Source organism: Halomonas sp. CnH100-B (assembly GCF_024124605.1).
Classification (GTDB): Bacteria; Pseudomonadota; Gammaproteobacteria; order Pseudomonadales; family Halomonadaceae; genus Vreelandella.
Genome location: NZ_JAMXRX010000002.1, coordinates 1 through 115,343, shown reverse-complemented (window position 1 = coordinate 115,343; position 115,343 = coordinate 1). Strand labels below are relative to the sequence as shown.

The window sequence follows — 115,343 nt, the reverse complement described above, 5'->3', positions numbered from 1 at the left end:
ACGCTGATGCCCGCCGCCAAGACGTTTCACGCCCCGTATCTACACACGCCGCTGCCTCATGGGCACGCCTCTCATAAGCCTGGCGCCTGCTGCTGTGGTTCACCTATGCTGCAGCAGTTTCACGAGCGAGTGATGGCCGACCTCACGCGCCGCCAAATGCTAGGTGGCACGGCAGCGGTCATGGCGATGTTTGCCGGGCTCAACGTGCCCACGGTGGTGAGTGCGCAGCCGCGTCACGCCAGCGGCCCGATGCTGCTGACCAACCTACAACTGTTTGATGGCAGCGGCAGTGCGGTGCAGAGCAGCGTGTCGGTACGTATCGACGAGGGGCGCATTCAAGCGTTGCTGCCCGCCGATGCCGCAGCCGACGGGGCGCAGGTGATCGACTGCGGTGGCCGCGTCCTCATGCCCGGACTCATCGACGCCCACTGGCACACCACGCTGGCAGCGATTACCCAAACCACCGCCATGACGGCTGATGTGGGCTACATCCATCTGGTGGCGGCCCAGGAAGCCAAGCGCACGCTCATGCGCGGCGTGACGTCGGTGCGAGACGTGGGCGGGCCGTCGTTTGCGCTACAGCGCGCCATTAACGAAGGCATCGTCGATGGGCCGCGTATTTTCCCCGCCGGGGCGATGATTTCCCAAACCTCCGGGCACGGCGATTTCCGTATGCGCCATGAGATTCCACGGGGCTCGAATTCCCCGCTCAGCGAGCAGGAGCGCCAAGGGGTCGCGGCGATTGCCGATGGGGAGGATGAAGTCCTGCGACGCACCCGTGAGCAGCTCATGCTCGGCGCCTCACAAATCAAGCTGATGGCCGGTGGCGGCGTGGCCTCGCTGTATGACCCACTCGACAGCACCCAGTTTACCGAACGCGAACTGCGCGCCGCCGTAGAGGCTGCCGACGACTGGGGTACCTACGTCATGGTGCATGTGTACACCCCAAAAGGCATACAGCGCTCGCTGCGGGCAGGCGTCAAATCCATCGAACACGGCCAGCTCGCCGATGAAGAGACCGCCCGCATGATGGCAGGCGAAGGCGCGTGGTGGAGCCTACAGCCGTTCTTGCAGGACGAAGACGCCAACGTGTACCCCGACGCCGCCCGTCGCGAATCACAGCGGCAAGTGGCCGAAGGCACCGTGCGCGCCTACGAACTCGCCCAGCGCTTCGACATCCACACGGCCTGGGGCACCGACATTCTGTTCAGCCCACAAAACACGCCTAACCAGCTGCGCCAACTGGCCAAACTCACCCGCTTCTACGACCCGCTCACGGTGCTCGCCATGGCCACTGGGCGTAACGGCGAGCTGCTGGCGCTTTCTGGCCCGCGCAACCCCTACCCCGGCACGCTCGGCAAGATCGAACCCGGTGCCTGGGCCGACCTGCTGCTGGTGGATGGTGACCCTAGCCGTAGCCTCGATTTTCTGCACGACCCCGAACAGAATCTGCGGATGATCATGAAAGGCGGGCGTATTTACAAAGACACCCGCTAAGCCACGAACAGCGGCTCACTCCCGGTTAAAAGCCTAGTAAACGGCGGCGCACCGGCCGGATAGCCACCAGCGCCAGCACCGCCAAGGCCAGCCACTCCAACCAGTGGGGCAGCAGCTCTTGTACTTGGCTCGCCTGCTCCACCGGGTTCCAGCCGGCCATCCTGACGGCCGTATCAAACGACCACCCCACCAGCACGGTAACGATCAGCACGCTGGCGAGGTACACGGCGAGCGCCGAATTACCCAGCTCGCGGCGCAAAATGGCCAGCGTGGCGAGGCTGGTAATCGGCCCCGCCAGCAGGAACACCAGCGCCATTCCTGGCGAGATACCGGCTAACAGTAGCCCTGCCGCCACCGGCGTGGCGGCGGCCGCACAGATGTAGAGCGGTATGCCCACCACCGCCATCAACATCAGCGCCAACAGGCCACCCGAAAACCGTGCCAGGGTATCCGGCGGTACCAGCGTGACCAGCACGCCCGCCAGCAGCAGCCCGGCAAACATCCACGCGCTGATATCATCCAACAGATCGCTAAACGCATAACGCAGCCCCGCTTTCAAACCGCTAGGTTCGCCGGTTTCGGCGTGGTGGTCATGGCAGCCATGCGACGAGCAGCAGCCGCTCTTGGCGACAGGTGCAACGGCCTCTGAGTCGCGGGTAAAGCCCACTAGCAAGCCCGTCACAATGGCCGTCACCAGCGCCCCAACAACACGCACCACCGCCATGAGCGGCCCAAGCAGCACGCTGGTGAGCAGAATCGAATCCACGCCCACGCCTGGGGTGCTGATCAAAAACGACGTGGTCGGCCCGCGCCCCGCACCGCCCCGGTGCAGGGCAATGGCGGTGGGAATCGCCCCGCAGGAGCACAGCGGCAGCGGCATCCCGATCACCGCCGCCCGCACAATGCTGCCCAGGCCACGCCCACCCATCCAGCGCTGCAGCAATGTTTCGGGTAGCCAGGCTTTGATCAGCCCGGCAATCACCAGCCCCAGCAACAACCAGGGGGCTGCCGTCAAAGCAATGTGTAGCAGCTCGGTTATCAGCGTCATCTCGTCACCTGCTTGTCCACGGTGGGAATAAGGATTAGCCTAAACCCTGTAATCGTTACAGGGTCAAGCCGATGACACACGCCTATCGCATTGGAGAAGTGGCTACCCGCACCGGCTGTTCACCGGAGAGCATCCGCCACTATGAGAAGCTTGGCTTGCTGCCGCCCCCGTCACGCGGTGAGCAGGGCTATCGTTACTACGATCAGGCGGCCGTCGAGCGCATCAGCTTTATACGCCATGGCCGCCACCTAGGGTTAGACCTACACAGCATTCAGGAGCTGTTGACGCTGTCTGACCACCCTGACACCGACTGCAGCGCCGCCGATGATATCGCCAGCCGCCATTTAACCCATCTGGAAGCGCGTATTGCCAAACTGCAAGCGCTCGCGGACGAGCTGCGCCACGTGGTTCACCAGTGCCGAGGCGGCAAGGCCGCCGATTGCCAAATCATCCAAACGCTCTACGAGCACCACCCCACCTGCCATGAGCATGGTTGCCGTGACGCCGCCGCTAAGCGCTAATGCCAGCGGGCTACCTAAAAACCCTGAGTCGCCCGCTGTTCATGTCGCCACGTGCGGCCCTTTTTCTCGTCTCCACTTACTCAGCCCGCCTCGCTTTAACGAGCGATTCACACGCACTCCTCTTTTCACCTCGCTATGAGTCACTCTCAGTAGTTATACTTAATTATTAGTAAACGCGTATAAATAAAGTCGCTATCTTTCAACCTTCAATACACATCGACACACATCAAACAATAAATTTAACAACTATTAAAAATATTAAAAGACATATCCATAGCGCTTTCACGTCTATCTGAAAATTGATCCATATCAGCTTTTTATCGTGGTGTTGACATTGTTTCACAATCCAACCCACACACGCTCTGTTTTCGTGATTACAATCGCCCCGTCATTAACAATAAAAACGCTTACTTCCTCTCAAGACCACATGAAAAGCTAAGGCAATACGCCACATGAGCCGCCTCATCCATAATCTTTCGATCAAAAAAACGCTGACTATCGCCATGGGCACGCTGGTGTTATTCATGCTGCTGCTCTCTGCGTTGAGCATCGTCATCAATAAAAATGGCACCCGCTCCCTGCATGAAATCGCAGACGTGGGAGTGCGTCAGATGAACGCCATCAACCGCTCCGAAGCGAACCTGACCCAAGCCAATGCCAGCACTCGGGAATACCTCAAAGCATGGCAAGAGAATGAAACAACGAGTGAATTGAACCGCTGGAAGCTAGAAGCAGAGACGTATTTATCCTCCGCCGAGCAGCGCATAGTCGAGTTCAATACCATCGCCTCACCGCCCGAGAGCGAGCGGGAAGCGCTTGCCGCCGAGATCAATCAGATCTATCAACGTTATACCGACACACTCAACCGCGTACTTCAAGCGGCCACTCTAGGAGCTGCACAAGACGCTTGGCTACCGGTCATAGAATTAAGAAGAGAGTTTCAAGGTACGGTGCGTAACTTCGTGCAATTAACGGAAGCCAGAACAAAAGACATATTGACCGAAGATAAAAAGAACAGCCAACTCACGTTATTGGCCACCCTATTTATCATGAGCTTTGCTTTACTCATGGTGGTATTGGCTCGTCTCGTCATCGTGAAAGCCATCATTAACCCCATCAATCATACCGTCACACATTTAACAGCGATTGCCAGTGGCGACTTAACACAAGACATTCAGCGTTTAGGCCGTAATGAAATCGGCGTACTGCTGTCCGGGTTACATGAGATGCAGTCGCAACTCACCAGTATCGTGCAAAGCCTAAAATTAAACAGCGACAACTTATTTACCGGCACGAATGAAATTTCCATCGGCACGCAGGATTTATCATCGCGTACGGAAGAGCAGGCTTCCGCCCTGCAAGAAACCGCTGCCAGCCTGGATGAGCTGACCGCCACGGTTAAAATGAACGCCGACAATGCCGCCGAGGCCAACAAGATCACTTCAAGCGCAGCCAAAACCGCCCACACCTCCGCCGAGGAGAGTGAGCAGATGCTGGCGATGATGCGCGAGCTGGAAGAGAACGCCACGAAAATGGGCGAGATCGTCGGCATCATTGACGGCATTGCCTTCCAAACCAATTTGCTGGCACTCAACGCCTCGGTCGAAGCGGCGCGAGCGGGTGAGCAGGGCCGAGGCTTCGCCGTTGTGGCCAACGAAGTGCGCCAGCTCGCCAGCCGCAGCTCCCAGTCGGCGAGCCAAATCCGCTCGATGCTGGAAATCAGCCGTTCCAAAACCGTGGAGTGTTCGGGCCAAGCGCAGAAAAGCGGCACGACCATTCGCGAACTGGCCGATAACGTCAGCAAGGTATCCGCACTGATGGCCGAAATCACCCAAGCCTCGGAAGAGCAGAGCCGAGGAATCGATCAGGTGAATATCGCCATCTCGCAAATTGACTCCGTCACTCAGCAAAACGCCGCGCTGGTGGAGGAGTCCAGCACCGCCGCCGCCTCGCTGGAAGACCAAGCTAAACAGCTCGCCGAGATCACCGCCCAGTTCACCGTGGCCGCTTACGCACCCGCCCGCCAAGCGCCGCTTGCCCCACCGGCCAACTACCTATCGGCCTCCACGCCTACACGAAACACGAAGCGGGAAGCCGACGCGTTCGAGCTGGATTGGCAAACGTTCTAACACCGCCCACACGGATTCGAGACTCCCTTCAGGGCGGCGGATAGCCGCCCTTTTTCATGGCACCGCCCACCCTACCGGGGCAGTGTTATGGCTCGCCTTTCGGCCACGCCTCGGCTAGGGTGATGAAAGCCCATCGTCAACCAGGAGCGGCACATGATTGAAACGAAGGAAGAACTCGACGCCATCAAAAAGGCGTGCCAAGCGATGGTGACCAAAAGCGCTGGCCTGTCTGCGGGCACCGCCATCATCCCGGTGCCGGGGCTGGATATCGGCTCGGACGTCGCGATTTTGATGCGCATCATCCCCAAAATTAACAGCCAGTTTGGGCTGACGCCGGAGCAAATCGACGGCCTAGATACCGACAGCAAGCTGTTCGTGATGACCGCCATCTCCAACACCGGCAGCAAGATGGCGGGCAAATACATCACCCAGAACCTGATCATCTCGCTACTGAGTAAAATGGGCGTGCGAGTGGCGGCGAAGGGCGCTTCCAAGTTCGTGCCGCTCATCGGCAGCGCCGTGGCAGGCGGCATCAGCTTTACCGCCATGAAGTACATGGGCAACAGCCATATCGACGACTGCTACCGCATCGCCCTCGCCGCCCTGGAGCACCGTCAGCTAGAGCGCGCGGTAGAGGCCAACGCCGTGATCGAAGCGGAAGCGCCTACCCACACCGATGACCCTCATAGCCATGCTTCATAAGGCAGCGCTACTCGGCGGTGGTATGCTTGAGCGTCTTGTTGACGTCCCTAGGAGAAAGGAATGCCCGCTTATATCGTTCTGACCCGTGAACACACCCACGACAGCGAAGAAATGCAGCGCTACAGCGAAAAAGCCCAAGCCGCCCGCGAAGGCCACGACCCGCAGCCGCTGGCGTTTTACGGCGATTTTGAAGTGCTGGAAGGCAGCGCAATGGAAGGTGCCGTGATTCTGCGCTTCCCCGACATGGCCGCCGCCCGCGCCTGGTACCAAAGCCCCGCCTACCAAGAAGCCCGCAAGCACCGCTTCCAGGGTGCTGATTACCGCGTCTTCTTGGTGGATGGCATCGAGGAGGCGTAAGGCCTCGCTATTCGGCTCACTTGTTGAGCCGAATAGCCTCTATATTCGGCTCACACCTCCTTTCGCTGCTCATTCACCCCAGCAGCAGGTCGCGCTCAATCGGGATGAACTCGCTCGCGGCTTTGATAAGCGAGGCAGCAGTGAGCTGGGGCACACCGTATACCTCAACGCGCTTACCATGCACCTCGCGAATTTTCTGGGCTAACAGATCGAAGTCGCCATCGCCGGAGACCAGCACTACCACATCCGCTTTCTCGGCGTATTCGATGGCATCGAGGGTGATGCCCACGTCCCAGTCGCCCTTGGCGGAGCCATCCGCGCGCTGGATGAAAGGCTTGAGCCGGACATCGAAACCAATCGCGCGGAGGATATTCTGGAACTCACGCTGCTTGGCGTCGCCTTTATCGATGGCGTAGCAGCGGGCAGCCACCACCTCCCGGTTGGCCGTTGCCTGGGCCCAGAAACGACGGTAATCGAAATGTTTGCAGTAGGCCTCGCGCACGGTGTAATAGACGTTCTGGGTATCCACGAAGATAGCGACGCGTGTCATGGCAAAAGCCTCAGCAGGTAGTGAAACGCCAGCCTCTTGGGGCTGGCGTTAGTAAGCGGGTATGGTACCGCGCCGCTATTTAGAATGCGCCCGCTTGGCAGGAACGAAACGCAACCCCCCCACCACCACCGAGCCCACCAAAAAGCCAATCACCGCCGAGCACAGCGTATTAAAGCTCCAGCCCAGCGCGCCACCTAAGGCCCCGGTGGCCTCACGAATGCCTAGCTCAATATGATGTACCCACTCATAGGGCGCGCTGAACCAACCTGTGCCATCGGTTCCCAGATTCACCATCAGGATATGCCCACCCACCCACAGCATGGCGATGGTGCCCACTACCGAGATGGTCGCCAGCACCTTGGGCATGGCCGTAACCAAGCTCCGGCCCAGCGCCTGTATGCCTGAATGATCCCGCTGGGCGAGTTTCAGGCCAACATCATCCATCCTGACCAGCAGCGCCACCACGCCATACACCAAAACAGTGATCACAAACGCGACCACGACCAAGCTGGCTAGCTGTGACCAGAATCCTTGGTGAGACACCGTGGCCAGCGCAATCACCATAATTTCAGCAGAGAGAATCAGGTCGGTGCGGATGGCACCACTGACGATCTTCTTCTCAGCTTCCGGCCCTTTTTCGACTGCGGGCTTATCATCGTCATGCTGGCCAGAGAGCTTATGCCACACCTTCTCCGCGCCCTCAAACGCCAAGTAGGTACCGCCTATCATCAGGATGATCGGCAGTAGCCCGGGCAGAAAATGGTTCAGCAGCAGCGCCGCCGGTAGAATAAACACCAGCTTGTTGCGGATGGAGCCCAGCGCGATCTGCTTCACAATCGCCAGCTCACGATCTGCCACTACCCCGTGCAAATATTGCGGCGTCACCGCCGCATCATCCACCACCACCCCGGCCGCCTTCGCCGTCGCACGCCCAGCGGCAGCGCTCACATCGTCCAGTGATGCTGCGGTCAACTTCGCCAATGCGGCAACGTCATCCAGTAATCCTATTAGACCGCCAATGGCCATGGGTGCTTCCTCCATGAATAAGCATTGCAGACAGTAAAGCACACGGTGGCTGGGGCGGGCGGTCTCTTTTACGCCAAGGGCAGTGTCGTTTCGCTCCCTTCATGCTCTACCCTCACTGCGTCACTTCAAAGAGCGGCCTTAGAGGGAGCGCGCTATAGAGTGCGGGGGTGCTACCTTAAGGAAGCATTTTCAGGAAGCGTGATTTGCCCCATTAGATAAGGCGCAACGCGGCCTTTAATCATCACGCGCTCGCCTTCTACCACGCAGCTCAGCGCGCCTTGGCGTGCGCCACCCTGGCGGGCAGTAAGTGCTTGCTTACCCAAACGCGCGGCCCAGTAAGGTGCAAGCGACGTATGCGCCGAGCCGGTGACGGGGTCTTCTTCCACGCCGACCTTGGGGCCAAACCAGCGAGACACAAAATCCACGTCATCGCCTTTCGCGGTAACGGCCACACCTCGCCCTGGTAACTGTTTAAGCCGCTGCATATCTGGCACAAGGCGCTCAATCACACTCGCCTCCTCGACTACCACCACAATGTCATCCGCGATCAGCAGCTCCTCGATTTCGATACCGCCCAGGGCAGCAGCGACTTCCGCGTGCATGTCTAGCGGTGCGAGCGTTTTCGCGGGGAAGTCCATCACCAGCGCATCGCCTTCGCGGCGAACGGTCAGTACACCGCTTCTGGTTTCAAAGGCCACCGCCTCGGCCACCACGCCCAAGGCATGGAACACCACCCAGGCCGCCGCTAAGGTGGCGTGGCCGCACAGATCCACCTCCACCGAAGGCGTAAACCATCGCAAGTGGTAGCCCGCTTCCGTGGGTACGAAAAAAGCGGTTTCGGACAGGTTATTCTCCGCTGCAATGGCCTGCAGAAGCGCATCATCCAACCACGCCTCTAGCGGGCACACGGCGGCAGGGTTGCCCTCAAAGGGTTTTGAGGCGAAAGCATCTACTTGGTAGAGGTCGATTTTCATGAGTTATCCCAACGCAAATAAAATAATCTCATCAAGATATCGTAGAAACGTGCATGCAGGTGAGGGTTAGCAAAGTCCAGCAGAAGGCAAGCTCGCTGAGCCTACCTATGAGCGCGAGTAGCCTTCTAAGCGTTGTCTCTGTTACGCTCAATCAGCCATCAACACATGATTGAAAAAGCACACACATGGGTTCCAAAAAAGCAGACCAATAAGCCGCAGCAACCCCTCGTTTCTGTTGTTGCGGCAGCCTGACCGTCACTCAATCGACTCGACAGGCCGCCGTCAAATAAGCGTATTTGCACGGAGTTTCCTTGTGTCTGCTCAAAACCCTCGACAGTGGGCGTATAGCCTTCCGTTCGCGCTGGCGTTGCTGGCCCCTTTCAACCTTCTCGCGTCACTCGGCATGGATATTTATCTGCCGGTAGTACCCGCCATGCCGGGCATTTTAGATACCACACCCGACGTCGTTCAGCTTACATTGACGCTCTACATGATCATGCTCGGCGCTGGCCAGATCCTCTTTGGTCCGCTCTCAGACCGCATGGGTCGCCGCCCTATCCTAATAGGCGGCACCCTCGTATTTGTGGCTGCATCATTCTCCCTGGCGTTCACAACGGTGGCCTGGTTATTCGTTGCACTCAGGCTGGTACAAGCCATGGGGGCAGCCGCCATGCTCGTCGCTATGTTCGCTACGGTGCGTGATGTTTACGCCAACACACCTGAAAGCGCGGTTATTTACAGCCTAATGAATGCCATGCTGGCTGTCGTACCTGCGCTGGGGCCTATTGCGGGTGCTTTGATCGCCCGTTATCTAGGCTGGAGCGCCCTCTTCATCACCTTGGGTATCCTGGCTCTGCTCACACTCAGCTACGCCTTCCCGAGATGGCATGAATCGCGCCAGGCATACTACACCACTCGCATGGAGGATGTGGGGCGGGTGCTTAAAAGTACTCCGTTCTGGGTCTATACGGTTGCGTTCGGAACCGCTATGGGGGCATTCTTCGTATTCTTCTCGACAGCCCCTAGAGTGCTCATCGAAGGCGCTGGTTTAACCGAGCTGGGGTTTAGCGTTGCCTTTGCGACGGTGGCCCTGGTTATGATCGTCACAGCGCGCTTTGCCGAACGTTTCGTAACGCGCTGGGGCATTTCAGGCTGCGCCCTGCGTGGCGCGTTGGTTCTACTGATCAGCGCAGGCCTTTTGGGGATGGGGGAAATGTTCTTCACGCCAAGCCTTTGGTCGTTTGTCGTGCCCATGTGGCTGGCGGCGCTGGGCATTGTGTTCATCACTTCTGTCACCGCCAATGGCGCGCTACAAAACTTCAGCGACATGGCTGGCACGGCCGTGGCGCTACACTTTTGCGTGCAAAGCCTGATCGTCGGCGGCATAGGCACTGCGGTGGTGGTAATGCTGGATGGCAGCACGGCTTGGCCGCTGATCGCCTATACCGGTGGAATGGCAGCGCTGACTCTAGTGTTGCTCACCGGGCTAGCGCGTGCTGAATCACAAACGTAAGGGTAATGCAGCTTCTGGCGGAGGCATCAAGCTCAATCGCGCGTCGTCAAGCGCTGAGTTCGTCTCCGCCTGGTAGCCATCACGGCCACTACCGCGATGCAAAGGGCAACGGCAACACCCGCCCACACAACATGGGAAAGGCCGCTTAATTGCTCAAAAAGGGGCGCAAGGGCCTGACCAAACATATAACCGAGCGTGACCCAGGCGGCCGACCAGAGCAACGCCGAAATAGCATTGAGCAGGATAAATCGTGGCCAAGGATAATCGGTCGTGCCAATCGTCACCGCACCGGCCATGCGTAGCCCATAAAGGAAGCGCAAGGAGAACGCGAAAACGTCCGGGTGGGCGTTGAATGTGGTCACTACACGCCCACCCGCTGCGCTACCCTGCACCGAACGAACGATAGCGCTATTGCGCCCCCCATGCCCAAGCAGGAAGAACACTTGATCCGCCACGAAAGAACCCAACGCCAGGGCGATGATCGCGGGCCAAACGCCGATTAGGTGCTGATGAGACATGATACCGCCCAGCATCGCGATGCCTTCGCCCTCCAAGCTCGCCCCCACGAACAAGCCGAAGCTGCCATAATTCGTTACCAAATGCTCAAGCGTCATTTGCGTTCATCCATAAAGTTACCCCGGAACCGTGGGCGGCACGTAAACGCCATTTTTATAGCGATTCGGGATGATGCGGAGGGTTGAATAGGGCTTTTTAGCGGCAGGCAGCTTATTCGATCTGCGAGTGGCGCGACGTCGGTGGTAACTTAGATAAACTACTTTCCCCGGCACTTTAAAGAAGATGACTGTAAGCCGGCCTAGCCGGCTTACGCTAACCATGACCAGCCAGAAAACTAAGGGAAGTCCCACACATGAGAACAGATACAGGCCTGAGAGTGGTATTACCTTTTCCTCCCTACGTTGTACCGTTCAATTTCTGCCAAATACTGTAAATATCCGGATCTATACGCCTCCTATCGTTACCTCGCACAATTCGGGAAAGATCTTTTGCTTCTAAACCCTTAAAAAAACCAATTACATCGGTTGTTCGCCTCTTGCCATTATTAGAGGAGCCATAGGCCGCCGCAATTCTCGTAGCGTCCACTCGCTCCAAGCCGAGCCCCATAACAAGTTGCAATGCGTCAAAGTTAGGGACCCCCTCAGCAGCCAGAACTGATAAATCCCTAACGCCACCATGAACTTTGATTCTTCGACGCTTTGCCTCATAGGCTAGTAATTCAGCTACACCATATAGCGCCCAAGGCAGCAAGTATTGAACCTTTGAATAAATCATGCGGACTAGCTCGCCAAGATTCTTATTCTTCTGACGGTCTCGTATTGATGTGAGCGGTTGCCCTTCGATCCAGATGCATGAAACGAACGAGGTCACCCCGCCAAGTTTTTCCCCTTCAAATTCTGACATAAATTTTGACACCGGCCCTAACAGATATCCAAGGGTGTCAAACTTGTAAATATGGCCACCAACCACTATTTGACCAAATTTTTCGAGACGCCAATCTTCAAGCGTCATCAACCACTCGTGAAGCTCTGCCTGGGCTTCAAGTGACCAGCCAATACGGGCCGCAATGTTCATTAATTCAGCATCAGAAGAGAACGCGGCCTGTATAACTTTCTTCTGTTGCAAACTAAAGCGATCAGCAAATTCTTTGACATCCAAACTCATCTGATTAGATGCAAGCATACTAGTGGATATCTCAGCAGCATTTTCCGAGTTTAGCTTCACAAGCCCCGCAACACTTGCATGCGTATAACTAACGCGAACGAGATTTACTAGACCGCGAATTCTTTTGGCAAGAGCTGTATTTTTGCCATCAATCTTTATACTGCCAAGCTTGATGTCTTCAAGAGTAGATTCTTGAATTTTTTCCAAATCGACGGCGTCTTTAAGCTCGGTTAAAGCGACCCCCAAAGCTGACTTAACCGGAGGTATAGAGTCCAGATTAGTCCCAAGGTAATTTCGTAACGTAAAACCCTGCAGTTTATGCTCATAGCTTGCGGGCTCGAAAAGAATGCAGTGCCCCTCAGAGTCAACCCCGAATCTCCCAGCTCGACCTGCGATATTCCAAAGGGAGCGCGGAGTGATCTGGTAGCTTTTTGAAACTAGAGATTCAACAATTACCGTTGCGAATGGGAAGTTAACACCTTCAGCCAAAGTTGTAGTAGCACATACAATATCCACCTTCCTTGCGGATATTATATCTTCTAGAGATATACGCACGCTCGGTGGAAGCTGAGCATGATGATAGGCCACCTTACTTCTAATGTGATTTCTTAATAAAGACTCTGGGTATAACTCTCTTTCAATTTTGGCATCTAATCGCTCAACATCTTCCCCAACATTTACCTCGCCACCACTCATAAACTCAGATCTCATTTCAAAAATGCATTGAGAGAGTTCCTCACAAATTTTCACTGTTGTACAAAGTACCAAGACAACCCCTGAGGCCGAAAGGTTTATTGCCAAGCTAGCAAGTCTAGAGAGACGGTTATCGCTATCAGTTATTGCTAAAGGTGTTGGTTCTAAACCTTCAAACTTTAAAACTCCTTCACCAGACACGACATCAAAACTTCCCAATCTCAGACGATTGGTTCTCCAGTCCACCTTCACTGATGATGAACTCTCGCCAATATCAAGCCAAGAGACTAATTCTGATATATTTGGAGTTACAGCGGAGAGCTGAATAATTCTTGCACTCAGAGGCACTAACTGCCTAATTCGCCACAAATAAAACTCTAATAGAATACCCCTGGAACCCTGCTCAATATGATGAGCTTCATCAACCAAAACAAGAGCCACATTTTTTACGAACTCTTGATCCACTCTAAGCAGCAGATCAGCCCTTTCTGGAGTAAAGACCAGAACCTGCACATCCGACTCATCAGGAGAGGCCAATTGCTCATGGACTGTCAGATGAGCACCCAACTCTCTGACATTTATACTTATCTGGCCAAGTGAATCCGCCAAATCTCTAGAAACCTGATGGACGAGCGCGCGGCTAGGGGAAATGTACACAACCTTCTTGTCTGGTTGCGACTTAATAACAGAGGCAATCAGTACTTTTGCTAACGAGGTTTTTCCTGTCCCGGTCGGTGCAGCCAGGCCATAGCTAATAACATTGTCTGCTAGAAGACCTCCCTCAACGGCCTGTTTTTGAACTGGCCAAAATTCAAGGGGCACACCTAATGCGCTGATTTGAGAGCGATCTAGGACTGAATGGTTTTCTAAGATAGAAAGGCTGGAATACTCACGCCTTTGATCCAATGCTTTGGAAATTGCGATGAAATCATCACCGGAGAGGTCTAATCTATAGGTGCCAGCCTGGCCACTAAATTCTCTAAATATAGAGGCTGCTTGATCAGGCCTTGCATTCTTAAACTGGAGATTCCTACTTTGCTGAAAAAGCGCTTCTGCTATTGCTTTGTGTACCAGCTTATTAATGTCTTCTGGCACCTCAGCCTCTGGCATTGAGACCTTATGTTGAGCAGGAGGAGAATCCGACGTCTTTTTTAAATTCCCCCAGTAACTTTCTCTACGCCGCAAGAAAAAGTCTTGTACGCGATTATCGAACGCGGAGTCTTTGGCAACTTTTGCTGAAGCACCGGGCAATCCCGCCAAATCATATAATAAAGCGGCCTTTAAAAGGTGTTTTCCCTGAGCTCTTGAGTCTGACTTTTTTGCAGACTGAATCCCAAATCCCGCCTCGATATCACCAGCCGCTATACATAAGTCTCGCTCTAATCCAGTTTTAGAATTGCTCCATTCCGGAGCACTTGCTAAAACAGCCTGGCTGAATCGCAGAAGATTTCGCTTCGATAGAGCGTGATCACTATTCTTGCTAGGCTTTCCCAGTCTCTCACTCAAGATTTCGCGCTGGAGTTCAGAGTAACCGGAAACAAACCATTCTGCTTCCATACAAGTGCTGAGTTCATCTGCTTCAAACATAACGTTAGTTTCCCGCGATAGCATCCATAACAGTCTTTCCATAGTGATACGACTCGCGAGCAAGCGCAGCCAAGTCATCTACAACAATTGCTGAAAAATCAAAAGGATGTGAAATGGATGAACTCAAAATAAAATCATCATCCCCGCTACGCACTGTCGATGAGTTAACTACCGCGACACCAAGAAATGAACATTTCATCGGTCCCGGAGGAATTAAGTCTTTCTTAATCTGGCGCGCCTCTTTTTCGGAAAATGATGCGGTCAGATTATCTCTAATCTTTGCAAAATCAAATCGCTCGTCCTCTTTAGAGTATTCGTCTATCGACTGCAGCATTTGCTTGAGAATTCCATGCCTATGCCCAGAGAAACTAGATTTTTCCGTTGGAAGTATGCTGCTTTTTGCCTCCACTAATAAATATTCAAAATCAACTCCATCTGTTTTAACAAAAAAACCGTCCATCTTATGAACGTTAGTATTTTCAGATGAAGTCAAGGTAAGTTTACTGTATAACCGCCTGTATCCGAGAACCTCTTCTAGATATACAGATGACAGTATCTCTCCACAATGACTATTCTGAAATTTTGGCGTGGTAGGAGCCTGGGCAAACAGCGACCATACCATCTCCAAAGCGTCATGCTCTGCACCGAAGTCTTCACCAATTTTCTCAGGAGAACGGTAATGATAGGGTAATTTTCCGCCTATATACCTTGATAGCTTTCTACCATCGTAATCAGGCTTTAAAAAAGTACGCCACCCCGATCTCACCTTTTGTATAGTCAAGCTTGAGGATTTAATATCCACAGTACCATCGACATATAGCTTTAGATCAATTGGCAAAACACTCTCCTTGTTGTCACTGATCGCCCCCAGCGATAATAGGCCGTTTGTAGCAGCAAGATTAGGTGAAACTCATGGCCTTTATAACACTTTGATACAAATTTAGCATAAGAGCAAATAAGGACTGCCCGCGATATCGAAAGGTCTCATCTCAGATACTACCCTTTCCGACAGCAAAGCGGCTCACCACTGGGTTACCAGGCACAAAAGCCTGCCAGCACTTACAGCTTCACCACAGCCATTCAACGATGGTCACCTATGAAGTACCCCCTTCGGATCAGGATATATCAATCAAAACGACTCACCCATCTTCTAACATAATCAAGGGTTTCTTTGGAAACATCTTTATTACCTCTAGCCTTTATTTCACTAATAGAGTATTTTTTATCAATTTTTTTCAACTCTAAAGTTGCCCTTTCAGGATAAAGGACAGAAAATAAAACTGAAACTCCAGCATTCGCTTTTTCCACATACGTAGCAGCACAATGCCGCATCAGTCGAGCCTCTTTAATCAACTCATTGGCCGATGATATCCATATTATATTATCGTTCTTCGGAAGGTAACATTCAGGGAAAAGCAAGTCTGGCTCGTACAACTCTCTTGATTTATTTAACTTAACAACCCATACATCATGAAGTCTTTTAAGATCAGACTCTTTTTCACACTTAACAACTAAGCTTTCTGCATTTTTAAAATTTAAAGACTTTCCCAAACTCACAGTATCTTCTGCAAGTTTGTATAAGTCACTTATTGACTGCAGACTCCGACATAGACCCACTCTATTCCTCTCAAAAAAATCTTTCAAAAATAGGGCCCCAGAAACCAATTCACGCTTATCGCTTACATATATAGCTTGTACAGGGATACTATCCCAGTGCCTGAATTTTCCGATTAACTCAGGCTTAACCAAAGCATCTTTAATAACTTCTAGTTCAAATCTGTCACCGTCAATCAATAATATTTTTCTCAGAAAATTCACAGCTCCAGGAGAAGTTTCGCCTGCGACTAACTTAATTATATTTTGGCGCTTCATGCCCAAAAATCTTACAATATCACTATTTTTCGTTTCAAAATAACAAAAGAAATCTACAAGAAGCCAAAGTAGAACTTTATTGGAAAAAAGCATCTGTAAGGCTCTATGACTGGTTATACATGATTTTATAAGCCCCACCTGCATCACTTTAAAAGCTAATAACTCTCTTTTAACAGCGGGTTCTAAAGCAGCAAAATCATTATACAAATTGAAAGCAAAATCGCTACTGCCATCCTCATAAAAAACCATAACCCCCGGATCAAAAAAGGAATATTCCTCTCCATGAGATCTCCCTCTAACTAACACGTCATTATCAGAAAACTCAATAGAAAAACTAACCTCCAAATGAGGCGAATAATCTACTACTATCTTCCCAGACATATCATCACCTACATCCTTCAATAGCTTCTCTAAGTTTTGATATTAGCTCATTTAACTCTCTTTCTTGTTCAACTGTAAAAACTGTTGAAAAATTATCTCTCGTAATTTCCAGTTCCAACAACCTTGACTTAGCCAAAACCATACTGACTTCATTGAGGTTATCAACTGCCTCTCTACCATCTTTAGCAAGTTTTCCTAACTCGATTTCAACAAACCCTAGTTTCGCTTTTCCTGATTCTCCACTAACTAATCTATCAACGATTTTCAAAATCGCCTGCCTCAATAGAAAAACTGAGATAACTACTACTGCAGGCCATGAAAATAAAGCTTTCAAAATCCTTTCAACAACTTCAAAAAAATCAGAAACCGTCATCATCAAAACTCATATAAAATTATCTTCTAAAATTTAAGCCTAGCTTAACTCAAGCTCACAAATTATAAACCACAAGTTAAAAAACCTCACCCCCTCCCTTCTTTCTTTATGAAAACGCTTTCTTTTAGAACAATTAGAAACCATGCTTATCAAATTTATTACTCAACTAGAAAGCAACTAAAGTGTAAAAAACCAAAAAGTGGGTAGAAAACAAAATTTTCTATGCCCCGATTCACTGTCACACCTGCAACCGCTATCTCTCCTAAGAGAGATCAAAATTAACCTTATATAGACAATATTATCAACAAAAAAAGCCTGCCGATGAAGGCAGGCTTCCATTTGAAACGGGTAATGCGGCTGAGCTAGGCAGCTCTCATCCGCTCCCCTAGGCAATCACTCCCACTCAATCGTAGCAGGCGGCTTACTGCTCACATCATAAGTCACCCGCGAAACGCCTTCCAACTCGTTGATAATGCGGTTGGAGACCTTCTCCAGCAGCTCGTAGGGCAGGTGCGCCCAGCGGGCGGTCATGAAGTCGATGGTTTCGACCGCGCGGAGCGCGATGACCCATTCGTAGCGGCGGCCGTCGCCGACGACGCCTACCGATTTCACCGGCAGGAACACGGCGAAGGCTTGGCTGGTTTTTTCGTACCAACCGGCGGCGCGCAGTTCTTCGATGTAGATGGCATCCGCGTCGCGCAGAATGTCGGCGTACTCTTTCTTCACTTCACCGAGAATCCGCACGCCCAGGCCGGGGCCGGGGAACGGGTGGCGGTAGACCATATCGTAGGGCAGGCCGAGTTCTAGGCCGAGTTTGCGCACTTCGTCTTTGAACAGTTCGCGCAGCGGCTCGACGAGCTTGAGCTTCATGGTTTCCGGCAGGCCACCCACGTTGTGGTGGGATTTGATCACGTGCGCTTTGCCGGTTTTCGAGGCGGCGGATTCAATCACGTCCGGGTAGATGGTGCCCTGGGCCAGGAACTCCACGCCTTCAATTTTGCTGGCTTCTTCATCGAACACGTCGATAAAGGTGTTGCCGATGATTTTGCGCTTGGCTTCCGGGTCTTTCTCGCCTTCCAGCTTGCTGAGGAACAGCTCTTCAGCGTCTACACGAATCACCTTCACGCCCATGTGCTTGGCGAAGGTTTCCATCACTTGGTCGCCTTCGTTCTTACGTAGCAGGCCGTTATCCACGAACACGCAGGTGAGCTGGTCGCCAATCGCTTTGTGCAGCAGCGCGGCCACTACGGAAGAGTCGACACCGCCGGAAAGGCCCAGCAGTACGTGGCGGTCGCCTACTTGCTCGCGTACGCGCTGTACTTGGTCTTCGATGATTTGCGCGGGCGTCCACAGCTTTTCGGCTTTACAGATATCCAGCACGAAGTGCTCAAGAATCCGCTGGCCTTGCAGGGTGTGGGTCACTTCGGGGTGGAACTGTACGCCGTAGAATTGCTTCTCTTCCCAGGCCATGGCCGCAATCGGGCAGCTCGGGGTAGAGGCGGTCACGGTGAAGGTGTCGGGGGCTTTGGCGACTTTATCGCCGTGGCTCATCCATACATCCAGCAGCGCGTTGCCGGTGGCGGCGTCTACGTGGTCTTTGATGTCTTTGAACAGCGCGGTCTCGGCGTCGATTTGAATCTGGGCGTAGCCAAACTCACGCTGGTTAGAGCCTTCTACCTTGCCGCCCAGCTGCTCGGCCATGGTTTGCATGCCGTAGCAGATACCAAATACCGGCAGGCCCATTTCGAACACGCACTGCGGGGCGCGGGGGGAATCCAGCTCGGTGACGGATTCCGGGCCACCGGCCAGGATGATGCCGTTGGGGTTGTATTCGCGAATCTCTTCTTCGGTGATATCGAAGGCGCGGATTTCGGAGAATACGCCGATTTCGCGAACCCGGCGGGCGATCAGCTGGGTGTACTGGGAGCCGAAGTCGAGAATCAGGATCTTATGGGCGTGAATGTCACTCATGGCGGAGCCTCTATAACGCGGAACGGGCCGCATTGGCTAAAAAGCAAGCGGCGGGGCAATGCCCGCCGCCGTGTAACTTAATGCGCTGGTTAGCTCACCCGGTAGTTGGGGGCTTCTTTGGTGATCTGCACGTCGTGAACGTGGGACTCGTTAAAGCCAGCGCCGGTGATTTGTACGAATTCCGGCTTGGTGCGCATTTCTTGAATATCGCGGCAGCCGGTGTAACCCATGGAGGCGCGCAGGCCGCCCATCAGCTGGTGGACGATGGCGCCCATCATGCCTTTATAGGGCACGCGACCTTCGATGCCTTCCGGTACCAGTTTTTCGGCACCGGCATCTTTGTCTTGGAAGTAGCGGTCGGCGCTGCCTTGGTTCTGGGACATTGCGCCCATGGAACCCATGCCGCGATAGGCTTTGTAGGTACGGCCTTGGTAAAGCTCCACTTCACCCGGCGCTTCTTCGGTACCGGCCAGCAGGCCACCGACCATCACGGCGCTGGCGCCAGCGGCAATGGCTTTGGCTAGGTCGCCAGAGAAGCGTACGCCACCATCGGCAATCAGCGGAATGTCGAACTCTTTCAGCGCTTCGGCCACGTTGGAAACGGCGGTGATTTGCGGTACTCCTACGCCTGCCACGATGCGGGTGGTGCAGATGGAGCCGGGGCCGATGCCCACTTTCACGGCATCTGCGCCTGCTTCGGCCAGCGCTTTGGCAGCGGCGGCGGTGGCGATATTGCCGCCAATCACTTGAATCTCGGGGAAGTTCTCTTTGATCCAACGAACGCGGTCAATCACGCCCTGGGAGTGGCCGTGGGCGGTATCGACGATGATCACGTCAACGCCTGCTTCGGCTAGTGCGGCTACGCGGTCCGGGGTTTCCGGGCCGGTGCCGACCGCTGCGCCTACTAGCAGGCGGCCGTCGCTATCTTTAGCGGCCATCGGGTAAGTGCGGGCTTTTTCGATGTCTTGGAAAGTCACCAGGCCACGCAGGTGGAAGGCGTCATCGACGATCAGCATTTTCTCGATGCGGTGTTCGCGCATTTTGGCTTTGCTGACTTCGAGTTCGGTGCCTTCCGGTACGGTGACCAGACGCTCGCGGGGGGTCATGATATCGGCCACGCTGTCGCCGTGGTTCGGCTGGAAGCGCATGTCACGCTCGGTGACGATGCCGACCAGGGTTTCACCTTCCACCACCGGAAAGCCGGAGAAGCCGTATTCGCGGGCCATGGCCAGCAGGTCTTCCAGCTTGGCTTTGGGGCTCACGGTGACCGGGTCTTTGACGATGACGCTTTCGTGCTTCTTCACCTTACGCACTTCAGCGGCCTGTTGCGCCATGGTCATGTTCTTATGGATGATACCGATGCCGCCTTCCTGAGCCATCGCAATCGCTAGACGCGCTTCGGTGACAGTGTCCATTGCAGCGGAAAGCAGGGGAATATTCAGGAAGAGATTGCGGGTCAGGCGGGTTTTGAGGCTGACATCCTTTGGCAGAACGTCGGAGAAGCCGGGAACGAGGAGTACGTCATCGAACGTAAGCGCTTCTTGGGCCATACGTAGCATAGCGGCAACACCCATTGAGAAGTGGGAAGATGGGGCGTGAAAAGTTAATCGCCTATTATAACGTTTTGAGGGCCGCCCCAGCAATGCAGAGACGCGGTTGGGCTTATACCAATTGCTAATGACGCTGGAGGCGCTGCGGGAATAAGCGCCGCTGGGAAGGCTCACGCACCTCGTTTGAGGTATCGTGTCATCCACGAAATGATCACCAAGGCCAACGATGGAACCGACAAGCACATCACCCACTCCCAAAGCGCTCTCCGTGAGCCAACTCAACCAGCGCGCCAAGCAAACCCTGGAGCGCGACGTGGGGGAAGTGTGGGTAGAGGGCGAGCTTTCTAACGTGTCTCGCCCGGCCTCGGGGCATATCTATTTCACTTTAAAAGACGACCGGGCGCAGATTCGCTGTGCGCTGTTCCGTCAGCGAGCGCGCTTTGTGGCCGCTCCCATGCGCGATGGCGACCAAGTGAAGCTGCGCGGGAGGGTCTCGCTGTTCGAGCCACGGGGCGATTACCAGCTCATTGCTGAAGCGGTGCAGGCCGCTGGCCTCGGCGAGCTGCTGGCGGCTTTTGAGCGTTTGAAAGCGCAGCTGGAAGGCGAAGGCGTGTTCGCCAATACGCGCCCCCTGCCCTTTCCACCGCGCAAGATTTTGATTTTAAGCTCCGCCACCGGGGCGGCCATTCGCGATGTGCTGGCCGTATTGGCCGCCCGCTGGCCGCTGGCGGACGTGACGCTGATTCCCGTACCGGTTCAGGGCGCTGACGCCGCCCCGGCGATGATCTCGGCGCTGGGCCTGCTCAACCGGCAGGCGCGGCTAGACCCCGAGCACGATGTGGTGCTGATCACCCGTGGCGGCGGCAGCCTGGAAGATCTCTGGGCGTTTAATAACGAACACTTGGCGCGAGCGATTTTTCACTCCCGGCTGCCGGTGATGTCAGCGGTGGGCCACGAGGTGGATGTCACCCTGGCGGACTTTGCCGCCGATATGCGCGCCCCGACTCCGTCCGCCGCCGCCGAGCGCCTAGTGCCGGACCAACACGCCCTCAAGCGCCAGCTCGCTCAAGCGGAGCAGCGTTTGCAACGAAGCATGCAGGCGCGGTTAGAGCGCGATAGCCAGCGGCTAGATACTCTGCGCGCCCGCCTTCGCCATCCCGGCGAACAGCTCGCCCGCCAGCGCCAGCACCTCACTACGCTGCAGCAGCGCCTTACCCGCGCCATGCAGCAAACGCTCGCCCAGCAAAAAGCCCAAACGGCCCAGCTCACCCGACGCCTCGCCAGCCAAGATATGGCACGGCTACACCGCGCCGAAAGCGAGCGTATCAGCAGCCTACAGCGCCGCTTGGCCAGCGCCATGCAGCGCCTGTTAGAAACGCGGCAAGCACGCCTGCACAGCGCCGCCCGCGAGCTGAACGCCGTCAGCCCGCTGGCCGTACTCGGCCGCGGCTACGCCATTGCCCAAGATGCCCAAGGCCAAGTCATCCGCCGCGCCGACGACACCCAACCCGGCCAACGGCTCAAACTGCGCCTGGGCGAAGGTCGCCTCAACGTTGAAGTAAAACGGCGCTACAAGAAGTAGCGCCGTGGCTTGGTTGATGAGAGAAACGGGGAATGAGCAGGTGTCACCGCTATGGCAGCGGCGGTTTGCGCGTTTCCGAGGTTGACGTGGTGGTAGTCGCCCCTGGGGTCGTGGGGTGGACGCTGCCGGGGGTGGCGCCATTAGTCCCTGCGCCCTGGGTGTTGCCCGACGGCGTGCTGGAGCCCGCTAACCCCGGCTCGTTATGCTGGGTGGGGTTATCATCCTCTTTATGACCCTGTTCGCGCTGTTCATGGGCGTGCTGTTTAACCGATTCCGCTTTGTCGTGAATCGCGTGCTGCGCTTTATCCACTTCCGCCTCGCCCATTTTGGTCGCTTGATCCATGGCTTGGTTGCGGTACTCGCCCAGGGTTTCATTCTCTTTGCGCGTGGTGGCACTCAGGCTGGCAAGCGCCGCCCCCAGTGCAAACCCTAGTGCGCCGACCACCAACGGGTGCTCTTGAATGAAGTCCGAAGAGCGGTCGCTGGCGTGGTGGGCGCGCTCTTTCATGTGATCGACGCGGTGTTGTGTGCCCTGCTGGGCGTGAGACATGGAATCGTGCATACGACCTCCCCATTGGTGCGCTTTTTCGCCGACTTGTTGTGCCGCCCCGTGAGCACTGTGGCCCACATGCCGAACGCGATCTTTGATGCCCGTGCCAGTCGCGTCGCTGCGCGGGTCGTGCTGCCCGGCGCTGGCGCGGGGCGGGGTTACCACCTCATCCGGCGGTGTTGGCGTTGGGTGTACATCGGTGGCATGGCCGTGGGCGTGGCGATGCCGATCAGGACCATTCGATTGGCGCAGCATCAGCCAGCCCAACCCTGCGCCAGTGAGCAGCGTGGGCACGGGGTTTTGCTTCACCGTCGTGCCCAAATTGGCAAAGAACTCGTTGGCACCGCCGTGGCGCAGGTAGTCATAGGTGGTGTGCAGCCACTGTTCGGGCGAAAAGCGCTCTTCGATTTGGTGCAGCGTGGCATCCAGCCGCTCGCGGGATTGGTGAATCTCTTGTTCGATCTCGTCCGGTTCACGCTGTGCCTGGCTGTGTGAAGTATCGCGCTCGCTCATTTCACCTCCTCCTTGACGTGCTGCTGATGCTGCTTGGCCAGCGTTTTGTCACTGCGCAGGCTATTCATAGTGCGGTTCGGCATCAGCCCCTGGGCACGCACTTTTTTCAGCCCCGCTTTGAGCATGACTACGCCCACCAGCGTGACCACGACCCCGACGACCACGGCTGCCAGCCACGGGCGCGTTTCCGGTGGCAGCACGCCGTTCAATAGCATGACCAGCGCTGCCAGCAGCGTGAGAAACCCGCCCAACAGCACCGCGCCTGCCGTGGCAACGGCTCCCACGCCTGCCATCGCTTGATGGGTTTTTTCCGACATTTCGGCTTTGGCGAGTGCCGCCTCGCCGCGCACCAGCGCGGTCACTTCGTTGAGTAACGTGGATAGCAGCGTGCCTACCGAGCTGCTTTTTTGGCTCTCTGATTCCATTCTTGGTCTCCCGCTTCCTGCATGACGTGTGATGTAAGCGCGTGGTGAACACCTGGTTAAAGCGTTTGGTCGGGAACCGACGTTTCGGAGGACGCGGCGGGCGCAGGGGCTTTATCGGGGGAGCTGCGCAGAAAGCGCGTGACCAAAAAGCCCGCGGCAATGGCGCCACCAATGAACATGGCAGGCTCACGGCGGCCGTAATCCTCGGCAGCGCGGCACAGGCTGTGAAGGTCTTTATCCCGCATGCGTTGCGAAAAGCGCTCGGTGTGGTCCGCCAGTTTTCGGGCCTGTTCCGAGCAGAAGGGTTGCTGCTGGCGGTCAAACTCATCCGCCGCGTTCTTGAGCACCGTGCCTAAGGTATGGGTGTGCTGGGCGGCGGTGTCTCGCTGGCGCTCGAACGTACTTTCGGCCTGTTCGCGGGCGGCCTCTTTGATGTCATCGGCACTCTGCTGACCTTTTTGCTTCAGTGTTTCGTGGTCAGGGTGATGACCGGTGTGATGGTCCGTGGCGTCGTGATGGGGTCCTTGATCGTTCATGGTGACGTTCTCCGTGTCAGTGAAACCTCACCAGAACTATAGCGAGCCTGGGGCCCCTTTCCATGTCCACACCGCCGAATTAACCCAGCGCATGCTGGGCCGCAACAAAGGTTAAGAAGGTGGCGATCGCCAGCCATATCGCTGACGGTGCCCATAAAAAAGGCGCTGTTGACAGCGCCTGTTCGGTAGCGGGTATGGGCTTACTTTTTCTCCGACTCGTCATCGCTATCCGGATTGACGTGGTGCGTGTCGGGCATGGGGTTCGCATCGTCGTGATGGTCGTCGCGCTGGTCTTTCTTCTGGTCGTCTTTATCCGGAGACATAGTCCCTCCTACTCCTTGGTGGTCGAGAAAGTGGCTGTCTACACATAGCTAGGGACAGGCCTCCCTCACTATAGCTGCTGGCAGGTTGATTGCCATGCAGCGCGGCAATCCACTCATCGTCAGCACAGCGACAAGAAACGCTCAAAAAATAATAAAAATCATACCTTTAGCGACAAAACCCACTCTGTAGCGCCGTAGATGAGCTGTTTAAATAGCCTTTATTAATTCTGACTATGCCAGCCGCCGCTGGCGCTGTGTCATTTGCCCTTCCCTTCGCCTTTGGTCTACGTTGAAAGCTCCCCGCTGGCAGCCAGCCGCCCTGGAGACGGGTGGCCCTGCCGGCAGATCGAAGCGATTCGTGCAAGCAAAGGAGTGACCGCACATGAGCGAACAGCAGCAGCCCCCACAGCACCAGAACAAGCAACCCGGCGATGAGCACGTCATGCGCCCGGAGCCGGAGTACATTCGCGAGAGCTATCGCGGCACTGACAAACTGCTGGATAAAGTGGCGATCATTACCGGCGGCGACAGCGGCATTGGCCGCGCCGTGGCCGTCCACTATGCCCGTGAAGGCGCGGATAGCGTGATCGTGCATCTCAAAGAGACCCAGGATGCCGAGGAAACCAAACGGCTAGTGGAGGCGGAAGGACGCCGCTGTCTGGTGCTGAAAGGCGATGTGGCCGCGCCCAGTTTCTGCCGGGAGATCGTCAGCCGTACCCGGCAGGAGTTTGGCAAGATCAACATCGTGATCAATAACGCCGCCGAGCAGTACGACTGGGACGACATTACCGAGATCCCCGACGACCAGCTCATGCGTACCTTTCAAACCAATATCTTCAGCCACTTTTACCTGACCAAAGCGGCGCTGCCCCACCTGAGCGAGGGCGATACGATCATTGCCACTTCGTCCATCAATGCGTTCAAGGGCAACGACACGCTGATCGATTATACCGCCACCAAAGGCGCTATTCAGGGCTTGGTGCGTTCGCTGGCGATGTCGCTGATGGACCGAGGCATTCGCGTCAACGCCGTGGCCCCCGGCCCCATCTGGACGCCGCTGATTCCGGCCAGCTTCGAGGACGATAAAGTAGCGGAATTTGGTAACCAAGTGCCGATGAAACGCCCCGGCCAACCCAGCGAAATCGGCCCGGCCTACGTCTACTTGGCCAGCGAGGAGTCGTCTTACATGAGCGGCCAAACCATGCACTTGAACGGCGGCGTGATACTCAATACTTGAGCAGCGTTCCGGGGCGGCGTAGCCGCCCCGGCCACTCACCACTCACCATTCACCTTTTTCCACTCACTTTCATCCCGCCAGATTTTTCACCAGCACCTTAGATTTACGGGCGTGGTTATACGCTTCGCGCTTCAACGGCGGCAGGTCTTCTAGGCTTGCCGGGCGGAAGCCGCGCTCGACGAACCAGTGGGCCGTGTGGGTGGTGAGCACGAACATGTCGGACAGCCCACGCTGGCGTGCCCGGCGCTCCTGGGCCTCCACCAGCCGTTCGCCACGTTCGCCGCCCCGGTAGTTGCCATGAACGGCGACACAGGCCAGCTCGCCCACGGTGGTGTCGGGGAAGACGTGGAGCGCCGCGCAGCCGATCACCATGCCGTCCCGTTCGATCACCATGTAATCGTCGATCTCGTGTTCGAGTCGTTCGCGGGAGCGCGCCACCAGCATGCCGCGCCGCTCTAACGGCTCCAGCAGCTCCAGCAGGCCCGCTACGTCGTTCAGAGTGGCGGGGCGCAGCTGCTCGTAGCGGTGCTGGGTAATCATGGTGCCCACGCCGTCACGGGTGAACAGCTCGCCCAGCAGCGCGTCGTGATTACGCCACGAGAGCAAGTGAGTACGTGCGACGCCTTCGCGGGCGGCGGTGCAGGCAGCACTTAAATGCCGCGCCAATTCGCTGCCCGGCACGGCATGCTGCAGGCGTGGCTCGGCTTCAAAGGGAGACAGCTGGCGCAGTAGCGCACCCTGCTCGTCCTCCAGCCCTTCTGATTCGCCCAGCAAAATCAGCTTATCGGCCTTTAGAGCCACGGCGGCGTGTTGGGCGACCTCCGAGGCATCTAAATCGAACACTTCACCCGTGCTGGAAAACCCCAGCGGCGGTAGCAGCACGAGCGAGCCTTTTTCCAGCAGCCCCTCGATGGCGCTGGCGCGCACCCGGCGCACTTCGCCGCTGTGGTCAAAATCCACCCCTTCGCGCACGCCCAGCGGCTTGGCGGTGACCAGGTTGCCGGAAATCACGCTGAGCTCAACGCCGTGCAGCGGCGTGCTGGGCAAGCCAAGAGAAAGCCGCGCTTCCAGCCATAGCCGCTGGTGCGCCGCGACCTGCTCGACGTGGGCCATCACGGCGCGATCCGCGACCCAGCGGCCATCCACTCGGGTGGGTTCGACACCGGCGGCCGTCAGCGCTTCATGCACCTGTGGGCGAATGCCGAACACCACGACCAAGCGGACCCCCAAGGTGTGTAGCAGCGCCAAGTCCTGAATGAGCTGCTCCCCTCGGCCAGAGGCCATGGCTTCGCCTTCGATCAGGATGACAAAGGTTCGTCCCCGGTGGGCATTGATGTACGGGGAAGCGTTACGAAACCAATCTACAAAGGGGAAACGAGTGTCCAAGGGCCGCTCTCCGGCAGCAGGTGAATGAAGATGTCGCTATTTACTTTAACAGAGCACCAAAAACAGCGGCACCTTCCGTTGCAAAGATCTTATGCAAAGACCGTTTGCGAGAAGGTGCCGCTGGGGAGGTGCCCGTTAGCCTTGGCCAACCGGGCACGATGACATCCGGTGATTAACCAAACATGCCTTTGAACATGAAGAAGAACAGAATGGCCAAGCCAGCCCCGGCGGGCAGCGTGATGAGCCAGGACATGGCGATGGTGCCAATCACGCGCAGGTTCAGCGCCGCCATCCCCCGCGCCAGCCCTACGCCCAGCACCGCGCCTACTAGGGTGTGCGTGGTCGAGATCGGCAGGCCGGTGCCCGAGGCCAGCACCACCGTGGTTGCCGCCGCCAGCGTGGCCGCGAAACCACGGCTCGGCGTGAGTTCGGTGATGCCGGTGCCAACCGTCGCGATGACTTTATGACCGTAAGTCACCAAGCCCACGACGATACCGCCGCCGCCCAGTACCAGGACCCACCAGGGCACCAGCGCCGACGCTTCGATTTCGCCGCCGGTTTGCACCACGCTGATCACTGCCGCCAGCGGGCCCACCGCGTTGGCCACGTCGTTAGACCCGTGCGCAAACGCCATGGCGCAGGCGGTGAAGATCATCAGCACGCCGAACACGCGCTCTACGTTGGCGTAACCAAAATGGTCGTTGGCGCTCTTTTCGAACTTGATGCGGCGCTGCATCAGCATGCCGATGCCCATGATCACCAGACCCAGCAGGATCGAGAGCAACAGGCTCTGGTTGAAGGTGAGGTCGAGCCCCACGTGGGAGAGGCCCTTGGTCAACGTCACCATGGCGACGATGAAACCGACCAGGAACACATAGCCCGGCACATAGCGTTTGGCGGCGGTGAACGGGTTGTCGTTCTCGAAAATCAGGTGGTGGACCGATTTGAACAGCACGAAACCGATGGTACCGGCGAGCAGCGGGGACACGACCCAGCTTGCGGCAATCTTGGTCACCGCGCTCCAATCCACGGTAGACGCGCCCAAGCCTGCCACCGCGAAGCCCACGATCGCCCCGACGATGGAGTGCGTGGTGGATACGGGCCAGCCTTTCATGGAAGCGACCAGCAGCCAGGTACCGGCGGCCAGCAGCGCAGCCAACATACCGTATACCAGTAGCTGCGGGTCTTCTTGAAGCAGTTCGGGGTCGATGATGCCTTTACGGATGGTGTTGGTGACTTCGCCACCCGCCAGCCAGGCACCCAAGAATTCAAAAATGACGGCAATCAGGATCGCCTGTTTGATGGTGATCGCTTTCGACCCCACCGAGGTTCCCATGGCGTTAGCGACATCGTTGGCACCTACGCCCCACGCCATGAAGAAGCCGAACAAACAGGCCAGAATGATAAAAATGTCACCGTGCTGGGCAATAATCTGCATGAGGTTCCCTTAGCGTGCGGTCAAAATCTGCAGGCGGCTGCCCACGCGTTCTGCGCGGTCAGAAACTTCACCGACCCACTCGATGATCTTGTAAAGGAAGATCACATCCACCGGCGGTAGCTGGCTCTCCAGCTCGAAAAGTTGACGACGAATCGCCACCTGCTGGCTGTCGGCCTGGTGTTCGAGGGTGTGCAGTTCGCGGATCATGTTCTGCATGACATCGGAAACGTTGCGACCAAAACCGGATTCCAGCAGGTCTTTCAACTCTTCCAGCGCTTGGCGCGCTTGGGCCACGCAGGCCACACTGGTGCGCATGTAGTCGCGCATCGGCTCGGCCAGTTCGTTGGGCACGCGCATTTTACGGCCCAGCATGATGCCGGTAATGTCGCGCACTTTGTTGGCAATTTTGTCCTGCACGCTGATCAAATCGAGCAGGTCGGAGCGCGAGACGGGTAGGAACATGGTGTTCGGCAGGTTCAGCCGCAGCTCTGTCTTCAGGGTGTCGGCATCATGCTCTAAGCGCGTGACGTTCTCGCGCAGTTCCGCTGCCGTGTCCCAATCACCGGCCAGCGTTGCCTCGAAGAACGGCAGCAGTTGGTCGGCACATTCATTGGCCTTGACGATGTGGGCCAGCAACGGCTGGAATGGCGAGCGGCCAAACATCGCGGAAAAAGGGTTGGAGGTTACCATATAGCCTTTAGCCTGTTTTCGGGGAGCCTGGAAATGGCGGGCGCCAGTATAAAGAGTGCGTCCGCCGCCGTCATGAAAAGTTCACAATGTCATCAAAAATTAACCAAAATGTCACAATAATGAGGTGGCGATTGTCATGAAAGAGTCAACCAACGCACCAGCGCCCACCGAGGTGGAACTCAAGCTGGCACTGCCGCCCAGCCAGCTGTCAGCGCTGTTACACCACTCCGTCCTTGCGGGCACGCAGCCGGTTCAGCAGCGGCTTGCCAACACCTACTTTGACACCCCGGCGGGCGATCTTGCCGCCGCGCAGGTGGCCGTACGCCTGCGCAACATCGACCAGCAGGTGCTGCAAACCGTCAAAACGGCGGGCCAGGGCGGCGGCGGGCTCTCTAGCCGCGAGGAGTGGGAGTGGCCTGTACCGACCGCCGACCTAGACCAAGCGGCACTGGCCAAGCTGCCGCCGTTTCAAGGCGCGCTGGGCGAGTGCATTGCGGCGCTGCGCCCCACATTGAGCACCGATTTCACACGCCGTAGCTGGCCATTGGTATGGCAAGGCAGCCATATCGAGCTGGTGCTGGATGAAGGGGAGATCGTCTGCGGTCGCGCGCGTGCGCCCATTTGCGAGGTGGAGCTGGAGCTGAAAGCGGGCGACCCTGCGGCGCTATGGACGCTCGCCGTCGAGCTGGCCAGCGACGTACCGCTGCGCCCTTCCGATACCAGCAAGGCGGCGCGTGGCAACGCCCTTGGGCGCCAGCAGTGGCCACTACCCGCCGCAACGCGCCCTGCCGAATGGCTACACCGCGCCACTGTCGCGCTGGATGCCTACCACGACAGCCAAGACGCGGCGCACCTCAGCGCCGCACAGCAGGCCTTGGATGCGCTGGCCCAGCATCCGCAGCTCGATGGCGCAGCACGAAGCGAGGCCGCCACGCTGCCTAGCGCGCTGGATAGCCAAGGCATGCCATCCACCGCGTATGGCGTGGCTGCGTTAAATCTGGCCCGTCGCTTGGCTCACGAAACCGCGCTACGCTAACGACACTGCACGATTGATTAAGCCTACTTCAGGATGACGCGATGAGCTTTCCTCTCACTCCCGGTGCCGACGGACTTCGCACCCGGCTGTTCCACCTTATCTTCGAATCCGATACGCCGGGGGCAAAGGCGTTCGACATTGCGCTGATCGTCGCTATTCTGCTGAGCGTGACGGTGATTTTGCTGGGCAGCATCGAGATCTATGCCGAGCGTTACGGGCATATCTTCTTCTACATCGAGTGGGCATTCACGCTGCTGTTTAGCCTGGAGCTGCTGGTGCGCCTCTACTGCCTGGAGCGCCCCACGGTCTACCTCAAGAGCTTTTACGGTATCGTCGATGTCGTGGCGATCATCCCTACCTGGCTGGTGCTACTGGTGCCGGGGGCGCATGGGCTGGTGATCGTGCGAATTCTGCGCGTGCTGCGCATCTTCCGCATTTTGCGGCTGATGGAGTTCGTGGGGGAAGGCAGGCTACTGCTGGATGCACTCAAGCGCAGCCTGCGCCAAATTCTGCTCTTTTTCAGCAGCATTCTCATGGTCGTCACGCTGTTTGCCGCGTTGATGTACACCATCGAATCGCCGGAAGCGGGCTTTACCAGCATTCCCATGTCGATGTACTGGGCCATCGTGAGCATGACCACCGTGGGCTATGGCGATATCGTGCCGGCCACGTCGCTGGGCAAGGCGATTACCGTCATTCTGATGCTGATTGGTTACTCGATCATCGCCGTGCCCACCGGGGTGTTTTCTGCCCAGGTGATTCGCTCGATTCGTGAAGACCGGTATTCGGAAGAGGCCTGCCCCGGGTGTGGCCATGACCGCCATGAAAAGCGCGCCCGCTACTGTCTGCGCTGCGGCACCTGGCTGGATGAAAATAGCGAAGACCCGCGCAAGAAAGCGCAGAAAAAGGATGACGATCCCGACGACGAAGCCCCGAGCGATTCGTAGCGCTCTGGCAAGACGACGGGGGCGCTAAGCGCCCCCGTCGTGTAGACGCGTTTGCGTGTCAATCTTGAAACGGCGTAATGTCGCCACGCCCTTCCCGCACGATTTTCGGCGGCAGTTCACGCAGGTCGATCACGCTGGTGGGATCGAGGTGGCAAGCGCCGCCGTCGATGATCAGGTCGAGGTGAGCGCCAAAGCGGTCGCGAATCTCCTCGGGGTCGCTCATCGGCAGCGCTTCACCCACGGGAATGAGCGTCACGCTCATCAGCGGTTCACCCAGCGCTTCGAGCAGCGCATGGGTAATCCGGTGGTCGGGCACCCGCACGCCGATGGAGCGACGTTTGGGGTGCAGCAGCAGGCGCGGCACCTCGGTGGTGGCATCCAGAATGTAGGTGTAGGGGCCGGGCGTATGGGCCTTCAGCAGCCGGAACACGGCGTTATCCACTTTGGCGTAAGTGCCAATTTCCGAGAGATCCGAACACACCAGGGTGAAGTTATGCTTGTCATCCAGCGAGCGCAGCCATTTGATCTTTTCGATGGCCTTTTTCTCGCCTAGATGGCAGCCCAGCGCATAGCCCGAGTCCGTGGGGTACGCCACCACGCCGCCTTTGCGAATGATCTCGGTGGCTTGGTCGATTAGCCGCTTTTGCGGGTTTTCCGGATGTATTTGAAAATATTGGCTCATCGATGACTCCTGGTCAGCATGGGGATGTCTTTCAGCGTAGCTGATCCCGCCGCTTAGCACCCGCGGGCGAGCATGCCGCTGGGGGCGTCACGCAGGTGCGCCAAGCGGGGGTGTTGCCAAATCGGCGGCGCGGCGGTGCGGGGCACCGGGCTCATACTGCCAGGGGCCGCGTGGCTACCGGGAAAGTGAAAATCGCTGCCCATTGAGGCGTACAGCGACCGCTCGACCAGTTGGCGCGCCAGGTCGCGGGTGGTATCGGGGTTTTGCTGTCCACTCACCAGCTCCACGCCTTGGCCACCGGCCTCCATAAAGGCATCCATCAACAGTCCGCGCTTGCGCCGAGTGAGCCCGTAGCGCAGCGGATGAGCCAGCACGGCCACCCCGCCAGAAGCGACGACCCACCCGACCGCTTCGCTGATCTCCGGCCAGTGGGCTTTGACATCGCCCTTCTTGCCGCTGCCCAAGTAGCGCTTGAACGCGCCAGCCCAGTCGGCCACCACGCCCTCCGCCACGAGCGCTCGAGCAAAATCGGGCCGCCCTAGCGGGCGGTCGCTGCCTGCCTGGGCGCGGGCTTTTTCCAGGGCGTTGGGGAGGCCCATTTTTTCTAGCCGCTCGGCGATCACGTCGGCGCGTTTGATGCGCGCGTCTCGCTGGCGTTCGAGCCCGTCGATCAACGGCCCTTGCAGGCCACCCGGCACCAGCGCGACCACGTGGATGTTGATGCCCTGCCAGCGAGTGGATAACTCGCAACCTGGCACTAGGCAGAGCCCTGCCTGCTGGGCAGCGTGGCTCGCTTCTTCCACGCCGTCCATGGTGTCGTGGTCCGTCAGCGCCATATGGGTCAAACCGCGTTCAGCGCACAAGGCCACCAGTTCAGCAGGCGAAAGCGCTCCGTCAGAAGCAGTTGAGTGCATGTGCAGATCCACCGTGTAACGCTGGTCGGCATCGAAGGCGGTGGGCAGTACAGTCGCAAGAGCGTTAGGAAGTAGTGGCATTAGCATGACGCCGTGTGGCGAGTTTGTCAGAATAGGCGTGTACAACACGAACAAGCTCGCCATGGTGCGCGCTAACCGGGGTGCGGTCAATGTGTTGACCTGGGCGACAGCGTCGCCACTGCCCCTGCCTTCAAGGAGTTATCCCCATGCTTTACGGCATTATCAGTGAAGACGTTGCCAACAGCTTAGAGCGCCGCTTGGCGGCTCGCCCTGACCATCTAGCGCGCCTCGAAGAGCTGCGCGATGAGGGGCGGCTCATTTTGGCAGGGCCGCACCCAGCCATCGATTCCGATAACCCCGGCGATGCGGGCTTCACCGGCAGCTTGGTGGTGGCGGAATTCGACAGTTTAGAGGACGCTCAGGCCTGGGCAGACGCCGACCCATACATCATCGCAGGGGTCTATGCCAAGGTAATTGTTAAGCCGTTCAAAAAAGTTTTGCCTTGACCCTTTGAGGCGAGTGTGGAGGGTCCGCCCGCTTTTTCACAGAGCCTGTGGAAAACTCTGTGAAAACCCGGCGGACGCTTTTCTATAAGCCAGAGATAGCGCCCCGATTAACAAATTGATCATTTTTTAACCAACCATTCATCACCCACGGATGCCCGCGTGACTCAACGCTCGACTCAAGCCCCACCCTTGCCACCGCTGGCGGCATTAAGCGCCCCGCAGCTCACCTGGAACGACACGTCACCCCACTCGGACGCCTTCGATGACGTCTATTTTTCCCGTGAGGATGGCCGTGCAGAAACCGAGCACGTGTTCTTGGGAGCGAACCGGCTGCCGGAGCGCTTTGCGGCGTGGCAGGCATCGCGGGCGTTCGTGATCGGCGAAACGGGCTTTGGCACCGGGTTGAACATGCTATGCGCCTGGGCCTGTTTCGAGCAGCACGCTCCAGAGGGCGCGCGGCTGCATCTGTTATCCACAGAAAAATTTCCGTTGAGCCGGGAAGCGTTGACGCGTGCGCTCAGCGCCTGGCCCTCGTTGGCGAGTTATTCACAAGCGCTGTGCGCTCTTTGGCCCGACGCGGTCAGCGGTATTCACCGTTTACACTTAAGCGAACGTGTCACCCTCGACCTTCACTTTGGCGACACCACCGAACGACTCGATCTGCTGGACGGCCAGGTGGACGCTTGGTTTCTCGATGGCTTTGCGCCCTCGAAAAACCCGGACATGTGGCAACCGGCGCTCTTCGAGGCCATGGCCGCTCGGTCTCGCCCGGGGGCGACGTTCGCTACCTTTACCTGCGCGGGCATCGTCAAGCGCGGTCTAAAGGCGGCAGGCTTCCACTGGAAGAAAGTGCCGGGTTTTGGCCGTAAGCGAGAGATGCTGGCCGGTGGTATTGACACGCCCCCCTCGGATTCGCGGCGCAGTGTCACCCCCTGGTTCACGCCCCCCGCTCACCACGACTCACCCCATGTGGTGGTCATCGGGGCAGGCCTGGCGGGTAGCAGCGTGGCGGCGGCGCTGGCCAAGCGCGGTAAACGGGTGACGGTGATCGAGCGCGAAGCGCCAGGCGCGGGGGGGTCCGGCAATCGCCAGGGGGCGCTCTACGTGAAGCTGGCGGTGGATACCAATCTACAGAGCCGGTTCTATTTAGCGGGGCTTCTCTACAGCCAGCGACGGTTTGAACAACTGGCAGCGGCTCATCCGCAGGAGCCGCCACTTTGGCGGTCGTGCGGGGTGGTGCAACTGGCGCTCAGCGACAAAGAGGCCACGCGCCAACAGCGCTTCATGGCCCATCACCCGCTGCCCGCCTCCGTCGTCGCATCACGCACCGACACGCTCAGCGAGCTGGCGGGCGTGGCGGTCTCGGCCTCCCAGGGGCTCTACTATCCACAAGCGGGATGGGCACAGCCAAAGCGACTCTGCGAGCAGTGGTTGCAACACGACCGCATTACCGTGCAGCAAGGCGAAGTCACCGGGCTGACGCAGACAGCGGGACATGCACCGTCGTGGCAGGTCACGCTGGCCAACGGGGAGAGGCTACAGGCCGACCACGTGGTGATCGCCACGGCGTCGCTGGCGAACCGGTTTGCCCAAACCGCCGAGCTGCCGCTGCAGCAGGTACGTGGCCAGGTCAGCGAGCTAACGCTGCCAGAAGGCACCCAGACGCCGGATAAAGTGGTGTGCGCGGGAGGCTATGTGTCGCCGCCCATCGAGAACGTACTGACCTTTGGTGCGAGCTTCGTTCCCAACGACGCGACAAATCACGTCATCGACGAAGAGCACCAGCGCAATATCGACGAATTACGCCAGGCGCTGCCAGCGTGGGTGGCCGCGCTTGAGGCCTCCGGCGTTGCGTTACGCCCTGAGGCGCTGGAAGGCCGGGCAGCGGTACGAGCCGCCAGCCCCGATAAAACCCCTTATGCGGGGCCAGTGCCCAACGCGGCGGCGTGGCAACGAGATTATGCCGTGCTGCGCAAAGATGCCTCGAAAGTGCCGTCTACCCCCGGTGAACACTACCCAGGGCTGTGGATATCCACCGCCCACGGCTCACGGGGGCTGGCGAGCGCACCGCTGTGTGCGGAAGTCATCGCATCGCGCCTTTGCGATGAGCCGCTGCCCATCGAGCAGCCGCTGGTGGACCATCTTCATCCAGGGCGGCGGCTGATCAGCGCGCTAGTGCGGGCTCAGTAATCGCCCTCTTCCTCGTCATCCGCCAACTCTCGCCCAAAGGAGCGCCATTGGGCGAGAGTCATTACTTCGGTCATCTCGAGCTCTAGGTCGTGGGCAATGATCAGCTCGTGACGGTCAAGCTGCTGCTTGAGCTCGGCGACCCAACCGCTCATCCCTTCTCCGGTATCGGTGGTGTCGTACCCTTGGCGGGTGACGAAGGCTTCCAGTAGCGCAGTGAGTGTTTCCGGCGGCAGCATGCGCGCCGGAACTTCGATAAAACGGCTCATTCGCTCTGCTCCCAGGCGGCTAAACGCTCGATGAACGTGGCTTCGTCGATCACCTCGACCCCCAACTGCTCGGCTTTAGTGAGCTTGCTGCCGGCGGCTTCACCCGCCACTAGGCAGGTGGTTTTTTTCGATACGCTGCCCGCTACTTTGGCCCCCAGGGCTTGCAGCCGCGCCTTGCCTTCGTCGCGGGTCATGCTGTCCATCGCCCCGGTCAGCACCCAGGTTTGGCCCTCCAGCGGCGTTGGGCCTTGCGTGACCTCTGCCTCTTGCCAGATCAAGCCTGCGTCGATCAACGCTTGCAGCGTTTCCAAGTTATGGGGCTGGCGGAAGAAGGTGTGGATATGCGCCGCCACGACGGGGCCCACGTCATTGACCGCCTCCAGCGCCGCCAGATCGGCATCTTGTAACGCTTGCAGCGTACCGAAGTGGTTGGCCACATTGGCCGCCGTGGCTTCGCCCACCTCACGGATACCCAGCGCGTAGATGAACCGCGCTAGCGTGGTCTGCTTGGCCTTTTCCAGCGCGTTGACCAAGTTGGTGGCGGACTTTTCGCCCATGCGCGGCAGGCTCTTCAACTGATCGACGCTGAGATGAAATAGATCGGCAGGGGTTTTCACCCACTCCTGATCCACTAACTGTTCAATCAGCTTCTCGCCCAGGCCGTCGATATCCAGCGCTTTCCGGCTGGCAAAGTGTTTTAGCGCCTCTTTACGCTGGGCGGCGCAGTAAAGCCCTCCGGAGCAGCGGGCCACGGCTTCGCCCTCGAGACGCTCGATGTCCGAACCGCACACGGGGCAGTGATCGGGGAAAGTAATCGCGCGGGCATCCGCCGGGCGCTTCTCCTCGTCCACGCGCACCACTTGGGGGATGACATCGCCCGCGCGGCGAATTGCTACCGTATCGCCTATCATCACGCCCAGGCGGGTAATCTCATCGGCATTGTGCAACGTGGCGTTAGAAACCGTCACCCCCGCGACGGTAACCGGCGCCAGCCGGGCGACCGGCGTGATGGCCCCGGTGCGGCCGACCTGAAACTCCACATCGTTGAGGGTGGTGACTTCCTCCTGAGCGGGGAATTTAAACGCCACCGCCCAGCGCGGCGCGCGGGCAACGAAGCCCAGTTCCCGCTGGTGGCGCAGGTCGTTGACCTTGATCACCACGCCATCGATGTCATACCCGAGTTGGTCGCGCTTTTCACCGAGCTGTTCGCAGTAATCGGCCACCGCGTCCGGGCCGAACAGAGTCGTCAGTTCCGCGCTGGTGCGAAAGCCTAGGGTGGATAAACGGGCCATCAGCGCACTGTGGGTGGCATCGCCCAAGTCGGGTTCCAAGCGTGCTGCTTGGTAGGCGTGGAACTCCAACGGTCGGGTCGCCGTAATGCGCGGGTCGAGCTGACGCAGGCTGCCAGCGGCGGCGTTGCGCGGGTTGGCAAAGACTTTGCTGCCCTCTTCTCTAGCGCGCTCATTGAGTGCTTCAAAGCCAACGTGGCGCATAATCACTTCACCGCGCACTTCCAACAACTCAGGCACGCTTTTACCCATGAGCTTAAGCGGCACCGAGCGCAGGGTACGCAGGTTGGAGGTAATGCCTTCCCCCGTACGGCCATCTCCCCGCGTCGCGCCGCTGACCAGTACGCCCTGCTCATACACCAACGATACCGCTGCGCCATCCAATTTCGGCTCGCAGCTAAACTCGATCTCGCTGGCTTGGCACTCCAAACGCTCCGCGACGCGCTCGGCAAAGGCCGCTATGTCGTCACGGCTAAAGGCATTATCCAACGACAGCATGGGAATGGCGTGGGCCACTTCGGGGAAACCTTCTGCTGGGGCGGCACCGACTCGCTGAGTGGGCGAATCCGGGGAAATCAGCTCGGGATGATCGCTCTCCAACTGCGTCAAGCGCTGCAGCTTACGGTCGTAGTCAGCGTCGGTTAACGTCGGCTCGTCCAGGACGTAATAGCGGTGATTGGCGTCATCGAGATCGGCACGCAGTTGGCTGATCTCTTCCAGCAAGGTGGGGTCAGGCTGACTCATTCAGAGATTCCGAAGACAGATAAACAGGCATTTAGTAACAAAAACACCCGCCTTCTGGAAGAAGGCGGGTGTCGGCGCAACGCAGCGATTAACGCGCCTGCAGTTGGCGGTGCAAACGGTGGCGACGTTCGAATTCGTGCACCCGCTGACGGGCAAACTCGATGGTTTGTGCCGTCATGACGCTGCGGTTTTCATCTTTCAACTCGCCGCCCATGTGGCGCACTACCACCATGGCGGTTTCGACCATGGCTTCGAAAGCTGCCGAGCTATCCACCGCGCCGGGTAGCGGCATCAGGAACGTAATGCCGGGAGTGACGAATTCGTCCATCTCTTCGATGGGGAACGTACCGGGCTTGAGCACGTTGACCATCGAGAACTGTAGCTCGCTGTCCGGGCTTTCCGTTTCGAAGCGGTGGAAAACGCCCATGGTCCGGCTATACCGTAGCCCACAGGCCATGATGAGTTCGAGCAGTTTGCCACCATCGAAACCATCGGGGTCGCGGGAGAGCACGCTGATGACGACCATTTCCTCGGCGCTGGCCAGCGTCTCTTTGGCGTGTTCGCCGTTTACATCGTGCCGCAGAGCCTTTTCCAAGGTCGGGTGCGCGCGTACGACGCTGTCCTGCGCCGCGTAAGTCTCTTCATAGTCGTCATCGAAGCCTTGGTAATGCTCTTCGTAGCGTCTCGCGCTGTCATCGTAGTCATCAAGCGCAGGCGCTGACGGCACCGCTTCACGTTTGGCAGCGGCGTCGTGAGCGGCGGCTTCGCGAGCCTGGGCTTTCTCTTGAGCGATACGCGCTTTTTCAGCGTCAGCGGCCTGTTTGGCCTCACGACGCTGCTCGGCTTCCAGCGCTTTGCGCTCGGCTTTTTGCTTGGCCAAGGCTTCGGCACGCTTGGCTTTTTCGGCCTTCTTGATGGCCTTCTCTTTGCGACGCTCGATGATACGGCGCTTGAACGAGCGCCCGATACCTTCGAAATCGACCAGACGATACTCATCGATGTCGTCGTCATCCAGTTCGCGGTCGCCAACGGTCTCTTCGCGCAGTTGGCGGCGTTTGGGAGCGTCGGACGCGTGCTTGGCAAACACGGCATCTTCAGGCTCGGCGCGCAGCACCGGTTCTGGGTCGAGGGTCGGTGTCGGCTCATCGGCAGCCGAGTCTTTAGAACGTGCGGGAGTTTCTTCTGTTACGGGCTCTGCTACGGGCGTTTCCGCCGTCGTCATGGGCGGCACGTCAGGCTGTGCAGGCGCAACGTCCTCGATAGGCTTGGCAACGGGGGCGTCGTCTACGGCGCGCATCGTAGGCGCGGCAGCCGGTGTCGTTTCCGGTTCGGGCGGCACAGAGGCCGACGCCGCAGTGGCAGACGGAGTCGGCTCGGCAGTGTTGGGCGGTTCGTGCTTGGCTGCCTGGGTATTGTCCGCGGCAAACAGGCTTGGCTCACGACGGGGTTCCGGCTTCGCCTCCTGCGTGACTGCATGTCGTTCGGCAGATACACGGGCAGCGGGTTCGGTGTGCGCGGCTGGCGAAGAGGGCTTGGCAGCCGACTTGCCAAACGAGCGACGAAAATCCGACAGCACTTTGGACGGTCCAGGATGCTCTTGACGTTTGAGCTTGGGTTTTTGCCCCAGCCCACTGTAGTCGGCGGGCTTGACCACCCGAGCACCGCCGTTTGGCAGCTCCCAATTGATCTCGGCTTCTTTCGCCTCGTCGTCTAACTCGTCTAGCTTCGCGGTCGGCAAATCCTTTACCGCTTGGTCTAGCCGGGGCACACGACGCTGACGCTGGAGCCTACGCACACCGTCGACAACGATTAGCGAAACCAGTGCCAGTCCTAGAATGATTAACCACTCTCTTAATTCCATGTCGAGCATTCCATGGGTCATCTAACCGGTTACTAGGGCACAGTGCGCGGCACTGCGCCAGAATATGGGAACCTTCTTATAAATCGATATTTAGCACCAAGCATAGCGCGGTTGCTACGAAAAGAGCCAATTTTTGCTGATTTTCACACGTTTGAGCCGCTAAGGGAGCTTTTTAGGCGAATTTTTCGACCTTATCAACCATCAAAAGTGCCCTTTCCGCGTTATTCCATCTCTGATATGGGTGGCCAAGCGCGGAGTGCCGTGTGAGGCCGCTACCCACTCAGTTCACCCTATTTAAACGTTATGCTAGTGAATGTTTTTCACTATCGCTAGTTTCTTATGAACGCATTGCGCTTTCACGACAGGCAATGATTCGCAAGCGATAAGCGGGACTTAAGCCTATACGGCCGCGACGATCCCACCGCCAACACCACGTTTTTTCAACAACCTGCTGTTATCAAAGCATTTCGTGGGCATGGCGTTACTATCCGCTTGCGCTGGCACACCCAGGTGACAGGCACGCATTGGCAAATAAGGAAACTCTTGGGAAGTCGCAACACGGCGCAGCCATGGGCCATACGCCCTATTCGACCAACTCGGCGGCCTCATCGATACCCACGGAAACCAAACGTGAAACGCCGGGCTCTTGCATGGTGACCCCCATCAGGCGCTCGGCGGCTTCCATGGCAATCTTGTTGTGGGTGATATAGATGAACTGCACGCTTTCGGACATCTCTTTCACCAGCTTGGCGTAGCGGCCAACGTTGGCGTCATCCAGCGGAGCGTCGACCTCATCCAGCATACAGAACGGGGCCGGGTTGAGCTGGAAGATGGCAAAGACCAGCGACAGCGCAGTCAGCGCTTTTTCCCCACCAGATAGCAGGTGAATCGTGCTGTTCTTCTTACCCGGCGGTCGGGCCATGATGGCCACGCCGGTTTCCAACAGGTCATCACCGGTCAGCGTCAGCCACGCCGCCCCACCGCCAAACACACGGGGAAAGAGCGTTTGCAGGCCGTTATTGACCTGATCGAACGTCTCCCGGAAACGGACGCGAGTTTCTTGATCGATCCGCTTGATCGCCCGCTCCAGCGTTTCGAGGGCTTCGGTGAGCTCGGCATGCTGGGCTTCGAGGTAGTTACGCCGCTCGGCCTGCTGATCGTACTCCTCAATGGCCGCGAGGTTGATCGCCCCCAGGCGGCGGATTTTTTCCGAGGTACTTTCCAAGCGCTCTTGCCAAGCAAGTTCGCTGGCGTCGCTGGGCAACGTACTGGCGAGCGCATCGGCATCGTGGCCTAGTTCTGCTAACTGCTCATCCTGGGTCGCTGCTTTGAGCGCCAGCGCCTGCACGTCCATGCGGCGCTGCTGGAGCTGTTCGCGGCTCTGTTCCAGATTACGCTCATGCTGCTGGCGGGCTAACTCATCGTTGCGCAGCTGCTCGGCCAGCGCTTGGGCCTGCTGGCGCGTCTCGTTGAGCCGACGTTCCTGCTGTTCGCGCTGGTGAAGCAGCTCTTCGAGCTCCTCAGCGGCCAGCTCGTCAGGCTCGACCAGCATTTCACGGGACTCTTCCAGCTCGGCAATACGCAGTGAGAGGCGCTCTTCGGTATCGCTTGAGCGGGACTGCTGCGCGCGCAGGCTGTCGCGTTCGGCTTTTAAGCGCTCACGTTCCAAGGCCAGCGCCTGCTGCCGCGCTTTGAGCGGGGCATGCTGTTGGTTGAGCTGCTCACGCTGCTCACGCTGGCGGTGGCGCTGTTCGGCGCTGGTTTCGCGGGCTTCTGCGGCGGTTTCCAGTTGCTCCATAGCCGTGTGCCAACGAGCGCGCTGCTCTTCTAAAGTAAGCGTTAACTCCGCCTCATCTTCTTGCAGCTGGGCCAGTTCGTCGTCCAGCTCCGTGGCGCGACTGGAGAGATGCTCAAGGCGTTGGGCAAGCCGCTGCTCTTGCACCGCTAGTTGTTGGCGGGTGGCCGCATGGTCACGCTCCTGCTCCGCCTGCTGCTCACGGGTCAGTTCTAACGTTTCAATCGCCTCGTTGGCGGCTTCGCACTGTTCATCCAAGAGCGCCAGCGCCTCTTCCGCCCGCTCACGCTCTGCGGCTAGCTCCTCAAAGCGGCGACGCGTCACCAATAGCGCATCGACACCCTCGCCGTTCGACTGCTGGTGCAGCCAACCGCGACCGCGCCATACGCCGTCTTGGCTGACCACACTCTCACCAGGGGCAAGCATAGGCAACAGCGCTTCGGCCGCCTCGGCGGTATCAACATAGTGAATACTTGCTAACCACTCCGTTAGCGCGCCTGCGCCTTTCACCAAATCGCTGAGGCGATTGCCTGCGCCCGCCGTGGCTGTGGAAGGCGGCGCTTGATCAATCAAGCACCACTCCGTCGCTAGCGCTTCGGGCAGCGCGTTTAGCTGATGGGCGGCTACCAGTCGGGCGTTTAACCAAGGGGCGAGTAGCCAGGAAATAACCCGCTCCCAGCCTTGGCTGACCGAAATGGCTTCACCCAAGCGGGGTGCATCAGCAAGGCCATGAGCGGCAAGCGTTTCGCTTAGCTGAGGGTCGTGATCGGCCAGAGCGGCATCCATCAGCGCCTGCAGCGAAGCAAGTTCACCCTGCTGCTGGCTAAGCGCAGCGCGTTGCTCGTCACGGGAAGTTACCGCTTGCTGGTAGGCGCTTTTGGCATCGCTGTAGCGCTGCTGCCACTGTTCTCGCTCCACTTGGAAGGCGTCGGCACGTTGGTCGGCTTCTTCCAGGCGGGCTTGGTATTCGGCGTGCTCGTTTTGTAACGCGGTCATGTCGGCCAGCTCGCCGCGCTGCTGGCGGCGGCGCTGCCCTTCTGCCTGCAGGCGGGCAATACGTTGTTCTAAATCACGCAGTTGGTCTTGGCTACGGTCGGCATCGCGGCTGGCCTCGCGCCAGCGGTTTTCGGCGTCGGCCCACTGCTGTTCGGCGGCTTCCAGCGCTGGCGTTGCGTCGGCCAGGGTTTGCTCGAGCATTTCGAGCTGCTCTTCCAGCGCTTCATGCTCGGGCAGCAGCTCCTCAAAGCGCTCGTCGATCACCGTGAGCCGCTCCTGGTCGCCCTCGCTGACCTGGCGCTGCTCGTCGAGATCCCGTCGGGCGGTGGCAATGTCATTGGCCAACTGCGCTTCGCGGCTGCGGCGGTGGGCCTGGTCCTGCTCTAAGCGGGCAATGCGCGTGGTGGTTTCATAAAACTGCTGCTGGTGGCGGTCCAACACTTCGGCCAGCTCGTCGTGCTGTTCGCGGGCCTGCTCCAGGCGGGTTTCACACTGGCGCACGCCAAACACGTCTTTCTCGACGGCAATTTCCAGCTCGCGGACACGGCTCTCTTGGTGGGACTGTTCGGCCCGCAGGGTGCGGCCGCGCAACAGCGCCAGCTCGCCTTTTAAGCGGTACTCCTGCTGCTTGAGCTCTTGGTAGCGCTTGGCGGCTTCCGCTTGGCGCTTGAGGCGTTCGAGCTGTTTATCCAGCTCTTCGCGAATGTCGTCCAGGCGCTCCAGGTTCTCCTGGGTGCGCCGCATGCGGTTTTCGGTTTCCCGACGGCGCTCTTTGTACTTGGAGATCCCCGCGGCTTCTTCGAGGGTGGCGCGAAGGTCATCCGGGCGCGCTTCGATCAGCCGCGAGATCATGCCCTGGCCGATAATGGCGTAGGAGCGCGGGCCTAGGCCGGTCCCCATGAACAGGTCGGCGATATCCCGGCGGCGGCACTTCTGGCCGTTGAAGAAGTAGTTGGACTGGCCATCCCGGGTCACCAGGCGTTTGACGGCAATTTCTGAGTACTGGGCGTACAAACCGCCCATGCCGCCATCGCGGTTATCGAACTTCAGCTCGATAGAGGCCTGCCCTACCGGCTTACGCCCGGTAGAGCCGTTGAAGATAACGTCGGCCATGGATTCGCCGCGCAGGGTTTTGGCGGAGGACTCCCCCATCACCCAGCGCACGGCGTCGATAATATTGGATTTACCGCAGCCGTTCGGCCCGACGATGGCCGTCATATTGCCATCGAAGGGCACGGTGACCGGATCAACAAAGGACTTGAACCCAACAAGACGAATAGAGGTTAAGCGCATTGCAACCCTTAGCAGCGGTAGCTTAAGTGGAGATTATTCAAAAACACGGTTGATAACGACATTGGCCGCATCGTCTTCGCTGATAGCACCTACGCTGACGCTCTCCAAATCGCCAAACAGGTCGCCCGGCTGCGGCGTGGCCTGCCCAGAGGCAGATACGCGCACTACCAAGCGCGCTTCGCGCACCTGGGAGATTTGCGCTTGCGGCGACATGGCGGCGGTATCGTCCAGCACCACGGTCATGGGCAGCTCAGAAACCTGCGCGCGGATCACTGCTAGCGGCGGCAGCTCGCCGTCGATATCCCGTGCGGTGATGAATACCGTGGCATCGTCACTGACGTTGTCTACCAGCGCCTCATCCAAGGAAACGTTCACCCTCACCCCTTGGCCCTGCGCCGCTGCAGGCGCCTCCGGCGTTACGCCCATACGCTCCTGGGCAACGCGAATGCCATCACGCAGCGACTCAGCCGTTTCCGGATCTTCGATGTTAGCAACAGCGCGACGCCAGCGGTCAATGGCCGTTTCATAGTCCCCGTTATCGAAAGCGTAGATGCCCAACAGCCCCAGCACGGTGGGCTGGCGGGGGTCTAACTCTAGCGTTTCATCCACCAACGCTTGAACATCAGGGGTTAGTTCACGCTCAGCCATAAAGAAGCGTAGCTGCGCCAGCTGGGCGAGCAGCGGTGGAATACGCCCTTCAATGGCAATCAAACGCTCCAGCGCATCGGCCGCTTTTTCGGGCTGGCCGGTATCGCGGTAGAGCGGAAACAGTGAACTCCACACGTTGGGATTGTTGGGCTGACGCTCGGCCTCGGCCTCCATGCGCTCCAGAAACATAGCCATCGAGCCTTCCGGGTCGTTGCGAACTTCCTCTTGGATGGCGTAGAGCGTCAGGTCGCCTTCTGCCCCATTCTGCTGGTACCAGAAGGTGCTGGCCCCCACCACGGCAACCATGACCAGCGGCACCACCAGTCGTCCAGCGGTCACGGTTTTCAGCGGGCGCTTGGTTTGGGTGGCCGTGTCTTCCAGCAGGCTGCGTTCTAGCTCTAAACGGTCTTCGTTAAAGCGAGTCTCGTCGATATCGCCCCGCTCGCGGGCCGCCTCCAACGAAGCCAAGCGACGTTGGAAGATCGCCACGTTCTGTTCGGCAGACGTATCGTTGGCTTCAAACTGCTGCAGGTGATCACGCAGGGGACGAGCACCGCGCATGGGGGCAATTAATAGCCACAGCGCGGGCAGTAACAGTAAGGCAATCGCTATCCAGAGCGGTGTCATGAAGACCTCTCGCGGTTAATCAGGGCATCTAGGCGGGCGCGCTCTTCGGCGCTCAACGCTTTCGCAGATGCATTGCGGCGGGCGCGTACCATCAGCACGACGACCAGCATGCCTAGCACCACCAGCCCAATCGGTAGCCCCCATAGCAGGTAGGTGCGGTTTTCTAGGCGCGGGTTGTAGAGGATGTACTCCCCAAAGCGCTGCACCATGTGGTTGATGATTTCGATATCCGACTGACCGTCCTGAAGGAGCTGATAGACCCGCTCGCGCATATCACCAGAGATCGGCGCGTCAGAGTCATCGATCGCCTGGTTTTCGCACAGCGGGCAGCGCATGGAGGCCGTGAGGTCACGGTAGCGCTGCTCCATCACCGGGTCATCGAACTCGCGGATTTCGATGCCTGCCGCGACAACGCTGCCCGCCAGGGTGAGCAGCGCCACGGCCACTAGCCAACGCATTAACGCCATTTTTCCACCTCCGGCAGGATGCGCTCGCGAACGTCTTCAGGCGATACGTAGCCTTTATGGTGGTAACGAATGACCCCGTCGGCATCTACCAAAAACGTTTCCGGCGCGCCGTAAACGCCGAGATCAAAGCCCAGGCTGCCTTCGGGGTCGAAGACGTTCACTTCAAAGGGGTCGCCAAACTCGCTTAAAAACTCCAAGCCTTTCTCGCGGGTATCTCGGTAGTTGATGCCCACCATACGGATGCCGTTATCAGCGAGTTCTAACAGCTGCGGCATTTCCTGCTTGCAGGCGGGGCACCATTCGCCCCATACGTTGACGAGCGTGACCTCCCCGGTCATCAGCGTTTCATCCACCTGACGATTGGCATCGCGTAGCGTGCTGGCTTCGAACGCGGGGAACGCCCGCGCCATTAGCGCAGAGTCCCGTTGAGACGGGTCACGGCCCAATCCCTGATAGAGAAACAGCGCGATGCCGAGAAAACCGATGGGTAATAGAAGCAGCAGTAGGCGGCGTGTCATACCGTGGCCTCCTGAGACGTCGAGCGGTCAGTATGAACGGGCTTGGCTTGGCGGGCAGCCGCACGACGGTAGCGCTTATCCGCGACGGCCAAGATACCGCCGAAGGCCATGAGCAGGCCACCCAGCCACAGCCAGCGCACAAACGGCTTGTACTGGACGCGCATAGCATAGCTGCCGTCGCCCAGGTCTTCCCCCATGGCTACATAGAGATCGCGGAACAGGCCGGGGCGCAGCGCGACTTGGGTCATGGGCATGCCGGTGGCGAGATAGAGGCGCTTCTCCGGACGCATTACAAAGCTGCGCCCCTCTTCCCCGCGCTGTACCTGAATGATCGAGGTATCGGCCAGGAAGTTCGGGCCGCGACGGTTGGTGAGCTCCGTCATGGTGAACTGGTAGCCTGCCACTTCTACAGTGGAGCCGGGCGACATGCGTACGTTACGTTCGATGTTGTAGTTCGAAACAACGGCAACGCCCACGATAGTCACCGCAATGCCCACGTGGCCCAGCACCATTCCCCAGTAAGAGAGCGAGAGCTTGCGCAGCCCGGCGACAAACGAGCTGGCGTGGCGGGTCTTGTCGAACAGGTCGCGCACCATTGGCAAGACGATCCACAGCGCAGAAATAATGCCCAGCGACACCCACAGGTTCCATTCGCCGTCGTAGACCAACGGCATGGCCACACCCAGCACGATAGCCGCTGCCGCCGCGAGACCTAGCTTGCGCCACAGCTCACGGCCACTCATGCTTTTCCAGCGCGCCACTGGCCCCAAGCCCATGAAGACACACATCACCACGGTGAGCGGCACAAAGAGCGCATTAAAGTAAGGCGGGCCTACGCTGATTTTACCCAGCCCCAAAGAGTCCAGAATCAGCGGGTACACTGTGCCCAAGAGCACCGTCACGGTCATGATGACCAGGAGGATGTTATTGATCAGCAGCAGCGAATCCCGCGAGAGCCAGTTAAAACCGACCTTATGGCTCACCCTTGGCGCGCGCAGGGCAAACACCAGCAGCGATAGCGTGACGGTAATCGCCAGCAGCATCAGGATGAAGAAACCACGGGAAGGGTCGTTGGCAAAGGCGTGGACCGAGGTCAGTACGCCCGAGCGCACCAGGAAGGTGCCCATCAGCGACAGCGAGAATGTCGAGATCGCCAGCAGCACCGTCCAGCTCTTGAACGAGCCGCGTTTTTCGGTCACCGCCAGCGAGTGAACCAGTGCCGTGCCCGTTAGCCAGGGCAGCAGCGAGGCGTTCTCTACCGGATCCCAGAACCACCAGCCGCCCCAACCAAGCTCGTAGTAGGCCCACCAGCTGCCGAGTGCGATCCCGACGGTGAGAAACGCCCAGGCCACGTTGGTCCAGGGGCGCGCCCAGCGGGTCCAAGCGGCGTCTAAGCGCCCGCCCAGCAGGGCGGCAATCGCGAAAGCAAACACCACCGAAAAGCCCACATAACCCATGTAGAGCATCGGCGGGTGAACCACTAGGCCAAAATCCTGCAACAGCGGATTCAGGTCTGCGCCGTCCTGCGGCATGTTGGGCAGCAGGCGTTCAAAGGGGTTGGAGGTCATGAGAATGAAGAGCAAGAAGCCCACACACACCATGCCCATGATGCCCTGCACCCTGGCCACCATGTCGCGGGGCAAGTCGCCCGAGAAGACCGACGCCGCATAACCCCAGCCCGCCAGCATCAGGCTCCACAGCAGCACCGAGCCTTCATGGTTTCCCCATACCGCGCTGAACTTGTAGTACCAGGGCAGCAGCGAATTGGAATTATTAGCCACGTTGGCCACACTGAAATCATCCAGCATATAGCTGGCGGTCAGACAGAGGTAGGCAATGGCGACGAACAGGAATTGCCCTGTCGCCATGGGCCGGCCATAGGCCATCCATAGCGGGCGACGGGTCGCCGCCCCGGCAAGCGGCAACACTGCCTGCACCACCGCCATTAATAGCGCGATGACCAGGGCAAAGTGGCCAATTTCAGGAATGATCTTAATTAACATGGGCGCTCCGAATTAGCATCAGGCCTTATCGCGTGGGGTGCGTTCAGCCGTTAATAGTCGCTTCCTTCTGGGGAGCCTTCCTGCTCTAGGCGCTTGCCCACTTCGGCGGCTTTCGCTTGAAAGTCGGCCGGGGAGTAGCCTGCTTCTTCCAATGCCTGAGCCACTTCAGGCGGCATGTAGTTTTCATCGTGGCGCGCCAGCACTTTATCGGCGTAAAGACGACCATCGGCCTGCAGTTCGCCGACCACCACCACGCCCTGCCCTTCACGGAACAGGTCCGGCAGAATCCCGCTGTAGTAGACCTCCAGATCGTCCACGTAGTCGGTCACCACGAACTCGACGTCCAGGCTTTCCGGGTCGCGGGACACAGAGCCCTCTTTGACCATGCCACCCGCGCGAATCTGGCGCTCCATGGGGGCATCGCCCTGGGCGATTTGCACCGGGCTGAAAAACAGATTGATGTTGGCGCGCAGCGCGTACAGGGTGAGCCCCACCGCAATGGCGGTGAGCGACAATAGCCCTAAGATAACAAACAGCTTCTGTTTACGTTTAGGCGTCATGGTGAACGTCCTTTTGAGCAGAGGTAACGGGCTCTTGCAGAGGCTGCGCATGCGGTGACGACTGGCGCTGGGCGTGCTCACGACGCACCCGACGCTTCACCGTGTGAAGAAGCTGGCGGCGCTCCTGGCGGGCATGCCATACGATGACCAGCATCAATAGCGCAGTGACTCCCCAGGCAGCCCACACGTAAACCGCGTGACCGCCCATGGCAAAAAATTCGTTCAGCGAGGAAAAGGCCATTAGTTCGTCTCCTCGGCAAGCTCGCGCACCCAGCGCTTGTTGGCTTCTCGACGCAGAATTTCGCTGCGCGTGCGCATCAGCGTGAGGGCAATGAAAAAGCTGTAAAAACCCAACACCATAATGAGTAGCGGCGCCCACATATCCATGGTCATGGCGGCGCGGCCGGTAATCGTAAAGGTGGCGGGCTGGTGCAGGGTGTACCACCAATCCACAGAGTATTTGATGATCGGAATATTGATGACGCCGACCATGGCCAGCACCGACGCGGCACGGGAGCCGCTATCGCGGCTGCTAAAGGCACCCCGCAGAGCTATCACGCCCAGATAGAGAAACAGCAGAATCAGCATGGACGTGAGGCGCGCGTCCCACATCCACCAAGTGCCCCAGGTCGGCACGCCCCACACTGCGCCCGAAAAAAGGGCCACGAAGGTCATCGCAGCCCCCAACGGGGCCATGACGGTGGCAGCCATATCGGCCACTTTGATTTTCCAGACCATGAACACCAGCCCGGAGACCGCCATGGAAACGAAAATGGACTGCGCTAGAAACGCCGCAGGGACGTGGACATAAATGATGCGAAAACTATTGCCCTGCTGGTAATCCGCCGGTGCAAAGACCAACCCCCAAACGGTGCCGACCAGCAGCAGCAACGTTGCTGCCACCCAGAAAAACGGCTGCAGCTTGGCGCTAATGGCATAGAACCATTTGGGGGATCTCAGTTTGTTGATAAAGGCCCACATGGTGTTCCCGTCCTCTAACCGTTAATGCTGATGCGCAGCGATGCCGCAATGGCCCAGGGTGCCAGCATCAGCGCCAGCGCTAACAGGGCCCCTAGAATCGCCAAATGCGCGGCTATTCCATCGCCAAAAATCGCGGCCTGTACGGCACCTGCGCCGAAAATTAGTACTGGTATATAGAGCGGCAGCACCAGCAGCGATAGCAGCACACCGCCCCGCGCTAGCCCCACCGTCAATGCGGCACCGATGGCACCGATCAGGCTCAAGCTGGCCGTACCGAGTGCCAACGACAGCGCTAGCACGGCGTAGCTTCCCGCTGGAAGCGACAGCATGATGCCCAAGAGGGGCGCCATGAGCGCGAGCGGCAGACCGGTCAGCAGCCAGTGTACCGCCACTTTTGCCAACCCCAGCGCTGCCAGCGGCTGGGGGGCCAGTAATAGCTGCTCAAGGCTGCCATCGTCGTAGTCGCTGCGAAACAGGCTATCCAGCGAAAGCAGGGCGGCGAGCAGTGCGGCCACCCATAACAGCCCCGGCGCAATGCTTGCCAACAGCTCTGGATCCGGTGAAATCCCTATGGGAAACAGGGTAATCACCAGGGCAAAGAACACCAGCGGATTGAGCACTTCGCCACGACGGCGCAGCATCAGGGTGAGGTCGCGCTTAAGCGTCGCCTTGATGGCCACCATCAAACCGCCCTGGGGGGCATGCATGACCACCTCGGGAGTGCTCCGTTGAGCGTGTGAACGTTGCAACGCTGTCTCCTTCTTACCCCAGCTGAATACGCCTAAGCACGGGTGACTCGGTCAGCGCATGGTGCGTAGTGACCAACACACAGCCGCCAGACTGCGCGTGGGCCACCAGCTGCGCTTCTAGCGCTGCCACCCCTTGACGATCGATCGCGGTGAAAGGCTCGTCGAGCACCCACAGCGCGCGCTGGGTTAGGGTCAAACGCGCCAGCGCTACACGCCGCTGCTGCCCGGCGGACAGCTGCCCGGCAGGCACGTCTTCGAAGCCGGCGAGCCCAACGGCAGCCAACGCCGCCTCTCGTACGGGCTCGCTGCCCTTTTCTCCGCTAAGCGCTTGATACCAAGCTAAATTCTCCAGCGGCGAAAGACCTGCCTTCACACCGGGGGCATGACCTAAATAGAGTAAATTAGCGAGAAAATGTTCACGGGCTTGGCGCATGGGTTCGCCATTCCAGTAAAGCTCGCCACGGTAATCGGTTAATTGGCCAGAGAGTATTTTCAGCAGGGTCGTCTTGCCGCTGCCGTTGGGGCCTTCAATGCGCACAATCTCGCCGCTTTGAATATCGAGATCGAGCCCTTCAAACAGCCAACGGTCATCACGTTCACAGGCCAATTGTCGGGCTTGCAGGCACAGGCTCAAAAGACACTCCAGGCACATTGATTTTGGGTCGAACTCTACACGGAAAGGCCCTTTCCCGCCAGTCGGGCTCTGCGGTCTTGGGTCGCAGCGTGGTCCAGAGCCATGCGGGCTTAAGCGTCTTTCGGATGAGCCAAGCGAAAGACAGGACTAGCACTGTATGCAAAAACAGGCTTATACTGTAACCACTGTATGAATAGACACCACAGAATAAAACAACAGGTATCGACTCAATCAAACGCCTTGGCAACGGGCGCTGCATGGGAGAACACACTATGACGACCTGCCTATCCTCTCGGGTAACGTCTCACGTCCCTTCTTACGTATCCCCTCAGACGCTGTCTCAACCGGTAGCGCCATCGACGCCTCACCCGTTAGCGTCTCGCAGCGCTTCCTCACACACGCGCCAAGCGTGCACACCCCCTCGCGTCACACGTCGCAACACCTACGCCCTGCGTATTCGCGGTGACCGCATGCGCGACTGCAACCTGTTCGACGGCGATGTCATCATCATTCACCGTCACCAGCACGACGCTCATCAAGAGACCGCCGTTGCGACGATCAACCAGCGCGAGGTAACGCTAAAACAGCTCTCCATTAGTCGCCTGGGCATTCATTTATGGCCGGAAGATGCAGCCATGCCCGATCTCTTCCTGCATAATTGTGATATTCAGGTGCTGGGCATGGTGATGGGCGTGGCCCAACACGCCACGGACCCCCGGCATCACTAACTGGTCATCCACCCTGCCGGGAGTCCTAGTTGCGTTTTCGAGTTCCTGATTTAGCCCTTGATACATGGCACACCGCCGAGATCGACGTCGAGAAGAGTCAGTTTTTGACCTGGGTGTGCCACGCCCCGACCACCGACGCCTTCGACACGCTGCTACACGCGGCCAAAGCCGCCCATCCGAATGCCAGCCATCACTGTACAGCCTTCATCGCAGGCCCGCCTGGCGAGCAAACCCACATCGGTTTTTCTGACGATGGTGAACCGGGCGGCACCGCAGGGCGCCCCATGTTTCAGGCGCTGCAGGGCAGCCAACTCGGCGAGATTGGCTGTGTGGTGATTCGCTACTTTGGCGGCACCAAGCTCGGCACCGGCGGGTTAGCCCGCGCCTATGCGCAGGCGGTGAATGCCGGGCTCGAAACGCTGCCCACCCGGGAAGTCGTCGAGCGGGATCTCTATGAGCTGAAAGTTAGCTTCGCCCACGAGGCGCAAGCCCGGGCTTGGTGCGACGAGCAGGGCCTGCCCGTACAACAGGCGGCGTACGATGGCAACGGCGTGAGTTTGACCATCGGCTGGCCACGGGATGTCGAGCTGGATATCAGCGGCCTAGAAAATCGTCTTAAAACAGCCATTGAGCTACAGCAAATATAAAAAAAACGCGGCTTACACAAGCGCTTGCTCGGTAAGCCGCGTTCTAGAGCGGCAGGCGTGCTGTCTAACGAGCCGCCTAGCCCAGGTACTTGATCATTACCCCGGCAGCCACCGCCGAACCGATGACCCCAGCCACGTTCGGCCCCATGGCATGCATCAGCAGGAAGTTGTGCGGGTTCGCTTCCAGACCGACCTTATTCGCCACGCGCGCCGCCATCGGCACGGCAGACACACCTGCCGCGCCAATCAACGGGTTGATGGGCATTTTGCTGACCAGGTTCATCAGCTTGGCCATCAAGACACCGGCGGCGGTGCCGATACCGAACGCCACGATCCCCAGGCCCAGAATCCCTAGGGTTTCGAACGCCAAAAAGCTCTCCGCCATCAGCTTAGACCCTACCGACAGACCCAGAATGATCGTGACGATATTGATCAGCGCATTTTGCGCGGTATCGGAGAGGCGCTCCACTACCCCACACTCACGCATCAGGTTGCCGAAGCAGAACATGCCCAGCAGCGGCGCTGCGTCCGGCAGAAACAGCGCGACAGCAATCAAAAGCATCAGTGGGAAGACCACTTTTTCGAGCTTGGAGACCGGACGCAGCTGCGTCATGGTGATCTTGCGCTCTTTTTCGGTGGTCAGCAGGCGCATGATCGGCGGTTGGATCAACGGCACCAGTGCCATGTAGGCATAGGCAGCGACGGCAATCGCCCCTAGCAACTCAGGCGCCAGCACGCTGGAAACGTAGATCGAGGTCGGACCATCCGCCCCGCCGATGATACCAATCGCCGCCGCCTGATTGAGCGAGAAATCCATGATGCCCATGGACGTCAGCAGCACCGCGCCAAACAGCGTGGCAAAGATACCGAACTGCGCCGCCGCCCCCAGGAACAGTGTGCGCGGGTTGGCCAGCAGCGGGCCGAAGTCGGTCATCGCTCCAACGCCCATGAAGATCAGCAGCGGCGCAATGCCCGAGCCAATGGCGACCTTGTAGAAGTTATAGAGCATGCCATCGCTGTAGCCGACGCTCACCGCCACGTCTTTGGCAGCGCGCAGCTGATCCGGCGCGGCCGAGTCGTGGGCAATGGCCTTGAGGGTCTCGCGCCAACCCTCGACACCGGCCAGCGGGTCCAGCGTCGCGCCCAGCGCCGCCGCCATTTGCTCAAGCACGGCGGGCTTGGCTACTTCAATGGCTTGATCCAACGCCGAAATCGCCAAACCGGCCTCGGGAATGTTGGCCAAAATACCGCCAAACCCAATCGGCACCAGCAGCAGAGGCTCGAACTTCTTGTAGATCGCCAAGTAGAGTAGCCCAAGCCCCACCAGGATCATTACCGCTTGGCCAAGCTCCAGGTTATAGAGCCCGGAGCCTTCCCATAGAGTGATTAATTTATCCATTCCGAAAAGCCCTTAAAGCTCGATCAGCGCATCGCCAACGGCCACGCTATCGCCTTCGCTGACGTTGACTTTCGACACCGTACCGGCGCTGCTGGCACGCACTTCGGTTTCCATCTTCATGGCTTCCAGAATGATCACGACATCGCCTTCGGCCACTTGGTCGCCTGGCCGCACGTTCACTTTGAAGATGTTACCCGCCAGCGGCGCATCGATGCTGACACCGCTGGGTGCCGGGGCGTCGGCTTCGGGCTGGGCGTCGGACTGCTCTTGAATGTTGTCAATCTCGCCCCCCTCCGACACCTCGACCACGTACGCCTTGCCGTTGAGCTTCACGGTATAGGTTTCCGGGCCAGCGCCAGCGCTTGGTGCGGCGGCAGGGGCTGTTTCTGCTTTGGCCGGCGCAGCCGTGCGAGGTGCTTCCGGCGCAGGCTCGAAAGCGTCTTTATTGTCGCGGTTCTTGAGGAATTTCAAACCAATCTGCGGGAACAGGGCATAGGTCAATACGTCATCCACTTCCCGCTCGCCGTCGGCAAGGCGAATGCCATCGGCGCTGGCTTTCTCTTTCAGCTCGGCGGCGAGTTTGTCCATCTCAGGTGAGAGGTTGTCTGCCGGGCGGCAGGTAATTGGCTCGCCGCCTTCCAGCACACGCTTTTGCAATTCGGCATTGAAGGGTGCTGGGGCAGAGCCGTATTCACCTTTCAGCAGCGCCTGTACCTCTTTAGAGATCGACTTGTAGCGCTCGCCCATCATGACATTCATGACCGCTTGGGTACCCACGATTTGTGACGTGGGGGTAACCAGCGGAATGAAACCAAGATCTTCGCGGACGCGGGGGATTTCACTCAGCACGTCATCCAGCTTGTCGCCAGCGCCCTGCTCTTTTAACTGGCTCTCCATGTTGGTGAGCATGCCGCCAGGAACCTGGGCCACCAGAATGCGTGAATCGATACCGCGCAGCGAACCTTCGAAGGCGGCGTATTTTTTACGCACCTCGCGGAAGTAGCCAGCGATATCTTCCAGCAACTCTAGGTCCAAGCCAGTGTCGCGGTCGGTGTCTTTTAGCATGGCGACCACCGATTCCGTCGGGCTGTGGCCGTAGGTCATCGACATGGAGGAGATGGCGGTGTCGACGTTATCGACCCCCGCTTCGACCGCTTTCAAAATGGTCGAGGTGGATAAGCCGGTCGTCGCGTGACAGTGCAGATGAACTGGAATGGAGAGCTCTTTCTTCAGACGCGTCACCAAGTCATACGCCGTGTACGGCGTGAGTAGCCCCGCCATATCCTTGATAGCCAGCGAATCTGCGCCCATTGCAGCAATGGTGTTGGCAAGATCGACCCAGCTATCCAGGGTATGTACCGGGCTTACCGTGTAAGAAATGGTGCCCTGTGCATGGCCGCCGACTTGGCGCACCGCTTTGATGGCGCGTTCTAGGTTGCGCGGGTCATTCATGGCATCAAACACACGGAATACGTCGACCCCATTGGTTTTGGCCCGCTCGACGAACTTATCGACGACGTCATCGGCGTAGTGACGGTAACCCAGCAGGTTCTGACCACGCAGCAGCATCGCCTGAGGCGTGTTCGGCATGGCTTCTTTCAGGGCGCGAATACGTTCCCACGGATCTTCCCCTAGGTAGCGGATGCACGCATCGAATGTGGCACCACCCCACGTTTCCAGCGACCAGTAGCCGACCTTATCCAGCTTTTCGGCAATGGGCAGCATGTCGTCCAAGCGCAGGCGCGTGGCAAACAGAGATTGATGCGCATCGCGCAGTACCACATCGGTGATTCCCAGAGGACGTTTTATTTCATTCATGGTCATGGCTCACAGTTTGGCGTTATGAATTTGTAGTAAATTTAACAAAAAAAATGCATCAGGAGCGAAATGGACACGCGGGAACGTGCCGCTTACGGACGGCGAGACGAACGATAACGATGCACTGCGGCACTGATCACTGCGACGACTTCGTCGTTTTGGCCCTGACTGGCGGGAGTTTTCCCACTTTTTCGGCCCGCTGGCGCAGCCACAGGGGCAGGCTGAAAGCGGTCGATCAGCTTTGACATTAGCGTGACGCTAATGACCAAAATAGTAAGAAAAACAAAAACAAAGCCCATACCAAGACCCATTAGAGCGAGCCCCTCTTGGAGCAACTCCGACCCTTGCATAGCGTGCTCTCCTTATTTTATAGGGTTATTGGCACACCAAACGCCTCCAACGGCGCTTGGCGCAATAAGGGTAATACACTAACCTGCCACATCCAGGATAGAATGCAATCGCGCCATAGTGGAAGTCATGGTTGTTAATTTACTACATAAAGGCAAGATCGGTCTCGCACCGATGGAAGGCGTCATCGATGCGCTCACCCGTGACCTGCTCACTCGGCAGGCCGGTTTTGACTGGTCGGTAACGGAATTCGTCCGCGTCGTCGACACGCGCCTCCCCCCACGTGTGTTTTATAAACACTGCCCCGAATTACAGCAGTGCCCCGTCGCCACGCCCAGCGGCGTGCCGGTGCATCTGCAGCTACTGGGCTCCGACCCTCAGGCCTTGGCCGAGAATGCGCGCCAAGCGCTAGCGCTGGGCGCAATCAGTATCGATCTCAATTTTGGCTGCCCTGCCAAGCTCGTCAACCGCCACGACGGCGGCGCCTCACTGCTGCGCCAGCCCGACCGCGTGTATCGCGCCGTGAAAGCGGTCGCAGACGCGCTAGACGGTGACATCCCGGTGACGGCGAAGATTCGACTGGGGTTTGCCAATCGTCGCTTGGCAGTAGCGTGTGCACAGGCCACTGAGGCGGGCGGCGCGGCGCGCCTGGTCGTCCACGGGCGAACGCGAGACGAAGGATATCGTCCACCGGCGCACTGGGAGTGGATCGGCAAAGTGCGCCACCACGTGTCTATCCCCGTGGTGGCCAACGGCGACATCTGGACCCTGGAAGATTACTGGAAGGCCCGCACGCTATCTGGCTGTCGCGATGTGATGCTTGGACGTAGCGCACTGGCCGACCCCTGGCTCGCCCCTCGCATTCGCCACTGGCAGCAAACCGGCGAACGCTTGGCGGACACCACATGGGAAATGCGCGCCAGCGTACTGCAAGAGTACGCCGCCCTACAGCGCCAACATCTTCCTGACCGCGTGGTCGTATCTCTGGTAAAGCAGTGGCTTGCCCAGATGCGCCAGGGCAACGCCGAAGCCAACCTGCATTTTCAGCGCCTGAAGCGCTTGACCGACCTGGACACACTTTTGGGTAGCCTTATCCCTAGCGCAAGCGCACTTAACACCTGCGAATCCGCCTAAGGCTGTCGAGCACGCCCCCCCCCACCTTCCCCGCAGCCGATTTAAAGCGCCTCTCCAGGCGCTTTTTTAGGCGCATTACTGCTTTCGCTACCCGGCACTCTCCCTTGGCGCGTTACGGGCCAAAAAAAAGCGCCCTTCCGCAAAGATGCGGGGGCGCTTTACACGATCGCAAGACTACCGCGCGAGCCACGATAGTCAGGCTAGAAAACAGAAAACCCGCTCTCCTATGAGAGCGGGTTTTGGAATCTGGCGCGCCCGGGAGGATTCGAACCTCCGACCACCTGATTCGTAGTCAGGTACTCTATCCAGCTGAGCTACGGGCGCTTTTCAGTCATTGCTTACTGCGTAAAACAATGAAAACAGTGTAACATCAAATACTTACCTTTGCAACTTGGCGCGCCCGGGAGGATTCGAACCTCCGACCACCTGATTCGTAGTCAGGTACTCTATCCAGCTGAGCTACGGGCGCATATCAAATTGCGATGCTACATGATGCAGTTGGCGGAGAGAGAGGGATTCGAACCCTCGATAGGGCTATAAACCCTATACTCCCTTAGCAGGGGAGCGCCTTCAGCCACTCGGCCACCTCTCCTCAACGGCACGGCGCGAATATTACCGATTATGATGACTGGTGTCCAGTCCTATTCCGATTTTTTTCGCGCCGCCCTGATATTACCGCTTAAACGCTCTTTAATGAGCGTGACACAGGCGGCCATTTACTCTGCTTCGCTTTCACTATTACGTTCACGCTGAATACGCTGATAGATCTCTTCACGGTGAACCGCGACATCTTTCGGTGCGTTCACACCAATGCGTACTTGATTACCTTTCACACCTAACACCGTGACGGTGATTTCATCACCAATCATCAGTGTTTCGCCAACGCGGCGGGTTAGGATGAGCATGGCTGATCTCCTTCTCAGACGTTTTATACAACGGGATGTGTCCGCCAACGGGGGCCACCACGCCATTATGCGGCATGGTGCCCCCTGCCACCAATGGCTTTGGCCCCTATGACACCTTAACCTCCCGTTGAAAGAAAGCTCACCACCACACGGCAGCGAGTACCTTCAGCGTAGAAGGTTTAGGCCACAATTGTTATTCAGATTCGATATCGGATTTATCGAGACCAAATGCTTTGTGTAAGGCGTTCACAGCAAGTTCCATATGTTTTTCGTCAATCACGACAGAAATTTTAATTTCGGACGTGGAGACCATACGGATATTGACGTTTTCATCGGCCAATACGCGGAACATTTTAGAGGCGACACCCGCATGAGAGCGCATACCGACGCCCACCAGTGACACTTTGGCAATATTATCGTCACCGCGCAGCTCGCCGCCGCCCAGGTCAGGAATAACTGTCTCTTCCAACAGCTTTTTGGTGGCCTTGTAGTCACCCTTCGCCACGGTGAAGGTGAAATCGGTGTAATCGCCAGCCGGTGCGACGTTCTGAACGATCATGTCGACTTCGATGTTGGCATCGGCAATCGGGCCCAAAATACGGGAAGCCACACCCGGAACGTCTGGGGTGTTCAACAGCGTCAATTTGGCTTCGTTTTTGGTAAAGGCGATACCGGAGATTAGCGGTTCTTCCATAGAATCCTCGTCTTGGTCTGAGTCAGCAACAATCAGGGTGCCCGGGCCGTCTTCGAAACTCGACAGCACCCGCAGCGGTACGTTGTACTTACCGGCGAATTCAACCGCGCGAATTTGCAGCACTTTAGAGCCCAAACTGGCGAGTTCGAGCATCTCTTCTACGGTGATGCTTTCAAGGCGCTGCGCTTTGGAGCAGACGCGAGGGTCGGTGGTGTAAACACCGTCCACATCGGTATAGATTTGGCACTCATCAGCGCCAAGGGCCGCTGCCAGAGCCACCCCGGTGGTGTCCGAGCCGCCACGGCCCAACGTGGTAATATTGCCGTCTTCGTCCACGCCCTGGAAACCGGCCACGACCACGACCTTACCTTCGTCCAGGTCAGACTTCAGGTCGTCGGTTTCGATGCGTTGGATACGCGCTTTGGTGTAGGCGCTATCCGTCAGAATTCCCACCTGAGCACCGGTGTGCGAGGTTGCCGGAACGCCAATTTGCTGCAGCGCCATGGCCAGCAGGGAAATGGTGACCTGCTCGCCGGTGGAAAGCAGCATGTCCATTTCACGGGGCGCGGGGTCTTCGTTGAGGGCGTGAGCCATATCGGTGAGGCGGTTCGTTTCGCCGCTCATCGCGGAGACGACGACCACGACCTGGTGGCCTTGGTCGCGAAAGCCTTTCACTTTTTCCGCCACGGCCTTGATACGGTCGACAGAGCCCACCGAGGTGCCGCCGAACTTCTGTACGTATAGTGCCATATGCCGTTTTTCCTTTACGTTCGGGAATGGAGGGTGAATATTGTTGTTGCTAAGTTTCCTAACTAGCAAAAAGGCCGGTAGCAAATAATGCCACCGGCCTCTCTATTTAGCGAAGCGTGTTTTCCAACCAAGCCGGGACGCTGTTCAACGCATCCGGCAGCGCCTCTGGCTGACTGCCGCCCGCTTGTGCCATGTCAGGGCGACCGCCCCCTTTACCGCCTACCTGGGAGGCCACATGGTTGACCAGTTCGCCCGCTTTGACCCGATCGGTCAAGTCGGCGGTCACCCCGGCAATCAGACTGACTTTGCCGGCGGCTTTGTCGGCCGTGCCTAGCAGGATGACGCCGGAGCCCAGCTTGTTCTTCAACTGATCCAGTACGCCGCGCAGGTCTTTACCAGAGACGCCCTCCAGCTCGGTCACCAGCAGCTTCACACCGCCGACGTCCTGCACCTGGCTGAGCATGTCACTGCCCGCCGCGCTCGCCAGCTTCGCTTTGAGCTGCTCGAGCTCTTTTTCCAAGCTGCGGTTGCGCTCCACCAGTGATTCGACACGGGCTTCCACCTGTTCAGGCTTGGTTTTCAAACGCTCGCCCAGGCGCTGCACGCGCGCTTCCTGTTCGCGGAAGTAGGCCAAGGCGTTTTCACCGGTAATCGCTTCGATACGGCGTACACCGGAGGCGATCCCTACCTCGCTGACGACGTGGCAGCAGCCAATGTCGCCACTGCGGTTGACGTGGGTGCCGCCGCAAAGCTCGATGGAGAAGTCATCGGCACCGATGGTCAACACGCGCACGTTATCAGCGTACTTGGCTTCGAACAGCGCCGCCGCGCCTTTGGCCTTGGCGTCCGCGAGGCTCATTTGCTCGATTTTCGTCGGCGCGTTGGCCAGGATCTGTTCATTGACGATGCGCTCGACCTCAGCAAGCTGCTCGGCGGTCATCGGCTCGAAGTGGCTAAAGTCGAAACGCAGACGTTCGGCGTTGACCAGCGAACCTTTCTGCTGCACGTGGTCCCCCAGCACCATCCGCAATGCTTTGTGCAGCAAGTGGGTCGCGGAGTGGTTACGAATGGTCGCACCGCGCAGGCTGGCGTCGACTTCACCGCGCACGCTGGCACCCACGCTCAGCGTTCCTTCGACCATCACGCCCTGATGAAGATGGTGGCCGCTCTGTTTCTGGGTGTCGGTCACCTGGAAACGACCGCCATCGACGTGCAAGTAGCCGGTGTCGCCCACCTGACCACCAGACTCCCCGTAGAACGGCGTGCGATCCAGCACCACGGTGCCTTTCTGCCCCGCCTCCAGAGCCGCCAGCGCATTACCGTCGCTATCCACGAGCGCCGTGACGGTGGCTTGATCCTCCAACCGCTCGTAGCCGGTGAACTGGGTTTCGCCATCCAGCTCAATCGATGCAGTGTAATCCGCGCCAAACTGGCTAGCGGCGCGGGCGCGCTCACGCTGGGCTTCGAGCTCACGCTGGAAGCCCGCCTCGTCCAGTGTCACTTCACGCTCACGGCACACGTCGGCGGTCAAATCGAATGGAAAGCCATAGGTGTCGTAGAGCTTGAACACGGTTTCGCCGGGCAGCACGTCGCCCTGAAGCTCTTCTAGAGCAGCATTGAGCAAGCCCATACCGTGATCTAGCGTGCGGGCAAACTGCTCTTCCTCTTTCAGCAGTACACGAGCGATCTGCTCACTGGCATCGCGCAGTTCGGGATAGGCGGCGCCCATTTCGGCGTCGAGCGCAGAGACCAGCTTGTGGAAGAACGGTTCGGAAGCGCCCAACTTGTGGCCGTGGCGAATCGCCCGGCGAATGATCCGGCGCAGCACGTAGCCACGACCTTCATTGGAGGGCAGTACGCCGTCGGCAATCAAGAAGGCGCAGGAGCGAATGTGGTCGGCAATGACGCGCAGCGAGGGCGTAGTGGTATCACTATGCCCCGTGGCGTTGGCAGCGGCATTGAGCAGGTTCTGGAACAGATCGATTTCGTAGTTGGAGTGTACGCCCTGCATGACGGCCGCCACCCGCTCCAAGCCCATGCCCGTGTCGATAGAGGGCTTCGGCAACGGGTTGAGGGTGCCTTGAGCATCGCGTTCGAACTGCATGAAAACGAGGTTCCAGATCTCGATGTAGCGGTCGCCATCCTCCTCCGGGCTTCCGGGCGGGCCACCCCACACTTCCGGGCCGTGATCAAAGAAAATCTCGGAACTAGGACCACAGGGGCCGGTGTCGCCCATCTGCCAGAAGTTATCTTCATCCAGCTTGGAGAAACGCTCGGGGTCGATGCCGATCTCCTCTTTCCAGATGCGCTCGGCTTCATCATCGCTGATATGCACCGTGACCCAGAGTTTTTCCTTGGGCAGCCCCAGAGTCTCGGTCAGAAACGTCCAGGCAAAGCGAATGGCGTCGCGCTTGAAGTAATCGCCAAAGCTAAAGTTGCCCAGCATCTCGAAGAAGGTGTGGTGGCGCGCAGTGTAACCTACGTTGTCCAAATCATTGTGCTTGCCACCGGCACGCACACAGCGCTGAGCAGACGTAGCGCGCACGTAGGGGCGCGGGTCACGGCCCAGGAAGACATCTTTGAAAGGCACCATGCCCGCGTTGGTGAACAGCAGCGTCGGGTCGTTGCCCGGCACCAGCGAGCTAGACGGCACTGCCGTATGGCCGTGCTCTTCAAAAAACGATAAGAAGGCCTGTCTGATCTCTGCGCTTTTCATAGGGTATCCGTAACAAGAAAGCGTGATGCCCCAGGGCGCTGTCGCCGCCACCCGCTGGGGTCGCAAAGGGTCTATTATAACGCAGTTGTCAAACGACTAAAGCCGCAGTTAGTGGCAGAAGCCAAACAGACTGCGGCAACGAGGGAGAAGTGGGCATTACCATAGGGCGGCACGTATCGGTAGAAACCACTACTTAGAAGGGGCGTAAAACACCCAGAGGGAACTACAAGCAGGAGAGCGCGTAGCGAATTTGCTCGAAATCAAAGCCGCGTGTTGCTAAAAAGCGCTCGCGCTTGGCGCGCTCTTTAGGTGTTTCACCTGGGGAGTCATAGCGTCTTGCCAGCGTTTCTTTAGCAAGTTCAAACCAGTCGATGGCCTCACGCTCCTCAACGGCCGCCAACGCCTCCGAGAGCGTTTCTTGATCCACGCCCCGTTGGCGCAACTCGCCTTTGATACGAATCACGCCCTGCCCCCGGGCAATCCGCGAACGGACGAAGCTCTCGGCGAATCGCGCGTCTGACTGGAGCGCCTGTTCGGCTAGGGCATCGAGGCAGGCGTCGATCTCATCACCATCGAAAGATTTTTGCTGCAGCTTACGCGCCAGCTCGGCGCGGGAATACTCGCGCCGAGCCAGCAATTGAATGGCGACGTCCCGTGGCGAGACGTCTGCATTAGAGGAGAACATGGCGCCCTCCTCTTTTCCACGCCAACGGGAATGGCCGCTTAGAGCAGATCGTCATCGCCATCGGCGGCCACGTCTGCGGCAGGCGCGTCTTCTTTCTTCGGTTCGGCCTTGGCCAGGAGCTGTTCACGGATCTGAGTCTCGATCTCGTTCATGATCTCGGGATGCTCTTCCAGGTACTGGGCCGCATTGGCTTTACCCTGACCGATCTTGTTGCCTTTATAGCTGTACCAAGCGCCGGCTTTATCGACCAAATTGCACTGCACGCCAAGATCGATGACCTCGCCCGCGTGGTAAATGCCTTTGCCGTACAGGATTTGGAATTCGGCCTGCCGGAACGGCGGAGCCACCTTATTCTTGACCACTTTCACGCGGGTTTCGTTGCCGGTGACTTCGTCGCCCGACTTCACCGAACCGGTGCGGCGAATGTCCAAGCGCACGCTGGAGTAGAACTTCAGCGCATTACCGCCAGTGGTGGTCTCGGGGCTGCCGAACATCACGCCGATCTTCATACGAATCTGGTTGATGAAGACCACTAAACAGTTGGCGTTTTTGATGTTACCGGTGATTTTGCGCAGCGCCTGGGACATCAAACGCGCCTGAAGGCCCACGTGGGAATCGCCCATTTCGCCCTCGATCTCGGCACGCGGGGTTAGCGCCGCCACGGAGTCGATGATGATGACATCGACACCGCCGGAGCGAACCAGCATGTCGGTGATCTCTAGCGCTTGCTCACCGGTATCCGGCTGGGAAACCAGCAGGTCGTCCAAGTTGACACCCAGTTTCTCAGCGTAACTCGGGTCGAGCGCGTGCTCGGCATCGACGAAAGCGCACACTTTGCCCTGCTTTTGCGCCTGAGCAATGACCGACAGTGTCAGGGTCGTTTTACCCGACGACTCAGGACCAAAGATTTCGACGACGCGACCAAACGGCAAACCACCAATGCCCAGGGCAATATCCAGCCCTAAAGAACCAGTGGAGACAGACGGCATAACGACGCGAGGCGCATCGCCGAGGCGCATAACGGTTCCTTTGCCAAACTGACGGTCAATTTGGCTGAGTGCGGCATTAAGCGCTTTTGTGCGATTGTCTTCCTGAGCCATGCAGAGATTCCTCATAACAAGCTGTATAATTAGCCAGTAGTATGCCAAAGATTAGCGACTAAACAAATCCTCGACGGCAACTTTAACGATTATTTCTTCTGCGCCTGGGCGCTCAACCGAGCGACCAGCCCCGCCAGGGCTTCACGCACCGCCTGCTCACGCACCGCTTGGCGATCGCCAGGAAAAAGGAAGCGCTCGGCCTCTTGCTGTTCGGCACCGCCCCAAGCGATCCACACGGTACCTACCGGCTTGTCATCACTGCCACCATCGGGCCCTGCCACCCCGCTCACCGCGACGGCCACATCGGCACCGCTCTCGCGGCAGGCACCGGCGACCATGCGCTTCACCACGGGTTCGCTGACCGCGCCGTGGTCAGCGAGAGTGGCCGCCTCCACGCCTAACAGACGTGTTTTCGCGGCGTTGGAGTACGTAACGTAGCCCGCCGTAAAATAGGCCGAACTGCCAGCCACCGAGGTAATGGCGCTAGCGATGCCGCCACCGGTACATGACTCTGCGGTGGTCACCTCCACGCCCAGTTGAAGGCATTGCCGCCCCAGGCGCTGGGCAAGCAGCGATAAATCGAGATTCTTGAGGCTGGAAACGCTGGGGGCCATGGTGACTCCTTCATGTAAGACCTTAGGGTAGCGTAGAATACTGCGTTTAGCTTTCTCAACGAAATTGCCCAACGAACATGCCGCAGGCCCAACGCTTGCGCCACGCTCAATCAGGACGCCCATGTCACAGGCCAGCCCCGCCCATACGCCAATGATGGCGCAATACCTTAACATCAAGCGCGAGCACCCCGAGGTACTGCTGTTTTACCGCATGGGGGATTTTTACGAGCTATTTTTCGACGATGCAAAACGCGCCGCCGCGCTGCTGGATATTACGCTGACGCAACGCGGCCAATCTGGAGGCAAACCCATCCCCATGGCTGGCGTGCCCTATCATAGTGCCGAGGGGTATTTGGCACGCTTGGTGGCCAGCGGGGAGTCGGTGGCGATTTGTGAGCAAATCGGCGACCCGGCCACCAGCAAGGGGCCCGTAGAGCGCAAGGTCGTGCGTATCGTGACGCCCGGTACGCTGCACGATGAAGCCCTGCTCGATGCTCGGCGAGATAACGTCCTGGTGGCCGTTGCCCCTGGCAAAGCAGGCTGGGGATTGGCGTGGCTGGAGCTCTCCAGCGGTCGTTTCAACGTACTGGAAGTCGAGAGCGAAGCGGAAATGCTCGCCGAGCTTACTCGTCTCTCTCCCGCTGAGCTGCTGGTGCCGGAGAGTCTGACCTTGCCTGATGCGTGGTCGCAACAGCGCAGCCTACGCCGCCAGGGGGAGTGGCTATTCGATCTGGAGAGCGCCACCCGCAGCCTGTGTGACCAGTTTGAAGTCAGTGACCTGCGTGGCTTTGGCTGCGCGCACCTCTCCACGGCGCTGATCGCGGCCGGTGTCCTGATCGACTACGCCCGCGATACCCAGCGCTCGCGCCTGCCCCATGTGACCGCCATCAGCGTAGAGAACCGCGATGATGCCGTGGTGATCGACGCCGCCAGCCGCCGTAACCTGGAGATCGACATCAATCTAGGGGGTACCAGCGATAACACCCTGGCCAGCGTGCTCGATACCTGCACCACCGCCATGGGGTCGCGGCTTTTAAAGCGCTGGCTGAACCGCCCGCTGCGCCAGCGAGAGATCGTCGAGGGCCGCCAAGCCGGCGTTGCCCTGCTCTCCATTGATGCCGCTTACATGAGCCTGCGGGAAACGTTGAACGACGTGGGGGACGTGGAACGCATACTCGCCCGCGTGGCTCTTTACAGCGCGCGCCCACGCGATCTCGCGCGACTGAGAGATGCGCTCGCCACGCTGCCCACGCTGGAAGCGCTGCTGATCGATATCGACAGCGGCAGCGCCCTGGATAGCCTCAAGCCGCACATTCGCCCCTACCCCGAGCTGGCCGATACGCTAGCGCGCGCGCTGGTCGACAACCCGCCCGTCGTGATTCGGGATGGCGGCGTGATTGCCGATGGCTTTGATGCCGAGCTAGACGAGCATCGCGGCATGGCCGAAAACGCAGGCGACTATCTCGTTCAGTTGGAACTGAGAGAGCGTGAACGCACCGGGCTTGCCAATCTGAAAGTCGGCTATAACCGAGTACACGGCTACTTTATTGAATTGCCGCGTAGTCAGGCGCAGCATGCACCAGCCGACTATATCCGTCGTCAAACGCTGAAAAATGCGGAACGCTTTATCATCCCCGAGCTAAAAGAGTTCGAGGACAAGGCACTTTCCGCCAAGTCGCGGGCGCTTACACGAGAGAAATGGCTTTACGATCAGCTACTGGCTGAACTCAACGCCCAACTGCACGAGCTGCAAAACACTTCCCGCGCGCTCGCGGAGCTAGACGTGCTATGCGCCTTCGCCGAGCGTGCCGACGCCCTTAACTGGGTACGCCCACAACTGGTAGACGCCACCGGCATCACGATTACCGCAGGCCGCCACCCGGTCGTGGAGCAGGTCAGCGACAAACCGTTTGTGCCCAACGATGTGCTACTGACGCCCGAACAGCACATGCTAATTATTACCGGCCCCAACATGGGCGGTAAATCGACCTATATGCGCCAAACCGCCTTAATTGCACTATTGACTCATAGCGGCAGCTTCGTCCCCGCCGATGCCGCTGAAATCGGCCCAGTCGACCGCATCTTTACTCGTATCGGCTCCTCCGATGATCTAGCGGGCGGGCGCTCGACCTTTATGGTGGAAATGACTGAGACCGCCAATATCCTGCACAATGCTACTGAGCACAGTTTGGTGCTTATGGATGAGATTGGCCGTGGCACCAGCACCTTCGACGGGCTCTCCTTGGCCTGGGCAAGCGCTGAGCATCTCGCCAACGCGCGGGCGCTCACGCTGTTTGCCACGCACTATTTTGAAATGACGGCGCTGCCTGAGCAGGCGGAGGGCGTCGCCAATATTCATCTGACAGCGACAGAGCACGGCGATGGTATCGTGTTCATGCACCGTATCGAGGCGGGTCCTGCCAGTCAGAGCTATGGCTTGCAGGTCGCCCAGCTCGCCGGTGTGCCTAATCCGGTGATTCGCCGCGCTCGGGAAAAGCTGATGATGCTCGAACAGCGGGATGTCGACGAACAGCAGCGACCAGCGGCGAGTCCGTCGATACCGCAGCAAAACGACCTGTTCGCCAGCGCCCCACACCCGGTGGTGGAAGCGCTCGGCAAGGCGGATATCGACGACTTGTCGCCTCGGGAAGCGCTGGCCCTGTTGTATCAGTGGCGAGAGCTGCTATAGACAATGGATATAATGAGCGGCAGTAATCGCATCAACAGATGAGCGTGAGCGCTTGCCGCCGGGTATGGGCACCACTAGAATGTCGGCCATACTTTTTTATCTTATAAAAAACCGCTGATTTATAACCATTCACGATTGACCACGACCGGGAGACTTCTCGGTCTCGCAAGAGGGATAGCAAGATGACGTTTGTCGTTACCGAGAACTGCATCCAATGCAAATACACCGACTGTGTGGAAGTGTGCCCGGTCGACTGTTTCTACGAAGGCCCCAACTTCCTGGTCATTCACCCAGACGAGTGCATCGACTGCGCGCTGTGTGAACCAGAGTGTCCGGCTGAGGCGATATTCTCCGAGGACGAGCTGCCCGATGGTCAGGAGCAGTTCATCGAGATCAACGCGGAGCTGGCCGAGGTGTGGCCCAATATTGCCGAGAAGAAAGACCCGCTCCCCGATGCCGAAGAGTGGGACGGCAAAACCGGCAAGCTGGAAAAACTCGAGCGCTAAGCGCTGCGTGTCGACACGCCGCAAAAAACCAGCGTACGCGCTGGTTTTTTTGTGAGCGGATGAACAGCGCTTCAGCGCTGCGTAAATGGCGGGCATAAAAAAAGGCGGCCCGTAGGCCGCCCGCTCCAAGCACTTCCTCTGACCACTCCCTGTGTCAACCTCCTCAGGTGACGTCCTTGCCAGGGCTCACATCACTGTGTCACCCGGCGCACCTACCTGCATCCCGTTGCATCCTGCCTGAAGCATCCTTGCCTCCCCTTGTCCTGAGATCATTGTGGCAGAAGCGGCTAACTTCTCAACCAAGCCCAAAACGCAAAAGGCGAGCCTTACCGGCTCGCCCCTCTCTCACTAAAATCTTAAATATCAATGACTTAAATTAAGATTAGTGAAAAAATTCGCTTTTTCTTACATGGTTCCGAGCGAATGTCGTCGGCATTTGTAAGAGATCTCTTACAAATTTTTGAGAGATCTCTTACACGCGGAGGCTATTTTTCCGCTTACTGACCTTTAATCGCTTTCAAACCGGGGTAGCTCACATCGCCAAGCTCGGCTTCGATCACCAGCAGGCGGTTGTACTTCGCGACACGGTCAGAGCGGCACAGTGAGCCGGTCTTGATTTGACCCGCGCAGGTGCCCACGGCCAGATCGGCAATGGTGGTGTCTTCGGTTTCGCCACTGCGGTGGGAGATAACTGCCGTGAAGCCTGCATCCTGGGCCATTTTTATCGCATCCAGGGTTTCAGACAGCGAGCCGATTTGGTTGAACTTGATCAGGATGGAGTTACCAATCTGCTCATCGATGCCGCGCTTGAGAATCTTGGTATTGGTCACGAACAGGTCGTCCCCCACCAGCTGCACTTTGTCGCCCAGCTTGTCGGTCAGCGCCTTCCAACCGGCCCAGTCGGACTCGTCCATGCCATCTTCGATCGAGACGATCGGATAGTCGGCACACAGGCCCGCCAGGTAGTCCGCAAAACCTTCGGCGTCGTAGCTCTTGCCTTCGCCAGAGAGGTTGTACTGGCCGTCTTTGTAGAACTCGGATGAGGCACAGTCCAGCGCCAGCGTGACGTCGCTGCCCAAGGTGTAACCCGCATCGGCAACGGCTTGCTTGATGACCGCCAGCGCGTCGGCGTTGGACGCCAAGTTCGGCGCAAAGCCACCCTCATCGCCCACCGACGTCGAGAGGCCTTTGGCGGAGAGCACTTTTTTCAGCGCGTGGAAAATCTCCGCGCCCATACGCAGACCTTCACGGAAGTTCGCAGCGCCGACTGGCTGTACCATGAACTCCTGGATGTCCACGTTGTTATCCGCGTGCTCGCCGCCGTTCAGAATGTTCATCATCGGCACCGGCATGCTGTACTGGCCGGGCTGGCCGTATAGCTCGGCGATATGCGCATACAGCGGCACGCCCTTGGCATTTGCCGCCGCTTTCGCCGCCGCCAGAGATACCGCCAGAATCGCATTGGCACCGAGGGTGGCTTTGTTATCCGTGCCGTCCAGCGCCAGCATGGCGTCGTCCAAGCCCCGCTGGTCCCGCGCATCCATTCCCAACAACGCATCGCGGATCTTGCCATTCACGGCCTCGACGGCTTTCAAAACGCCTTTGCCGAGGTAGCGTGCCTTGTCGCCATCGCGCAGCTCGAGCGCTTCGCGGGAGCCCGTGGAGGCACCGCTGGGGGCACAGGCAACGCCGACGGCACCGCTTTCCAAACGTACGGTGGCCTGAACGGTCGGATTGCCGCGCGAATCGAGCACTTCCAGCGCACTGATTTCAACAATTTTGGTCATGACAGTGTCCTTTGGTTGTCGGTCTAATCGATGAGAGGTCCAATGTATACCACGGATTGCCGCCGCGATTAACGGATGGTCAAGGGCTCGAAGCCTTTTACCAGCGCGTCTAATTGCGACAGCTGCGTCAAGAACGGCTCAAGCTGGTCCAGCGGCAGCGCGCAGGGGCCGTCGCACTTGGCGTTATCGGGGTCTGGATGAGCTTCCAAAAACAGTCCGGCCAAGCCCACGGCAACGCCCGCACGAGCAAGCTCGGCGACCTGAGCACGGCGGCCATCGGCGCTATCCGCACGGCCACCGGGGCGCTGTAAGGCATGGGTCACATCGAAGAACACCGGGTAGCCGGTCTGCTTCATATCGCCAAAGCCCAACATATCCACGACGAGGTTGTTGTAACCAAAACTGGTGCCCCGCTCGCACAGCATCAGGCGGTCGTTGCCCGCTTCCTGAAACTTGTTGAGGATATGGCGCATTTCATGGGGGGCCAAAAACTGCGGCTTTTTGATATTGATCGCCGCACCGGTTTTCGCCATCGCCACCACGAGATCGGTCTGGCGAGCCAAGAAGGCCGGCAGTTGAATAATATCGGCGACTTCAGCAGCAGGCTCTGCCTGCCACGGCTCGTGCACATCGGTAATGATGGGTACGTTATAGCGCGCCTTGATATCGGCCAGAATCTGCAGGCCTTTTTCCAGCCCAGGACCACGATAGGAGTGGATAGAGCTGCGATTCGCTTTATCAAAACTGGCCTTAAACACATAAGGCATACCCAGCTTTTGCGTCACATTCACGTAGGCCTGTGCGACTTCATCGGCCAGCTCCGCCGACTCCAGCACGTTCATGCCGCCAAGCAGCATAAGTGGCAAAGAATTGCCGGCGGTTAAGCCGGCAACGTTAATGTGATGCTCTGGGAATTGGGATTGAGAAGACATGCTTCCCCCTTTATTCCTGAGGTGCGGCGTGGGCACGAGTACGTGCCGTTTTGTGCTCTAGCGCGGCATTGACAAAGCCCGAGAAGAGCGGATGACCGTCGCGGGGCGTCGACGTGAACTCCGGGTGGAACTGACACGCCACGTACCAAGGGTGGTCCGCCAGCTCAACCACTTCGACCAGCGACTGGTCAACGCTCTTACCCGAAATCACCAGGCCTGCGGCTTCCAGGTCATCAATAAACTGATTGTTGACCTCGAAGCGGTGGCGATGACGCTCGACGATTTCGTCGGCGCCGTACGCTTCGCGTGCTTTGCTGCCGGATGTCAGATGGCAAACTTGCCCGCCCAGACGCATGGTGCCGCCCAGGTCGGAGGCCGCATCGCGCAGCTCGATTTTGCCTTCGGCGTTGATCCACTCGGTGATCAACCCCACCACCGGGTGCTTGGTGTCGTGGGTAAACTCGGTGGAGTTGGCGTCTTTCCAGCCAGCCACGTTGCGGGCGAACTCGATCACCGCTACCTGCATGCCTAGACAGATACCCAGGTAAGGGATGTTGTTTTCACGGGCAAACTGGGCGGTCAGGATCTTGCCTTCCACGCCTCGCTCGCCAAAACCGCCGGGCACCAGAATGGCGTCTTTACCTGCCAGACGCTCGGTGCCGTGACGCTCGATGTCTTCAGAGTCGATGTAGTCGACGTTGACCTTGATGCGGCCCTGAATACCCGCGTGGATCAGCGCTTCGTTCAGCGACTTATACGCATCCAGCAGCTCCATGTACTTGCCGACCATGGCGATGCTGACGGACTTCAGCGGGTTGAGCTTGGCATCGAGTACCTTGACCCACTCCGACAGGTCCGCAGGTGCTGCTTCCAGGCGCAGCTTGTCGCAGACGATATCGTCGAGGCCGTGCTCGTGCAGCATCAGCGGAATGCGGTAGATGGTGTCGGCATCTTGCAGCGGCACCACAGCGCGCTCTTCCACGTTGGTGAACAAGGCAATCTTGCGACGCTCGCTCTCCTCAAGCTCCACTTCGCTGCGGCAAATCAAAATATCGGGCTGGATACCGATAGAGCGCAGCTCTTTGACACTGTGCTGCGTCGGCTTGGTTTTGGTTTCGCCAGCAGTCTTGATGTACGGCACCAGAGTCAGGTGCATGTAAATGGCGCGGCTAGCGCCCAGCTCGCTGCGGATCTGACGAATGGATTCTAGGAACGGCAGCGACTCGATATCGCCCACCGTACCGCCGATCTCCACCAGCGCCACGTCGAAGCCTTCGCCTCCGGCGTAGACGCGCTGCTTGATCTCATCAGTGATGTGCGGAATGACCTGCACGGTGCCACCCAGGTAATCGCCACGGCGCTCTTTGCGCAGCACGTGTTCGTACACACGGCCAGTGGTGAAGTTGTTGCCCTGGGTCATTTTGGTGCGAATAAAGCGCTCGTAGTGACCTAAGTCCAAGTCCGTCTCGGCGCCATCCTCGGTGACGAACACCTCGCCGTGCTGGAAAGGACTCATGGTGCCCGGGTCCACGTTGATGTACGGGTCGAGCTTGAGCATGGTGACCTTAAGGCCGCGGGCCTCTAGAATCGCCGCCAGCGAGGCCGACGCGATGCCCTTGCCAAGAGAGGACACAACGCCGCCGGTCACGAAGATATATCGTGTCATGGAAAACCTGTCGAAACGTGATCAAAAGGCGTAACAGAAAGCCACACCAGGATGGGACGACAGAATAGCAGAGTACGCCTTAAGGCTCAATTTGAACTGAAACAGCGCCAGCCTCGGTCGCGAGCTAAAGCTGCCTCCCACTCTAGCACTGGCTATATATAAGCAGTGGGAGGCCGATTGATCGGGCTAAAGGATGCCGATGCACAGTTGCCCCAGAGGTAGGTCTGCGCGAGGGCGCTGTGAACCCATCCCTGGGCGCTACTTTTGTCATCCATGACAAAAGACCCTCACTACGACCTACCCCTGGCGCTGTTCGGCATGACATACACACTTTACACGCCTAGGTAATCCAGAATGCCCTCGGCGGCCTGACGCCCTTCATAAATAGCGGTGACCACGAGATCGGAACCACGCACCATATCGCCACCGGCAAAGATTTTTTCGTTGCTGGTTTGGAAGGCGTACTGACCGTGCTCAGGCGCTTTAACAAGATCCCATTCGTTAACGTCGATCTTAGCGCTATCGAACCACGGTGCTGGGCTTGCCTGGAAACCGAAAGCCACCACCACGGCATCAGCGGCGATGATCTCTTCAGACCCCGGCACGACTTCAGGACGACGACGGCCATTCTCATCCGGCTCGCCCAGGCGCGTACGAACCACTTTTACGCCTTCGACCTTGTCTTCACCCACTACCGCTACCGGCTGGCGGTTGAACAAGAACTCAACGCCCTCTTCCCGCGCATTGGCCACTTCACGTCGCGAGCCCGGCATGTTCTCTTCATCGCGGCGGTAGGCACAGGTCACGCTGGCGGCGCGCTGACGAATCGAGGTGCGGTTACAGTCCATCGCGGTATCACCACCGCCCAGCACCACCACGCGCTTGCCTTCCATAGAGATGAAGTCGTTCGGGTCTTTCTCGAAGCCCAAACGGCGGTTGACGTTGGCAATTAGGAAGTCCAGCGCTTTGTAGACGCCGGGCAGGTCTTCACCGGGGAAGCCGCCCTGCATGTACTTGTACGTCCCCATGCCCAGGAACACCGCGTCGTACTCCTGCAGCAGCGTCTCGAACTCGACATCGGTGCCGATTTCGGTATTCAGACGGAACTCAACGCCCATCTCCTCGAATACCGCACGACGGCGCTCCATGACGTTCTTTTCCAGCTTGAACTCAGGAATACCGAAAGTCAGCAGACCGCCAATTTCGGGGTACTTATCGAACACCACTGGCTTGACGCCATTGCGCGCCAGAATATCGGCACAGCCTAAGCCCGCAGGGCCTGCACCGACAATCGCAACCTTTTTATCGGTCCACACCACCTTGGACATGTCCGGGCGCCAGCCCATGGCAAAGGCGGTATCGGTAATGTACTTCTCTACCGAGCCAATGGTGACCGCGCCAAAGCCGTCGTTCAGGGTACAGTCGCCCTCACACAGACGGTCCTGGGGGCACACGCGGCCACACACTTCCGGCAGCGAGTTAGTTTTGTGGGACAGCTCGGCGGCTTCGATAATGTTGCCTTCCACCACCAGCTGCAGCCAGTTGGGGATGTAGTTGTGTACCGGGCACTTCCATTCGCAGTAGGGGTTGCCGCAGTGCAAGCAGCGGTGCGCTTGGCTCGCCGCATCGGTGGGCTTGAACGGCTCGTAAATTTCCGCGAACTCTTTGGCCCGGGTATGCGCCGGTTTTTTCTGTGGGTCTTTACGACCCACGTCGACAAACTGAAAATCGTTGTTTAAACGGTTGGCCATGATCTCTCTCCTCGAAGCGTAGGCGCTGACGGTTATTGCGGCTGACGCCGAGACTGATCCAGCAGACTACCCAGGCTGGCCGCTTTCGGCTTCACCAGCCAGAAGTGGCGCGCGTAGTCGCTAAAGTCTTCCAGAATCGCCGCACCGCGTGCGGAACCCGTCGCGGCCACGTAGGCCTCGATCATTTCCCGCAGGTGTCGACGGTAGGCTTCCATCGCTTCGGTGTTGACCCGGTGAATTTCGACCAGCTCGTGGTTGTACTTGTCCACGAAGGTCCGGTCTTCATCGAGCACATAGGCAAAGCCACCGGTCATGCCCGCCCCGAAGTTAACGCCGGTTTCACCCAGCACGCAGACCAAACCACCGGTCATGTACTCACAGCAGTGGTCGCCCGCGCCTTCGATCACGGCCGTCGCGCCGGAGTTACGCACCGCAAAGCGCTCGCCGGCGGTACCGGCCGCAAACAGCGTGCCACCCGTTGCCCCATAGAGGCAGGTATTGCCGATGATGGCCGTTTTGTGGCTCTCGAACTGGCTGACTTTCGGCGGCACGATCACAATGCTGCCGCCGTTCATGCCTTTACCGACGTAGTCGTTGGCATCGCCTTCCAGGTAAAGGTTCAGGCCGCGGGCGTTCCACACGCCGAAGCTTTGGCCTGCCACGCCGGTAAAGCGCGCGGTGACCGGAGCGGCCTCAAGGCCCTCTTCACCGTAACGCTTGGCAATGGCACCGGAGGTGAGCGCCCCTACGCTGCGGTCGCAGTTAGTGATGGTGAAATCGAACGTGCCGCCAGACTGAGACTCGATGGCCTCTTTCAGCGCCGCCAAGACTTCCTGGTTTTTGGCACCCGGGTCGTGGGGCACGTTTCGGCTCACTTCACAGAACTGCGGCGCATCTGCAGGCACGAAGTCGTTCGCCAGCAGCGGCATTAAGTCCAGCTTACGCTGTGATGCCGTATTGCCTTCCAGCACTTCCAGCAGGTCCGTGCGGCCAATCAGGTCGGTGAGCTTACGCACGCCCAGCATGGCCATCAATTCGCGCACTTCTTCGGCAATAAAGCGGAAGTAGTTTTTCACCATATCCACGGTGCCGCGGAAGTGCTCGCCACGCAGGAAGTCATCCTGGGTCGCCACACCGGTGGCACAGTTGTTCAGGTGGCAAATACGCAGGTATTTACAGCCCAGCGCGACCATCGGCGCGGTGCCGAAACCGAAGCTTTCAGCACCCAGAATCGCCGCTTTGACGACGTCGAGGCCGGTCTTCAGACCACCATCGGTTTGCAGACGAATTTTGTCCCGCAGGCCGTTAATGCGCAGCGCCTGATGCACCTCGGGCAGCCCCAGCTCCCAAGGGGAACCGGCGTGCTTGATGGAGGTGAGCGGGCTGGCTGCGGTGCCGCCGTCGTAGCCAGACACGGTGATTAAATCCGCATAGGCTTTGGCGACGCCGGTGGCAATAGTGCCGATCCCTGGCTCGGAGACTAGTTTTACCGAGACCTGCGCGTCTGGGTTGACCTGCTTGAGGTCAAAGATCAGCTGCGCCAAGTCTTCGATGGAGTAAATATCGTGGTGCGGCGGCGGCGAAATCAGCGTGACGCCGGGCACCGAGTAGCGCAAGCGGGCAATCAGTTGATTGACCTTACCACCCGGTAGCTGGCCGCCCTCACCGGGCTTCGCACCCTGGGCCACTTTGATCTGCAGCACTTCGGCATTGACCAAGTAAGCCGGAGTCACGCCAAAGCGCCCAGAAGCGATCTGTTTGATTTTCGAGCTGCGAATGGTGCCATAACGCGCCGGGTCTTCGCCGCCTTCACCGGAGTTGGAGCGACCTCCCGCCTCGTTCATGGCCTGGGCCAGCGCTTCGTGCGCCTCGGGAGAGAGCGCACCCAGCGACATACCGGCGCTATCAAAGCGCGGAATCAGCGCTTCAATGGGTTCGACTTCTTCCAGCGGCACCGGCGACTCGGAAGGCTTGAGCGTCAGCAGGTCACGAATGGTGGCCACCGGGCGCTCGTTCACCAGCTGGGCAAACTTTTTCCACTTGGCGTAGCTGCCTTCTTGCACGGCGGCTTGCAGCGATTTCACTACGTCCGGGTTGTAGGCGTGGTACTCGTGGCCATGCACGTACTTGAGCATGCCGCCTTGGGAGATGCCTTTGCGGGGAATCCACGCATCCTTGGCCAGCAGCTCTTGCTGAAGCTGAAGCTCGGCAAAGCCGGTGCCCTGAATACGAGAGGCCATGCCCACGAAGCAGGTATCCATGACTTCATCCGCCAGGCCGACGGCTTCAAACAGCATGGAGCCACGGTAGGAAGCCAGCGTCGAAATGCCCATCTTCGAAAGAATCTTGAACAGTCCTTTCTGCAGGCCCTTACGGTAGTTCTCGCGAGCATCTGCCGGGTTGCCGGTCAGCTCGCCCGTGCGGTGCATATCCGCCATGACCTGATACGCCAGCCACGGGTAGACCGCCGTTGCGCCCACACCGAACAGCACCGCCATCTGGTGCGCATCGCGAGCGTAACCGGTCTCGACCACAATGTTGGCGTTGGGGCGTAGCGCCAAGCGGCCAAGGTGGGAGTGAACGGCACCCACCGCCAAGGCTGCCTGAATGGGCAACTGGCCTTTGGGCAGCTCCGCATCGCTCAGCACCAGAATCACTTTACCCGCTTTCACCTGCGCTTCGGCTTCTTGGCATAGCGCGGTGATCGCCTGCTGCAAGCTGGTCTGCTCAGGGTCATAGCCCAGCGTCAGCATGTGGCTGGCAAAAGCTGGATCATCCTGGCTTACCAGGGCAGTGAATTTACGCGGCGAGAGCACCGGCGTGGTCAAAATCAAGCGGTGAGCGTGTTCCGGCGTGGCCTTGAAGACGTTCAGCTCCGCACCACAGCAGGTTTCCAACGACATCACGATCGCTTCGCGCAGCGGATCGATCGGCGGGTTGGTGACCTGGGCAAACTTCTGACGGAAGAAGTCAGTGAGCAGACGCGGACGGCTCGACAGTACCGCCATGGGCGTATCGTCCCCCATGGAGCCCACCGCTTCCTGGCCACTTTCCGCCAGCGGGCGCAGCACCTGGTCGCGCTCTTCGAACGTCACCTGGAACATCTTCTGCTGCACGTTCAGTGCCTCAGTGTCCATCGTTTGGAAGCGCGCCAGTTCGGTCAGCGCCGACTCCAGGTAGTTCGCTTCCTGCTTCAGCCAGCGTTTGTAGGGGTAAGCGGACTTCAGGCGATCATCGATATCCTGAGTATGCAGCACTTCGCCTGTTTGGGTATCCACTGCCAGCATCTGGCCGGGGCCCACGCGGCCTTTTGCCACCACGTCTTCCGGCTTGTAGCCGTAGGTACCGATTTCGGAGGCCAGGGTGATGTAGCCATTCTTGGTAATCACCCAGCGCGCGGGGCGCAGGCCGTTACGGTCCAGCATACAGACTGCTTGGCGGCCGTCGGTCATCACCACGCCTGCGGGGCCGTCCCACGGCTCCATGTGCATGGAGTTGTACTCGTAGAACGCGCGCAGCTCGGCGTCCATGGTCTCGACGTTTTGCCAGGCGGGCGGCACCATCATGCGCACGGCGCGGTGCAGCTCCATGCCGCCGGTCAGCAGCACTTCCAGCATGTTATCCATACTGGAGGAGTCGGAGCCGGTGGTGTTGACGATTTCGTCCAGCTTGGCGATATCCGGCAGCCGCTCGTTAACGAAGTTCGCCTTACGCGAGTTCGCCCAACCACGGTTGGCTTCGATGGTGTTAATTTCACCGTTGTGCGCCAGCAGGCGGAACGGCTGCGCCAACGGCCAGCGCGGTGCGGTGTTAGTCGAGAAGCGCTGGTGGAACACGCAGATGGCGGTTTCCAGACGCGGATCGTTCAGGTCTTTGTAGAACGCCGGTAGATCTTCCGGCATCACCAAGCCTTTATAGGAGACCACCTCGGTAGAGAGCGACGCCACGTAGAAATCTTCATCGCTGCGCAGCGCCTGCTCGGCGTAGCGGCGCCCCATGAAAAGATCAACATCGAAATTTTCGCTGCTGCCGGGGGCGACAAACAGTTGTTCAATGCGCGGCAGGCAGTCCAGCGCCATGGGGCCACAGACGCTGGAGTCCGTGGGCACCACGCGCCAGCCCAGCACGTCCAAACCACGCGCGCTGAGTTCAGCAACCAGCGTCTCTTTCGCTTTAGAGGCACGCGCATCGTCGTTGGGCAAAAACACCGAGCCCACCGCAAAGCGCTCGCCCAGCTCGACGTCGAGCGCTTCTTTGGCGGCAGCACGCATGAACTGTGCGGGCATCTTCAGCAGCAGGCCGCAACCGTCGCCAGTTTTACCATCTGCCGCGATACCGCCACGGTGGGTCATGCAAGTCAGTGATTCAATAGCCGTTTTCAGCAAGTCGTGGCTGGCCTGCCCTTCCATGTGGGCAATAAGGCCAAAGCCGCAGTTATCGCGAAACTCGCCTGGCTGGTGAAGACCTCTATTCATGGGCGTGCCTCTAGTCAGCGTATTTTGTAAGCAGCGTTTTTATGGTATTATTACGGGTTTTTCTTTTTTTATGGCTCTTGTTACCCGCCCGAAATAGGGTGTTTTCCGCATTCGCTGCTGCAAGAAAATGGTCGCTCAGCATAGCGATTTGCCACCGCGTAGCGCAATCGCCCGGCGCGCGCCAATCGCTAAAAACCCTCGCCAAAACCCGTAGTTGCATTATCGTTCAATAAAAAAACAGTTATACTTCAACGGCTTGCAATGCAAAGAAACGATATTTTAACGACCGAAAGAGCTCATTAGACTTTAGTCTAATTATCACCAAAAACCCCATGCCGATAGCGCATAAGGCATACGGATATCATTACGCAATGCTTGTATCGGCTCTTCACGGGCAGAAAAAAACCCGCCTGATCAGAGGCGGGTTCCGAGCGGTGAGGCTAGCCAACTATCCCCTGGCCGCGAGGGTAGCCATCCAGTAGCTGCCGTAAGGTGTCGGCTGGAGTGGCGTCGCTGACGCAGGCATCGCCCAAGTCCTTCAGCAGCACCAGACGCAGACGCGCATCGACGTTCTTTTTATCCAACCGCATACGCGTCAAGAAGTCATCCGTCGACATGCCCGCGGGCGCGACCAGCGGAAGACCCGCGCTTTCAATCACCCTTTTCGTGCGCTCAAGTGCATCCGCGCTAATCCAGCCAAGCTGATGAGAGAGCGTGGCGGCCATCACCATGCCCGCTCCCACGGCTTCGCCGTGCAGCCAGTTGCCGTAGCCTTGATGCGCCTCGATGGCGTGGCCGAAGGTGTGTCCAAGGTTCAAGAGCGCACGCACGCCCTGCTCGGTTTCGTCTTCCGCCACGATATCGGCTTTGATCTGGCAACTCTTGGCGATGGCTTCAGCCACCACCTCGGGTTCGACACGGCGTAGCGCCGCCATGTTTTGCTCAAGCCAAGCGAGGAAGGCCGCATCGCGAATAAAACCGTACTTCACTACCTCGGCAAGCCCCGCTGAGAGTTCCCGAGCGGGCAAGGTGGTGAGGGTAGCGATATCGACTACCACGGCCTTGGGCTGCCAAAACGCGCCAATCATGTTCTTACCCAGCGGATGGTTCACGCCGGTTTTGCCGCCCACCGAGGAGTCCACTTGCGACAGCAGCGTGGTGGGCACTTGGATGAACGCCACGCCGCGCTGATAGGACGCCGCTGCATAGCCCACCATATCGCCCATCACACCGCCGCCTAGCGCAATCAGCGTACAGCGCCGATTGAAGCCTGCTTCGAGCAGCGCATCCCAAATGCGCCCCACCTGCTCGATGGTTTTGTACTGCTCACCGTCAGGCAACACCACGGTACGCACGTCGAGCTGCTCGGGCAACACGTCCTGTAGCGCCTTCAAATAGTGCGGGGCCACCGTCTCGTTGGTGACGATCATTACCTGATGACCTGCCAGATAAGGCACGAAGCTATCCGAGCGTTGGAGCAGCCCCACGCCAATGTGAATGGGATAACTGCGCTCACCCAGTTCAACGGTCAACGTGTGGTGATGGGCTTGTTCGGTCATGGGGATACCTTTTTCTGCGGGGCGCTGGCAGCGTCCAACGGATCGATCATGCGGTGTACGCGGCGTAAAATTTCGTTGACCACCGCCCGCGGGCTTCGGCGATCCGTGCGCACGGTAATGTCAGACGTCGCGCGGTAGAGCGGGTCGCGGGTGGCAAACATGTCGTTGAGCACCTGCTCGCGGTTGGCACACTGCAACAGCGGGCGGTTGCGATCCTTGGCGGTCCGTTTTAGCTGCTGTTCGACGGTGGTCATCAAGTAGATGACCGTGCCGCGCTCACGCAGGGCACGGCGGTTCTCTTCCCGCAGCACCGCGCCACCGCCGGTGGCAACGACCACGTCCGCTAATTGGGTAAGCTCGTCGATCATCTGGATTTCACGCTGGCGAAAGCCGGGCTCGCCCTCTACGTCAAAGATCCAGGGAATATCGGCACCGCAGCGGTCCTGTATGGCGTGGTCGCTATCGTAAAACGGGCGCGATAGCTCTCCCGCCAACAGGCGGCCTATCGTGCTCTTACCAGCCCCCATGGGGCCTATTAAAAAAAGATTGGGTAAATCCTGCATCAGCGAACCGCCAAACCATCATCAAGTAGTCGTGGAGTAATAAAGACCAGTAACTCTACCTTTTCATTGCTCTCTTCGGTATAGCGGAACAGGCGTCCTAGCACCGGAAGGTCACCGAGAAGCGGCGTCTTGGCCATTTGGCTAAGCTGCTCTGTGGTCAAAATACCGCCTAACACCACCGTCTGGCCATTATCCACCAGCACCTGGGTTTCGATTTGGTTGGTATCGATGGGCGGCTCGCCGCCAAACTCGCTCTCACGGAAACTATCGTTCTTGATCACCAAATCCATGATGATGCGATTGTCTGGGGTGATTTGTGGGGTCACCTCCAGCGACAGCTCCGCCTCTTTAAATTCGGTATCCGGATTGCCCTGGGCATCGACACTCTGGAACGCCCGCTCTTCGCCCTGGCGAATGGTGGCGGTGCGCTGGTTGGCGGTAATCACGCGGGGCTGGGAGATCGTCTGGCTCTTGCCTTCGCTTTCCAACGCGCGCAGCTCCAGGTCGAGCAGAATATCCCCAGAAAGGTAGCCAAAGCTAAAGCCGGTGTTGGCTGCCGCCGTGGAGCCCAAATCCACCGCCAGCCCCCCCTGAGCGCGGTTGATGCCGTCAGGGTTGATATCGCGACGTGAGAACGTGCCGTCGTCTCCTTCTACAAAGCCGCGGGTGCTGGAAACGCCCCAGTTCACGCCCAGCTCGCGAGACGCCGTATCCCGGGCAATCACGATGCGCGCCTCTATCTGTACTTGGCGTACCGCCACATCAAGACGGTCGAGGGTACGCATGATGTCGCGCACCTGATCGGCGGTATCTTGGATCAACAGCGTGTTGGTACGCTGATCGACACTCACCCGGCCACGCTCGGTCAGCAAACCAAAGCCTTCCGCCCCACGCAGCAGTTGGGCCAAGTCTTCGGCCCGGGCGTATTTCACCTCGATGAACTCGGTCACCAGCGGCGCTAACGTCTGCTGCTGGTTGCGCGCTTCGATCTCTTGACGCTCGATCTCCGCCAGCTCCCCCGCCGGTGCCACGACAATGACATTGCCCTGCTCACGGCTTGAGAGTCCCTGACTTTGCAGAATCAGCGCCAGCGCCTGGTCCCAGGGCACGTCGTTCAGATTGAGCGTCACCCGGCCCGTCACGCTGTCGCTCGCCACCAGGTTCAGGCCGGTAAATTCGGCCAGGGTGGCCAGCACCGCACGCACTTCGATATCTTGGAAATTGAGGCTCAGGCGATCGCCGGTAAAGCTCTCGCCCTGCTGCTCGCGCTCTTGCTGACTGGCTTGGCTCACTGGCTGCACTTCGACGGTGAGCGTACGACCGCTTTGCGATGAGATCATCGCGTAGGGACCGTTGGTTTGCAGCTCCAGCAGCGTATCGCGCTGCCCAGAGCGGGGCGTGATACGCGTAATCGGCGTCGCGAAATCGGTCACATCGTAGATTTGGTTGAGCGCATCGGGAATGTCCACATCGCGCAGTTCGGCCACGACCACTCCGCCACTGCCTTCGCGCACCTGAGTCACCACGCCTTCGCGGTCGAACGTGACCAACAAACGGCCCGCGCCATCCGCTCCCCGGCGAAAATCGATGTCAGTGACTTGCGGCCCTTCGGCGGTTTCCAGGCCGCCACTGACCGGCTCGGACGACGCGGCGTTCATGGCCGCTGGCGCAGACGGCGGCGCACTGTCAGCCGCAGCCAGCGTAATGCGCAGCTGGTCGCCTTCCACGCGGGAGGTGTAGTCGAGCGGCTGGCGTAAATCGACCACCAGACGCGTTCGGCCATTTCCCTCCAGCGCTGTAATCTGCTCGACGCCTGCGTTCTCCACGCTGATCCGGCGCTGGGGCAGATCGCTCTGCGTATCGGCCAGATCCAGCGCCAAGCGGGGCGGCGCGTCCAATCGGTAGCCGCGCAGTTCGGCGACACCGCCGCTGAATTGCAGCAGCAGCTCGACCTCACCGCTGCCGGTTTGGCGCACATCCAAATCGGTTAGCACGGACCCAAAAGCAAACGTTGGCATCAGAGCTAACAGTGATAGCGTCATTCGACGAAGTGTAGCGGCCATAGGTGTCATCCGGTAACAAGTCATGAAGTGGGTTGCCTGGTGGCGTGAGCGCACTGGCTACTCATCCAAGCTGAGCGTTGCCTGACGCTCCTGCCAACCCACCTGCTGATTTAAAATACGTTCGGTGATGTGCACTTCCTGCGGGCGAATGTCGGTGACCTGCCCGTAGTCGGTGCCGAGATAATTGCCTTCACGCACGCTGGTCACGCTGCCGTCCGGCGCGCTGATCAGCGCCACCTGCTGCCCCCCCATGCGCAGCGTGCCCACTAAACGCAGGCTTTGGAGCGGAAACTGCTCGAGCGGCTCGGCCTTTCGCTGCTGGTCGGGGGCCAAGGCGCTGTCGAAGACCGCAACCACGTCGGTCGCCCGCACGCTCTCAGGTGCCAGAAAGGGGCTGCGGGTGTCACTATAGCGGTAATCCACCGGCTGGTATTCGGGAATCGTCGGAATGATGACCGGCGGCTGCCCCGTCGGGGCACGACGAATCTCCTCCATGACCGACTCTAGCTGGCTGAGGTTGGCATCGCCACAGCCTGCCAGCAGCGCCACCATGCCAATGCTGAATAAACGTTTCATGGGGCTGGCACCTCCCCTTCGCCTGCTTCTTCTATATAGCTATAGGTGCGAGCCACCAACGACATTCGCAGCGACTCCCCGCTCTGCTCGGCAGGCGAGAGCGCGACATCGTGCTGGGTCACGATACGTGCTAGCTGGCTAATATCGGCCACGAATTGCGCCAGCTCGTGATAGCCGCCACGCACCTGAATATCCAGCGGGTGTTCCACATAGTGCGTGTTGCTCACGGTGGGACGCAGGCGAATCGTCTCGATACTGAGGTCATTATCCAACGCCGCATCGCTAATACTGTCCAGCAACGAGGGAATTTCGGCACTGGTGGGCAGCATGGAACGCATGGTGGCCATCTGCTCTTCGAGAGCGGTGAGCTGGTCGCGCACTTCGGGCAAAAACGCCGCTTCGGAAACTTTGCTGCGGTATTCGTTCAAAAGCCGCGCCTCTTGGCGCTGCGCTGCTTCCAGCTCGACGCGCTTTTCGCTCACCAACCACCAACTCAGCCCGCCAAGGGCGACGCCAAACGCCAGTGCACCACACAGTGCTTTGAGCAGCACAGGCCATTCACCCGCCTCTTTGACATCCAGCGCCTGCCAATCCAGGGTTTTCAGCCGCTGCCACTCATCCTGCCACCGCTCGCGCCCCCACTTCATGGCGACTCCTCCTCATCACCGAGCTCTTCCAGCGAGGATTGCACCACTTCGAACTGGAACATGCGACTGTTGCCATCCTGCCCGCTGGTGACTTCCGACAGGAGCGGCACGCCAAGCTCTGGCACGCTGGCGAGCTGACGAAGCTGATCGGAGACCTGACGCTCGCTGCCAGCCATGGCCGATACGCTCACCTGCTCGCCGGTGCGCGTCAGGCGCTGATACACCACGCCATCCACCGCACTCGCGGCGATAGCATTGAAAAGCTGCACGGTGCTGATCCGCTCGGCTTGCAGGGTTTGAAACAGCGTTAACTGTTCACCCAAGCGCTCAGCGGTTTGCTGGTAGCGCTGTACGTCGGCAATTTCGTTGTTCAGGCGCTCGATGTGCTGGGTGATATAGGCATTACGCTGCTGCTGGGCGGCTAGCTTTTGCTGGTAGAGCTGGGCGACCCCCAGGCCCAGGGCAATGCCCGCCACCAGCATCAGTACCACGACTCCGTAAAAACGGCGGGTCCGCTTTTCCCGGCGCGCTTCCCGCCAGGGAAGCAGGTTAATCGTGATGCTCATAGCCCGACCCTCATCGCTAAACCCCCAGCGGTGAGCATGGCAGGGGCATCGTTGGTCAGACCTTCCATGTTGAGGCGCTTGTTGACCCGCATCCGCTGGAACGGATTGGCAATGGTCACCGACATGCCGCTATCTTCGGCAATGCGTTCGGCCAAGCCGGGAATGACGCTGGAGCCGCCCGCTAGCACGATGTGTTGCACTTCGTGTTGGCGGCCAGCGGTATAGTAAAGCTGCAGCGAGCGTCCCACCTGCTGCACGACGGTCTCCAGAAACGGATTGAGCACTTTGTCGTGGTAATCCTCTGGCAGGCCACCGCGCTTTTTCGCAAAGCCGGCCTCTTCGTTGCTCAAGGAGTAGTGATCGCGAATAGCGTCGGTGAGCTGGCGGCCGCCAAACACGGTATCGCGGCTGTAGACGATATGGCCACCACGCACCACGTGAAAGGCGTTCATGTTCGCGCCGATATCCACCAGCCCGACGCAGGCGTTGGGGTCGCTGTCTACGTTGAGCTGGCGGCGCAGCTCGGCCAGCGAACGCTCCATGGCGAAGGTTTCCACGTCTACCGCCGCGGGCTCTAGCCCTGCCCGCTCCAAGGTTTCAGTGAGCTGCGACACGTCCTGCTGGCGGCAGGCGACCAGAATGACTTGCTGCTGCTCGTCATCGAAGGGCGCGGGCCCAAGGCAGTGAAAGTCGAACGCTACCTCGCTGAACGGAAACGGAATATGCCGGTCAGACTCGGCGATGATCCGCTCCTCGATTTCGTCTTCGCTCAGCGATACGGGAAACTGGAGCGTCTTGGTAATGGCGGCGCTGGCCGGAACGGCCACGGCCGCCTTACGCGTAGACGGTTTGGCATGCTCGACGGCACGACTCAGCACGTTGGCAACATCGTTCATATCACGAATGCGGCGTTCGACCACCGCGCCCTCGCGCAGCGGACGCACGGCATAGCTCTCGACCTGATAGTTGTCGTTACACCGTTTGAGTTCGAGTAGCTTGACGGTAGCCGACGTAATATCGACACCAATCAACCCTTTACTGGGTTTTAGTAAGCGCATGTTGAGTTCGGCTCCGCCTGCCTGTCGTGCGAGTTTCGAGGTTACATGATTTTTAGTTAAGGCACACGCCAATGCCTCTACGTCATATCAACACTGGTGGCCGCTGCCTCCCCTTCCTATAATGGCAGCCAATTGCGCGCTATGGCGGTTACACCACCATACCTACTCTTCTTTTCACGGGTGCCCACTGTTCATGACGTTTTTACGAACTCTTGTGCTGTCACTATTTTCGCTGGTCGTTGCGCTCTCGGGTGCGGTTATACTGGCGGTGATCGGTGCCGCTATCTATTTCTCGCCGGGCCTGCCCGACGTGCGCCAGCTGCAGGATTTCGAACTGCACACGCCGCTGCGAATCTTTACCAACGACGGCAAGCTGATCGGCGAATTCGGTGAAGAGCGCCGCATGGCGATCGACTTCGACGACATTCCCCAAGACATGATCAACGCGCTGATCGCCGCCGAAGATGCCAGCTACTTCGACCACGCCGGTGTCGACCCGCGCGGCCTAGCGCGGGCGGCGGTCGAGCTGGTACAGAGCGGCGGCACCATTCAATCGGGCGGTTCTACCATCACCATGCAGGTCGCGCGTAACTACATGCTGACCCTGGATCAGACTTTCACGCGTAAGATTCGCGAGATTCTGCTGGCCCTGCAAATGGAACAAATCCTCGATAAAGAGGAGATCTTCGAGCTTTACGTCAACAAAATCTTCCTAGGCAACCGCGCCTACGGGATTGCTGCCGCCGCCGAGACCTATTACGACAAGCCGCTGGCCGAGCTGAGTCTGGCAGAGACGGCAATGATTGCCGGGCTGCCCAAAGCACCCTCCGCGTTCAACCCGCTGGCCAACTCCGAGCGCTCACTGATCCGTCGCAACTGGATCCTGTTCCGTATGCGCGAGCTTGGCTATATCGATAACGATACCTACCAGAATGCCGTGCAGGCGCCGGTCACCGCGCGCCGTCACTACACGCAAACCGAAGTGGATGCCGCCTACGTGGCAGAGATGGCTCGCCAGTACGCCATCGAGCGCTTTGGCGACACCGCCTATACCGGCGGCTACCGTATTTACACCACCATCGACAGCGAACTGCAGCCCTTTGCCCGCCAAGCGCTGGCCAATGGTCTGATCGAGTACGACCTGCGCCACGGTTGGCGCGGTGCCGAGCAGGAAGACATCGCGCCCAGCTTGGTAGAAGCCCAAGAACAGACCAATACCCAGGGCCTGGAAGAGGAGCTGTCCGAGTCGCCGGAAATTCGCCAAACCGCACGTCAGGCTGCCCAACGCAGCCAAACTGAAGTCGAAGGTGTGGATGGCGATGTGAGCAACTGGCTACAGGTACTGGAGCGCACGCCTAACTACGGCCTACTGCAACCCGCCATCGTAGTAGAGAGCAGTGGCCGCGAGATGCAGGTACTGACCCGTGGCGGTGAGCTGCAAACCATTCCGTGGAGCGGCCTGAACTGGGCGCGCCCCTATTTGAGCCCGCGTAGCCGCGGGGCCGAGCCCAGCAGCGCAGCGCAGATTGCCGAACGTGGCGATATGATCCGTGTCATCGAAACCGACGACGGCACGCTGCGTCTCTCTCAGCGCCCGGATGCCGAAGGTTCGCTGGTGGCGCAAGACCCGCGCACCGGCGCGATTCTGGCACTGCAGGGCGGGTTCGATTTCAACGCCAGTAAATTCAACCGTGCCGTTCAGGCCCAGCGCCAGTCTGGCTCGATCTTCAAGCCGTTCATCTACCTCGCCGCGCTACAGGATGGCGAAATGAACGCTGCCAGTGTGGTCAATGACGCGCCGGTGGTGCTGGACGACGGCAGCGATTCGCTGTGGCGTCCGGTGAACTCCAGCCGCGACTTCCAAGGACCGATGCGCCTGCGCCCGGCGCTTGCGCGTTCGCGTAACCTCGTCACCATTCGCGTTCTGCAAACCATGGGGCTCGACCACACCATTCAGTACCTCGAAGGCTTTGGCTTTGCGCCTGAGCGCCTCCCCCGCGGCCTGTCACTGGCCCTGGGGAGCGCCAGCCTCACGCCCATGGAGATGACCAACGCCTACGCGGTGATCGCCAACGGAGGCTTCCAGGTCGCGCCTTGGTTTATCGAGCGCGTCACTCGTGATGACGATAACGAAGTCATCGACGAAGCCACGCCGCAGGTGGCCTGCGTGAACTGTGCCGAGGACCAGGAAACCGTCGAGATCGATGGGAAGAGCTACCCTATCGCGCCCCGCGTCGCTGACCCCGCAGCGGTGTACATCCTGCGTGACATGCTGCGCGACGTCATCACATCGGGCACGGGCCGGGCAGCGCTAAGCCTGAACCGGGACGACATCGTCGGTAAAACCGGGACGACCAACAGCCAGCGGGATGCCTGGTTTGCCGGTTTCAACAGCAACCTCGTAACGACGGTGTGGGTCGGTAAAGACAGCAACGACACCATTGCCGAGTACGGTGCGAATGCTGCACTGCCGATCTGGATCGACTTCATGGGCGATGCGCTGGAAGGGACGCCCTCTGCGCTGCCAGAGCGTCCCGATACCATCGTCACCGCGCGGGTGGACCCGAATACCGGCCGTCGCCTGCACGATGACCAGTCTGGCGGCATCTCGGAGCTGTTCCATCAGGATCATCTGCCCGACTTCCAGCCTCGCCGTATCAGCCAGGAGCTGGAAGAGGCCAGCGGCTCGCAGGGGTCAGGCACGGCAGAGTCGATCTTCTAAGGCACCGACCATCGGTTAGCCCACGGGTGAGCCGTTGACACGAAAAGCCCGGGAACTGACGTTCCCGAGCTTTTTTGGTGCTGCTTGTCTACTCGGCACACTCAACCGGCAACCGGTGGTGTCTCCCGCTTGCTCGCCTGCCAGTTGGCAGCGATGGCGACGATCATCACGGCGACCCCTGCCATTTCGGTCCAGAGACTCGGGTAGAACACACCGACGATCGCACCGCCAATGGCCAGGCGCGGCAGCCAAGACATGCGGGTGAACAAATACCCCTCTAGCGAAGCCGCAAACGCACAGAGCGCCAGCAGCGCGATGACCGCGTTCCAGACCACCACGAGCACCGGCCCGCCGATGATGATTTCCGGATTGAAGACCATGAACAGCGGAATCAAATAGAGCCCTTTGGCAAACTTCCACGCCTGGAAGCCCGTCTCCATGGGTTTACTGCCCGCAATGGCCGCCCCGGCAAACCCCGCGAGCGCAATGGGCGGCGTGACGTTGGAGTCCTGGGAGTACCAGAACACCACCAGGTGCGCGATCAACAGCGGCACGCCGAACTCCGAGGTAAGCGCCGGCCCGACGAGAACGATCAGCACGATATAGCTCGCGGTCACCGGCAGGCCCATGCCTAGAATCAAACTCGCAATCAGCACCAGCAGCAGCGCGAGTACCAGATTACCGCCGGAGAACGCCAGCATCATGGAGGAGAACTTCAGCCCCAGCCCGGTCAAACCGACCACGCCGACGATGATACCCGCCACCGCGCAAGCCATGGAGACCGCGACGGCATTGCGCGCGCCCAGCTCCAACCCCTGTACCAGCTTCACCAGGCCTGCCCATACGACCGCTTTAGTGCGTTCGACCGTGACCGGCTCGCCCTGTTTGGGTGCCACGAAGAAGTACCACAGCGCGTAGCGCAAAACGGCCACCGCCACCATGGTGACGACTGCGTAGTAGCCCACCCGCATGGGTGACATGCTCATGGCCAACAGCCACACCAGAACCCCCAGCGGAAGCAGGAAGTGCCAGCCATCCTTCATAACCTGACGCATTTGCGGCAGCTCGCTCTTGGCCATGCCCTGCATGCCCTGCTTCAAGGCGATGATATGCACGAAGAGATAGACCGTTGCGAAGTACATGATCGCCGGGAGGATACTGATTTTGACAATTTCCAGGTACGGCGTGTTGGTATATTCCGCGATTAAAAACGCGCCAGCACCCATCAGCGGCGGCATGATTTGCCCACCGGTAGAGGCCGCCGCTTCGATACCCCCCGCCTGTTTGGGCTGGTAACCCAGCTTCTTCATCAGCGGAATGGTAAACGCGCCGGTGGTCACCACGTTGGCAATGGCGCTCCCCGAAATGGAGCCCATGCCCGCCGAGGCCAGCACGGCGGCTTTCGCCGGGCCGCCGCGCTGACGCCCGGTGGCGGCATAGGCCATATCGATAAAGAATTTACCGGCACCGGTGCTTTCCAGAAAGGCGCCGAAGAGCACGAAAATAAAGATATAGGTGGCCGCCACTCCCAGCGGCAGGCCGAAAATGCCCTCTTGGCCAAGGTAAAGCTGGCCCGCTACACGGTCGAGGCTATACCCACGATGTTCCATGATGCCGGGCATCCACTCGCCCAGCCAAGGCAGCTCCCCCCGGGGGCCAGCAAAGGCGTAGATAATGGCCAACAGGCCAATCACCGTCATACCAAAGCCCACCGCGCGGCGGCTGGCTTCCAGCACGGTGACCGTGGCGATACACGCGACCAAGATATCGGTCTGGTTCCAGAACCCGGCGCGACTGAAGATGGCATCGAGGTTGAGTACCAGGTAGCCGCCGGTGATCAGCGCCCCGGCAAAGAAGACGAGGTCGATGCCCCAGCCCAGAATGCCGCGCTTTCGGTTAGGCCCGAAGGCCGGAAACATCAAAAATGCCAGCAGCATGATCAGCGCCAGGTGAATACTGCGCTGATAGAACAGGCCCAGCGGCTGAATACCCGCCGAGTAGAGTTGGAAGAGCGAGAGTCCCACCGCCACGATGGTGATACACCATAAAACGAAGCGGGGTTGAATCGCATTGCCGCCCGGCATCACAGTCGGCGGTGGCGTGGATTCGTTCATGAAGTCCTCGGAAGCGTTAGCTAACTTAGGGGGTTAACACCCACTTAATTTTTATGAAACGTGACATCGATAAGCGCACATAGCTGGCAAGCGACGCAGGATTTAGGGCGATGACAAAGCAATCGTGACGCGCTGACCGGCGGCCCGCTCGCTCAAGCTCACGGTGGGATGCTCGCCATCTGGCCATATGACACGGTGGTTGACGGCCTCGGAGCCTACCCGTAGCACGTAGCGGTTGTTCGCCACTGGTTCGTTGATTGCGTTGATCCAGTAACCGCCCTCACCGTCGGATACCTGCTCACCACGCCCAAAGATATGTCCAAGCCCTGCGGCAAAATCCGGTTGATGGCTGCGCTCGAGCAGCAGCGTACCGGCCGCGTTGCGGTAGCAGTCCAACACCGTGAAGTGTTCGACAGAGTGCTGCCACTGGATGCACCAGCGGCTGCCCTCTGGCGCTGCTGTATCCACTAGCGTGTCGCCCTGCTCGGTCACCACCGTCAAGCGCTTAGACGCAGTCGCCGAAGCGAGGGAGCCCCCCGCTTCGGCGAACAAACCACTCACCAGTAAGAGCGCCATCAGTCGTCGTTGCCACTGCATGGCACAGCTCCTAATGGATTAAGGGCGCAGACGGTCCGGGATCTCAGCGCCGACTTCTTCGAAGTAGCGAATCGCACCCGGGTGCAGCGGCACCGGTGTTGAGTTCATGGTGAACTCGATGGTGGTGTCGTTAGCCGCCGGGTGAACGGCAATCAGCTCATCGGTGTTTTCAAACAGCAGCTGGGTCAGTTGGTAGGCCAACTCTTCATCCATATCAGAGTTGACGACCAGCACGTTGGGAATACCGATGGTCTGCACCGCTTCGTCCATGCCGTCGTACATACCGGCGGCCAGCTCGTAAGGGGCGAAGACGGCTTCGGCTTCTTGTGCGTTGGCGATCTCTTCATCCGACAGGCCAATGAGGCGTATATCGCGTGTCGCGGCAAGGTTGAGGATAGAACTGGTGGGCGGTCCAACGCTCCAGAAACCGGCGTCGATGTCGCCATCACGGATCGCATCGGCGGTTTCGTTGAAGTTCAAACGCTGGGGGGTAAAGTCTTCGTAGCTCACACCATTGGCTTCCAGCAGGGCACGGGCGTTCAGCTCGGTACCGCTACCCGGTGCGCCGACCGACACGCGCTTTCCAGCCAGATCCGCGATGCTTTCGATGTCAGACTCTGCCAAGGTGACGAGCTGCACGGCATTCGGGTATACCGACGCCAGCGCACGGGTGTTCTCGATCTGGCGGCCTTCGAAATCGCCGGTACCGGTGTAGGCTTGGTAGACCGTATCGGCCAGCGCCAACGCCATGTCGGCATCGCCACGCATGATCAGGCCCATGTTTTCGACGGAGGCACCGGTCACTTCGGCCGTGGCCTGGGCACCGTCGATGTGGTTGTTGATCATTTCGGCAAAGCCGCCGCCGATGGGGTAGTACACGCCGCCGGTACCACCGGTGGCAATCGAGAGTTGCTGTGCGCTAGCGGGCAGCGCCACGGCTAGCATGGATGCGGCTACGGTATATTTTAGAGTTCGCATGAGCGTTTCCTCCGTCCTGCTTGGACTTATAGGTATGGTTGACGTAAAGGAGGTGTGAAGCCCCAGCCCCGACTCGCCGTTACGGCTGCCCGGGGCGGTGCCAAGAAGTTAGCACGGCTAGTGCGTGGGATGCTAATACAGGCCACACGCTCAGCTTAGTTTACCAGGGTGTTGACCTGCTCCACGATATGAGCACCAATCGGCAGTGCCGAGGTCGCCGCCGGCGACGGGGCGTTGCCCACGTTCACCGTACGTTTTGTATTCACAAACAGAAAATCATCCACCAGCTTGCCGTCGTTGGAGACCGCCTGAGCGCGCACCCCAGCTGGGTAAGGCGTTAGGTCGTCAAGCGTTAAGCTAGGGCAATACTTACGCACCAGCTCTAGATATCCACGCTTATAAAGCGAGTTTTTCATCTCAAACAGCCCAGGTTTCAGATGTTTACCTAACACTTTCAAAATACCGGGATGGGTGAACATCTGTCCCATATCGCTTAGCGACATATCCTGCTTACGGTAACCCTCGCGCTTCAGCGCTAGCACGGCGTTGGGGCCTACGGTCACCGTGCCATCGATCATCCGCGTCAAGTGAACGCCCAAGAACGGCATGGCGGGGTCAGGAATCGGGTAAATCAGGTGATTCACGATCTGGTTGTGGTGCTCGGGTAGCAGATAATACTCCCCACGAAACGGGCAAATCGTAAAGCCAGGGTCTTTGCCCAGCATGCGAATCACCCGATCCGCCATCAGGCCAGAACAGGTGACGAGATAGCGCCCCGTGAAGGTGTCTTGTTGGGTGGTCACCACCACCTCATCGGTGCGCTCTTCAAGGCCAGTCACGCAGTGATCAAAGCGGATCTCACCACCCAAGCGTTCGAATTCCGCCGCCATGGCACGGGTGACCTCGGCGTAGTTCACGATGCCGCTGGAGGGCACGAAAATGCCCGCCACGCCGGTGATATTGGGCTCGCGCTCTTTGAGCGCATCGGCTTCCAGCCACTCACGCTCCAGCCCGTTGGCGGCGGTGCGCTCCCACAATGCTTTCATGCGCTGCTTTTCAAGGTCATTGGTGGCTACCAGCAGTTTGCCGCAGATGTCGTAGCGCACATCGTGCTGGTCGCAAAACTCACGCGTGGCGCGGTTGCCCTCCAGGCAAAACTTCGCTTTCAGGCTGCCCGGCGTGTAGTACACCCCCGCATGAATTACCCCGCTATTGTGGCCGGTTTGGTGTTGGGCCGCCCCCGACTCTTTCTCGACCACCAGCAGGCGCTTATCCGGGTAGGCCTGTTGCAGCTGCATGGCGGTGGAGAAGCCTAAAATACCGCCACCGACAATGATGAAATCCCACATGAATGTCGTTACCTGTGCCAAATTTTCAAAATTTATTGATAATAGCCGTTAATTCACGTTGATCGCCACGCCCCTACATTGGTCTAACGAACCTTGGTCTAAGGAGTTCTTATGGAGCACGATGCGCCGCGCCAAAACCTCGCGATTAGCGCCTACCACGCGCTAAAGCACGATATCATTCGCGGCCGTTACGCGCCGGAAGAGAAGCTCTTGATGAGCCGCTTAAAAGCGTATTACGGGGTGAGCACAGGGCCGCTGCGCGAAGCGCTTTCCCAACTGGTGGCCGACCGTTTAGTGGTAGCGATTAGCCAGCGCGGCTATCGGGTGGCGGCGATGTCGCTGGCCGAGCTGAACGATATCTACGATGCCCGCGCCCAGTTAGAAGGGTTGATTTTGCGCTTGGCGATCGAGCGCGGCGATGACGATTGGGAAGCGAACGTGCTGGCTACTGCCCACCGGTTGGCCAAGGTCACCGAGGTCAGTTCCCCCGATGAGCTGCTGGACGGCTGGGATTTACGCCACAAAGCATTCCACACCGCCATCGCCAGCGGCTGTAACTCGCCGCACCTGCTGCAAATGCGCGATACCCTCTTCGATCAGGTAGAGCGTTACCGCCACTTATGGCTGCAAGAGACCGTGATGTCGCCCCAAGCCCTTGACACCAAACGCCAGGAGCATGCCGCTTTGGTCGACGTGATTCTGGCGCGCAACGCCGAGCAAGCCGCCAACCTGATGCGTGACCATCTCATGACGCCGGTGCCGATCATTACCCGGGTGCTTCAAGCTCGTGGTATCGATTAAATTCTGCGTTTTAAAAAAATGTAGAAATTTTTAAATAACGGCGATACATTGGACGCAACAAGATCACTATTCGGAGTTCACGCCATGACACGCTTCAACTGGGACGACCCGCTACTGCTGGAAAGCCAGCTCACCGATGAAGAGCGCCAGATCCGCGATGCGGCTCACGACTATTGCCAGGAAAATCTGCAGCCACGCGTGCTCAGTGCCTTCCGTGAAGAGCGTTTTGATCGTCAGATCATGAACGAGATGGGCGAGCTGGGCCTCTTGGGCGCGACGGTTTCCCCGGAGTACGGCGGTGCAGGCGTGAACCACGTGGCCTACGGCCTGATTGCCCGCGAAGTAGAGCGTGTCGATTCCGGCTACCGCTCAGCCATGAGCGTGCAGTCGTCGCTGGTGATGTACCCCATTGAAGCCTACGGCTCTGAAGAGCAGAAGCAGAAGTACCTGCCCAAGCTGGCCAGCGGCGAGATGGTCGGCTGCTTTGGCCTGACCGAACCCGACCACGGCTCCGACCCAGGCTCCATGATCACCCGCGCGGAAAAGGTCGATGGCGGCTACCGCCTGACCGGCGCGAAAATGTGGATCACCAACAGCCCGATTGCCGATATTGCCGTGGTATGGGCGAAATCTGCCGCCCACGACAACCAGATTAAAGGCTTTATTGTTGAGCGCGGCACCGAAGGCTTCTCCACCCCGAAAATCGAAGGCAAAGTGTCGCTGCGTGCCTCGATCACCGGCGAGATCGTGCTGGACAACGCCTTCGTTCCTGAAGAGAACCTGCTGCCTAACGTTAGCGGCCTGAAAGGCCCCTTCGGCTGCTTGAACAAAGCCCGCTACGGCATTGCCTGGGGCGTGATGGGCACCGCCGAATTCTGCTGGCACGCTGCTCGCCAGTACACTCTGGACCGCAAGCAGTTTGGCCGCCCGCTCGCCGCCAACCAGCTCATTCAGAAAAAACTGGCCGATATGCAGACGGAGATCACCCTGGGCCTTCAAGCCGCTCTGCAGGTGGGTCGCTTGATGGACAGCGGCAACTGGGCACCGGAGATGATCTCGCTGATCAAGCGCAACAACTGCGGTAAAGCGCTGGATATCGCCCGCGTTTCCCGCGATATGCACGGCGGTAACGGCGTGTCTGACGAGTATGGCGTGATTCGTCACATGGTGAACCTGGAGTCCGTGAATACCTATGAAGGTACCCACGATGTGCACGCCCTGATTCTGGGCCGCGCGCAAACCGGCATTCAGTCCTTCTTCTAATCCATACCGACTAACGCATATTAACGAATCGATCACCACTCACGAGGCGCCCAATGAGCATAGCCGCAAAGCCCCTGGCAGGCATTAAAGTCCTCGATATCTCTCGGGTGCTGGCAGGCCCATGGTGCGGGCAGATGCTGGCCGACATGGGGGCCGAGGTGATCAAAATCGAGCGCCCCCAAAGCGGCGATGACACGCGCCACTGGGGGCCTCCGTGGCTCTCCGGCAGCACTGAATCGGCGTACTACCTGTGCGCCAATCGCGGTAAGCGCTCGGTGACGGTAGATATGGCCAAGCCCGAAGGCCAAGCGCTGATTAAACAGCTCGCCGCTCAGTCGGATGTGGTGCTGGAGAACTTCAAAGTTGGCGGGCTAAAGAAGTACGGTTTGGATTACGCCAGTTTAAAGGCGATTAACCCCGGCATTATTTACTGCTCGATCACCGGCTTTGGCCAGGAAAGCCCCTACGCCCACCGGGCGGGATATGACTTCATGATTCAAGCCATGGGCGGCATCATGAGCCTGACTGGCAAGCCGGATAGTGAGCCCGGTGGCGGCCCGGTCAAAAGCGGTGTGGCCTTTACCGATATCTTTACCGGCCTATATGCCGCCAACGCAGTGCTGGCCGCGCTCTACCAGCGCCGCGACACCGGCGAAGGCTGCCACATTGATTTGGCCCTGATGGATGTTCAGGTAGGCGTGCTGGCGAACCAGGCGCTGAACTACCTGACCTCTGGTCAGGTGCCTCAGCGGTTGGGCAACGCGCATCCCAATATCGTGCCCTACCAGGCGTTTGCCACGGCGGATGGTCATATGATCGTGGCGGTGGGCAACGACGAGCAGTTCAAGCGCTTCTGCCAAGTGATCGATCAGCCGCAGTTGGCGCAAGATGAACGCTTTGCCACCAACGGTAGCCGTGTGCAGCATCGCGAGACGCTGGTGCCAATGTTAGAACTCGCTTTAGCATCGCAGCCTACGGATACGTGGCTCTCAGCATTTGAAGCGGTGGGCGTGCCCTGCGGGCCAATCAACACCCTAGATCGCGTCTTCGACGACCCCCATGTGAAAGCCCGAGGCATAAAGCAAACGCTGCCCCATCGCCTGGCGGGAGAAGTGCACTTGGTGGCGAACCCGATTCGTATCAACGGCGAATCGATCAGCGCCAGTACCGCACCGCCAACCCTGGGCGAACACACGGACAGCGTGCTGGATGCCATCGGCATTACCGATGAACAGCGCCTGGCGCTGCGTCAAGCAGGCATCATTTAGGCCGCTCGAGGCATCACGCCGCTCTCCAAACGCCCTGCGGGGCGTTTTTCATTGGGGAATCCGCTCCCGCACTGCCCATAGTTCTCTATACAAAACCTATACAGAAAGAGCATGAGCGGCTAGACTGCGACTACGGCTTATTTCACTATTTGTTTAGAAAACACTCACATACTCAGGCTTTTGACGACATCAGTGCGCGGTATTTCTGCCACGCAAGCGAGCGCGAGCGAACACTTCAGGAGACGTTATGGGCAACTGCGCACGGGTGAACGGCACGTGTAAACGCTGTGAAGGGGAACTGCCTTTTGATTTCACGATGGCGTTCCAACCCATCGTCGATGTTCGGCTGGCCCGCGTGGTCACCCATGAAGCCTTGGTGCGGGGGATCAATGGCGAGTCTGCCTGGAGCGTCATTTCTCAAGTCACCGATGAGCTGCTCTACCGCTTCGATCAAGCTTGCCGCGTCAAAGCCATCGAGCTCGCCAGTGAGCTGGGTATGACCACGGATCTCTCCATCAACTTTCTGCCCAACGCGGTTTACGAGCCAGAAGCGTGCATTCAGGCCACGCTGGAAGTCTCCCAGCGGGTAGGCTGGCCGATGGACAAGCTGATTTTCGAGATTACCGAAACCGAGCGAGTGCGCGACCGGCAGCACCTGTGCAATATCATCGACGCTTACCGCACCATGGGGTTTAAAACGGCTCTCGACGACTTCGGTAACGGCTATGCCAACCTGGACCTGCTCACCGACCTTGCCCCGGACAAGCTGAAAATCGACCGCGAGCTGGTCATGCAGTGCGACCATGACCCCCGTCGCCAAGCACTGCTCAATGCCATTATTTTGCTCGCCGCCGAACTCGACATGACGCTGATTGCCGAAGGGGTAGAGACCCGAGCTGAAGCCCTATGGCTCGCCCGGGCGGGCATTACTCGCCAGCAGGGCTTTTATTACGCCAAACCCGCCATTGGCAAACTGGGCACCGAATTGACACCACTGCTTGAAGCGTTGCGGTCAGAGGCCCAGCTAAGCACGGAGAGCTGAATGACAAGCATGAGCACGGACCATCTCTACCAGTTGGTCAACCGTTCCAAACGCAATACGGAGAACGTGATCAAGACCGCACCACTGGGCATCTGCATTACCGACCCTCACGGGAATTTCGAGATGGTCAATCCGGCCTACTGCCAGTTCTACGGCTATCGGGAAGAGGAGCTGATCGGCCAGCACTTCACGCTCGTGGTGCCCGAAGCGTACCGCTCACACATGCGCCTGCTACACGATGACTTCATTCAAGGCGATGAAACCCATGAGCTTCGCCAAGAGTGGGAAGTGCGCTGTAAAAACGGCGAAACCCGCACCATCATCGCCGAAGCTGCCCGCATCGAGGGCGACGACGGTGCTTCTCGCAAGGTTACCTTCATCGTCGATATCACCCAGCGTAAGCTGCTCGAAGAGCGCTTGAAACAAGCCAACGAGCGCCTGGAATATTTGGCCCACCACGACGAACTCACCGGGCTGCTCAACCGTCGCCAAGGGCTCGCCAAGCTGGACGAAGCCCTAGAGCGCTGCCGCCGCTACGGCAATCAGCTCAGTATCGTGCTGTTCGATTTGGATGACTTCAAGAACATCAACGATACCTACGGCCACAGCACCGGCGACAGCGTGCTCCAAGAGCTGACCCGGGTCGTCAATCAACAGCTGCGGGAAACCGACTTCCAGGTCCGCCTGGGAGGCGAAGAGTTTTTGATCATCATGCCGGAGGTCGATGCGGATTCGGCGCATATTGCCATGGAGCGCATCCGCCAAAAGGTCGAGCAAACGCCTTACACCGAACATGAGCTGACCGTGACCCTATCGGCGGGCATCGCATGTTACATTGAAGCGTCGAGTACTCGAATGCTTGATCGCGCGGATAAAGCGATGTATCAGGCGAAACAAGCAGGGCGCAACCGGATTGTCATCGCATCGTCATCAGTGTGATCAACGCTATTGCGCACTATGCTAAAGCAACACCCTATCCTTAAAGGAGCTGAGTCATGAGCAATGCCGAGCTAAACGAACTAAAGCAGAAATACGTCGCTGCGGGCGCTGCAAGCCCCGCTACCGCCTTTGCGGATCGCGCCGAAAACGCTGAGATCTGGGACGCCGACGGCAACCGCTTTATCGACTTCGCTGGCGGCATCGGCGTCTTGAACGTAGGGCATCGTCACCCGAAAGTCGTGGCAGCCGTGAAAGCCCAGTTGGATAAGGTGATGCACACCTGCCAAACGGTCATGCCCTATGAAGGTTACGTCAAAGTGGCCGAGAAGCTGAGCCACATCGTCCCTGTACGTGGTCACGCCAAAGTCATGCTGGCGAACTCCGGTGCTGAAGCGCTGGAAAATGCGGTGAAGATCGCCCGCGCCGCTACCGGTCGCTCTAATGTCATCTGTTTTGACGGTGGCTACCATGGCCGTACCTTCTACACCATGGCGATGAACGGCAAGGTCGCCCCTTACCAAACCGATTTCGGCCCGATGCCGGGCACCGTCTTCCGTGCGCCCTACCCCGTGCCTTACCACGGCGTCAGCGAAGACGAAGCGATTCGCGGCCTGAAAATGGCGCTGAAAACCGACGCGAACCCGAAAGACACCGCTGCGATCATTCTTGAGCCGGTGCTGGGTGAAGGCGGTTTTTATCCCGCGCCGAAGAGCTTCCTCGAAAAGATCCGTGAGATTTGCGATGAGCACGGCATGCTGATGATCATCGACGAAGTGCAGTCGGGCTTTGGCCGTACCGGCAAGATGTTCGCCATCGAGCACAGCGGCGTGGAACCGGACATGATGACCATGGCCAAGAGTATGGCCGACGGCATGCCGATCTCTGCCGTCGTCGGCACCGACACCATCATGGACGCCTCTGGCCCGAACTCCCTAGGCGGCACCTACACCGGCAGCCCCACCGCCTGTGCGGCGGCGCTGGCGGTAATGGACGTCTTCGAAGAGGAGAACATCCTCGAGAAGAGCCAGGCACTGGGCGAAAAACTGGCCGCGCGCTTCAACGAGTGGCAGGGCAAGTTTGATTGCATCGACCACGTGCGCAACATGGGCGCCATGGCAGCATTTGAGCTGGTCAACAACAAAACCGACCGCACGCCGAACCCGGAACTGGCGGCAGCGCTGTGCAAGAAAGCCCGCGAAGAGGGCCTTATCCTGCTCTCGTGCGGTATGTACGGCAACACCATCCGCTTTTTGATGCCGGTCACCATCGAAGACGACGTGCTGAACGAAGGCCTGGATATCATCGAATCCTGCCTGGAATCGCTGATCTAAGCGCTCTGCACCACCCACAACGCCGCCCACTGGGCGGCGTTGTCGTTTTTATGCGTCTTATGTCGTTAGCGGAATAGGGGCGCCCGCCGATTCAACTCTCTTACCTGGTAAAGATCATGCAGATAGGCATCCAGCTTGAAGATCAGGACATTCAAGACCACCACGCCCCATATCGCCGATAGGATCATCACCGGCTGATTGACCCACGCGAACGCCGATACGTCGACTGAGTAGTGAATGGTATACACACTCATCGCCGCCAATAGCTGAACCAACCCACAGTTTGCGATCACCGCCAGAATGAACGCATTCCTGACGTTGATAGACGGCAAGCGCGTCTTGAACAACCGCAGATGACGCACGCGAACACCGCCCTCTCCTGCCTGATGCGGCGAAGGACGAGCGAGTTTTCTCTGACGGCGCAGAAGCGGCAGCCCATAGGCCGCTCGCCCCTCCTGAGAGAACGCAATGCGAAGGGCATCCATGTTAAATCCACGCCCAAAGATGCGCGTTGCCGCCTCTTCAAAGCGTGACGCATCGGCCTCATCCGACGACGTTTGCTGAGCGGCCGTGAGCGTATCCAGCTGCCTACTTTTATGACCCGAAAGCTTCACATCGTTAGGCGTATTGATATTGAAGTGCATTTGGTAAATCTGGTACCAAGCGGCTGTTACGCCCACGAATATCATCAAGAAAATCAGCACGGTTATCATTTATCTATCCTCATTCTTACTTATCCTTAAATCTACTTAGCCTCACACCCACTTATTCTCAAACCCACCTAGCCTCCCTCTTACTGACGGGTCGATCCTAAAAACCGCGTTTCGATGTTAGAGGAGATCGAAGGCTCATCTAACGCAGCAATGTGCAGCACCACCGGGTGGCTCGGCTGGGTCAACGCTGACGCGTCCGCATTGAGCGCCACGCGTAACTGCCTCGTTTCATTAGCGGCCAAGACGAATGTGTCAGCCCCTTGTAAACGCAGGCCGGGCAAGCCGGTGGCGGATAGCGCGTACTGGTGCTCCTTCGTATCTTGATTGCGCAGCGTCACGGTGTAGTAGTTGATAATGCGCCCCTCGGCCGTGCTTTCAAACAACGCCTGACGATCTCGGGCGACCTCTACATCTATAGGCACCCGGGCATTCAAGAAACCAATCAACAAAACCACCATAGAAAGCAGCGCCACCGTATAGGCCAACAGCTGAGGTCGCCAAAACCGCGTAGGTTTGCCCTCTAGCGCGCGCTCGGTGGTATAGCGAATCAGGCCCAGCGGCTTATCGATACGCGCCATCACGCTATCGCAGGCATCAATACACGCCGCGCAGCCAATACACTCATACTGCAGGCCATCACGAATATCGATCCCCGTGGGGCACACCTGCACGCACAGTTCGCAATCAATACAGCCCCCAACAGCCGCTTCCGCAACCTCTTTTCGGTGGCCACGACGGGGCTCACCACGGGCGGGATCGTAAGAAACAATCAGCGTATGGCTATCAAACATGGCCGACTGAAAGCGTGAATAGGGGCACATGTGCAGGCACACCTGATGGCGCAACCAGCCAGCGTTCAGGTAGGTAAACAGGGTAAAAAAGCCGATCCAGAACAGCGCCCAAGGGTGGACCTCGAGACTGAGTAGATCCCTTACGAGCTCACCCACCGGCGTAAAATAGCCCACGAAGGTGACGCCCGTTACCAATGCGATCAGTAGCCAAGCGGTATGTTTAGCGCCTTTTCGCCATAACGACCCCAGCGTGTTAGATGCGTTGTCGCGACGTATCCGACGGTGCCTTGGCCCCTCTAGACGGTGCTCGAACCAAATAAACAGAAACGTCCATACGCTTTGTGGGCAGCTATAGCCACACCACACTCGCCCCGCCGCCACCGTGATCAAAAACAGACCAAACGCGCACAGCACCAAAATCCAGGTCAGTAGAATAAAGTCTTGGGGATAAAACGTCGCCGCAAAGAGATGAAACTCCTGGGCAGAGAGGTCAAACCACACCATGGGGCGGTCACCCCACTGAAGCCAAGGCAAGCCCACATAAAGCGCTATCAGCAGCCAGTTGGAATAACGCCTTATGCGCTGAAAAAAGCCCTGTATTTCTCGCACATAGATATGCCCGGATTTAGAGGGCGAGCGACCCGTAGGTTTCGCCTGAGGCGAATGTTGTTCAACGGCTGCATCGGTGGTTAGGTCTTGCAGTGGAATGCGTTGCGTCATACCGATATCCAGAAAAGAGGGAGTGGCGATCTATACGGTCGAGGGGCGTCACCGAATGAGCCGCTACTATGCTCTCCCAGCCAACCACTAAAACAGATGCAGTTTTAGAGAAAAAAGCCGTATCAGTTTTGATATGCTTTTGATTGAGAGTATCGATTCTGTTGATCCCACTAAGCACCCGCGCCAAGCACCTGCAGGTTTATGCCATGAAACGCTATGAACAGTTTGCCGATGAGATAGCAACGCTGATTCGCCAAGGCGTACTGGGCCCAGGCGAGCGCATTCCGTCAGTGCGCCAAGCGAGCCGCCATCACGGCATTAGCCCCTCGACAGTGTTTCAGGCGTACTACTTGCTGGAAAACCAGGGGCTTATCAGTGCACGGGCGCGCTCGGGCTACTTTGTTCGTGAACATGCGCGGCGATTGACCAACGAACCCCGCGTCACGCTACACCCCACCGATCCAGCGGAAGTGAAGGTCAGCGAGCTAGTGTTTTCAGTGCTGGACTCACTGCAGGATGATCAAACGGTGCCTTTTGGCTCGGCTTTTCCTAGCCCTGAGCTGTTTCCACTCTCTCGCTTGAGTATCAGCATGACACGCGGCTTGCGGGCGCTTTCGCCCCAACAGGTGGTGGCCGATATGACCACCGGACATACCGACCTGTGCCGGCAGATTGCTCTGCGCTACATGCTGGGCGGCATTCAACTGCCGATGGACGAACTGGTGATTACCAATGGCGCAATGGAGGCGCTCAATCTAGCCCTACAGTGCGTGACCCAGCCGGGGGACTTGGTCGCGGTTGAGTCGCCTGCTTTTTATGCCAGCCTGCAGGTGTTGGAGCGGCTCAAACTGCGCGCGGTGGAAATTCCGGTTCACCCTCGGGAAGGGATTGACCTAGACGTGCTGGCAGAGCGATTGGCCACGCTGCCCATCAAAGCCTGCTGGTTTATGAGCCATCTGCAGAATCCCCTCGGCGCCAGCCTAAGCAACGAGCGCAAGCAGGTGCTTTACCAATTATTAAAGCAGCACCAAGTGCCCATGCTAGAGGATGACGTGTATGCCGAGCTCTATTTTGGCAGCACGCCACCCGCCCCCGTTAAGGCTTTTGATGATGAGGGCTTGGTGATTCACTGCAGCTCTTTCTCGAAGTGCTTGGCACCCGGCTATCGGGTGGGCTGGGTAGCGGGCGGGCGTTATGCCCAGGAGATCTCGCGGCTAAAACTAATGACCACCATTTCCCCCTCTATCCCCGCCCAGGCTGCCATTGCTGACTATTTACAACACGGTGGCTACGACCGCCATTTGCGCAAGCTTCGCCATGCCTTAGAAGCTCAACAAACCAGCATGCTGGCGGCAGCAGATCGCTACTTCCCAGCGCATACGCGCATCACCCGACCTGCGGGCGGTTATTTCCTTTGGGTGGAGTTTCCCGAACACGTGGATTCGCTGCAGCTGTTTCGCACAGCGCTCGACCATGGCGTTAGCCTCGCGCCAGGGCCCATTTTCTCCGCGACCCAACAGTTTCGCCACTGCATTCGCTTAAGCTATGGCCACCCCTGGACCCAGCGCAGCGAACGGGGGATGGAAACGCTAGGTAAGTTGTTGAGCCAGATCTAAGTCCAGTGGACACATTCCCAACGTAAACAAACGATGGCCCTAGATCATTGATTCCGCTCTATTGAAACCCTTTAAAGATATGTTATAACATAATCAAATACCGCCAATATGGAGAATGAGTCATGTTTGTACTTGCTAACCCGAAAATCAGCACGCTGGCCTTCAGCATTGCACTCCTGACCTGCGCTCAAGTCACCCAGGCCAATGACCATAATCACGACCATAGTCATGATCATGATCATGACCATAGCCACAGCGACGCGCACGCTCATGACCATGACCATGACCATTCGCATGATAACGATATCTATGCGGGCTACTTTGACGATGACCAAATTGCCGATCGCCCGCTTACCGATTGGGAAGGCGACTGGCAGTCCGTTTATCCTTATTTGTTGGACGGCACGTTAGACCCTGTTTTCGCCCATAAGGCCGAGGAGGGAGACAAAAGCGCCGAGGAGTACAAAGCGTACTACGATACCGGTTACGCCACTGATGTAGAGCGGATCGTCATCGATGGAAGCAGCGTCACCTTCTTTACCAACGGCGAGCCGATGACCGGCGACTACCACTACGATGGCTACGAGATTCTAAATTACGAAGCCGGCAACCGAGGTGTTCGCTTCATCTTCGAACTCGCAGAAGAAGCCGATGACGAACTCCCCCGCTACCTTCAGTTCAGCGACCACAGCATCTATCCGACGGCTGCACACCACTACCACCTGTACTGGGGAGATGATCGTGAGGCGCTGTTGGAGGAAGTGACCAACTGGCCAACCTACTACGCTTCATCGCTCAGTGGTGAAGAGATTGTCGATGAGATGCTGTCTCACTAATCTCACTCATTTTTTCCATGAGATACCCCTCCTTGAGCGCTGGCGGCCCCCGCCAGCGCTCTCATTTTATCCCCACCGTTTGCTACGCGCCGCGGCATGATGAGCGTGCAAGCTTTCAATGTGCTCCACTTTCATCTTGCTCCACTTTCATCTTGCTTCTGCCGAGAAAGCCCGTGAGTAGACGAATAGAAAGGAACGCTGAATCCTGCATACATCCAGCCCCCATCTAGCTTGGCACTCATGGTGCTCGTATTTTCCTGGCACTCTTCGCTTCGTTATAGCGCCTGGCAGTGGGCTTTCATATCCGCCTGCCAAGCTCATGGCTTACCGATCCTCTCACCGTCGTCAAGAGACTTACGCGGGATCGATGCTCATTAGCAGGCGTTTATGGCCATTTTCGAGTGCAGGGCTTCTATGCACCAACCCACGCTCTTCGCTGCCAACCCAGCCGCTGCCCTTGATCAAACCAATATCGCCGGGCGCAAGGCGTTGGATGGCGGCAGTGTCAGTGGCAATCTCGGGTTTATCGGGGTGCGGCGCCCCCAGCCCTGTACGATTGATGGCGTACTCCGGTAACCATTCGCTACCGGGCCCAACATAGGTCGTAACGAGGCGCACCGGCAGGTTGTCGCAGTGAAAGCGCGGGCACATGGCACTGTTAAGCAGGCGTAAGCGAAGACCGACGGTACGCGTCTCGAATAAAAAGGCCACCGCGTCGGCGATATAAGCGCTAGCGCGTGGCGACGAGCCGCCCCAAAGGCCCGCTGTCCGCCCGACTGATTTAGCGCATGGGAACCTTGTAAGTCTCTGGTGCAAGGCGCTGACGAAAAACGCGCCAAACGTGAGACGTCAGCGTTGCCAATGTGAATAGCAGGGCAGCCAGGGAGACGATGGTCGGGCCGGTGGGGGTATCCAGCAGGTAGGCGCTTTTGAGCCCTGTCACGACCGCCAGCATGGCGACCCCAACGGCTACCATCGCCATGGCTTCGGGCGTCCGGCAAAACGGGCGTGCGGTCGCGGCGGGGATGATCAATAGCGCGGCGATCAGCAAGACGCCCACGACTTTCAGCGCGACGGCCACCACCACGGCCAGTGCCAGGGTGAGCACTAACTGTTCACGACGCGGCTGAATGCCACTGGCGTAAGCCAGCTCCTCGCTGAGCGTCGCCGCCAGCAAAGGCGACCAGCGCCAGTACAGCAGTAGCAACACCAGCGCCACGCCACCGCTGATGACCCAAAGATCCTGTTTGCCAACGGCCAAAATATCGCCGAACAGATATGCGTGAAGGTCGATACGCACCCCGGTGAGAAACGACACGGCCACCAGCCCCACTGCCAGCGCCGAGTGAGCCATCACGCCGAGCAGCGTATCCATGGCGTAGCCACGACCGCTCAGTAAAGAGACACAGGTCGCCATCAGCAGTGCTACCGTCAGCACACCGAGGAAAATCGAGATATTCATCAACAGCGACAGCGCAACGCCCAGGATGGCCGCATGGGCCGTCGCGTCGCCAAAATACGCCATGCGTCGCCACACCACGAAGCAACCCAGCGGTGCGGCCGCCATGGCCACGAGCATGCCCGCCAACAGGGCGCGCCACATAAAATCATCCAGCATAGGCGGCCTCCTGAGACTGCTGATGATAGAGCGCCAGCGTTTGTGCGGCTTGATCACCGAACAGCGAGCGATAATCCTGCGTCGAGGCCACGTGCTCAGGCTTACCCTGGCAACAGACACAGCGATTGAGACAAAGCACGTGATCGGCGGTCTGCATCACCACGTGCAGGTCGTGACTGACCATCAGCACGGCGCAGCCGTAGGTGTGGCGAACGCGTTCGATATGGCGATAAAACGCCGCCGTTCCTCGGTGGTCGAGACCTTGCGTCGCCTCATCGAGAATCAAGATGTCGGGCTTGACCAGGAGCGCTCGCGCCAGCAGCACGCGCTGCAACTGCCCGCCAGACAAATCGCTCATATTGGCCTGCAAAAGCGCCTCGGCCCCGGCGTCTTTTAGCGCGCCGTCGATCTCTTGACGAGAATGGCGGCGCGGCAAGTTGATGAAGCGCTGGACCGTCATCGGCAGCGTCACATCCAAATGGAGCCGCTGGGGTACGTACCCAATGCGCTGTTGTGGAGCGAGGGTGACACTGCCCGAGGTGGGCTTCACCGCACCGATCAAGGTTTTCACCAGCGTCGATTTGCCCGAACCGTTAGGGCCGATTAACGTGAGCACCTGCTCACGAAACAGATCGAAGTGAATATTCTCGAGAATCTGCTGCCCACCGAAGCGAACGTTCAACTGACGAACGCTAAGTACCGCTTCACGATGGGGGGAAGATGCAAGTGACATCATAGCCATCCGCTCTTGACGTATTTGTTATGTTATAACATAAATATAAAGACAAGCGATACTCGAATGTCCCTCCTTGTCTCGTTCACTCACCCCCGTTTCATCAGGAGCTCCCATGCCATACCGCTTAACGTACTTCGCGCTGCCATTACTGACGGCCTTTCCCCTAGCAGCCTCGGCGGAAGTGCCTCGCGTCGCGGTAGATATTCCCCCGGTGTACTCGTTGGTGGCGACCGTCATGGGCGACGTGGGCACGCCCGAGCTGTTCATTCAGCCTGGCGCCTCTCCCCACGGCTATTCGCTGCGCCCCTCGGAAGCCAGCGCGCTGGACAGTGCGGATCTGGTGATATGGGTCAGCGATTCGCTCACCCCTTGGCTGGAAGGACCGGTAGAACATTTAGCGGGAGACGCACACCACCTAGAGCTGATGGACGTGCCCGGCATCACCACACTGGCATACCGCGAAGAAGCGACATTCACGCTGGATGAGGGGCAAGCTCACGAGCATAAGCATGACCATGAACATCCGCATGCCAAGTCTCATGACCACCACGATCACCAAGATCACCAAGATCACCAAGATCACCAAGATCACCACGGCCATCATCACAGCCATACCGGCACGAACCCGCACGCTTGGCTATCACCCTCGAACGCGCGCCAGTGGCTCACGGCGATCGCCGACCAGCTAAGCGACCTCGACCCGGATAACGCTGCCGCCTACCGTGACAATGCTGCACAAGGACAAGACGCGCTGATCGCGCTGGAACAAAAGCTTCAGGAGCGCCTCGCCCACAGCGCCGACACCCGCTTCATCGTGTTCCACGATGCCTACCAGTATTTCGAGGAAGCCTTTAACGTTCAGGCCGCGGGGGCCATTTCCATCGGCGACGCGTCTGCACCCAGCCCAGCACGCATCGAGGCGTTACAAACGCTGGTCAATGAAGAGAATATTCAGTGTGTCTTCAGCGAACCGCAGTTCAACCCGCAGATGGTCAACAACGTGTTTGGCGATACGTCAGCATACTTGGGCGTGATGGACCCTCTTGGCGTGGGCTTGACGCTGGATGCGGGACTGTATGCGGCGTTACTGGAGCAGCTAGCCGATGAGATAACGCGCTGCACGCGTGCTGAAAGTGCGTAATACTCGTCTCGTAAGTGATCAAAACGTAGCGCTGCGAATGGCGTGCTGCGCGCAGCGTTACGTTAGTCAGTAGGGGAAAGAAGTCGGGCTGGCATGGCTGACCAAGGAAAAAGCGTACATATGAAAAAAGCGGTTCTCGTCGCGTTTGGGATAGCGCTGCTCGCCCTCTTCGGCCTCGGTACAAGCCTTTACAGCACCCTGCAGGCGCCTGCCAGCGTCTCGGTGGTTAGCCCGATGGGCGGTTACGTCATCGAATCCGTGAGGGTAACCGGGCTGCTTGCTCCGTTGGGCGGCGTCGCTTACCTGCGCATCATCGACCGGCAAACGCCCTCGACCGTTTACCGCACGCCGCTTTTCGCCACGCAGCACATCGACTTCTCGAAAACATCGGAGGATAGCCGCTACCTGGACGCCATCGTTTGGGTGCGCTTCGATAAACAGGCGCAGCGTTTCTCCATCGGTATGCCGCAGTGGCGCGCTGATTGGCGCAACCGCTTCATCAGCAACACGCCCTTCGAGGCAGGTGGCAACGGCTAGGCTGGGTTGGATGACGTTAGGCCAGCCATGGAGGGATTTACCGGGGCCGCCGGTCACCCTCTAAAAAGTTAGCCGTAAACACGGCTTTGCCGTGGGTCTCGAACGACCATTTCATCACGTCGCTCAGTGCCGCCATTACCTCATCGAACTCGCCAAACACCTGGGTGCTCATTCGGTTGGGGTGAACTTCCAGCCCGGTGGCCTCTAAACGTTTGACCACCTCTTTCACCACGGGCTTGAAATCATCGGCCAGCGGGTAGTAGCTCAGCTGTACGGAAAGGTACATATCGTCTCCTTAATCGCCTCTATGGCTGCATTGCTTCTATGGCTGTACCGTTTGAAACTGCTGCCACGCGGCCAGTATCGCCGAGCGCGTCTCTTCTGGGTGCTCCATCGGGAACATGTGCGTGCCAGGCACCATACTCACCGGCAGCCCGCGTCGAGCGATGCGCTTGAGCCGTGAAGGTGTCATCAAGTGCGACTGCTGCCCCGCCACCAGTTGAATGGGTACGCCTACGCGCTGCGGCAAGTTGGAAAGGTGATCCGGCAGGTGGCGGAAAATCTCCAGCTCGATGCGCGGGTCAAAGGTCAGCTCGGCGCTACCGTCATCTAAAAGCCGCGTGCCTGCTTCAATGTAGTCGTTGAGCGCCTCAGGGGTAAAGCCACGAAACAAACCACGCCGCCGTAATGAGTTCGCCATCGCCTCACGGCTGGGCCACACGCTGCGCCGCCCTTTGGTTTTACCCGCCGGCGTAATGCGATCCATCAGCCCAAACCGCTTGGCCGCTTTCATCGCCCAGGCATCCGGCCCCAGCATCAGCGGCGGGTCGAGCATAATCACGCCACAAAAGCGCTCCGGCTGCTTGTCGGCGGCCATGGCCATCAGCGTGCCGCCCAGCGAATGCCCGACGCCCAGCAGCGGCGCGTCGGTATCGGGGAGGTAGCTAATCAGCTCCTCCACCAAGTTGCCCCAGTTGTGGTTCACCGGGTAATCCGGATGGTGGCCTAGCCGATCTAGCGGGTGTAAATCGAACGACTCTGCCAGCGGGTCTAACAGGCTGCGGTAGCTCAAACCGGGAAAGCCGTTGGCATGGGCAAACACTAAGCGGGGGCGTTGGGTGGCATCGGCAGGCATGGCAGGCTCGCGGTTAGGCTAACGGGAAGAAGCGCTATCTATCATACGTCTGTTTTAACGCGAGCACTGAAACCCGTCAATCCACCCAAGGATTAACAGGCTAATTAAAACAGCGAGAGCTGCTGGGCAGCGGTCTCTTCCGCCAAGCGGTAGCCCACCCCCAGCAGGCGCACGGGGCGCTCGCCCCTTGCCCATCCCACGTTCAGCAAGGTTTCGAACTGTTCCAAGTTGGGGGCGGGGTCGGCGTGTTCGACGGTGGTTTGAGTGAAGTCGTTGAATTTGATCTTCACCATTACTCCTCGCACGGCGGGTGCCGGGTCTAGGCGGGCGTAGCGGCGCTCTAAATCGCTAATCAGCTCGGGGAGCTGGCGGCGGCAGGCTTCCAGGGTGGGTAGGTCTTGGGAGTAGGTTAGCTCGGTGCTGATCGACTTGCGCTCGCGGTGGGTTTTAACGGGGCGCTCATCGCGCCCATGGCTGAGTTCATGCAGCCGATGGCCAAAGCGGCCAAAGCGCTCTACCAGCTCGGTAAGCGGCCGGGCGCGCAGATCCGCGCCGGTCTGAATGCCCAGCTCAGCCAGTTTTTCAGCGGTGCGCGGCCCTACCCCGTGGATTTTTTTCACCGGAAGCTGCTGCACGAAGGCGTCGATATCGTCTGGCGTGATGACAAATAGCCCATCGGGCTTGCGCCAGTCGCTGGCGATCTTGGCGAGAAACTTGTTGGGTGCCACGCCCGCCGAGACGGTAATGCCTACTTCCTGCTTCACCCGATGGCGAATGGCTTCAGCCATGCGGGTGGCGCTGCCGTGGTGAAGCGTGACCTCCGAGACATCCAGAAAGGCTTCATCCAGAGAGAGCGGCTCGATCAGTTCGGTGACATCGCGGTAGATAGCAAACACCTGGCGGGCAACATCTTTGTACTTCGCCATATCGCCACGAATCACCGTGAGGTGGGGGCAGCGTTTGAGCGCCTGAGCCATGGGCATGGCGGAGTGGATGCCGAACTTACGCGCCGGATAGTTGCAAGTAGCGACCACCCCGCGTTGCTCCACACTGCCGCCAATGGCAATGGGGATATCGGTTAACGCGGGGTTATCGCGCATCTCTACCGCCGCATAGAAGCAGTCACAGTCGCAGTGGATAATTTTGCGCACAGGCCGACCTTGCCTCCACCCTTAGCTGTAAAAAAGCACAGTTTATCACAGGGTGTGCAGCATTTACGTACCACAAAAGGTGCGCAACACCTGCTCGCTTTCCGTGGCCGGGGCGGCTAGGCGGCGCGCTTCTTCGGATTCATCAAAGGGCTGTGTGACCGCCGCGAGCAGCGTGTAAAAAGGCGCGAAATCACCCTCTACCGCCGCGTCGATGACCTCTTGAATGCGGTGGTTGCGGGGAATCACTACTGGATTGGCTTGGCGCATGGCCTCCAGGCGCTCACTCTGCTGGCTCGCTTGCTGGGCGTTTTCCCAGTCGGCCAGCCAAGCGGTCAGGCCGCCGGGCTGAGTGGTCAGCGCTAGCATCGCCTCTTTTTGGGAATGGGCTGACGAGTCCTTTCTCAGCGCTTGCGCATAGTGTGTTAGCGCGTCGAACGTCGCGGTCATGTCCATGCGGCCTTGATGCATCTGGATTTCCAGCGCTTCCATCAGCGGCGCGGCGCGGTCGCTTTCCGGGGCAAGGCCCAGCTTATTAGCGTGCAGGCGGCGCTGTTCGGCGCTAAAGCGCTGGGTGAAGCCACGAAGAACCTCGGTGGCCTGCTCTACCACGGCATCGCCCTCTTCACGCATGAGCGGCAGCAAGGTTTCGGCAAAGCGGGCCAGGTTCCACTGGGCAATGCCCGGCTGATTGTTGAAGGCGTAGCGCCTGCCCTGGTCAATGGAGCTGTATACCTTCTGTGGGTCGAACTGTTCCATAAACGCGCACGGGCCGTAATCGATGGTCTCACCGGCAATACTGCAGTTGTCGGTGTTCATCACCCCGTGAATAAAGCCCAAGCTCATCCAACGCGCCACCAGCGTCGCTTGGCGGGCGGTCACCGCCTCCAACAGCGCCAGGTACGGATCGTCAGCGTTAGCCGCCTTTGGGTAGTGGCGGGTAATCACATGGTCGGCCAGCGCTTTTAGCGCGTCTTCATCGCGGCGAACGGCGGCAAACTGGAACGTGCCCACGCGAATATGGCTGCTGGCTACGCGGGTCAGCACGGCCCCCGGCTCGGCCATTTGGCGCACCACGCGCTCACCGGTGGCGACGGCAGCCAGTGCGCGAGTGGTGGGTACGCCCACGGCGGCCATAAATTCACTCACCAGGTATTCCCGCAGCACCGGGCCAAGGGGTGAGCGGCCATCGCCACCGCGAGAAAACGGCGTGCGGCCGCTGCCTTTTAGCTGCACATCACGGCGTACTCCTTGCTGATCCACCACTTCGCCCAACAGCAGCGCGCGGCCATCGCCTAGCTGCGGCACGAAGTTACCGAACTGGTGCCCGGCGTAGCCCAGCGCTTTAGGCTCTGCACCCGGCGGCAGCTGGTTACCGCTGAACCACTGGGCCAGCGTGGCGTCGTCGGGCCGGGTTTGCATACCTAGCTGCGCGGCCAGGGCATCGTTGAACGCGATCAGGCTGGGCTGCGCCACGGGCGTAGGCTGGCAGGCCACCCATAGAGGCTCTGGCAGGGTGGCAAACTGGTGTTCAAAGGTCAGCACGGGCAACTCCGCTTTTCAATTAATGGCCTACAGAATACCCTAGCAGCTTACTCAAGTAATTGGCGATAGCATGCCGCAGAGAGACACGTTAACCCCTGTTAAGTTACCGATAGAGCAAGGGCCACTCACGCCCCTGCCCCAAACCTTCTACAACCGCGATACGCTGGAAGTCGCCCGAGACCTGCTGGGCTGCTGGCTAGTGCGCCAGCTCGATGGTGAGCTAATGGCCGCGCGCATTGTGGAAACCGAGGCCTACCGTGGTTCGGAAGATTCCGCTTGCCATGCCCACCGGCGCAGAACGCCACGCACCGAGGCGATGTTTGGCCCGCCCGGTCACGCCTACGTCTATTTGGTGTACGGCATGCACTGGCTGCTGAACGTGGTCACCCAGCCGGAAGGCAACCCCTGCGCGGTATTGATTCGAGCGGTAGAGCCGATGATCGGCGAGGCTGCCATGCGCGCATGGCGCAGCGTGGCGGGGCGTAATCTAAGCAACGGCCCCGGTAAACTGACTCTGGCACTGCGTATCGATAACGCCCTCTACGGCCACGATATGACGCAAAACGGCGATCAGGCGAACGGCCTGTGGATTACCTCCGGCGAGCCGCCCAGTACGATTGCCAGCGGCCCAAGAGTCGGCATCGATTACGCCCAACCCGCCGACCGCGACGCCCCCTGGCGGCTATGGAGCGAGGGCAACCCGTGGGTGTCGAAAGCGCGTTAAGCGCTCTTCAAGCACGCCACCGCTTGCTCCAACACCGGCGTTAGCGGCGCGCGCCATTGGTGAGTCAAAAACGCATCGGCACGGGTCACACCCAGCGAGAGCGATGCCACGGGCAGCCCCATGGCGTGGGCATCGCGGCAGAAGCGGTAGCCGGAATAGACCATCAACGACGTCCCCACTGCCAGCACCGCATCAGCTTGCTGCAGCGCCGCCTGGGCCGCCAACCGCCGCCCCGGGGGCACCACATCGCCGTAGTAGACCACCTGCGGTTTGAGGATGCCCTTGCAGCGGGGGCAGTCCAGCACTTTGAAGGTAGAGAAATCGGTTTCCAGATCCGCATCGCCATCCGGCGCGTGGCGGGCATCCAGCGCGGCAAAGGCAGGGTTCATGCGCGCCATTTCACTGTGCATGGCGTGACGCATCATTTGATAGCCGCACGCCATACAGGCCACCACGTCCGCCCTGCCGTGAAGATCGATCACCTTTTTCGAGCCCGCCCGCTGGTGCAGGCGATCCACGTTTTGAGTGACCAGCAACTCCACATGGCCCATGGCCTCCAGCTCTGCCAACGCCCGATGCGCCCCGCTCACTTGGGCTTCGCGCATGGCTTTGAAGCCCACCAGCGCCCGCGCCCAGTAGCGCTGGCGTACTGCAAAGGAGCTCATGAAATCACCGTGCTGCACCGGCGGCGGGCGCTTCCACTGGCCATCGGCATCGCGGTAATCGGGAATTCCGCTGTCGGTACTCACCCCTGCCCCGGTAATCACCCAGAGTTTGGGGTGGCGTTTGATGAAAGCGGCCAGTGCTTCCCCGGCCACCTGGCTGCTCTCGCGTTTTTCTGTACTTTCCACGGCCTGCGTCAATGGATCACCCTAGGCAATACTGCGACAAGTCAACGATACTGTATGACAATATAAGCACATGCAATGTGCCCTCGATAGCGGAGTAAGGAGCCTCTCATGCAGTGGGATCACGAGATTATTATTGTCGGTGGCGGCATGGTGGGCGCGGCCCTGGCGGCAAGGCTCGGCCAGGCGGGCATTTCCGTAGGACTCGTCGAGCGCGGCAGCGCCCCGAAACCCGCCAGCGGCGACTACGACCTGCGTATTTCATCGCTCAACGCCCGGTCGCTCGCGTTTGTGAAAGCCAGCGGCGCGATACTGCCCGGCGAGCGCTGCTGCCCGTTCCGGCATATCGATGTGGCGAATCAGGATGGCACCGGCCACTCCGTGTTCTCCGCCGAAGAGAGCGGCATGAACGACTTCGGTATTTTTATCGAAAACCGCGCTTTGCAGTACGCACTGTGGCAGCGCCTGGAAGAACTGCCCAGCGTGACCTGCTATACCCAGTGCGCCCCGCTGAGCACCATGGCAGCCACCACCGCCCGCATGCTAGAGCTGGATAACGGCAAAACCCTAAGCGCCCGGCTGATTGTAGGGGCCGACGGTGCGCGCTCTACGCTGCGCGAGCTGGCAGGCATTGGCGTGACCAGCCACGACTACCACCAGCGAGCGATGATTATTAACGTCGAGACCGAGCTGCCCCAGCAGGACGTTAGCTGGCAGTGTTTTACCCCCAAAGGGCCGATTGCCATGCTGCCGCTGCCCGGCCAGCGCGCCTCGCTGGTGTGGTACGACAGCAATGAAGCCACCAAAGCCCGCGAACAGCTCTCCGACAACGCGCTCCAGCACGCCATCGAAACCACCTTCCCCCAACGCCTGGGCAAGCTCACCCGTATTGTGGCGAGGGCCAGCTTCCCCATTAAGCGCCAGCACGCCAAGCGCTACATCGGCAAACGCCTCGCGCTGATTGGCGACGCCGCCCACGTAGTGCATCCGCTGGCCGGGCAAGGGTTGAACATCGGCCTACACGACGCCGACACCCTGGCCGAGCTGATCATCAAAGGCCGCGACCCCGGCGACCACATCAGCCTGCACCGCTTCGAATGCCAGCGCCGCCTGGCCAACCAAGCGATGATTGCCGCCACCGATAGCTTCCACCACCTGTTCACCGGCGCAAAACCGCTGCGCCAACTGGGCGATCTCAGCCTGCACTTGGCCGAGCGAGTGCCTTTTGCTAAACGTATGATGATGCAGCAAGCCAATGGGTTGAATCCGTTTAAGTTCGGCTAAAAGCAGCGGAGCGTTTTGCCGCTCCGCTGCTTTTAGCCATAACCCCACTTTTTGTAAGCGATCTCTTAAAATCTTGTAAGACATTGCTTACTTACCTGTAAGAGATAGTCACTTCTTACTGATCTGGGGTTGCCCTTCCTTACTCTCCCGTTATCCTCACTGTTTCTCATTAGCGGTTGATGATCCAAGGAGGATGGGCATGGCACTCAGCAACGGACTGCACTTTACCGTGACGCTACCCGGCATTGACGAGATCGCCGTGGTCGACTTCACCCACCGTGAAGCCCTCTCCCAGCCCTTCGAGCTGGCTCTGAATCTAGCCAGCCGCGACGGCAACCTG

General features: G+C 58.7%; 98 protein-coding genes and 3 tRNA genes. 30 read left to right on the top strand and 71 right to left on the bottom strand.

Annotation, left to right across the window (positions count from 1 at the left end):
- Window positions 1-132 precede the first annotated feature (132 nt).
- Entirely contained in the window at window positions 133-1,497 is a 1,365-nt protein-coding gene (locus NH398_RS04080; protein ID WP_253016714.1) for an amidohydrolase family protein, read from the top strand.
- A gap of 25 nt (window positions 1,498-1,522) precedes the next feature.
- On the opposite strand, the gene NH398_RS04075 is transcribed toward NH398_RS04080, so the two are convergent.
- Complete coding sequence (locus NH398_RS04075) at window positions 1,523-2,545, bottom strand: SO_0444 family Cu/Zn efflux transporter (RefSeq protein ID WP_253016712.1); 1,023 nt, start codon at window positions 2,543-2,545, stop codon at window positions 1,523-1,525.
- Window positions 2,546-2,616: 71 nt separating this feature from the next.
- On the opposite strand from NH398_RS04075, the gene NH398_RS04070 reads away from it, so the two are divergent.
- The 4 genes from NH398_RS04070 to NH398_RS04055 all read left to right on the top strand — a co-directional run bounded on the left by NH398_RS04070 (window position 2,617) and on the right by NH398_RS04055 (window position 6,254).
- Window positions 2,617-3,066 carry a helix-turn-helix domain-containing protein gene (locus NH398_RS04070; RefSeq protein WP_253016710.1) on the top strand — a complete coding sequence of 150 codons (450 nt, stop codon included), beginning with the start codon at window positions 2,617-2,619 and terminating at the stop codon, window positions 3,064-3,066.
- Between the two features lie 452 nt (window positions 3,067-3,518).
- Window positions 3,519-5,195 carry a methyl-accepting chemotaxis protein gene (locus tag NH398_RS04065; RefSeq protein ID WP_253016708.1) on the top strand — a complete coding sequence of 559 codons (1,677 nt, stop codon included), beginning with the start codon at window positions 3,519-3,521 and terminating at the stop codon, window positions 5,193-5,195.
- A gap of 153 nt (window positions 5,196-5,348) precedes the next feature.
- Entirely contained in the window at window positions 5,349-5,897 is a 549-nt protein-coding gene (locus tag NH398_RS04060) for a hypothetical protein (protein ID WP_253016706.1), read from the top strand.
- A gap of 60 nt (window positions 5,898-5,957) precedes the next feature.
- Window positions 5,958-6,254 carry a DUF1330 domain-containing protein gene (locus NH398_RS04055; protein WP_253016705.1) on the top strand — a complete coding sequence of 99 codons (297 nt, stop codon included), beginning with the start codon at window positions 5,958-5,960 and terminating at the stop codon, window positions 6,252-6,254.
- Window positions 6,255-6,327: 73 nt separating this feature from the next.
- Here the strand turns inward: NH398_RS04055 and NH398_RS04050 are convergent, their stop codons facing one another.
- From NH398_RS04050 to NH398_RS04040, 3 genes are all read right to left on the bottom strand, one after another.
- Complete coding sequence (locus tag NH398_RS04050) at window positions 6,328-6,804, bottom strand: NYN domain-containing protein (RefSeq protein ID WP_253016701.1); 477 nt, start codon at window positions 6,802-6,804, stop codon at window positions 6,328-6,330.
- Between the two features lie 75 nt (window positions 6,805-6,879).
- Window positions 6,880-7,830, bottom strand: coding sequence for a DUF808 domain-containing protein (locus NH398_RS04045; protein WP_253016700.1), 951 nt, complete (start codon window positions 7,828-7,830; stop codon window positions 6,880-6,882).
- Window positions 7,831-8,000: 170 nt separating this feature from the next.
- Window positions 8,001-8,804 carry a PhzF family phenazine biosynthesis protein gene (locus tag NH398_RS04040; RefSeq protein WP_253016699.1) on the bottom strand — a complete coding sequence of 268 codons (804 nt, stop codon included), beginning with the start codon at window positions 8,802-8,804 and terminating at the stop codon, window positions 8,001-8,003.
- Window positions 8,805-9,117: 313 nt separating this feature from the next.
- Between NH398_RS04040 and cml the strand changes: the two genes are divergently transcribed.
- The gene (gene cml / locus NH398_RS04035; protein ID WP_253016697.1) at window positions 9,118-10,317 is read left to right on the top strand and encodes a CmlA/FloR family chloramphenicol efflux MFS transporter; all 1,200 of its coding nucleotides are present in this window, start codon (window positions 9,118-9,120) and stop codon (window positions 10,315-10,317) included.
- Window positions 10,318-10,349: 32 nt separating this feature from the next.
- On the opposite strand, the gene NH398_RS04030 is transcribed toward cml, so the two are convergent.
- The 7 genes from NH398_RS04030 to guaB all read right to left on the bottom strand — a co-directional run bounded on the left by NH398_RS04030 (window position 10,350) and on the right by guaB (window position 20,433).
- Complete coding sequence (locus NH398_RS04030; protein WP_253016696.1) at window positions 10,350-10,931, bottom strand: DedA family protein; 582 nt, start codon at window positions 10,929-10,931, stop codon at window positions 10,350-10,352.
- 298 nt (window positions 10,932-11,229) lie between these two features.
- Window positions 11,230-14,277, bottom strand: a complete 3,048-nt coding sequence (locus NH398_RS04025) for a DEAD/DEAH box helicase (protein WP_253016694.1) — start codon at window positions 14,275-14,277, stop codon at window positions 11,230-11,232.
- 4 nt (window positions 14,278-14,281) lie between these two features.
- Window positions 14,282-15,115 carry a Hachiman antiphage defense system protein HamA gene (locus NH398_RS04020; protein ID WP_253016692.1) on the bottom strand — a complete coding sequence of 278 codons (834 nt, stop codon included), beginning with the start codon at window positions 15,113-15,115 and terminating at the stop codon, window positions 14,282-14,284.
- A gap of 287 nt (window positions 15,116-15,402) precedes the next feature.
- Entirely contained in the window at window positions 15,403-16,530 is a 1,128-nt protein-coding gene (locus NH398_RS04015) for a PcfJ domain-containing protein (RefSeq protein ID WP_253016691.1), read from the bottom strand.
- A 4-nt stretch (window positions 16,531-16,534) separates the two neighbouring features.
- Window positions 16,535-16,906: a hypothetical protein gene (locus NH398_RS04010; protein ID WP_253016689.1), complete on the bottom strand. Its 372-nt coding sequence runs from the start codon at window positions 16,904-16,906 to the stop codon at window positions 16,535-16,537.
- A gap of 390 nt (window positions 16,907-17,296) precedes the next feature.
- Complete coding sequence (gene guaA / locus NH398_RS04005; RefSeq protein WP_044630771.1) at window positions 17,297-18,874, bottom strand: glutamine-hydrolyzing GMP synthase; 1,578 nt, start codon at window positions 18,872-18,874, stop codon at window positions 17,297-17,299.
- 89 nt (window positions 18,875-18,963) lie between these two features.
- Entirely contained in the window at window positions 18,964-20,433 is a 1,470-nt protein-coding gene (gene guaB / locus NH398_RS04000; RefSeq protein ID WP_253016687.1) for an IMP dehydrogenase, read from the bottom strand.
- Between the two features lie 217 nt (window positions 20,434-20,650).
- Between guaB and xseA the strand changes: the two genes are divergently transcribed.
- The gene (gene xseA / locus NH398_RS03995) at window positions 20,651-22,006 is read left to right on the top strand and encodes an exodeoxyribonuclease VII large subunit (RefSeq protein WP_253016685.1); all 1,356 of its coding nucleotides are present in this window, start codon (window positions 20,651-20,653) and stop codon (window positions 22,004-22,006) included.
- A 49-nt stretch (window positions 22,007-22,055) separates the two neighbouring features.
- Here the strand turns inward: xseA and NH398_RS03990 are convergent, their stop codons facing one another.
- The 4 genes from NH398_RS03990 to NH398_RS16710 form a co-directional block, all read right to left on the bottom strand.
- The gene (locus tag NH398_RS03990; RefSeq protein WP_253016683.1) at window positions 22,056-23,069 is read right to left on the bottom strand and encodes a DUF3618 domain-containing protein; all 1,014 of its coding nucleotides are present in this window, start codon (window positions 23,067-23,069) and stop codon (window positions 22,056-22,058) included.
- Window positions 23,066-23,494 carry a phage holin family protein gene (locus tag NH398_RS03985; RefSeq protein WP_253016681.1) on the bottom strand — a complete coding sequence of 143 codons (429 nt, stop codon included), beginning with the start codon at window positions 23,492-23,494 and terminating at the stop codon, window positions 23,066-23,068. Before NH398_RS03985 ends, NH398_RS03990 begins: the two co-directional genes overlap by 4 nt.
- A gap of 56 nt (window positions 23,495-23,550) precedes the next feature.
- The gene (locus tag NH398_RS03980) at window positions 23,551-24,030 is read right to left on the bottom strand and encodes a hypothetical protein (protein WP_253016679.1); all 480 of its coding nucleotides are present in this window, start codon (window positions 24,028-24,030) and stop codon (window positions 23,551-23,553) included.
- 200 nt (window positions 24,031-24,230) lie between these two features.
- Entirely contained in the window at window positions 24,231-24,353 is a 123-nt protein-coding gene (locus tag NH398_RS16710; protein ID WP_285262795.1) for a hypothetical protein, read from the bottom strand.
- Window positions 24,354-24,735: 382 nt separating this feature from the next.
- On the opposite strand from NH398_RS16710, the gene NH398_RS03975 reads away from it, so the two are divergent.
- Complete coding sequence (locus tag NH398_RS03975) at window positions 24,736-25,590, top strand: SDR family oxidoreductase (RefSeq protein WP_253016677.1); 855 nt, start codon at window positions 24,736-24,738, stop codon at window positions 25,588-25,590.
- 69 nt (window positions 25,591-25,659) lie between these two features.
- On the opposite strand, the gene argA is transcribed toward NH398_RS03975, so the two are convergent.
- The 3 genes from argA to NH398_RS03960 all read right to left on the bottom strand — a co-directional run bounded on the left by argA (window position 25,660) and on the right by NH398_RS03960 (window position 29,104).
- A complete protein-coding gene (gene argA, locus NH398_RS03970; protein WP_159341270.1) occupies window positions 25,660-26,976 on the bottom strand; it encodes an amino-acid N-acetyltransferase in 1,317 nt (438 codons plus the stop codon).
- Window positions 26,977-27,148: 172 nt separating this feature from the next.
- A complete protein-coding gene (locus NH398_RS03965; RefSeq protein ID WP_159341269.1) occupies window positions 27,149-28,414 on the bottom strand; it encodes an inorganic phosphate transporter in 1,266 nt (421 codons plus the stop codon).
- 9 nt (window positions 28,415-28,423) lie between these two features.
- Complete coding sequence (locus tag NH398_RS03960; protein ID WP_159341268.1) at window positions 28,424-29,104, bottom strand: TIGR00153 family protein; 681 nt, start codon at window positions 29,102-29,104, stop codon at window positions 28,424-28,426.
- Window positions 29,105-29,240: 136 nt separating this feature from the next.
- Here NH398_RS03960 and NH398_RS03955 point away from each other — a divergent pair, with 136 nt between their 5' ends.
- Both NH398_RS03955 and NH398_RS03950 read left to right on the top strand, forming a co-directional pair.
- Window positions 29,241-30,140, top strand: a complete 900-nt coding sequence (locus tag NH398_RS03955; RefSeq protein ID WP_253016675.1) for a CYTH domain-containing protein — start codon at window positions 29,241-29,243, stop codon at window positions 30,138-30,140.
- A 41-nt stretch (window positions 30,141-30,181) separates the two neighbouring features.
- Entirely contained in the window at window positions 30,182-31,087 is a 906-nt protein-coding gene (locus NH398_RS03950; protein ID WP_159341266.1) for an ion transporter, read from the top strand.
- 58 nt (window positions 31,088-31,145) lie between these two features.
- Here NH398_RS03950 and NH398_RS03945 read toward each other — a convergent pair whose 3' ends face one another.
- Both NH398_RS03945 and NH398_RS03940 read right to left on the bottom strand, forming a co-directional pair.
- Window positions 31,146-31,769, bottom strand: coding sequence for an L-threonylcarbamoyladenylate synthase (locus NH398_RS03945; RefSeq protein ID WP_159341265.1), 624 nt, complete (start codon window positions 31,767-31,769; stop codon window positions 31,146-31,148).
- Window positions 31,770-31,822: 53 nt separating this feature from the next.
- Window positions 31,823-32,764, bottom strand: coding sequence for a PHP domain-containing protein (locus NH398_RS03940; RefSeq protein WP_253016673.1), 942 nt, complete (start codon window positions 32,762-32,764; stop codon window positions 31,823-31,825).
- A 146-nt stretch (window positions 32,765-32,910) separates the two neighbouring features.
- On the opposite strand from NH398_RS03940, the gene NH398_RS03935 reads away from it, so the two are divergent.
- Together NH398_RS03935 and mnmC are read left to right on the top strand one after the other, a co-directional pair.
- Window positions 32,911-33,210: a YciI family protein gene (locus NH398_RS03935; RefSeq protein WP_253016671.1), complete on the top strand. Its 300-nt coding sequence runs from the start codon at window positions 32,911-32,913 to the stop codon at window positions 33,208-33,210.
- Between the two features lie 159 nt (window positions 33,211-33,369).
- Window positions 33,370-35,400 (top strand): bifunctional tRNA (5-methylaminomethyl-2-thiouridine)(34)-methyltransferase MnmD/FAD-dependent 5-carboxymethylaminomethyl-2-thiouridine(34) oxidoreductase MnmC, encoded by a 2,031-nt coding sequence (gene mnmC, locus NH398_RS03930; RefSeq protein WP_253016669.1) that lies wholly within the window; start codon window positions 33,370-33,372, stop codon window positions 35,398-35,400.
- Here mnmC and NH398_RS03925 read toward each other — a convergent pair.
- The 13 genes from NH398_RS03925 to ccmA form a co-directional block, all read right to left on the bottom strand.
- Window positions 35,394-35,666 carry a YheU family protein gene (locus NH398_RS03925; RefSeq protein ID WP_044629984.1) on the bottom strand — a complete coding sequence of 91 codons (273 nt, stop codon included), beginning with the start codon at window positions 35,664-35,666 and terminating at the stop codon, window positions 35,394-35,396. The two genes, mnmC and NH398_RS03925, sit on opposite strands and share 7 nt — an antisense overlap.
- Window positions 35,663-37,699, bottom strand: a complete 2,037-nt coding sequence (gene ligA, locus NH398_RS03920) for an NAD-dependent DNA ligase LigA (RefSeq protein ID WP_253016667.1) — start codon at window positions 37,697-37,699, stop codon at window positions 35,663-35,665. The genes NH398_RS03925 and ligA overlap by 4 nt, the downstream gene beginning before the upstream one ends.
- An 88-nt stretch (window positions 37,700-37,787) precedes the next feature.
- Window positions 37,788-39,560: a cell division protein ZipA gene (gene zipA / locus NH398_RS03915; RefSeq protein ID WP_253016665.1), complete on the bottom strand. Its 1,773-nt coding sequence runs from the start codon at window positions 39,558-39,560 to the stop codon at window positions 37,788-37,790.
- 583 nt (window positions 39,561-40,143) lie between these two features.
- Window positions 40,144-43,644, bottom strand: coding sequence for a chromosome segregation protein SMC (smc, locus tag NH398_RS03910; RefSeq protein WP_253016663.1), 3,501 nt, complete (start codon window positions 43,642-43,644; stop codon window positions 40,144-40,146).
- A 33-nt stretch (window positions 43,645-43,677) separates the two neighbouring features.
- Complete coding sequence (ccmI, locus tag NH398_RS03905; RefSeq protein WP_253016661.1) at window positions 43,678-44,919, bottom strand: c-type cytochrome biogenesis protein CcmI; 1,242 nt, start codon at window positions 44,917-44,919, stop codon at window positions 43,678-43,680.
- A complete protein-coding gene (locus NH398_RS03900) occupies window positions 44,916-45,386 on the bottom strand; it encodes a cytochrome c-type biogenesis protein (RefSeq protein WP_253016659.1) in 471 nt (156 codons plus the stop codon). The genes ccmI and NH398_RS03900 overlap by 4 nt, the downstream gene beginning before the upstream one ends.
- Complete coding sequence (locus NH398_RS03895) at window positions 45,377-45,904, bottom strand: DsbE family thiol:disulfide interchange protein (RefSeq protein ID WP_253016657.1); 528 nt, start codon at window positions 45,902-45,904, stop codon at window positions 45,377-45,379. Before NH398_RS03895 ends, NH398_RS03900 begins: the two co-directional genes overlap by 10 nt.
- Window positions 45,901-47,907 (bottom strand): heme lyase CcmF/NrfE family subunit, encoded by a 2,007-nt coding sequence (locus NH398_RS03890; RefSeq protein WP_253016655.1) that lies wholly within the window; start codon window positions 47,905-47,907, stop codon window positions 45,901-45,903. The genes NH398_RS03895 and NH398_RS03890 overlap by 4 nt, the downstream gene beginning before the upstream one ends.
- Window positions 47,908-47,957: 50 nt before the next feature.
- Window positions 47,958-48,467, bottom strand: a complete 510-nt coding sequence (gene ccmE / locus NH398_RS03885; RefSeq protein ID WP_044629992.1) for a cytochrome c maturation protein CcmE — start codon at window positions 48,465-48,467, stop codon at window positions 47,958-47,960.
- Window positions 48,457-48,708, bottom strand: a complete 252-nt coding sequence (gene ccmD / locus NH398_RS03880; RefSeq protein ID WP_159341258.1) for a heme exporter protein CcmD — start codon at window positions 48,706-48,708, stop codon at window positions 48,457-48,459. The genes ccmE and ccmD overlap by 11 nt, the downstream gene beginning before the upstream one ends.
- Window positions 48,708-49,448 (bottom strand): heme ABC transporter permease, encoded by a 741-nt coding sequence (locus tag NH398_RS03875; protein WP_159341257.1) that lies wholly within the window; start codon window positions 49,446-49,448, stop codon window positions 48,708-48,710. Before NH398_RS03875 ends, ccmD begins: the two co-directional genes overlap by 1 nt.
- Window positions 49,449-49,462: 14 nt before the next feature.
- The gene (ccmB, locus tag NH398_RS03870; protein ID WP_159343708.1) at window positions 49,463-50,155 is read right to left on the bottom strand and encodes a heme exporter protein CcmB; all 693 of its coding nucleotides are present in this window, start codon (window positions 50,153-50,155) and stop codon (window positions 49,463-49,465) included.
- Between the two features lie 55 nt (window positions 50,156-50,210).
- Entirely contained in the window at window positions 50,211-50,831 is a 621-nt protein-coding gene (ccmA, locus tag NH398_RS03865; RefSeq protein ID WP_253016653.1) for a cytochrome c biogenesis heme-transporting ATPase CcmA, read from the bottom strand.
- A gap of 272 nt (window positions 50,832-51,103) precedes the next feature.
- Here ccmA and NH398_RS03860 point away from each other — a divergent pair, with 272 nt between their 5' ends.
- Both NH398_RS03860 and NH398_RS03855 read left to right on the top strand, forming a co-directional pair.
- Window positions 51,104-51,559, top strand: a complete 456-nt coding sequence (locus NH398_RS03860) for a S24 family peptidase (protein WP_253016651.1) — start codon at window positions 51,104-51,106, stop codon at window positions 51,557-51,559.
- Window positions 51,560-51,588: 29 nt separating this feature from the next.
- Window positions 51,589-52,206 (top strand): YigZ family protein, encoded by a 618-nt coding sequence (locus tag NH398_RS03855; RefSeq protein WP_159341255.1) that lies wholly within the window; start codon window positions 51,589-51,591, stop codon window positions 52,204-52,206.
- A gap of 76 nt (window positions 52,207-52,282) precedes the next feature.
- Here the strand turns inward: NH398_RS03855 and NH398_RS03850 are convergent, their stop codons facing one another.
- The 3 genes from NH398_RS03850 to NH398_RS03840 all read right to left on the bottom strand — a co-directional run bounded on the left by NH398_RS03850 (window position 52,283) and on the right by NH398_RS03840 (window position 55,773).
- Entirely contained in the window at window positions 52,283-53,605 is a 1,323-nt protein-coding gene (locus NH398_RS03850; RefSeq protein ID WP_159341254.1) for a sodium ion-translocating decarboxylase subunit beta, read from the bottom strand.
- A 12-nt stretch (window positions 53,606-53,617) separates the two neighbouring features.
- Window positions 53,618-55,423 carry a sodium-extruding oxaloacetate decarboxylase subunit alpha gene (gene oadA / locus NH398_RS03845; protein ID WP_253016649.1) on the bottom strand — a complete coding sequence of 602 codons (1,806 nt, stop codon included), beginning with the start codon at window positions 55,421-55,423 and terminating at the stop codon, window positions 53,618-53,620.
- 92 nt (window positions 55,424-55,515) lie between these two features.
- The gene (locus NH398_RS03840; RefSeq protein ID WP_159341252.1) at window positions 55,516-55,773 is read right to left on the bottom strand and encodes an OadG family transporter subunit; all 258 of its coding nucleotides are present in this window, start codon (window positions 55,771-55,773) and stop codon (window positions 55,516-55,518) included.
- 172 nt (window positions 55,774-55,945) lie between these two features.
- Here NH398_RS03840 and NH398_RS03835 point away from each other — a divergent pair, with 172 nt between their 5' ends.
- The gene (locus NH398_RS03835; RefSeq protein WP_253017370.1) at window positions 55,946-56,905 is read left to right on the top strand and encodes a tRNA-dihydrouridine synthase family protein; all 960 of its coding nucleotides are present in this window, start codon (window positions 55,946-55,948) and stop codon (window positions 56,903-56,905) included.
- Between the two features lie 247 nt (window positions 56,906-57,152).
- Here the strand turns inward: NH398_RS03835 and NH398_RS03830 are convergent.
- From NH398_RS03830 to NH398_RS03790, 9 genes are all read right to left on the bottom strand, one after another.
- Window positions 57,153-57,229: transfer RNA gene (locus NH398_RS03830), tRNA-Arg, on the bottom strand.
- A 68-nt stretch (window positions 57,230-57,297) separates the two neighbouring features.
- Window positions 57,298-57,374, bottom strand: a tRNA-Arg gene (locus tag NH398_RS03825).
- Window positions 57,375-57,404: 30 nt separating this feature from the next.
- A tRNA-Ser gene (locus NH398_RS03820) sits at window positions 57,405-57,497 on the bottom strand.
- Window positions 57,498-57,621: 124 nt separating this feature from the next.
- A complete protein-coding gene (csrA, locus tag NH398_RS03815) occupies window positions 57,622-57,810 on the bottom strand; it encodes a carbon storage regulator CsrA (RefSeq protein WP_039180068.1) in 189 nt (62 codons plus the stop codon).
- A 193-nt stretch (window positions 57,811-58,003) separates the two neighbouring features.
- On the bottom strand, window positions 58,004-59,254 hold the full coding sequence (locus tag NH398_RS03810) for an aspartate kinase (protein WP_159341251.1): 1,251 nt from the start codon (window positions 59,252-59,254) through the stop codon (window positions 58,004-58,006).
- 106 nt (window positions 59,255-59,360) lie between these two features.
- Complete coding sequence (gene alaS / locus NH398_RS03805) at window positions 59,361-61,970, bottom strand: alanine--tRNA ligase (RefSeq protein WP_253016647.1); 2,610 nt, start codon at window positions 61,968-61,970, stop codon at window positions 59,361-59,363.
- Between the two features lie 223 nt (window positions 61,971-62,193).
- The gene (locus NH398_RS03800; RefSeq protein WP_253016645.1) at window positions 62,194-62,655 is read right to left on the bottom strand and encodes a regulatory protein RecX; all 462 of its coding nucleotides are present in this window, start codon (window positions 62,653-62,655) and stop codon (window positions 62,194-62,196) included.
- Between the two features lie 38 nt (window positions 62,656-62,693).
- Window positions 62,694-63,755: a recombinase RecA gene (gene recA / locus NH398_RS03795; RefSeq protein ID WP_159341248.1), complete on the bottom strand. Its 1,062-nt coding sequence runs from the start codon at window positions 63,753-63,755 to the stop codon at window positions 62,694-62,696.
- An 89-nt stretch (window positions 63,756-63,844) separates the two neighbouring features.
- A complete protein-coding gene (locus NH398_RS03790; protein ID WP_159341247.1) occupies window positions 63,845-64,369 on the bottom strand; it encodes a CinA family protein in 525 nt (174 codons plus the stop codon).
- Window positions 64,370-64,490: 121 nt separating this feature from the next.
- Here NH398_RS03790 and mutS point away from each other — a divergent pair, with 121 nt between their 5' ends.
- Complete coding sequence (gene mutS / locus NH398_RS03785) at window positions 64,491-67,058, top strand: DNA mismatch repair protein MutS (RefSeq protein WP_253016643.1); 2,568 nt, start codon at window positions 64,491-64,493, stop codon at window positions 67,056-67,058.
- Window positions 67,059-67,240: 182 nt separating this feature from the next.
- Window positions 67,241-67,564: a ferredoxin FdxA gene (gene fdxA / locus NH398_RS03780; RefSeq protein WP_044628866.1), complete on the top strand. Its 324-nt coding sequence runs from the start codon at window positions 67,241-67,243 to the stop codon at window positions 67,562-67,564.
- Window positions 67,565-68,061: 497 nt separating this feature from the next.
- Here the strand turns inward: fdxA and eno are convergent, their stop codons facing one another.
- The 12 genes from eno to pilM all read right to left on the bottom strand — a co-directional run bounded on the left by eno (window position 68,062) and on the right by pilM (window position 85,207).
- Entirely contained in the window at window positions 68,062-69,351 is a 1,290-nt protein-coding gene (gene eno, locus NH398_RS03775) for a phosphopyruvate hydratase (protein WP_253016641.1), read from the bottom strand.
- Window positions 69,352-69,419: 68 nt separating this feature from the next.
- Entirely contained in the window at window positions 69,420-70,283 is an 864-nt protein-coding gene (gene kdsA, locus NH398_RS03770; RefSeq protein ID WP_253016639.1) for a 3-deoxy-8-phosphooctulonate synthase, read from the bottom strand.
- 10 nt (window positions 70,284-70,293) lie between these two features.
- On the bottom strand, window positions 70,294-71,949 hold the full coding sequence (locus tag NH398_RS03765; protein WP_253016637.1) for a CTP synthase: 1,656 nt from the start codon (window positions 71,947-71,949) through the stop codon (window positions 70,294-70,296).
- Between the two features lie 332 nt (window positions 71,950-72,281).
- Window positions 72,282-73,700 (bottom strand): FAD-dependent oxidoreductase, encoded by a 1,419-nt coding sequence (locus NH398_RS03760; RefSeq protein WP_253016635.1) that lies wholly within the window; start codon window positions 73,698-73,700, stop codon window positions 72,282-72,284.
- A 32-nt stretch (window positions 73,701-73,732) separates the two neighbouring features.
- Window positions 73,733-78,175, bottom strand: a complete 4,443-nt coding sequence (gltB, locus tag NH398_RS03755) for a glutamate synthase large subunit (protein WP_253016633.1) — start codon at window positions 78,173-78,175, stop codon at window positions 73,733-73,735.
- Window positions 78,176-78,615: 440 nt separating this feature from the next.
- Window positions 78,616-79,734, bottom strand: coding sequence for a 3-dehydroquinate synthase (gene aroB / locus NH398_RS03750; protein WP_253016631.1), 1,119 nt, complete (start codon window positions 79,732-79,734; stop codon window positions 78,616-78,618).
- On the bottom strand, window positions 79,731-80,297 hold the full coding sequence (aroK, locus tag NH398_RS03745; protein ID WP_159341240.1) for a shikimate kinase AroK: 567 nt from the start codon (window positions 80,295-80,297) through the stop codon (window positions 79,731-79,733). Before aroK ends, aroB begins: the two co-directional genes overlap by 4 nt.
- The gene (gene pilQ / locus NH398_RS03740; protein ID WP_253016629.1) at window positions 80,297-82,360 is read right to left on the bottom strand and encodes a type IV pilus secretin family protein; all 2,064 of its coding nucleotides are present in this window, start codon (window positions 82,358-82,360) and stop codon (window positions 80,297-80,299) included. The genes aroK and pilQ overlap by 1 nt, the downstream gene beginning before the upstream one ends.
- A gap of 57 nt (window positions 82,361-82,417) precedes the next feature.
- Window positions 82,418-82,936 (bottom strand): pilus assembly protein PilP, encoded by a 519-nt coding sequence (locus tag NH398_RS03735; protein ID WP_159341238.1) that lies wholly within the window; start codon window positions 82,934-82,936, stop codon window positions 82,418-82,420.
- The gene (locus tag NH398_RS03730) at window positions 82,933-83,583 is read right to left on the bottom strand and encodes a type 4a pilus biogenesis protein PilO (RefSeq protein WP_253016627.1); all 651 of its coding nucleotides are present in this window, start codon (window positions 83,581-83,583) and stop codon (window positions 82,933-82,935) included. Before NH398_RS03730 ends, NH398_RS03735 begins: the two co-directional genes overlap by 4 nt.
- Entirely contained in the window at window positions 83,580-84,149 is a 570-nt protein-coding gene (locus NH398_RS03725) for a PilN domain-containing protein (RefSeq protein WP_159341236.1), read from the bottom strand. Before NH398_RS03725 ends, NH398_RS03730 begins: the two co-directional genes overlap by 4 nt.
- Window positions 84,146-85,207 (bottom strand): type IV pilus assembly protein PilM, encoded by a 1,062-nt coding sequence (pilM, locus tag NH398_RS03720; RefSeq protein ID WP_159341235.1) that lies wholly within the window; start codon window positions 85,205-85,207, stop codon window positions 84,146-84,148. Before pilM ends, NH398_RS03725 begins: the two co-directional genes overlap by 4 nt.
- A gap of 193 nt (window positions 85,208-85,400) precedes the next feature.
- Between pilM and NH398_RS03715 the strand changes: the two genes are divergently transcribed.
- Entirely contained in the window at window positions 85,401-87,929 is a 2,529-nt protein-coding gene (locus tag NH398_RS03715; protein ID WP_159341234.1) for a penicillin-binding protein 1A, read from the top strand.
- Window positions 87,930-88,030: 101 nt separating this feature from the next.
- On the opposite strand, the gene NH398_RS03710 is transcribed toward NH398_RS03715, so the two are convergent.
- The 4 genes from NH398_RS03710 to lhgO form a co-directional block, all read right to left on the bottom strand.
- A complete protein-coding gene (locus tag NH398_RS03710; RefSeq protein ID WP_253016625.1) occupies window positions 88,031-90,043 on the bottom strand; it encodes a TRAP transporter permease in 2,013 nt (670 codons plus the stop codon).
- Window positions 90,044-90,145: 102 nt separating this feature from the next.
- Complete coding sequence (locus NH398_RS03705) at window positions 90,146-90,640, bottom strand: DUF1850 domain-containing protein (protein ID WP_253016623.1); 495 nt, start codon at window positions 90,638-90,640, stop codon at window positions 90,146-90,148.
- 18 nt (window positions 90,641-90,658) lie between these two features.
- On the bottom strand, window positions 90,659-91,618 hold the full coding sequence (locus NH398_RS03700; RefSeq protein WP_159341231.1) for a TAXI family TRAP transporter solute-binding subunit: 960 nt from the start codon (window positions 91,616-91,618) through the stop codon (window positions 90,659-90,661).
- Between the two features lie 155 nt (window positions 91,619-91,773).
- Complete coding sequence (lhgO, locus tag NH398_RS03695) at window positions 91,774-92,967, bottom strand: L-2-hydroxyglutarate oxidase (protein WP_253016621.1); 1,194 nt, start codon at window positions 92,965-92,967, stop codon at window positions 91,774-91,776.
- A gap of 111 nt (window positions 92,968-93,078) precedes the next feature.
- On the opposite strand from lhgO, the gene csiR reads away from it, so the two are divergent.
- The 6 genes from csiR (at window position 93,079) to gabT (ending at window position 99,611) form a co-directional block, all read left to right on the top strand.
- The gene (gene csiR, locus NH398_RS03690) at window positions 93,079-93,768 is read left to right on the top strand and encodes a DNA-binding transcriptional regulator CsiR (protein ID WP_253016619.1); all 690 of its coding nucleotides are present in this window, start codon (window positions 93,079-93,081) and stop codon (window positions 93,766-93,768) included.
- Between the two features lie 84 nt (window positions 93,769-93,852).
- Window positions 93,853-95,031, top strand: a complete 1,179-nt coding sequence (locus tag NH398_RS03685; protein WP_253016617.1) for an acyl-CoA dehydrogenase — start codon at window positions 93,853-93,855, stop codon at window positions 95,029-95,031.
- A gap of 53 nt (window positions 95,032-95,084) precedes the next feature.
- Window positions 95,085-96,299: a CaiB/BaiF CoA-transferase family protein gene (locus NH398_RS03680; RefSeq protein WP_253016616.1), complete on the top strand. Its 1,215-nt coding sequence runs from the start codon at window positions 95,085-95,087 to the stop codon at window positions 96,297-96,299.
- Between the two features lie 247 nt (window positions 96,300-96,546).
- Window positions 96,547-97,341 (top strand): EAL domain-containing protein, encoded by a 795-nt coding sequence (locus tag NH398_RS03675; protein ID WP_159341227.1) that lies wholly within the window; start codon window positions 96,547-96,549, stop codon window positions 97,339-97,341.
- Window positions 97,342-98,280 (top strand): sensor domain-containing diguanylate cyclase, encoded by a 939-nt coding sequence (locus NH398_RS03670; RefSeq protein WP_253016614.1) that lies wholly within the window; start codon window positions 97,342-97,344, stop codon window positions 98,278-98,280.
- A gap of 56 nt (window positions 98,281-98,336) precedes the next feature.
- Window positions 98,337-99,611 (top strand): 4-aminobutyrate--2-oxoglutarate transaminase, encoded by a 1,275-nt coding sequence (gene gabT / locus NH398_RS03665; RefSeq protein WP_159341225.1) that lies wholly within the window; start codon window positions 98,337-98,339, stop codon window positions 99,609-99,611.
- Window positions 99,612-99,676: 65 nt separating this feature from the next.
- On the opposite strand, the gene NH398_RS03660 is transcribed toward gabT, so the two are convergent.
- Complete coding sequence (locus tag NH398_RS03660; protein ID WP_253016612.1) at window positions 99,677-100,324, bottom strand: hypothetical protein; 648 nt, start codon at window positions 100,322-100,324, stop codon at window positions 99,677-99,679.
- An 80-nt stretch (window positions 100,325-100,404) separates the two neighbouring features.
- Entirely contained in the window at window positions 100,405-101,835 is a 1,431-nt protein-coding gene (gene ccoG / locus NH398_RS03655) for a cytochrome c oxidase accessory protein CcoG (protein WP_253016610.1), read from the bottom strand.
- 206 nt (window positions 101,836-102,041) lie between these two features.
- Here ccoG and mapR point away from each other — a divergent pair, with 206 nt between their 5' ends.
- Window positions 102,042-103,451, top strand: coding sequence for a GntR family transcriptional regulator MpaR (gene mapR, locus NH398_RS03650; protein ID WP_253016609.1), 1,410 nt, complete (start codon window positions 102,042-102,044; stop codon window positions 103,449-103,451).
- Between the two features lie 122 nt (window positions 103,452-103,573).
- A complete protein-coding gene (locus NH398_RS03645; protein ID WP_253016607.1) occupies window positions 103,574-104,287 on the top strand; it encodes a metal-binding protein ZinT in 714 nt (237 codons plus the stop codon).
- 354 nt (window positions 104,288-104,641) lie between these two features.
- Here the strand turns inward: NH398_RS03645 and NH398_RS03640 are convergent, their stop codons facing one another.
- From NH398_RS03640 to NH398_RS03630, 3 genes are all read right to left on the bottom strand, one after another.
- A complete protein-coding gene (locus tag NH398_RS03640) occupies window positions 104,642-104,998 on the bottom strand; it encodes a DUF1826 domain-containing protein (RefSeq protein WP_366070047.1) in 357 nt (118 codons plus the stop codon).
- 70 nt (window positions 104,999-105,068) lie between these two features.
- Window positions 105,069-105,905, bottom strand: coding sequence for a metal ABC transporter permease (locus NH398_RS03635; protein WP_253016605.1), 837 nt, complete (start codon window positions 105,903-105,905; stop codon window positions 105,069-105,071).
- Window positions 105,895-106,641, bottom strand: coding sequence for a metal ABC transporter ATP-binding protein (locus NH398_RS03630; protein WP_253016603.1), 747 nt, complete (start codon window positions 106,639-106,641; stop codon window positions 105,895-105,897). The genes NH398_RS03635 and NH398_RS03630 overlap by 11 nt, the downstream gene beginning before the upstream one ends.
- A 112-nt stretch (window positions 106,642-106,753) precedes the next feature.
- Here NH398_RS03630 and NH398_RS03625 point away from each other — a divergent pair, with 112 nt between their 5' ends.
- Window positions 106,754-107,782: a zinc ABC transporter substrate-binding protein gene (locus tag NH398_RS03625; protein WP_253016601.1), complete on the top strand. Its 1,029-nt coding sequence runs from the start codon at window positions 106,754-106,756 to the stop codon at window positions 107,780-107,782.
- A 120-nt stretch (window positions 107,783-107,902) separates the two neighbouring features.
- Window positions 107,903-108,319, top strand: a complete 417-nt coding sequence (locus tag NH398_RS03620; RefSeq protein WP_159341218.1) for a hypothetical protein — start codon at window positions 107,903-107,905, stop codon at window positions 108,317-108,319.
- Window positions 108,320-108,356: 37 nt separating this feature from the next.
- Here the strand turns inward: NH398_RS03620 and NH398_RS03615 are convergent, their stop codons facing one another.
- From NH398_RS03615 to NH398_RS03600, 4 genes are all read right to left on the bottom strand, one after another.
- Window positions 108,357-108,605, bottom strand: a complete 249-nt coding sequence (locus tag NH398_RS03615) for a YkoF family thiamine/hydroxymethylpyrimidine-binding protein (RefSeq protein WP_008958845.1) — start codon at window positions 108,603-108,605, stop codon at window positions 108,357-108,359.
- A gap of 36 nt (window positions 108,606-108,641) precedes the next feature.
- Window positions 108,642-109,454, bottom strand: coding sequence for an alpha/beta hydrolase (locus NH398_RS03610; protein ID WP_253016599.1), 813 nt, complete (start codon window positions 109,452-109,454; stop codon window positions 108,642-108,644).
- Window positions 109,455-109,558: 104 nt separating this feature from the next.
- Window positions 109,559-110,605: a DNA polymerase IV gene (gene dinB / locus NH398_RS03605; RefSeq protein ID WP_253016597.1), complete on the bottom strand. Its 1,047-nt coding sequence runs from the start codon at window positions 110,603-110,605 to the stop codon at window positions 109,559-109,561.
- A 63-nt stretch (window positions 110,606-110,668) separates the two neighbouring features.
- Complete coding sequence (locus NH398_RS03600; protein WP_253016585.1) at window positions 110,669-112,147, bottom strand: protein adenylyltransferase SelO; 1,479 nt, start codon at window positions 112,145-112,147, stop codon at window positions 110,669-110,671.
- 70 nt (window positions 112,148-112,217) lie between these two features.
- Here NH398_RS03600 and NH398_RS03595 point away from each other — a divergent pair, with 70 nt between their 5' ends.
- Window positions 112,218-112,871, top strand: a complete 654-nt coding sequence (locus NH398_RS03595; protein WP_253016583.1) for a DNA-3-methyladenine glycosylase — start codon at window positions 112,218-112,220, stop codon at window positions 112,869-112,871.
- On the opposite strand, the gene NH398_RS03590 is transcribed toward NH398_RS03595, so the two are convergent.
- On the bottom strand, window positions 112,868-113,722 hold the full coding sequence (locus tag NH398_RS03590) for an NAD-dependent protein deacetylase (protein WP_253016581.1): 855 nt from the start codon (window positions 113,720-113,722) through the stop codon (window positions 112,868-112,870). The two genes, NH398_RS03595 and NH398_RS03590, sit on opposite strands and share 4 nt — an antisense overlap.
- A 108-nt stretch (window positions 113,723-113,830) precedes the next feature.
- Here NH398_RS03590 and NH398_RS03585 point away from each other — a divergent pair, with 108 nt between their 5' ends.
- On the top strand, window positions 113,831-115,003 hold the full coding sequence (locus NH398_RS03585) for a UbiH/UbiF/VisC/COQ6 family ubiquinone biosynthesis hydroxylase (RefSeq protein WP_253016579.1): 1,173 nt from the start codon (window positions 113,831-113,833) through the stop codon (window positions 115,001-115,003).
- Window positions 115,004-115,343: the final 340 nt, after the last annotated feature.

Coding starts and splice junctions, on each gene's coding strand:
- NH398_RS03670 (WP_253016614.1), top strand. CDS start 97,342: ATGACAAGCATGAGCACGGACCATCTCTACCAGTTGGTCAACCGTTCC.
- NH398_RS03955 (WP_253016675.1), top strand. CDS start 29,241: ATGAAAGAGTCAACCAACGCACCAGCGCCCACCGAGGTGGAACTCAAG.
- NH398_RS03835 (WP_253017370.1), top strand. CDS start 55,946: ATGGAAGGCGTCATCGATGCGCTCACCCGTGACCTGCTCACTCGGCAG.
- NH398_RS03705 (WP_253016623.1), bottom strand. CDS start 90,640: ATGCAGTGGCAACGACGACTGATGGCGCTCTTACTGGTGAGTGGTTTG.
- csiR (WP_253016619.1), top strand. CDS start 93,079: ATGGAGCACGATGCGCCGCGCCAAAACCTCGCGATTAGCGCCTACCAC.
- NH398_RS03975 (WP_253016677.1), top strand. CDS start 24,736: ATGAGCGAACAGCAGCAGCCCCCACAGCACCAGAACAAGCAACCCGGC.
- NH398_RS04055 (WP_253016705.1), top strand. CDS start 5,958: ATGCCCGCTTATATCGTTCTGACCCGTGAACACACCCACGACAGCGAA.
- mutS (WP_253016643.1), top strand. CDS start 64,491: ATGTCACAGGCCAGCCCCGCCCATACGCCAATGATGGCGCAATACCTT.
- NH398_RS03715 (WP_159341234.1), top strand. CDS start 85,401: ATGACGTTTTTACGAACTCTTGTGCTGTCACTATTTTCGCTGGTCGTT.
- NH398_RS03685 (WP_253016617.1), top strand. CDS start 93,853: ATGACACGCTTCAACTGGGACGACCCGCTACTGCTGGAAAGCCAGCTC.
- NH398_RS16710 (WP_285262795.1), bottom strand. CDS start 24,353: ATGTCTCCGGATAAAGACGACCAGAAGAAAGACCAGCGCGACGACCAT.
- NH398_RS04045 (WP_253016700.1), bottom strand. CDS start 7,830: ATGGCCATTGGCGGTCTAATAGGATTACTGGATGACGTTGCCGCATTG.
- NH398_RS03990 (WP_253016683.1), bottom strand. CDS start 23,069: ATGAGCGAGCGCGATACTTCACACAGCCAGGCACAGCGTGAACCGGAC.
- NH398_RS03925 (WP_044629984.1), bottom strand. CDS start 35,666: ATGAGCCGTTTTATCGAAGTTCCGGCGCGCATGCTGCCGCCGGAAACA.
- ccmI (WP_253016661.1), bottom strand. CDS start 44,919: ATGACACCGCTCTGGATAGCGATTGCCTTACTGTTACTGCCCGCGCTG.
- gabT (WP_159341225.1), top strand. CDS start 98,337: ATGAGCAATGCCGAGCTAAACGAACTAAAGCAGAAATACGTCGCTGCG.
- NH398_RS03610 (WP_253016599.1), bottom strand. CDS start 109,454: ATGCCTGCCGATGCCACCCAACGCCCCCGCTTAGTGTTTGCCCATGCC.
- NH398_RS03810 (WP_159341251.1), bottom strand. CDS start 59,254: ATGGCACTATACGTACAGAAGTTCGGCGGCACCTCGGTGGGCTCTGTC.
- kdsA (WP_253016639.1), bottom strand. CDS start 70,283: ATGTCTTCTCAATCCCAATTCCCAGAGCATCACATTAACGTTGCCGGC.
- NH398_RS03875 (WP_159341257.1), bottom strand. CDS start 49,448: ATGTGGGCCTTTATCAACAAACTGAGATCCCCCAAATGGTTCTATGCC.
- gltB (WP_253016633.1), bottom strand. CDS start 78,175: ATGAATAGAGGTCTTCACCAGCCAGGCGAGTTTCGCGATAACTGCGGC.
- fdxA (WP_044628866.1), top strand. CDS start 67,241: ATGACGTTTGTCGTTACCGAGAACTGCATCCAATGCAAATACACCGAC.
- NH398_RS04060 (WP_253016706.1), top strand. CDS start 5,349: ATGATTGAAACGAAGGAAGAACTCGACGCCATCAAAAAGGCGTGCCAA.
- NH398_RS04030 (WP_253016696.1), bottom strand. CDS start 10,931: ATGACGCTTGAGCATTTGGTAACGAATTATGGCAGCTTCGGCTTGTTC.
- ligA (WP_253016667.1), bottom strand. CDS start 37,699: ATGAGTCAGCCTGACCCCACCTTGCTGGAAGAGATCAGCCAACTGCGT.
- NH398_RS03760 (WP_253016635.1), bottom strand. CDS start 73,700: ATGGCCAACCGTTTAAACAACGATTTTCAGTTTGTCGACGTGGGTCGT.
- NH398_RS03635 (WP_253016605.1), bottom strand. CDS start 105,905: ATGCTGGATGATTTTATGTGGCGCGCCCTGTTGGCGGGCATGCTCGTG.
- lhgO (WP_253016621.1), bottom strand. CDS start 92,967: ATGTGGGATTTCATCATTGTCGGTGGCGGTATTTTAGGCTTCTCCACC.
- csrA (WP_039180068.1), bottom strand. CDS start 57,810: ATGCTCATCCTAACCCGCCGCGTTGGCGAAACACTGATGATTGGTGAT.
- NH398_RS03860 (WP_253016651.1), top strand. CDS start 51,104: ATGACGACCTGCCTATCCTCTCGGGTAACGTCTCACGTCCCTTCTTAC.
- NH398_RS03965 (WP_159341269.1), bottom strand. CDS start 28,414: ATGCAGATTATTGCCCAGCACGGTGACATTTTTATCATTCTGGCCTGT.
- xseA (WP_253016685.1), top strand. CDS start 20,651: ATGGAACCGACAAGCACATCACCCACTCCCAAAGCGCTCTCCGTGAGC.
- NH398_RS03840 (WP_159341252.1), bottom strand. CDS start 55,773: ATGCAAGGGTCGGAGTTGCTCCAAGAGGGGCTCGCTCTAATGGGTCTT.
- recA (WP_159341248.1), bottom strand. CDS start 63,755: ATGGCTCAGGAAGACAATCGCACAAAAGCGCTTAATGCCGCACTCAGC.
- NH398_RS03675 (WP_159341227.1), top strand. CDS start 96,547: ATGGGCAACTGCGCACGGGTGAACGGCACGTGTAAACGCTGTGAAGGG.
- NH398_RS04050 (WP_253016701.1), bottom strand. CDS start 6,804: ATGACACGCGTCGCTATCTTCGTGGATACCCAGAACGTCTATTACACC.
- NH398_RS03945 (WP_159341265.1), bottom strand. CDS start 31,769: ATGAGCCAATATTTTCAAATACATCCGGAAAACCCGCAAAAGCGGCTA.
- NH398_RS04015 (WP_253016691.1), bottom strand. CDS start 16,530: ATGTCTGGGAAGATAGTAGTAGATTATTCGCCTCATTTGGAGGTTAGT.
- ccmB (WP_159343708.1), bottom strand. CDS start 50,155: ATGCATGCCCCCCAGGGCGGTTTGATGGTGGCCATCAAGGCGACGCTT.
- pilM (WP_159341235.1), bottom strand. CDS start 85,207: ATGCGCTTACTAAAACCCAGTAAAGGGTTGATTGGTGTCGATATTACG.
- NH398_RS03900 (WP_253016659.1), bottom strand. CDS start 45,386: ATGGCGTTAATGCGTTGGCTAGTGGCCGTGGCGCTGCTCACCCTGGCG.
- NH398_RS04080 (WP_253016714.1), top strand. CDS start 133: ATGGCCGACCTCACGCGCCGCCAAATGCTAGGTGGCACGGCAGCGGTC.
- oadA (WP_253016649.1), bottom strand. CDS start 55,423: ATGAATGAAATAAAACGTCCTCTGGGAATCACCGATGTGGTACTGCGC.
- NH398_RS03730 (WP_253016627.1), bottom strand. CDS start 83,583: ATGAAGTGGGGGCGCGAGCGGTGGCAGGATGAGTGGCAGCGGCTGAAA.
- NH398_RS03585 (WP_253016579.1), top strand. CDS start 113,831: ATGCAGTGGGATCACGAGATTATTATTGTCGGTGGCGGCATGGTGGGC.
- pilQ (WP_253016629.1), bottom strand. CDS start 82,360: ATGGCCGCTACACTTCGTCGAATGACGCTATCACTGTTAGCTCTGATG.
- NH398_RS03765 (WP_253016637.1), bottom strand. CDS start 71,949: ATGACACGATATATCTTCGTGACCGGCGGCGTTGTGTCCTCTCTTGGC.
- NH398_RS03980 (WP_253016679.1), bottom strand. CDS start 24,030: ATGAACGATCAAGGACCCCATCACGACGCCACGGACCATCACACCGGT.
- NH398_RS03645 (WP_253016607.1), top strand. CDS start 103,574: ATGTTTGTACTTGCTAACCCGAAAATCAGCACGCTGGCCTTCAGCATT.
- mapR (WP_253016609.1), top strand. CDS start 102,042: ATGAAACGCTATGAACAGTTTGCCGATGAGATAGCAACGCTGATTCGC.
- aroK (WP_159341240.1), bottom strand. CDS start 80,297: ATGCAGGATTTACCCAATCTTTTTTTAATAGGCCCCATGGGGGCTGGT.
- NH398_RS04075 (WP_253016712.1), bottom strand. CDS start 2,545: ATGACGCTGATAACCGAGCTGCTACACATTGCTTTGACGGCAGCCCCC.
- NH398_RS03700 (WP_159341231.1), bottom strand. CDS start 91,618: ATGCGAACTCTAAAATATACCGTAGCCGCATCCATGCTAGCCGTGGCG.
- NH398_RS04025 (WP_253016694.1), bottom strand. CDS start 14,277: ATGTTTGAAGCAGATGAACTCAGCACTTGTATGGAAGCAGAATGGTTT.
- NH398_RS03735 (WP_159341238.1), bottom strand. CDS start 82,936: ATGAAACGTTTATTCAGCATTGGCATGGTGGCGCTGCTGGCAGGCTGT.
- zipA (WP_253016665.1), bottom strand. CDS start 39,560: ATGGAATTAAGAGAGTGGTTAATCATTCTAGGACTGGCACTGGTTTCG.
- NH398_RS03725 (WP_159341236.1), bottom strand. CDS start 84,149: ATGAGCATCACGATTAACCTGCTTCCCTGGCGGGAAGCGCGCCGGGAA.
- alaS (WP_253016647.1), bottom strand. CDS start 61,970: ATGAAAAGCGCAGAGATCAGACAGGCCTTCTTATCGTTTTTTGAAGAG.
- NH398_RS03620 (WP_159341218.1), top strand. CDS start 107,903: ATGAAAAAAGCGGTTCTCGTCGCGTTTGGGATAGCGCTGCTCGCCCTC.
- NH398_RS03940 (WP_253016673.1), bottom strand. CDS start 32,764: ATGCCACTACTTCCTAACGCTCTTGCGACTGTACTGCCCACCGCCTTC.
- NH398_RS03985 (WP_253016681.1), bottom strand. CDS start 23,494: ATGGAATCAGAGAGCCAAAAAAGCAGCTCGGTAGGCACGCTGCTATCC.
- guaA (WP_044630771.1), bottom strand. CDS start 18,874: ATGAGTGACATTCACGCCCATAAGATCCTGATTCTCGACTTCGGCTCC.
- NH398_RS03595 (WP_253016583.1), top strand. CDS start 112,218: ATGCCGCAGAGAGACACGTTAACCCCTGTTAAGTTACCGATAGAGCAA.
- NH398_RS03625 (WP_253016601.1), top strand. CDS start 106,754: ATGCCATACCGCTTAACGTACTTCGCGCTGCCATTACTGACGGCCTTT.
- NH398_RS03790 (WP_159341247.1), bottom strand. CDS start 64,369: ATGGCCCCCAGCGTTTCCAGCCTCAAGAATCTCGATTTATCGCTGCTT.
- NH398_RS04065 (WP_253016708.1), top strand. CDS start 3,519: ATGAGCCGCCTCATCCATAATCTTTCGATCAAAAAAACGCTGACTATC.
- NH398_RS03710 (WP_253016625.1), bottom strand. CDS start 90,043: ATGAACGAATCCACGCCACCGCCGACTGTGATGCCGGGCGGCAATGCG.
- ccmE (WP_044629992.1), bottom strand. CDS start 48,467: ATGACGCCTAAACGTAAACAGAAGCTGTTTGTTATCTTAGGGCTATTG.
- NH398_RS03630 (WP_253016603.1), bottom strand. CDS start 106,641: ATGATGTCACTTGCATCTTCCCCCCATCGTGAAGCGGTACTTAGCGTT.
- NH398_RS04070 (WP_253016710.1), top strand. CDS start 2,617: ATGACACACGCCTATCGCATTGGAGAAGTGGCTACCCGCACCGGCTGT.
- eno (WP_253016641.1), bottom strand. CDS start 69,351: ATGACCAAAATTGTTGAAATCAGTGCGCTGGAAGTGCTCGATTCGCGC.
- NH398_RS03800 (WP_253016645.1), bottom strand. CDS start 62,655: ATGTTCTCCTCTAATGCAGACGTCTCGCCACGGGACGTCGCCATTCAA.
- NH398_RS03660 (WP_253016612.1), bottom strand. CDS start 100,324: ATGATAACCGTGCTGATTTTCTTGATGATATTCGTGGGCGTAACAGCC.
- aroB (WP_253016631.1), bottom strand. CDS start 79,734: ATGACCGAACAAGCCCATCACCACACGTTGACCGTTGAACTGGGTGAG.
- guaB (WP_253016687.1), bottom strand. CDS start 20,433: ATGCTACGTATGGCCCAAGAAGCGCTTACGTTCGATGACGTACTCCTC.
- NH398_RS04010 (WP_253016689.1), bottom strand. CDS start 16,906: ATGATGACGGTTTCTGATTTTTTTGAAGTTGTTGAAAGGATTTTGAAA.
- smc (WP_253016663.1), bottom strand. CDS start 43,644: ATGCGCTTAACCTCTATTCGTCTTGTTGGGTTCAAGTCCTTTGTTGAT.
- NH398_RS03680 (WP_253016616.1), top strand. CDS start 95,085: ATGAGCATAGCCGCAAAGCCCCTGGCAGGCATTAAAGTCCTCGATATC.
- NH398_RS03850 (WP_159341254.1), bottom strand. CDS start 53,605: ATGGATAAATTAATCACTCTATGGGAAGGCTCCGGGCTCTATAACCTG.
- NH398_RS03960 (WP_159341268.1), bottom strand. CDS start 29,104: ATGGTAACCTCCAACCCTTTTTCCGCGATGTTTGGCCGCTCGCCATTC.
- NH398_RS03935 (WP_253016671.1), top strand. CDS start 32,911: ATGCTTTACGGCATTATCAGTGAAGACGTTGCCAACAGCTTAGAGCGC.
- ccmD (WP_159341258.1), bottom strand. CDS start 48,708: ATGGCCTTTTCCTCGCTGAACGAATTTTTTGCCATGGGCGGTCACGCG.
- NH398_RS04040 (WP_253016699.1), bottom strand. CDS start 8,804: ATGAAAATCGACCTCTACCAAGTAGATGCTTTCGCCTCAAAACCCTTT.
- NH398_RS03950 (WP_159341266.1), top strand. CDS start 30,182: ATGAGCTTTCCTCTCACTCCCGGTGCCGACGGACTTCGCACCCGGCTG.
- NH398_RS03615 (WP_008958845.1), bottom strand. CDS start 108,605: ATGTACCTTTCCGTACAGCTGAGCTACTACCCGCTGGCCGATGATTTC.
- ccoG (WP_253016610.1), bottom strand. CDS start 101,835: ATGACGCAACGCATTCCACTGCAAGACCTAACCACCGATGCAGCCGTT.
- NH398_RS03890 (WP_253016655.1), bottom strand. CDS start 47,907: ATGTTAATTAAGATCATTCCTGAAATTGGCCACTTTGCCCTGGTCATC.
- NH398_RS03895 (WP_253016657.1), bottom strand. CDS start 45,904: ATGACACGCCGCCTACTGCTGCTTCTATTACCCATCGGTTTTCTCGGC.